This is a genomic window from Alsobacter sp. P4_H11 (assembly GCF_056400925.1).
In genome coordinates, this window is sequence record NZ_JBFUKI010000003.1 from 55,289 (window position 1) to 166,904 (window position 111,616).

General features: G+C 65.9%; 101 protein-coding genes and 3 pseudogenes (2 of these 104 cut by a window edge). 64 read left to right on the top strand and 40 right to left on the bottom strand.

Translation table 11 applies throughout. The features are described 5' to 3' along the window. The 5 genes from AC1DSZ_RS06035 to AC1DSZ_RS06055 all read left to right on the top strand — a co-directional run. Positions 1–461 carry the 3' portion of a hypothetical protein gene (locus AC1DSZ_RS06035; RefSeq protein ID WP_476837483.1) on the top strand. The gene continues 67 nt to the left of window position 1, outside the view, so 461 of the gene's 528 nt are visible here — the last part of the coding sequence; its start codon lies beyond the left edge, outside the window; its stop codon occupies positions 459–461. Between the two features lie 536 nt (positions 462–997). After that, positions 998–1,711 (top strand): outer membrane protein, encoded by a 714-nt coding sequence (locus AC1DSZ_RS06040; RefSeq protein ID WP_476837484.1) that lies wholly within the window; start codon positions 998–1,000, stop codon positions 1,709–1,711. A gap of 384 nt (positions 1,712–2,095) precedes the next feature. Next, on the top strand, positions 2,096–2,572 hold the full coding sequence (locus AC1DSZ_RS06045; protein WP_476837485.1) for a hypothetical protein: 477 nt from the start codon (positions 2,096–2,098) through the stop codon (positions 2,570–2,572). Positions 2,573–2,601: 29 nt separating this feature from the next. Continuing rightward, a complete protein-coding gene (locus AC1DSZ_RS06050; protein WP_476837797.1) occupies positions 2,602–3,207 on the top strand; it encodes a L,D-transpeptidase in 606 nt (201 codons plus the stop codon). A 64-nt stretch (positions 3,208–3,271) separates the two neighbouring features. After that, positions 3,272–4,288, top strand: a complete 1,017-nt coding sequence (locus AC1DSZ_RS06055) for an amino acid ABC transporter substrate-binding protein (RefSeq protein WP_476837798.1) — start codon at positions 3,272–3,274, stop codon at positions 4,286–4,288. A 64-nt stretch (positions 4,289–4,352) separates the two neighbouring features. On the opposite strand, the gene AC1DSZ_RS06060 is transcribed toward AC1DSZ_RS06055, so the two are convergent. Then, a complete protein-coding gene (locus AC1DSZ_RS06060) occupies positions 4,353–4,739 on the bottom strand; it encodes a response regulator (RefSeq protein WP_476837486.1) in 387 nt (128 codons plus the stop codon). Between the two features lie 286 nt (positions 4,740–5,025). Here AC1DSZ_RS06060 and AC1DSZ_RS06065 point away from each other — a divergent pair, with 286 nt between their 5' ends. The 5 genes from AC1DSZ_RS06065 (at position 5,026) to AC1DSZ_RS06085 (ending at position 10,394) form a co-directional block, all read left to right on the top strand. Next, complete coding sequence (locus tag AC1DSZ_RS06065; protein ID WP_476837487.1) at positions 5,026–5,301, top strand: AraC family transcriptional regulator ligand-binding domain-containing protein; 276 nt, start codon at positions 5,026–5,028, stop codon at positions 5,299–5,301. A gap of 362 nt (positions 5,302–5,663) precedes the next feature. Then, complete coding sequence (locus AC1DSZ_RS06070) at positions 5,664–5,942, top strand: helix-turn-helix domain-containing protein (protein WP_476837488.1); 279 nt, start codon at positions 5,664–5,666, stop codon at positions 5,940–5,942. Between the two features lie 701 nt (positions 5,943–6,643). Further along, the gene (locus AC1DSZ_RS06075) at positions 6,644–8,638 is read left to right on the top strand and encodes a mechanosensitive ion channel family protein (protein ID WP_476837489.1); all 1,995 of its coding nucleotides are present in this window, start codon (positions 6,644–6,646) and stop codon (positions 8,636–8,638) included. A 197-nt stretch (positions 8,639–8,835) separates the two neighbouring features. Next, entirely contained in the window at positions 8,836–9,576 is a 741-nt protein-coding gene (locus AC1DSZ_RS06080; protein WP_476837490.1) for a helix-turn-helix domain-containing protein, read from the top strand. Positions 9,577–9,644: 68 nt separating this feature from the next. Continuing rightward, a complete protein-coding gene (locus AC1DSZ_RS06085) occupies positions 9,645–10,394 on the top strand; it encodes a DUF4344 domain-containing metallopeptidase (RefSeq protein WP_476837491.1) in 750 nt (249 codons plus the stop codon). A gap of 313 nt (positions 10,395–10,707) precedes the next feature. Here the strand turns inward: AC1DSZ_RS06085 and aspD are convergent, their stop codons facing one another. The 3 genes from aspD to AC1DSZ_RS06100 all read right to left on the bottom strand — a co-directional run bounded on the left by aspD (position 10,708) and on the right by AC1DSZ_RS06100 (position 16,839). Further along, complete coding sequence (aspD, locus tag AC1DSZ_RS06090; protein WP_476837492.1) at positions 10,708–12,327, bottom strand: aspartate 4-decarboxylase; 1,620 nt, start codon at positions 12,325–12,327, stop codon at positions 10,708–10,710. Positions 12,328–12,394: 67 nt separating this feature from the next. Further along, positions 12,395–14,086 carry an aspartate-alanine antiporter gene (gene aspT, locus AC1DSZ_RS06095; protein WP_476837493.1) on the bottom strand — a complete coding sequence of 564 codons (1,692 nt, stop codon included), beginning with the start codon at positions 14,084–14,086 and terminating at the stop codon, positions 12,395–12,397. 80 nt (positions 14,087–14,166) lie between these two features. Further along, a complete protein-coding gene (locus AC1DSZ_RS06100) occupies positions 14,167–16,839 on the bottom strand; it encodes a decarboxylase (protein WP_476837494.1) in 2,673 nt (890 codons plus the stop codon). Between the two features lie 247 nt (positions 16,840–17,086). On the opposite strand from AC1DSZ_RS06100, the gene AC1DSZ_RS06105 reads away from it, so the two are divergent. Together AC1DSZ_RS06105 and AC1DSZ_RS06110 are read left to right on the top strand one after the other, a co-directional pair. Further along, complete coding sequence (locus AC1DSZ_RS06105; RefSeq protein ID WP_476837495.1) at positions 17,087–17,326, top strand: hypothetical protein; 240 nt, start codon at positions 17,087–17,089, stop codon at positions 17,324–17,326. Positions 17,327–17,365: 39 nt separating this feature from the next. After that, a complete protein-coding gene (locus tag AC1DSZ_RS06110) occupies positions 17,366–17,767 on the top strand; it encodes a hypothetical protein (protein ID WP_476837496.1) in 402 nt (133 codons plus the stop codon). 88 nt (positions 17,768–17,855) lie between these two features. Here AC1DSZ_RS06110 and AC1DSZ_RS06115 read toward each other — a convergent pair whose 3' ends face one another. Together AC1DSZ_RS06115 and AC1DSZ_RS06120 are read right to left on the bottom strand one after the other, a co-directional pair. After that, positions 17,856–19,091: an HlyD family secretion protein gene (locus AC1DSZ_RS06115; protein WP_476837497.1), complete on the bottom strand. Its 1,236-nt coding sequence runs from the start codon at positions 19,089–19,091 to the stop codon at positions 17,856–17,858. Between the two features lie 2 nt (positions 19,092–19,093). Beyond that, positions 19,094–19,513: a hypothetical protein gene (locus AC1DSZ_RS06120; RefSeq protein WP_476837498.1), complete on the bottom strand. Its 420-nt coding sequence runs from the start codon at positions 19,511–19,513 to the stop codon at positions 19,094–19,096. A gap of 329 nt (positions 19,514–19,842) precedes the next feature. Here AC1DSZ_RS06120 and AC1DSZ_RS06125 point away from each other — a divergent pair, with 329 nt between their 5' ends. Genes AC1DSZ_RS06125 through AC1DSZ_RS06135 form a run of 3 tightly spaced genes read left to right on the top strand, consistent with a single transcriptional unit; the run spans position 19,843 to position 21,488 of the window. After that, entirely contained in the window at positions 19,843–20,184 is a 342-nt protein-coding gene (locus tag AC1DSZ_RS06125) for a hypothetical protein (protein ID WP_476837499.1), read from the top strand. A 28-nt stretch (positions 20,185–20,212) separates the two neighbouring features. Next, entirely contained in the window at positions 20,213–20,998 is a 786-nt protein-coding gene (gene ppk2, locus AC1DSZ_RS06130) for a polyphosphate kinase 2 (RefSeq protein WP_476837500.1), read from the top strand. Further along, positions 20,952–21,488: a hypothetical protein gene (locus AC1DSZ_RS06135; protein ID WP_476837501.1), complete on the top strand. Its 537-nt coding sequence runs from the start codon at positions 20,952–20,954 to the stop codon at positions 21,486–21,488. The genes ppk2 and AC1DSZ_RS06135 overlap by 47 nt, the downstream gene beginning before the upstream one ends. On the opposite strand, the gene AC1DSZ_RS06140 is transcribed toward AC1DSZ_RS06135, so the two are convergent. Then, positions 21,485–22,144 (bottom strand): MarC family protein, encoded by a 660-nt coding sequence (locus AC1DSZ_RS06140; protein WP_476837502.1) that lies wholly within the window; start codon positions 22,142–22,144, stop codon positions 21,485–21,487. The genes AC1DSZ_RS06135 and AC1DSZ_RS06140 overlap by 4 nt on opposite strands. Before the next feature lie 19 nt (positions 22,145–22,163). Further along, positions 22,164–23,858, bottom strand: a complete 1,695-nt coding sequence (gene aspT / locus AC1DSZ_RS06145; protein ID WP_476837503.1) for an aspartate-alanine antiporter — start codon at positions 23,856–23,858, stop codon at positions 22,164–22,166. A gap of 328 nt (positions 23,859–24,186) precedes the next feature. Between aspT (AC1DSZ_RS06145) and AC1DSZ_RS06150 the strand changes: the two genes are divergently transcribed. The 3 genes from AC1DSZ_RS06150 (at position 24,187) to AC1DSZ_RS06160 (ending at position 27,420) form a co-directional block, all read left to right on the top strand. Then, entirely contained in the window at positions 24,187–25,731 is a 1,545-nt protein-coding gene (locus AC1DSZ_RS06150) for a DUF3300 domain-containing protein (protein ID WP_476837504.1), read from the top strand. Positions 25,732–25,759: 28 nt separating this feature from the next. Further along, on the top strand, positions 25,760–26,671 hold the full coding sequence (locus AC1DSZ_RS06155; protein WP_476837505.1) for a DUF2950 domain-containing protein: 912 nt from the start codon (positions 25,760–25,762) through the stop codon (positions 26,669–26,671). Between the two features lie 131 nt (positions 26,672–26,802). Continuing rightward, entirely contained in the window at positions 26,803–27,420 is a 618-nt protein-coding gene (locus tag AC1DSZ_RS06160; protein WP_476837506.1) for a hypothetical protein, read from the top strand. Between the two features lie 60 nt (positions 27,421–27,480). Here AC1DSZ_RS06160 and AC1DSZ_RS06165 read toward each other — a convergent pair whose 3' ends face one another. From AC1DSZ_RS06165 to AC1DSZ_RS06175, 3 genes are all read right to left on the bottom strand, one after another. Continuing rightward, complete coding sequence (locus AC1DSZ_RS06165; RefSeq protein ID WP_476837507.1) at positions 27,481–28,674, bottom strand: DUF2254 domain-containing protein; 1,194 nt, start codon at positions 28,672–28,674, stop codon at positions 27,481–27,483. Between the two features lie 161 nt (positions 28,675–28,835). Continuing rightward, complete coding sequence (locus tag AC1DSZ_RS06170; protein ID WP_476837508.1) at positions 28,836–29,477, bottom strand: hypothetical protein; 642 nt, start codon at positions 29,475–29,477, stop codon at positions 28,836–28,838. 53 nt (positions 29,478–29,530) lie between these two features. After that, complete coding sequence (locus tag AC1DSZ_RS06175; protein WP_476837509.1) at positions 29,531–30,991, bottom strand: porin; 1,461 nt, start codon at positions 30,989–30,991, stop codon at positions 29,531–29,533. A 437-nt stretch (positions 30,992–31,428) separates the two neighbouring features. On the opposite strand from AC1DSZ_RS06175, the gene AC1DSZ_RS06180 reads away from it, so the two are divergent. Then, the gene (locus tag AC1DSZ_RS06180) at positions 31,429–31,635 is read left to right on the top strand and encodes a hypothetical protein (protein ID WP_476837510.1); all 207 of its coding nucleotides are present in this window, start codon (positions 31,429–31,431) and stop codon (positions 31,633–31,635) included. Here the strand turns inward: AC1DSZ_RS06180 and AC1DSZ_RS06185 are convergent. Next, complete coding sequence (locus AC1DSZ_RS06185) at positions 31,619–32,599, bottom strand: hypothetical protein (protein WP_476837511.1); 981 nt, start codon at positions 32,597–32,599, stop codon at positions 31,619–31,621. The two genes, AC1DSZ_RS06180 and AC1DSZ_RS06185, sit on opposite strands and share 17 nt — an antisense overlap. Before the next feature lie 915 nt (positions 32,600–33,514). Here AC1DSZ_RS06185 and AC1DSZ_RS06190 point away from each other — a divergent pair. Then, a complete protein-coding gene (locus AC1DSZ_RS06190; RefSeq protein WP_476837512.1) occupies positions 33,515–34,777 on the top strand; it encodes an AI-2E family transporter in 1,263 nt (420 codons plus the stop codon). Here the strand turns inward: AC1DSZ_RS06190 and AC1DSZ_RS06195 are convergent. Further along, complete coding sequence (locus tag AC1DSZ_RS06195) at positions 34,740–35,726, bottom strand: hypothetical protein (protein ID WP_476837513.1); 987 nt, start codon at positions 35,724–35,726, stop codon at positions 34,740–34,742. The two genes, AC1DSZ_RS06190 and AC1DSZ_RS06195, sit on opposite strands and share 38 nt — an antisense overlap. A gap of 263 nt (positions 35,727–35,989) precedes the next feature. On the opposite strand from AC1DSZ_RS06195, the gene AC1DSZ_RS06200 reads away from it, so the two are divergent. Beyond that, positions 35,990–36,412 carry a potassium channel family protein gene (locus tag AC1DSZ_RS06200; RefSeq protein WP_476837514.1) on the top strand — a complete coding sequence of 141 codons (423 nt, stop codon included), beginning with the start codon at positions 35,990–35,992 and terminating at the stop codon, positions 36,410–36,412. 33 nt (positions 36,413–36,445) lie between these two features. Here the strand turns inward: AC1DSZ_RS06200 and AC1DSZ_RS06205 are convergent. Further along, positions 36,446–37,431 (bottom strand): annotated as a pseudogene (locus tag AC1DSZ_RS06205) (transketolase family protein). Between AC1DSZ_RS06205 and AC1DSZ_RS06210 the strand changes: the two are divergent. Next, positions 37,418–37,854: pseudogene (locus AC1DSZ_RS06210) on the top strand (VOC family protein). The pseudogenes AC1DSZ_RS06205 and AC1DSZ_RS06210 overlap by 14 nt on opposite strands. Positions 37,855–37,864: 10 nt before the next feature. Beyond that, entirely contained in the window at positions 37,865–38,926 is a 1,062-nt protein-coding gene (locus AC1DSZ_RS06215; RefSeq protein ID WP_476837515.1) for a DUF4344 domain-containing metallopeptidase, read from the top strand. Positions 38,927–38,941: 15 nt separating this feature from the next. Here AC1DSZ_RS06215 and AC1DSZ_RS06220 read toward each other — a convergent pair whose 3' ends face one another. After that, complete coding sequence (locus tag AC1DSZ_RS06220; protein ID WP_476837516.1) at positions 38,942–40,138, bottom strand: alpha/beta hydrolase; 1,197 nt, start codon at positions 40,136–40,138, stop codon at positions 38,942–38,944. 404 nt (positions 40,139–40,542) lie between these two features. Between AC1DSZ_RS06220 and AC1DSZ_RS06225 the strand changes: the two genes are divergently transcribed. Then, a complete protein-coding gene (locus AC1DSZ_RS06225; protein WP_476837517.1) occupies positions 40,543–41,517 on the top strand; it encodes a sterol desaturase family protein in 975 nt (324 codons plus the stop codon). 79 nt (positions 41,518–41,596) lie between these two features. On the opposite strand, the gene AC1DSZ_RS06230 is transcribed toward AC1DSZ_RS06225, so the two are convergent. Beyond that, the gene (locus AC1DSZ_RS06230) at positions 41,597–42,061 is read right to left on the bottom strand and encodes a MarR family winged helix-turn-helix transcriptional regulator (protein WP_476837518.1); all 465 of its coding nucleotides are present in this window, start codon (positions 42,059–42,061) and stop codon (positions 41,597–41,599) included. A gap of 86 nt (positions 42,062–42,147) precedes the next feature. Between AC1DSZ_RS06230 and AC1DSZ_RS06235 the strand changes: the two genes are divergently transcribed. Beyond that, positions 42,148–42,591 (top strand): VOC family protein, encoded by a 444-nt coding sequence (locus tag AC1DSZ_RS06235; protein ID WP_476837519.1) that lies wholly within the window; start codon positions 42,148–42,150, stop codon positions 42,589–42,591. Positions 42,592–42,631: 40 nt separating this feature from the next. Continuing rightward, positions 42,632–43,843 (top strand): MFS transporter, encoded by a 1,212-nt coding sequence (locus AC1DSZ_RS06240; RefSeq protein WP_476837520.1) that lies wholly within the window; start codon positions 42,632–42,634, stop codon positions 43,841–43,843. Positions 43,844–43,858: 15 nt separating this feature from the next. On the opposite strand, the gene AC1DSZ_RS06245 is transcribed toward AC1DSZ_RS06240, so the two are convergent. Beyond that, positions 43,859–44,059: a hypothetical protein gene (locus tag AC1DSZ_RS06245; protein ID WP_476837521.1), complete on the bottom strand. Its 201-nt coding sequence runs from the start codon at positions 44,057–44,059 to the stop codon at positions 43,859–43,861. A gap of 231 nt (positions 44,060–44,290) precedes the next feature. On the opposite strand from AC1DSZ_RS06245, the gene AC1DSZ_RS06250 reads away from it, so the two are divergent. Then, a complete protein-coding gene (locus AC1DSZ_RS06250) occupies positions 44,291–44,722 on the top strand; it encodes a nuclear transport factor 2 family protein (protein WP_476837522.1) in 432 nt (143 codons plus the stop codon). 38 nt (positions 44,723–44,760) lie between these two features. Further along, complete coding sequence (locus AC1DSZ_RS06255; RefSeq protein ID WP_476837799.1) at positions 44,761–45,141, top strand: cupin domain-containing protein; 381 nt, start codon at positions 44,761–44,763, stop codon at positions 45,139–45,141. Between the two features lie 43 nt (positions 45,142–45,184). Here AC1DSZ_RS06255 and AC1DSZ_RS06260 read toward each other — a convergent pair whose 3' ends face one another. The 4 genes from AC1DSZ_RS06260 to AC1DSZ_RS06275 form a co-directional block, all read right to left on the bottom strand. Next, complete coding sequence (locus AC1DSZ_RS06260) at positions 45,185–46,699, bottom strand: tripartite tricarboxylate transporter permease (RefSeq protein WP_476837523.1); 1,515 nt, start codon at positions 46,697–46,699, stop codon at positions 45,185–45,187. 25 nt (positions 46,700–46,724) lie between these two features. Further along, a complete protein-coding gene (locus tag AC1DSZ_RS06265) occupies positions 46,725–47,234 on the bottom strand; it encodes a tripartite tricarboxylate transporter TctB family protein (RefSeq protein ID WP_476837524.1) in 510 nt (169 codons plus the stop codon). A gap of 62 nt (positions 47,235–47,296) precedes the next feature. After that, positions 47,297–48,292 carry a Bug family tripartite tricarboxylate transporter substrate binding protein gene (locus AC1DSZ_RS06270; RefSeq protein WP_476837525.1) on the bottom strand — a complete coding sequence of 332 codons (996 nt, stop codon included), beginning with the start codon at positions 48,290–48,292 and terminating at the stop codon, positions 47,297–47,299. Positions 48,293–48,394: 102 nt separating this feature from the next. Beyond that, a complete protein-coding gene (locus tag AC1DSZ_RS06275) occupies positions 48,395–49,381 on the bottom strand; it encodes a 4-hydroxythreonine-4-phosphate dehydrogenase PdxA (RefSeq protein WP_476837800.1) in 987 nt (328 codons plus the stop codon). Between the two features lie 183 nt (positions 49,382–49,564). On the opposite strand from AC1DSZ_RS06275, the gene AC1DSZ_RS06280 reads away from it, so the two are divergent. The 6 genes and pseudogenes from AC1DSZ_RS06280 to AC1DSZ_RS06305 form a co-directional block, all read left to right on the top strand. Beyond that, the gene (locus AC1DSZ_RS06280; RefSeq protein ID WP_476837526.1) at positions 49,565–50,254 is read left to right on the top strand and encodes a GntR family transcriptional regulator; all 690 of its coding nucleotides are present in this window, start codon (positions 49,565–49,567) and stop codon (positions 50,252–50,254) included. 19 nt (positions 50,255–50,273) lie between these two features. After that, positions 50,274–51,644 carry a flagellar biosynthesis protein FlgA gene (locus AC1DSZ_RS06285; RefSeq protein ID WP_476837527.1) on the top strand — a complete coding sequence of 457 codons (1,371 nt, stop codon included), beginning with the start codon at positions 50,274–50,276 and terminating at the stop codon, positions 51,642–51,644. Positions 51,645–51,701: 57 nt separating this feature from the next. After that, the gene (locus AC1DSZ_RS06290) at positions 51,702–52,928 is read left to right on the top strand and encodes a glycosyltransferase family 4 protein (RefSeq protein WP_476837528.1); all 1,227 of its coding nucleotides are present in this window, start codon (positions 51,702–51,704) and stop codon (positions 52,926–52,928) included. A 2-nt stretch (positions 52,929–52,930) separates the two neighbouring features. Then, entirely contained in the window at positions 52,931–53,923 is a 993-nt protein-coding gene (locus AC1DSZ_RS06295) for a Gfo/Idh/MocA family protein (protein ID WP_476837529.1), read from the top strand. Beyond that, complete coding sequence (locus AC1DSZ_RS06300; RefSeq protein ID WP_476837530.1) at positions 53,923–55,032, top strand: zinc-dependent alcohol dehydrogenase; 1,110 nt, start codon at positions 53,923–53,925, stop codon at positions 55,030–55,032. Before AC1DSZ_RS06295 ends, AC1DSZ_RS06300 begins: the two co-directional genes overlap by 1 nt. Next, positions 55,029–56,150, top strand: a pseudogene (locus AC1DSZ_RS06305) (glycosyltransferase family 4 protein); the annotation flags it as partial. The gene AC1DSZ_RS06300 and the pseudogene AC1DSZ_RS06305, both read left to right, overlap by 4 nt. Before the next feature lie 7 nt (positions 56,151–56,157). Here AC1DSZ_RS06305 and AC1DSZ_RS06310 read toward each other — a convergent pair. Then, positions 56,158–56,880, bottom strand: a complete 723-nt coding sequence (locus tag AC1DSZ_RS06310; protein ID WP_188516388.1) for an SDR family oxidoreductase — start codon at positions 56,878–56,880, stop codon at positions 56,158–56,160. Positions 56,881–57,160: 280 nt separating this feature from the next. On the opposite strand from AC1DSZ_RS06310, the gene AC1DSZ_RS06315 reads away from it, so the two are divergent. Further along, the gene (locus AC1DSZ_RS06315) at positions 57,161–57,892 is read left to right on the top strand and encodes a GntR family transcriptional regulator (RefSeq protein WP_476837531.1); all 732 of its coding nucleotides are present in this window, start codon (positions 57,161–57,163) and stop codon (positions 57,890–57,892) included. A gap of 17 nt (positions 57,893–57,909) precedes the next feature. On the opposite strand, the gene AC1DSZ_RS06320 is transcribed toward AC1DSZ_RS06315, so the two are convergent. Next, positions 57,910–59,103: an amidohydrolase family protein gene (locus tag AC1DSZ_RS06320; RefSeq protein WP_476837532.1), complete on the bottom strand. Its 1,194-nt coding sequence runs from the start codon at positions 59,101–59,103 to the stop codon at positions 57,910–57,912. Beyond that, a complete protein-coding gene (locus AC1DSZ_RS06325; RefSeq protein WP_476837533.1) occupies positions 59,100–60,521 on the bottom strand; it encodes an amidohydrolase family protein in 1,422 nt (473 codons plus the stop codon). The genes AC1DSZ_RS06320 and AC1DSZ_RS06325 overlap by 4 nt, the downstream gene beginning before the upstream one ends. A gap of 249 nt (positions 60,522–60,770) precedes the next feature. Here AC1DSZ_RS06325 and AC1DSZ_RS06330 point away from each other — a divergent pair, with 249 nt between their 5' ends. The 6 genes from AC1DSZ_RS06330 (at position 60,771) to AC1DSZ_RS06355 (ending at position 68,167) form a co-directional block, all read left to right on the top strand. Then, the gene (locus AC1DSZ_RS06330; protein WP_476837534.1) at positions 60,771–62,336 is read left to right on the top strand and encodes an ABC transporter substrate-binding protein; all 1,566 of its coding nucleotides are present in this window, start codon (positions 60,771–60,773) and stop codon (positions 62,334–62,336) included. A 60-nt stretch (positions 62,337–62,396) separates the two neighbouring features. Beyond that, positions 62,397–63,368 carry an ABC transporter permease gene (locus tag AC1DSZ_RS06335; protein ID WP_476837535.1) on the top strand — a complete coding sequence of 324 codons (972 nt, stop codon included), beginning with the start codon at positions 62,397–62,399 and terminating at the stop codon, positions 63,366–63,368. Between the two features lie 71 nt (positions 63,369–63,439). Next, the gene (locus tag AC1DSZ_RS06340) at positions 63,440–64,312 is read left to right on the top strand and encodes an ABC transporter permease (protein WP_476837801.1); all 873 of its coding nucleotides are present in this window, start codon (positions 63,440–63,442) and stop codon (positions 64,310–64,312) included. After that, a complete protein-coding gene (locus AC1DSZ_RS06345; protein ID WP_476837536.1) occupies positions 64,312–66,039 on the top strand; it encodes a dipeptide ABC transporter ATP-binding protein in 1,728 nt (575 codons plus the stop codon). The genes AC1DSZ_RS06340 and AC1DSZ_RS06345 overlap by 1 nt, the downstream gene beginning before the upstream one ends. 1 nt (position 66,040) lies before the next feature. Next, the gene (locus AC1DSZ_RS06350) at positions 66,041–67,498 is read left to right on the top strand and encodes an amidohydrolase family protein (protein ID WP_476837537.1); all 1,458 of its coding nucleotides are present in this window, start codon (positions 66,041–66,043) and stop codon (positions 67,496–67,498) included. 3 nt (positions 67,499–67,501) lie between these two features. After that, complete coding sequence (locus AC1DSZ_RS06355) at positions 67,502–68,167, top strand: flavin reductase family protein (protein WP_476837538.1); 666 nt, start codon at positions 67,502–67,504, stop codon at positions 68,165–68,167. A 21-nt stretch (positions 68,168–68,188) separates the two neighbouring features. Here AC1DSZ_RS06355 and AC1DSZ_RS06360 read toward each other — a convergent pair whose 3' ends face one another. The 4 genes from AC1DSZ_RS06360 to AC1DSZ_RS06375 all read right to left on the bottom strand — a co-directional run bounded on the left by AC1DSZ_RS06360 (position 68,189) and on the right by AC1DSZ_RS06375 (position 71,671). Further along, positions 68,189–68,746 (bottom strand): SRPBCC family protein, encoded by a 558-nt coding sequence (locus AC1DSZ_RS06360; RefSeq protein WP_476837539.1) that lies wholly within the window; start codon positions 68,744–68,746, stop codon positions 68,189–68,191. Beyond that, complete coding sequence (locus AC1DSZ_RS06365; protein ID WP_476837540.1) at positions 68,733–69,092, bottom strand: ArsR/SmtB family transcription factor; 360 nt, start codon at positions 69,090–69,092, stop codon at positions 68,733–68,735. The genes AC1DSZ_RS06360 and AC1DSZ_RS06365 overlap by 14 nt, the downstream gene beginning before the upstream one ends. 104 nt (positions 69,093–69,196) lie before the next feature. Then, a complete protein-coding gene (locus tag AC1DSZ_RS06370; protein ID WP_476837541.1) occupies positions 69,197–70,318 on the bottom strand; it encodes an aminotransferase in 1,122 nt (373 codons plus the stop codon). A gap of 129 nt (positions 70,319–70,447) precedes the next feature. Then, positions 70,448–71,671, bottom strand: a complete 1,224-nt coding sequence (locus AC1DSZ_RS06375; protein WP_476837542.1) for a TolC family protein — start codon at positions 71,669–71,671, stop codon at positions 70,448–70,450. 559 nt (positions 71,672–72,230) lie between these two features. On the opposite strand from AC1DSZ_RS06375, the gene AC1DSZ_RS06380 reads away from it, so the two are divergent. The 5 genes from AC1DSZ_RS06380 (at position 72,231) to AC1DSZ_RS06400 (ending at position 84,957) form a co-directional block, all read left to right on the top strand. After that, entirely contained in the window at positions 72,231–77,435 is a 5,205-nt protein-coding gene (locus AC1DSZ_RS06380; RefSeq protein ID WP_476837543.1) for a beta strand repeat-containing protein, read from the top strand. Between the two features lie 20 nt (positions 77,436–77,455). After that, positions 77,456–81,991 carry a beta strand repeat-containing protein gene (locus tag AC1DSZ_RS06385; protein ID WP_476837544.1) on the top strand — a complete coding sequence of 1,512 codons (4,536 nt, stop codon included), beginning with the start codon at positions 77,456–77,458 and terminating at the stop codon, positions 81,989–81,991. A 94-nt stretch (positions 81,992–82,085) separates the two neighbouring features. Further along, on the top strand, positions 82,086–82,973 hold the full coding sequence (locus AC1DSZ_RS06390; protein WP_476837545.1) for a hypothetical protein: 888 nt from the start codon (positions 82,086–82,088) through the stop codon (positions 82,971–82,973). 40 nt (positions 82,974–83,013) lie between these two features. After that, complete coding sequence (locus AC1DSZ_RS06395) at positions 83,014–84,585, top strand: hypothetical protein (RefSeq protein ID WP_476837546.1); 1,572 nt, start codon at positions 83,014–83,016, stop codon at positions 84,583–84,585. A gap of 12 nt (positions 84,586–84,597) precedes the next feature. Continuing rightward, positions 84,598–84,957 (top strand): PilZ domain-containing protein, encoded by a 360-nt coding sequence (locus AC1DSZ_RS06400; RefSeq protein ID WP_476837547.1) that lies wholly within the window; start codon positions 84,598–84,600, stop codon positions 84,955–84,957. Between the two features lie 24 nt (positions 84,958–84,981). Here AC1DSZ_RS06400 and AC1DSZ_RS06405 read toward each other — a convergent pair whose 3' ends face one another. Then, positions 84,982–86,298, bottom strand: a complete 1,317-nt coding sequence (locus AC1DSZ_RS06405) for an HlyD family type I secretion periplasmic adaptor subunit (protein ID WP_476837548.1) — start codon at positions 86,296–86,298, stop codon at positions 84,982–84,984. A 360-nt stretch (positions 86,299–86,658) separates the two neighbouring features. On the opposite strand from AC1DSZ_RS06405, the gene AC1DSZ_RS06410 reads away from it, so the two are divergent. Further along, positions 86,659–88,650, top strand: coding sequence for an ATP-binding cassette domain-containing protein (locus AC1DSZ_RS06410; protein WP_476837549.1), 1,992 nt, complete (start codon positions 86,659–86,661; stop codon positions 88,648–88,650). 64 nt (positions 88,651–88,714) lie between these two features. On the opposite strand, the gene AC1DSZ_RS06415 is transcribed toward AC1DSZ_RS06410, so the two are convergent. Both AC1DSZ_RS06415 and AC1DSZ_RS06420 read right to left on the bottom strand, forming a co-directional pair. Then, positions 88,715–90,313, bottom strand: a complete 1,599-nt coding sequence (locus AC1DSZ_RS06415) for an ABC transporter substrate-binding protein (protein WP_476837550.1) — start codon at positions 90,311–90,313, stop codon at positions 88,715–88,717. Next, positions 90,310–90,855 (bottom strand): MarR family winged helix-turn-helix transcriptional regulator, encoded by a 546-nt coding sequence (locus AC1DSZ_RS06420; RefSeq protein WP_476837551.1) that lies wholly within the window; start codon positions 90,853–90,855, stop codon positions 90,310–90,312. The genes AC1DSZ_RS06415 and AC1DSZ_RS06420 overlap by 4 nt, the downstream gene beginning before the upstream one ends. Before the next feature lie 236 nt (positions 90,856–91,091). Between AC1DSZ_RS06420 and AC1DSZ_RS06425 the strand changes: the two genes are divergently transcribed. From AC1DSZ_RS06425 to AC1DSZ_RS06455, 7 genes are all read left to right on the top strand, one after another. Beyond that, the gene (locus tag AC1DSZ_RS06425; RefSeq protein WP_476837552.1) at positions 91,092–92,063 is read left to right on the top strand and encodes an ABC transporter permease; all 972 of its coding nucleotides are present in this window, start codon (positions 91,092–91,094) and stop codon (positions 92,061–92,063) included. Beyond that, a complete protein-coding gene (locus AC1DSZ_RS06430; protein WP_476837553.1) occupies positions 92,060–92,941 on the top strand; it encodes an ABC transporter permease in 882 nt (293 codons plus the stop codon). Before AC1DSZ_RS06425 ends, AC1DSZ_RS06430 begins: the two co-directional genes overlap by 4 nt. Further along, positions 92,938–93,909: an ABC transporter ATP-binding protein gene (locus tag AC1DSZ_RS06435; RefSeq protein ID WP_476837554.1), complete on the top strand. Its 972-nt coding sequence runs from the start codon at positions 92,938–92,940 to the stop codon at positions 93,907–93,909. Before AC1DSZ_RS06430 ends, AC1DSZ_RS06435 begins: the two co-directional genes overlap by 4 nt. Beyond that, a complete protein-coding gene (locus tag AC1DSZ_RS06440) occupies positions 93,906–94,967 on the top strand; it encodes an ABC transporter ATP-binding protein (protein ID WP_476837555.1) in 1,062 nt (353 codons plus the stop codon). Before AC1DSZ_RS06435 ends, AC1DSZ_RS06440 begins: the two co-directional genes overlap by 4 nt. Before the next feature lie 87 nt (positions 94,968–95,054). Continuing rightward, positions 95,055–95,936, top strand: a complete 882-nt coding sequence (locus AC1DSZ_RS06445) for a polysaccharide deacetylase family protein (RefSeq protein ID WP_476837556.1) — start codon at positions 95,055–95,057, stop codon at positions 95,934–95,936. After that, entirely contained in the window at positions 95,896–96,981 is a 1,086-nt protein-coding gene (locus AC1DSZ_RS06450) for a DmpA family aminopeptidase (protein WP_476837557.1), read from the top strand. Before AC1DSZ_RS06445 ends, AC1DSZ_RS06450 begins: the two co-directional genes overlap by 41 nt. 9 nt (positions 96,982–96,990) lie before the next feature. Next, positions 96,991–97,944 (top strand): isoaspartyl peptidase/L-asparaginase family protein, encoded by a 954-nt coding sequence (locus AC1DSZ_RS06455; RefSeq protein ID WP_476837558.1) that lies wholly within the window; start codon positions 96,991–96,993, stop codon positions 97,942–97,944. A 10-nt stretch (positions 97,945–97,954) separates the two neighbouring features. Here AC1DSZ_RS06455 and AC1DSZ_RS06460 read toward each other — a convergent pair whose 3' ends face one another. From AC1DSZ_RS06460 to AC1DSZ_RS06480, 5 genes are all read right to left on the bottom strand, one after another. After that, positions 97,955–98,788 carry a shikimate dehydrogenase family protein gene (locus AC1DSZ_RS06460; protein WP_476837559.1) on the bottom strand — a complete coding sequence of 278 codons (834 nt, stop codon included), beginning with the start codon at positions 98,786–98,788 and terminating at the stop codon, positions 97,955–97,957. Then, entirely contained in the window at positions 98,785–99,243 is a 459-nt protein-coding gene (gene aroQ, locus AC1DSZ_RS06465; RefSeq protein ID WP_476837560.1) for a type II 3-dehydroquinate dehydratase, read from the bottom strand. Before aroQ ends, AC1DSZ_RS06460 begins: the two co-directional genes overlap by 4 nt. Before the next feature lie 28 nt (positions 99,244–99,271). After that, the gene (locus tag AC1DSZ_RS06470; protein WP_476837802.1) at positions 99,272–100,000 is read right to left on the bottom strand and encodes an amino acid ABC transporter ATP-binding protein; all 729 of its coding nucleotides are present in this window, start codon (positions 99,998–100,000) and stop codon (positions 99,272–99,274) included. Positions 100,001–100,063: 63 nt separating this feature from the next. Further along, a complete protein-coding gene (locus AC1DSZ_RS06475; protein ID WP_188516358.1) occupies positions 100,064–100,705 on the bottom strand; it encodes an amino acid ABC transporter permease in 642 nt (213 codons plus the stop codon). Between the two features lie 10 nt (positions 100,706–100,715). Then, positions 100,716–101,384 carry an amino acid ABC transporter permease gene (locus tag AC1DSZ_RS06480; RefSeq protein WP_188517638.1) on the bottom strand — a complete coding sequence of 223 codons (669 nt, stop codon included), beginning with the start codon at positions 101,382–101,384 and terminating at the stop codon, positions 100,716–100,718. Between the two features lie 187 nt (positions 101,385–101,571). On the opposite strand from AC1DSZ_RS06480, the gene AC1DSZ_RS06485 reads away from it, so the two are divergent. The 5 genes from AC1DSZ_RS06485 to AC1DSZ_RS06505 all read left to right on the top strand — a co-directional run bounded on the left by AC1DSZ_RS06485 (position 101,572) and on the right by AC1DSZ_RS06505 (position 105,699). Then, positions 101,572–102,231: a TetR/AcrR family transcriptional regulator gene (locus AC1DSZ_RS06485; RefSeq protein WP_476837561.1), complete on the top strand. Its 660-nt coding sequence runs from the start codon at positions 101,572–101,574 to the stop codon at positions 102,229–102,231. A gap of 102 nt (positions 102,232–102,333) precedes the next feature. Beyond that, positions 102,334–103,098 (top strand): aldolase/citrate lyase family protein, encoded by a 765-nt coding sequence (locus tag AC1DSZ_RS06490; protein ID WP_476837562.1) that lies wholly within the window; start codon positions 102,334–102,336, stop codon positions 103,096–103,098. Positions 103,099–103,171: 73 nt separating this feature from the next. Then, entirely contained in the window at positions 103,172–104,251 is a 1,080-nt protein-coding gene (gene uvsE, locus AC1DSZ_RS06495; RefSeq protein WP_476837563.1) for a UV DNA damage repair endonuclease UvsE, read from the top strand. 50 nt (positions 104,252–104,301) lie between these two features. Then, complete coding sequence (locus AC1DSZ_RS06500) at positions 104,302–104,616, top strand: hypothetical protein (protein ID WP_476837564.1); 315 nt, start codon at positions 104,302–104,304, stop codon at positions 104,614–104,616. A 9-nt stretch (positions 104,617–104,625) separates the two neighbouring features. After that, positions 104,626–105,699, top strand: coding sequence for an ROK family protein (locus AC1DSZ_RS06505; RefSeq protein ID WP_476837565.1), 1,074 nt, complete (start codon positions 104,626–104,628; stop codon positions 105,697–105,699). Positions 105,700–105,706: 7 nt separating this feature from the next. Here AC1DSZ_RS06505 and AC1DSZ_RS06510 read toward each other — a convergent pair whose 3' ends face one another. Both AC1DSZ_RS06510 and AC1DSZ_RS06515 read right to left on the bottom strand, forming a co-directional pair. After that, positions 105,707–106,060: a DUF3140 domain-containing protein gene (locus AC1DSZ_RS06510; protein WP_476837566.1), complete on the bottom strand. Its 354-nt coding sequence runs from the start codon at positions 106,058–106,060 to the stop codon at positions 105,707–105,709. Positions 106,061–106,083: 23 nt separating this feature from the next. Next, the gene (locus AC1DSZ_RS06515; protein WP_476837567.1) at positions 106,084–107,160 is read right to left on the bottom strand and encodes a flavodoxin family protein; all 1,077 of its coding nucleotides are present in this window, start codon (positions 107,158–107,160) and stop codon (positions 106,084–106,086) included. 274 nt (positions 107,161–107,434) lie between these two features. Here AC1DSZ_RS06515 and AC1DSZ_RS06520 point away from each other — a divergent pair, with 274 nt between their 5' ends. Then, entirely contained in the window at positions 107,435–108,313 is an 879-nt protein-coding gene (locus tag AC1DSZ_RS06520) for an SDR family oxidoreductase (protein WP_476837803.1), read from the top strand. A 67-nt stretch (positions 108,314–108,380) separates the two neighbouring features. Next, positions 108,381–109,154, top strand: coding sequence for a trans-aconitate 2-methyltransferase (gene tam, locus AC1DSZ_RS06525; RefSeq protein ID WP_476837568.1), 774 nt, complete (start codon positions 108,381–108,383; stop codon positions 109,152–109,154). Between the two features lie 10 nt (positions 109,155–109,164). Here tam and AC1DSZ_RS06530 read toward each other — a convergent pair whose 3' ends face one another. Next, positions 109,165–109,509, bottom strand: coding sequence for a hypothetical protein (locus AC1DSZ_RS06530; protein WP_476837569.1), 345 nt, complete (start codon positions 109,507–109,509; stop codon positions 109,165–109,167). A 146-nt stretch (positions 109,510–109,655) separates the two neighbouring features. Here AC1DSZ_RS06530 and AC1DSZ_RS06535 point away from each other — a divergent pair, with 146 nt between their 5' ends. The 3 genes from AC1DSZ_RS06535 (at position 109,656) to AC1DSZ_RS06545 (ending at position 111,039) form a co-directional block, all read left to right on the top strand. Then, positions 109,656–109,871 carry a CsbD family protein gene (locus AC1DSZ_RS06535; protein ID WP_188516351.1) on the top strand — a complete coding sequence of 72 codons (216 nt, stop codon included), beginning with the start codon at positions 109,656–109,658 and terminating at the stop codon, positions 109,869–109,871. A gap of 224 nt (positions 109,872–110,095) precedes the next feature. Further along, positions 110,096–110,539 (top strand): hypothetical protein, encoded by a 444-nt coding sequence (locus AC1DSZ_RS06540; protein WP_476837570.1) that lies wholly within the window; start codon positions 110,096–110,098, stop codon positions 110,537–110,539. Positions 110,540–110,646: 107 nt separating this feature from the next. Next, a complete protein-coding gene (locus tag AC1DSZ_RS06545; protein ID WP_476837571.1) occupies positions 110,647–111,039 on the top strand; it encodes a VOC family protein in 393 nt (130 codons plus the stop codon). A gap of 126 nt (positions 111,040–111,165) precedes the next feature. Here the strand turns inward: AC1DSZ_RS06545 and AC1DSZ_RS06550 are convergent, their stop codons facing one another. Then, positions 111,166–111,616 carry the 3' portion of a Ros/MucR family transcriptional regulator gene (locus AC1DSZ_RS06550; RefSeq protein WP_476837572.1) on the bottom strand. The gene runs 5 nt beyond the window's last position, so 451 of the gene's 456 nt are visible here — the last part of the coding sequence; the start codon falls outside the window, past its right edge; it ends in the stop codon at positions 111,166–111,168.

Consider the following 111,616-nt stretch of genomic DNA (forward strand, 5'->3'; position numbering starts at 1 on the left):
CATCCGCCCAATGGCGCGGACACTGGGCTGGCGGGAACGGCGGTTGGCGGGTCGGCCATGGCGGTTGGGGACACTGGCACGGCGGCGGCGGGCACTGGCAGGGTGGCTGGGGATGGGGCGGCGGCCTCGTGGCCGGGCTGGCGGGCCTTGCAATAGGCTCCGCCGTGGCCGCCCCGGCCTATGGCTATGGTTACGGCTACCCCTATTACGCCTATGATCCGTACTACCAAGATGCGGGTTATGCGGATCCCTACTACGGCGTCAGCTATGCGCCCGCGTACACGCGGCGCGTGGTGGTCGTGCATCGCGACTACTGGCCGCGCCGGGCTTATTATGGTCGCGCCTACTACCCGCACGGCTACTATCGGCGCGCGTATTACGGGCGAGCACATTGGGGGCCTCACCGTTTTGGTCGCGTCGGCTACGTTCGGCGCGCAGCCTGGCACGGGCGGCGGTACTGAGGGAGCCAGATCGGAAAAAGCCCCCGCAGCACGATCGAGCTGCGGGGCGCTGCTGGTTTGCTGGGTGTTGCGATGACCCGACATTTGGCTCGTCGGTCCGTGGCAGGCAGTCCGCGGCCAAAAGTTGAGCTGCAGAGTGCTTAGGCCCGCACAGGTCTGAAGGCCGGAACCGCCGGCGCTGGCGCCGACTGCGACGCCGACAATATCCGTCGAGCCCGCTTTACGGCGTCGCAGCTCACACAAAAACGCGCCCTAGCGCCAGCATGAACGAATATACCGGCGAATTTCGTTCATCGCCAAGAAATCGCCAATCGGTGCGACGGCCGGCCAAGTGGCCTGGAACCAGTATGCGCGTTCGACAGCGCCGGCGGGTCTAGATAAAAGTATCTAGATCGATTTCGTCGCGGAAATGATGCATTGCACAATCATTTGGTTGCGCTGTCAAACAACGATTACTTACTGTGTTGCTATTGCGCACTTGGCGCCGCGGAGCGAAGCGGCCATACTCGACGTTCTGGGAATAGGGGGAGTTTATGATGCGCAAGTTGATGATCACGACGGCCGCGCTGTTGGCGGCTGGAAGCGCGTATGCGGCGGATCTGCCAAGCAGGGCTGCTCCTATCGTCTACGCTCCTGTTTTCACGTGGGCGGGCTTTTACATCGGTTTGAACGCCGGATATGGCTTCAGCGACAGCCATACCACCGCCTTTGTTGACGTGGGCATTGCTCCGGGGGCGGCCTACACGTTCAGCCAGGGTGACAATGGCGGCTTTATCGGCGGCGCTCAGATCGGCTACAATTGGCAGTTCGGCCAAATCGTCGCCGGCGTTGAAGCCGACATTCAATACGCGGACCTTGGCCATCACCGTGACTTCGCTCCCTACTACTTTGGCGGCGGGGGAAGCAGCGGTAACTACTTCGGCACGGTTCGTGGCCGCCTGGGTTACGCTTTTGACCGCGCTCTCGTGTATCTCACGGGTGGTCTGGCGTATGGCGACTTCGGCGGAAGCGACTTCTTTGGCGGCAGCGACACCAAGGCCGGTTGGACACTCGGCGGCGGCTTCGAATACGCGTTCACACCGAACTGGACTGCAAGAATCGAGGGCCTGTACGTTGCCGTCAATCGAGGCAATCGGTACGGCACGGTCACTGGGTTAACCGGCGGAGGGGCGACAACGACCTACGCCGTTACGTCCGGCAAGAACAACGACGTCGGCATTGTCCGCGTCGGCGTCAACTACAAGTTCTGAACGCCGTTCATCGCGGCCCAGGTCGCCGGCCAGCGCCGGCGGCCGCTTGCGCGACTGACGCACACGGCGCGGGTCTCCCGGGGAACGCCGCCTTTTCCGCTGTTTGCCGTAAGCGGGCGAGCCGCCCCCCCCCTCCCCCCGTGAAGGCCGGAATGAAAAATTAGATTCATAGCAGCAGGCGGCCCAAACGCGTGCGACGTGGGGTGCGTGACCGCACCACGCCCGCGAACGGCCGGAACGCCCGCCAGCGCGAAATCCGCGTCCGGCAGCCGCCCGATACGGTAACTTACTGGAGTTCGTGGCCCAGTCGCTTCCAATGCCACGCATTCGGGCGGCCCAGGCTTGCAGGCATGGAAGCTGGTTTGCCTGCGGGAGGCATTTCGCATGCAGGGTCGGATCTATCGCCCGGTTCTACTCGCTTTTGCGCTGGGTGGTTGCATGAGCACGGACGCGGACAGGGTTTGGACGCCCACGCCGCCGCCTGATGCGCGAGCCAAGATCACAAGCGATCAACTTGTCGGCTCATGGGGGTTGGGCGCCTACCATCAGGATCGGGATCGTCCGCGCACGACTGCGCAGGCCAAAGCCCTGTGCGGGAATCCGTACGTGATAAAACAAGATTCCACAGGTGCTTTATTGATGCATGTGGCGGACAGCCCCGAGCTGTTCGAACTTTCCATTCGTCTGGGACCAGACGGTAAGACCTACCTGGGCCCCAAGGACAAGGCGGCCGGTAGTCAGTGGGACCGTGAAATCCTGTCCAACGAGCGCGGCGTCGTCACTGCGAGTTGGGTCGATCCAGAAGTAGCGTCCCGCTATGGCGTGTCGGTGTTCGTCCGCTGCTCAGGACGCTCAGCGTGATCAAGGGCTTTCTCATGCAGTTCCCGTCTATGATAACGCCTTGCGCCGCGCTGTTCGCTTTGTGGTTTCCTCTGACGCAGGCTGAAGCCGCAAGCCCCCGTCCGACGCAGCCGGACACGGAATGGGACATCGAAGATCAGCCCGGTTATGTGCCGCCCCAAGAAGCCGAGACGCTCTCCGGACCCTGGGAAAAGCAGCTGGTCTACTTTCGGAGCACCGAAAGTCCAGGCACGATCATTGTCCAGACCGGCGAAAAATTCCTGTACTTGGTCCAAGGAAACAACAGGGCGATCCGCTACGGCATTGGCGTCGGTCGCGACGGCTTCCAGTGGAAGGGCCTCGTCACCGTCGTTCGCAAGCAGGAGTGGCCAGACTGGCGCCCGCCTCCAGAGATGATCAAGCGTCAGCCCTATCTGCCGCGGTTCATGGCCGGCGGACCGGGTAACCCCATGGGCGCCCGTGCGCTTTATCTTGGAGGCACGGTGTACCGCATCCACGGCACGAACCAGCCCGACACAATTGGCACAAACGTATCGTCGGGCTGTTTCCGGCTGATAAACCCAGACGTGATCGACCTCTATGACCGGGTCCCGATTGGAACAAAGATCATTGTCCGACAGGCGTCCAGCATGTGACAAAGGCGCAAGGCGGCTCATCGACCGAACCGCGTAATGAAAGCTTCGGAGGGACGGCGTCGTGATCCCACAATTTGCTATCAGAGCAGCCGGCGCCGCGATTGTGGCGATACTTGCCGTTCCGGCAAGCAGCCAGACATTAAAGACCGTCCGCGAGCGCGGCGTCCTGGTGTGCGGGGTGAGCCAAGGCGTGCTTGGCTTTTCCAGTGCAGGTGAGAATGGGGCGGTGATCGGCTTTGACGCTGACCTCTGCCGAGGTATTGCAGCCGCGACCTTAGGCGACGCGTCGAAGGTCAGGTACGAACTGCTTCCCGCCACGACGCGCTTTGCCAGCCTGACCGATGGCCAAATCGATGTGCTCGTCCGCAATTCCACGTGGACGATGGGAAGAGAAGTCGGACTTGGCGTGCTCTTCCCGGCGGTCACCTACTATGATGGACAAGGCTTCTTGGTCCCAAAGTCACGCAACGTCACGTCGGCCTTGGAGTTGGACGGCGTCAAAGTTTGCGTCCAGGCGGGAACGACGACGGAAAGCAACCTCACCGACTTTTTCACCGCCAACGGCATGGAGGTAGAAAAAGTTACAGTCGCGGATGCCGACCAGGCTTTGCAGAAGTACACAGCCGGACTTTGCGACGTGCTGACAAGCGACGTCTCTCAACTATACGGCGAGCGGTTGAAACTGCCAAAGCCAGCTCAGCACGCAGTTCTGCCGGACATCATCTCCAAGGAGCCGCTGGGGCCAGCCGTTCGCGCCGACGACGTTCAATGGTTCAACGTCGTGAGATGGGTCACTTACGCCCTGATCAATGCTGAGGAGCTGGGCGTAAACTCACGCAACATGCAAGATGCGTTGAACTCGCAACGTCCCGACGTGCGACGTTTGCTCGGCAAAGATGGCGACTTCGGAATAAAACTCGGGCTTGATCAAGGCTGGGCAGCCAATATTGTTCGCTCGGTTGGCAATTACGGAGAGGTCTATGAACGGAACGTGGGCTCCCAATCGCGGCTTGGAATTCCGCGAGGGCTCAATCAACTTTGGCAACTTGGTGGAATACTCTACGCGCCACCTGTACGCTGAATCCCTTGCGGCCGGCCAATTGCCGGCGTGAGCCGAGGTAATCCGTCGCGCATGGGCGCCACGTTCAGGCGCGACACGGCGTCTTGCACGCGAGGGCACATGTCGCCGCTTGAAGCAACCTGCTAGTCTCGCAAGGCTTCTGGACACACGGCAACCTTTGATACGGTTCCAACAGCATCGAAACATCGTAGCCAGTCACCAACAACAAAGGAATCTGTCTCGCTCGGCAAAGATCGATCGCAGGGTAGCTGTGCTGCCCATGAAGGTTGATATCCAAGAGAGCGAGATCAAAAGCCGGCTCAGACGCATCAAGCATCGTCATTGCGGATGCAAGGTTCGGAGCAATGTCCACTGAACGAACGCCAGCGGCCATCAACGTCACCTCAAGCTCGAGCGCAACCAACGCTAAGTCTTCGACAACAAGTACGCGCGTCCCCACCAGGGTTTTCATCACCGCAATCCCATGCCGACCATCTTAAGCACTGGATATCGGAATGTGAGATTTGGGTCCCGTCCGAGTAGGCCAAAGACTGGTCCTTTTGGGCCAGCCGCACGGGTGGACGAGTGGTCGATGCCGCGAACCGAGAAGAACGTCACCTCATTGCCGGCATCAATCTCCCTTCGCCTTCCTCCAACCGCGACAGGAGGACTGGCCAGGTTGGCCCTCGCCCATGCAGAACGAGCAGGGTTCGACATCGTCGGATTGATCGAGAACCTGGGACCACGCTAGGGACCAAATGGAGGATCCGGCGTGTCGGATGTCAGTGAAACAGCAGATCGCGGTCCTTAATGCGGTCGCAAATCTTTCCAAAGATGAAGCTCTTGGCGCCCATTTGGCCGAAGAGGTCGATCTCCGGGAGATCGGAATACTGTACTACGTCGTGGCTTCGTCCACATCCGTCCTCAGCGCTTGCAAGGACTTATCCGCTATAGCAAGGTCGCCAACGAAAGTATCGTCTTGGAACTGCTCAGAAGCTCCAGGCTCGTTGTGCGCTTCACTTACCACGGCGTGATACGGAGAAGCGATCGCCACCAAATCGAGTTTTGGGCTGCGACCCTCATAAGATTGCTTCGTCATGTTACAGGAGTCCATATCAGACCGGTCATCCTTCGCTTCATGCACGCGAGCGGCTCGGCTTCGGCCTTCCCTGTTCATGGGCTTCGTTGCAACGCATGTTGGAATTGCGCCCAAGATGAAGTCGAAATGCCAATTTCGTGCGGGTCATTCCCGATCAGGAACGCAGATCTTTATCTGAATCGCATCATCAGCGAGCAGTGCAGGGAGATCTTGGTGAGCCGGGGTGCTCAAGTCGGCTCCATTTCCAACGCCGTCCAAAATGCAGCGGCGCCCTTGCTGAGGACTGGAAGAGCGACCTTGCCTGAAGTCGCCCGCAAAATGAACATGGCTCCCAGAACTCTGGCGCGGCGGCTCGCCGCGGAGAATATCAGCTATCAGAAAGCCATGGATGATTTGCGTCGCGATCTCGCGGAGGCGTACTTGCGTGAGGGCAATATCTCCATCTCGTATGTCGCGTGGTTGCTCGGATTTCAGGAGGTCTCATCATTCGGCAAAGCGTTCAAAAGGTGGACCGGCATGCGACCAAGCCAAGTTCGTGGCGGTCAACAATCAATCACCCAAGATGTAAGCGCGTAGAGAACTTGGCGATACCACCCTCCAAACGGTAGGGCTCAGCCCGCATTCTGGAAGATGGCGCCAGGTCTAGCAGTTGGTTGCCGGAACACCACGCCAATGCTTGAGAGCGGCCAATGTTCGTGGTGCATGAGGCAGCTGCGCGCTCACCGGCGGCCAGGCCGGCCCTGATTGCTGGACCTAATCGACATTCCATCGGGGATCTGGCATTCCGCATGAGTTCATGTAAGCTACGGCTTGAAATACAGTATGTCACTTTTCCTTTCAGACACGTCACGGGAACTTGGTCTTGCCATCTATTTCGGGCTTTACTCACCGATGGCGGTCATAACTGAAGCGATGGCAAGCTGTCGGGTGAGGTAGTCGTATTCCGCCACCGTGATGATCCAAGAGTTCGCAGCATAGATTTCAGGATCATTGCTTCGATTACAGATCTACAAGCATTGCGGTGGATAGCTAGGCAGCGCTCGCGGCCAGATCGACTGGGGGACATCGTGAGACTTGCACGGGTGTTGCTGGTGTGCTCGGGCATCCTCTTCGCGATTGGCGTAAGCGCTCAACAGCCTGCTCCGGGCCCGCCACCAGGCTTCACGCAAGATCAATATGACAAATTCGTCGACGCAATCAGCCGCGCAGTCGTCGATAGGATACGAGAACAGGAGAAGTCTGGCCGAAAATCGCCAGGCGCCCCAGCTCCGCCGCCTGTGACCGATGATGTCGACGAGAGCGCCGCGTGGGCGGCCGCTTTTGGCGAGTTCCTCGATCGCATAGGTGTGGTGGCGCGTTCGTTTCCCGCCCTTTGGAACACCTTACAGAAGACTCCATCGGCGCTGGACCAATCGGGCCAGGGTGGCAGGGGGCCAGGCGCCTATTTCGCGCTGCTTACGGCCGTGATCGCCTTGATGCTGCTCGTCGAGCAGGCTGCCGCGGCGGTGCTGACTCCGATCAAGCGGCGGCTCACATCCTCGGATCGCCCCGATAGCATAGGGCCGCTGTCTCATCTGGTGGGGCTCGCCTTTCTGGACATGCTCGGTCTCCTGGCGATCTGGCTCGTCGTCAACCTCGTGTCAGGCCTGTGGTTCAGCGGCTTCGACAACCAGCCGCGGCTGGGAAATGCGCTGCTCAATACGGTCTTCACTTGGCGACTGTACATGTTTGGCGTGCGGATCGTGCTTCGTCCCGATGCTCCAAGCGCACGTCTCGCCCACATGCCCAGCGTCGACGCTGTTTCAGTTTACCGTCGGGTTTCGTTGTTGGTGATCTTGATTTTGTGTGGGCGGATGGTCTTGCGCGTCGCGGCGGTTCTGCACGCTCCTCCCGAAGCTTTGGCTGCCGGGAGGATAGCCGCTCACCTCGTCCTGTTCGCCATCTTCGTCTGGGCCTGTTTCGCGTCCCGCGACGCGCTCGCGGGTTGGTTCACGACGCTGCTCGGAAGGGGCGGCGGGGAAAATAAATTGGGCAAATACTGGTTGGCCGTGGCCGTGCCTTTGTTCGGCGCCTTGGTCGCCGCCCAGGTGGTTGCTGCGGGAACAGGCAGCGCCGCGGTTCCGGATGCGACGCTTTTCACGCTGAATGCCGTGATGGCGTCAATCTTCCTACGCACGTTGCTCCGGGCCGCACAGGACAGGCTCGCCGACCATATGGGATTGAGCAGCCGTGCGGCGTCGCTGTTCGGCCTCGTTGCCCGCTGCGCCAGCGCCGGTTTTCTCATCATACTGGGGCTGCTCATTGCAAGGGCCTGGATCGTTGACGTCTTCGGAACGGTCGACGCGGCAAACTGGCAGGCGTTGGCCCGCTCATCCACCGTGACAGGCGTTATTCTGTTCCTCGCATACGTGACTTTGGAGCTGGTGCGATTTTTCACCCGCTTGCCAGAGGCTGGACGGTCTGCTGGCATGTTGTCCGACGAGGATCAGCACGGCGCCCCGGCTTCCCGGCTCGTCACGCTCATGCCGGTGCTAAGAACCACACTGGTGGTGTTCGTCGTTGTCATAGCCACTTTGGTCTTGCTTTCCGAACATGGGGTCAACACCGCCCCGCTCATCGCCGGCGCGTCAATTTTTGGTCTAGCTTTGTCATTCGGCAGCCAGACGCTGGTACGCGACGTCGTGTCGGGAATTTTCTATTTGGCGGACGACGCGTTCAGGGTTGGAGAGTACATCGACTGCGGCAAGGCCAAGGGCACCGTCGAGGGTTTCACGCTGCGCTCGATCCGGCTGCGCCACCAGAATGGCCAGGTCCATACGATCCCGTTCGGGCAGTTGGGGCAGATCACCAATTTCAGCCGCGACTGGACCACTGTGAAATTCAATCTGCGGTTCACAAGGGAGACCGAAGTCGAAAAGCTGCGCAAAGCCGTCAAAAAGCTTGGACAAGAGATGCTCGACGATCCCCAACTCAAGGACGAATTCCTCGCGCCCTTGAAGATGCAGGGCATCGTCGACGTCGCCGAAAACGCGCTTGTTGTACGCTTCAAATTCACCGTGAGGCCGGGCAAGCCTTCATACATTCAGCGCGAAGCGGTGAAGCGCTTGATACGCGTGTGCCGAGAAGCCGGCGTCGAGTTCGCCAGTTCGCTCGTGTCCGTCCAGACGCATGGGGCGGCCCTCGACCAGATCACCGCCGGCGCCGCCGTCCAGAGCGCCTTGCAGCGGCCTTCCGGACCGGAGGCTCGCGCCGTTGACATCGACGCCCGCTAAATTTTACCGCCAGCAACCGGCGCCCCGGGGACATTCCTGAAGGCGACCGCAGTCGCTCAGCCGGGTCGGACCGTGGCGTTTGTTGCGGTGTAAGGCGCGAACGAGACCGGAATCGTGTCTCAGGCCGTAAATTACTGTAAAGAACTTCGCCAGCAAGCGACACTGCGGCTCAATGCTCATTCCTATCGGAGTGAGACATGCACACCCACACGCAGGCTCAACCGTTAACGCTGACAGACCTTTTCATGTCGCGTCCTTGCGAAAAGATCGCTCGGGAGCAAGGCGTTTTTTGGGAGGATGACGCAGCCGAGTTCGTGCTCCAGATTGTTGGAGGCGTGGGCCGCTCGATCAGAGTCTTCCCTGAAGGGGATAGGGAAGTATTGGCCTTCGTGTTTCCGGGCGATGTTGTCAGCTTAAGCTTCTCGGACTGCTATCCTTTTACCTTCGAAGCCGTAACCGCGGTTCGATTTAGACGCATCCCGCGCACCCTGCTGATCTGGTGGGCCGAACAGGAGCCGACGATCGCCGGCGCGCTGATAGACATGCTGCGCGAGGAAGTGCGGCAGGTCCGCAGTCATGCTCACCTGCTTTCAAAAGCCAGTGCGGATTTCCGCATCGCGAATTTCCTGCTGTCAGTCGCCCATAGGACGCCTGGCGCACTGCTCGGCCTTGCTGAATTTGCTGTCGTCATGTCGCGGATCGACATCGCCGATCACCTCGGGCTGACCATGGAGACAGTATGTCGAACGATCACGAAGTTCAGAAAGGAAGGACTGATCGTGACCCGCGGCCCGCATCAAGTTCGTTTGCGGGATACTCGCGCGGTCAGGAGGCTGGCGCGCCAGGAGACCAAGGATTGGATCCAGGTCGCGCCCCAACTCTACCCCGAGGTTCCGAGCACATCTGAGGCGCAGGTTCGCCGTATAGGGCGGCGCTAGGTCGCCCTGAATCGGTTCAATTGATTGAGGACACAATGATAGCGCGATGGCTCGGACTTCCATTGGCATTGTCCATTCTGTCGTGGCCCTTAGACGGGCTGGCAGGCGATATCCGTCCCTCCTACGTCAAACCAAAGAATGTCCAGCACCAGGCTCTCTACGATAAGTTGCGGGCCGAGCGCCCCTTGGAGCGGATCGCGTCCAGGGTGCGCGTGCGCCTGCCGCGGCCTCTGACCATTCAGGCGAAGGGCTGCGACGGCGAAATCAACGCCTGGTACGATCCGGATACGTCGACGATCACCATCTGCTACGAGTATGTCGCCTATATCCAGGAGCTCAGCCAAACGATATCGCCGGCCGGCGTACGAGAGGGGCTGACCCCAGAAAATTATCCGGCGGGACCGTTCCTGGAAGTCACGTTGCACGAACTCGCACATGCGGTGTTTGACATGCAGAAGGTCCCGATACTGGGACGCGAGGAAGACGCTGCGGACCAGCTCGCCGCCTTTGCTTTGCTGCGCCTCGAGGGCGACGTTGCAAGGCGCGCCATCGCGAGTATCAGCGTCATGTATGCGAAAGAAGCCAACGAGGCTGCGCCGAAGCTTAAGGACTTCGCGGACGAGCACGGACTGCCTGCGCAGCGGCTCTACAATCTCTTATGTCTCGCCTATGGCTTTGACCGGAAACGCTATGGCGACCTGGTCGAGAAGGGCTATCTGCCAGCGCAACGAGCCGAGGCGTGTCCGGACGAGTACAAGCAAGTTGCCTACGCCTACAAACGGCTGATCGCCAAGCGCCCTTCGAAGTCCTCCCGATGACGCGCGGCCACATGCAGAACCAGCAACTCGTGCGCCGGCCGCTGCTGTTCAAAACCGTCCACCCGGCTCCCTCGCCACAGCTGTAACAAACGAGTGCAACGGAGCTAAAAGTTCCGGAGCTGGCATGGGCTGATTGGCGTCGGACCCGCTCCCCCCGGGCCGTAACGAGGCCGGGGGACGGCGCGAGTTCCAGCTTTGTCGCGTCCCTTGGGGTGACGCAACGCCCACGGTTTCAGCGACTCGCCAGACACTCCGAACCAGACGACCTGGTCCGTCGACGCCGCGGCGGGTCGCCGCTCGACCGTGCGACGAGCTACCGGGCCATCGTGGCGGATCGCGCCGCCTCATAGGCGTCCCGGTACCCTCGCGCAATGGCCCGCACGCCGCGACCGATATCCTCATAGGCCTCGTCGGGCAGGTTGGCCAAGGACACCCGGACCGACCAGTTGGGAGCCGAGAACCCTCCCCCGTTCAGAAGCACGATGCCGTGCGCCTCCGCCAAGCGGAATGCGAGGTCGAGTGGATGGACATTGGCCTTGAGATATTCGACGGCCTTGTCGCCGATATTTTTCCGCGCCCAAAATTCGAAATCGACCAGGCCGTAATAGGCATCGTAATTCGCGTTCGGGGCGAGTTGCAGATCAAGACCTCCTAGAAGCGCATTCATCCGCTTGTTCACGATGTCCATGCAGGCCTTCTGATAGGTCTTCTCTCCATCCATCAGCTCGGCCAAAGAGAACAGGCTCATCATGACCTGCTGGGGCAGCGATAGTCCTGCTGTATGATTGAGGGCGACGTCGCGACTATCCGCAACGATGCGATCGATGAACTTGAGCTTGCGCGGCTCGAGCACCAAGGGGCTGTACCGCTTGTCGAGAGCGCTCAGCTCGGCGTCCGGAAGCTCGGCAAGCATTCGATCGTAGATGTTGTCCTCGTGGACCGCGATGACCCCGAGCCGCCACCCCGTGCAACCAAAATACTTCGAGTAGGAATACACACCGATCGTATTCTGGGGAAGTTCTCCTAGCAAAGAGCGGAAGTCCTCGACAAAGGTTCCGTACACGTCGTCCGTCAGCACCATCAAGTCAGGGCGCTTGGTCCGCACCAATTTGGCGATCTTCGCGATCGTTTCCTTGTCCATCCCCATGCCGGTGGGATTCCCAGGATTGACAACGAAAAACGCCTTGATGTTCTTGTCCTCGAGTTTGGCGATCTCTTCGTCGGTGTACTGGAAACGGTTCTCCTGAGGCGCCGCGATTTGAACCACCTTCAGGTCGTAGTCCTCTAGGTGCGTCATCTCGATGTAGGGCGTGAAGATCGGAGTTCCGAGCGCGATGGTATCGCCCGGGAGCAGGAGGCGATTGGCTTTCAACGACTTGAAGATGTAGCACATTGCGGCGGTTCCGCCTTCGACCGCGTAGAGGTCGAACTTGCCCGCTGGCTGCGGCTTCCCGCACATCGCCCATTGAAGGTATTCATGGACGATCCGCTCGTTGTGAACGAGCATACGATCGGGAACAGGATAGTTGTCTCCGATGATCGAGTCCACGAGCTCGTGCACAAAGGCGTCACGGTCGAAGCCGAAGGTCTTGACCGCGAACGCGACCATCTCCGAAAGGAACTCTGCTCCGGGCATGCTCGCATGTTCGGCGAGCCACCCCTCGAAGCGGTTCGCGATCCCAACCGGCTGTGGCATTCCGCCGATGCCGGCGGGATGCGTCATGACGCGCGTGCTCTCCGTAAGGGCGAACTGGCCGAGCAGGAAAAAGCCTTCGCGCGGCTTGGTGGCCACCCAGTTCGGATTACCGCGGCCCGCGTTCAGGAATGCGGACTGTGTGGTCCGCGAAGTCTTCTTCGCGAGTTCAATGAGCTCATCCTTGATTTCGAATGGGCTAAGCGCTTCGAATTTTTTCAACGTGAGAAGGTCAGCCATGACTTACTCCTAATGCTGATGAATCAGGTTTTGAGCATTGGATCGATGCAGGCCATTGATGGAGCGGTCAGGTCATCAGCATGACGAGAACCATTCCCCAGATCGTCAGCAGCGTATTTCCGACCGCGTAGGTGACCGTGTAGCCAAGGCCAGGGATCTGGCTCTTTGCCCGGTCGTTGATCATCCCTAGCGACGCAGTCGTCGTGCGCGCGCCGGAGCAGCACCCGAGCACGATCGCGTCATGGAAGCGGAACACATACTTCCCGACATACATCGCGAGGATCAGGGGTACGGTCGTCACCGCCATTCCCCAGAAGAACAGGCTGAAGCCGAGCTGCTTCAATCCGGCGACGAAGCCTGGTCCCGACGCGATACCCACGACGGCGATGAAGATATTCAGGCCCACCGAATTCATGAACCAGACCGTCGAGGATGGAATCCTCCCGAATGTCGGGCGAACAGAGCGCAACCATCCAAAGAACAAGCCTGAGATCAGCGCCCCACCGGATGTGGAAAGCGTGAGGGGCACGCTGCCGACCTTGTAGACGATTGCGCCGACCAAGGCGCCCACGGCGATCGCTGCGCCGAGGAAAGCAACATCAGCCACGTCGGTGACGCGGTCCGGCACGCCAAGCAACTTCGTCGCCGCCGCAACGTCCTGGGACCGTCCCACGATCGTGACGATGTCTCCGCGGTTCAGTTTCGTGTCCGGCAAGATCGGGATATCGACGGCCACGGCCCCGCGAGTGATCTTCCGCAGAAAGACGCCGCGAGATCCCGGGGACCTCGCGATCTCGGCCAGTGTTTTTCCATCAGCGAATTTGCTCGTGACGTAGACGTCGACGCCTTCGGCTGGCACCGCCAGCAGCTCGCGATCATCGACTTCCTGAGCGCCCGCGCCCACCAGCCCGACCAACACGTCGCGCCGACCGGCCAGAGCCACGACGTCGCCGGCCTGAATGACGGTTTCGGCGGTTGCGTCCATGATCTCGTTGTCGCGCCGTATCCGTTGAACGAAGACACGCTGGTCGGGAAGGAGCGATTCAACCTCGATCGCAGTCTTGCCGACAACCGGCCCATCCTCCCGCACCCGGAATGCGCGGAGCTCGAACTGGTGCCAGGCCGTGCCAGCGCCGCCGAGCACCTTCTTGGCCCCGTGCTCCTCTTCGTAGCGCTTGCAGGCGGCCTCCAGATCGATCCCGAGGAGCGTCGGACCAAGCAACGCCAGTACGATCGCCGAACCAACCGTGCCGAAGAGATAGGTCACCGCGTAGGCGACCGGCATCGCATCGAGAAGCTTTTTGCTTTCTTCTGGCGACAGTCCGAGGCGGTTGATCGCGTCGGTCGCCAGGCCCATCGACGCCGAAATTGTTTGCGACCCGGCATAGAGTCCGGCGGCCGACCCGATGTCGTATCCGGCGATCTTCGCGCCGAGATATGCGGATAACAGGCAGAACACGCAGACGACCGCCGCGAAAAGCGCTTGCGGAACTCCGTCCTTTGCGATTCCGCGGACGAATTGCGGTCCTACTCCGTAACCAATGGCGAACAGGAACATCAGGAAAAAAGTCGGCTTGAGCGGACCGGTGATCTTGATGTCGAGTTGGCCGATAATCACGGCCGCGATGAGCGTCGCCGTGACGGCGCCCAGGCCCAGGCCTTTGTATGTAAACGATCCGAAGTAATATCCGAAAGCCAGAGACAAGAATATCGCCACTTCCGGATAGCTTCGCAGTGTCTGAACGAACCAGTCCGTCATAATATCACCCGATCGGTGTAGAGCTTACTTGAGCGAACGTTCATCGAGGCCGCGTCGGAATGCTTCCGAGCCGGCTTCGCTCAGAGCCTGTCGGGCCTGAGCAATTTGAGCCCCTTCTCGGCCTCGAAGCCGTGGATTTCCTTCACGTCGAGCTTGCGCATGAAGGTGATCGCATCTTTCGTGAGGACCTGGCCGGGCACCATGATCGGGAACCCCGGCGGATACGGGATCACGAAATTCGCTGAGACCAGGTCGGGCCCGTTCTCCAGCCGCTTGTCGATTTCGGCGCTTCGCAGTGGCACGTACTCGCAGTTTTCTTCGCTATAAGCGGCGAAAAACGCTGTACGCATATCGCCTTCCGTCGTGGACGGGCCGCCGTCCTTACGGAAGACGTCGTGGAAACGGCTGAAGTTCGGCAGCTCCGGCACCTCTGTCATGAGGTTGTGGACTTTCTGCTTGAACCCGGCCGTCGAGGGTCCGCCGCTCTCCTCGAGTTCGCGGCAGATCTGGACGAGCACCCGCAGCAACAGTGCGACGTCGCTCCGGCTGTTGTTGATGTTCGACTGAAGCAGCACCGAATTCCGAGAGGTCTTGTTGACCTGGATGCTGAATCGGTTCGCCAGCAAACCTTTGAAGCTGGTGCCATCAAAGCCAGCCGTGCCGCAGACCATCGTCAAGCGGGTGGGATCGAGGAAGAACTCGTCCTCGTTGACGGCCTTCAACACCGTACCCCAATTCACCCCAGGCGACAGGTAGTCGACGAAGCCGGAGTTACGGAACTGTTCCGGGATCATCGCGTCGGCGCCGAGCACCCGGAAGTATTTCGATATGAGCGGATGCCGATTGATCTCTTGCCGGATCTTCAGCGCGATCGTGATGGCGTTCATCACCAGGCCGTAGCCTTCGAGCTCCATCTGCCGGCGCGCCACTTCCAGTCCCGCGATGAGTTGCTGGTTCGGGCTCGTGGATGCGTGGGTGAAGACGGCCTCCCGGAACTGGCTCTGCACATGCGGGAAGTCGACGTCGTGGACGAGCACCATCGAGCCCTGCCGGATGGCGGACATCGACTTATGTGTCGAATTCGTCTGGTAAACCCGCAGCCGGACCTTGCGCGGGTCGGGCGTCAAGCGCGCGCTCATGAGCGCATCGCGCGACGGGGATGGGCCGAGCGATTGCTGCTGCGCCTCATAGGCTTGAGCCGCTTCCGGACTCGCCAGGTACTCCTTCAGGTCCGCCGCTGCGCCCATGGCTGTTCGTGGACGCAGGAACGGCGACCAGTGGGCAAAGCCGGACCACGCCTCGTCCCACAGGAAGATCAGGTCGGGCTTGATGGCGAGGCACTCCGCCATGACCCGCCGCGTGTTGTACATATGGCCGTCAAATGTGCAGTTGGTCAGGTCGAGCATGCGGACGCGGTCCAGACGCCCCTCGTCACGGAAATCCAGCAACGTCTTCTTGATCGTCTCCAGGGGCACCGCCCCGTACATCGAGTACTGCGTGAGCGGGAACGCCTCGACATAGGCCGGCTGGCCACCGCAAAGCACCAGGCCATAGTGGTGCGACTTGTGGCAGTTTCGATCGACGAGGACGACGTCCCCCGGTCGAACGAGGGCCTGTACGACCATCTTGTTGCTTGTCGAAGTGCCGTTCGTGACGAAGAAGACATGATCGGCCCCAAAGGCTCGGGCCGCCATCTCCTGGGCTTTTTTGATCGTGCCCGTCGGCTCCAGCAGGCTGTCGAGGCCGCCCGTGGTCGCGCTGCTCTCGGCCAGGAACAGGTTCATCCCATAGAATTCGCCCATGTCTCGGATCCAGTCCGACTGGAACACCGACTTGCCGCGGGCGATTGGCAAGGCATGGAACGTCGCGATCGGGCGCTGGGCGTATTTTTTCAGATTGTCGAAGAAGGGCGTCTCGTAACGCGCGGCCACGCCTTCCAGGATGGAAAGGTGCAACTCGATCGGCTCTTCCACAGAATGGAAAACCCGACGCAGAACATCCGCCTGCGGATCACCTGCTATCGCCTCCACATTGTGCCCCGACAACATGTAGAGATCGAGTTCGGGACGAATGCGCTTCAAGGCCCGAGCGAGTTCCAGCCCTGAATGGCTGTTCAGCTTCGCCTCGGCCACCTGGTCGAGCAGTTCACGGATGACCGGGGCGTCGTTCCGGGAATGCTGCGGGATCCTTTCCGCCACCACGACCGCGGCCAGCCGCGGGTTCAGCACAGCGGCGCAGATCGCATCCTCCATGGAACCCACGAACACCGGCTCGTAGACGAACTGGTCCTCACGCCGGCGCAAACGACGCACCTGGCTTCGCAGCGCCTTCCAGCGGGGCTCTTCTTGGGCCGTGACGTAAAGGACCTCGAAGTAGGGACGCTTGCTCTCCCCCGGCGATACGACGCTGGGCACGATATCGGCCGCAACCGCGTCCTCGTCGGACTCCCATTCCTCGGCGAGCTCGGACCCGCGGCCAAGCGTGAGCACTTCCGAGATATGCTGGGCCAATCGCGCCGCTTCCTGGGCTTCTCCCGATCCGACCAGGCCTTGTAGGCGCTCAACCGTAGGGCTTCCCGGGATAGCGAAAAATTGCTCAACAGCCGCGAGTTCTTCCAGCGAGCTTCCCAGCTCGCTTGGCCGCTCACCTCCAGAGCGCCACTCCCGGGCGTGCTCGGCCACGGTCTGCCAACGATCATTGCGGGACGCGTGCAGCACGAAGAATTGGTCGATGCGGTGCGCCGACGTCGCCATGATCGCCTCCTGAGATGGGCGGCGACCTCAACCGGATCGCCTTCGAGAAAGGAAAGCGTCGCCGGACGGTCCGGAACGGATAAGTAAGTTACTGTACTCCGGGCGGGCATTGATCCGCGTCGACGCAGCCCAGGCGACGTTCCGCCTATCCGGCAGCTCGATTACAGTAACTTACGCGCATATCGGCCGGATCATCGTACTCTGATGAGGTTCAATAAACCTGCTGCTTGAGCCGCCGATGCGACCTTTGAGCAAAAGGATCATCGCCATCGCCGCCGCGTTCGGCGAGGAGCAGAAGGCCGAGATATTGTACGAAAGCAACGCACACTTTCGTGCGCTTTGCGACGACCTCCAGGAACTCATCGAATTCCGCGAGATGCTTCCCAATGGTCAGCAAAGCTGCCAGCCGATGCCTGATTGCGACCAGCTGATCGCAGAACTGGTCGGAGAACTCCGGCAGTATCTCAAAAGATCTCGGCTGGATTGAGGGTGCGCGCCATTCGTCACCAAGGAGGAAGCGATGAGGATGCTGATCGCGATCGGAGTTCTGGGCTGCGGCGCTACATTGTCCGTGGCAGCCTTGGCGCAGAACGCCGCAAGCTTGTCCGGCGCCTATGTGGGGCCCGGGCAAAGCTGCGAAGAGATGTTCGTTACGCGCAATGGCAAAACCAATTTCAAGGAGCCCCGTAACGCGTTCAGCTCCGCCATCCTGATCCGCGCCTCAACCGTGAGCACGCCCATGGCCACGTGTCGGATCGGCCGGTCTGCAAGCCAGAACGGCGTGGTGACGCTGAACCTCAATTGCACGAATGCGATGTCCTCCCACGGCCTGAAGGCCTATTTCCGCCGACAGGACAATGGGTCCCTCGCGCGGCTATCTGGCCCGAGCGAAACGAGCGGCGACACCTATCAGCGCTGCAGCTTCTGATACCAGAGCCGTTCTGCTGACGCACCGCCCGGGATCGGCCGCGCGGTGCGTCAGCATGATCAAACCTTGCTCCGAGCTCTGGCTCGCCTCAATGTCCGCCGCTGAAGATCAGGGTTTGGATGGGAAGCACGAGAGCCTGAATGCGGAGCAGGAGCGCATGCACCAGAGCGACCGCGTCCACTGCGTGCAGGGCGAATTTCCGCCCTGAACCCACATCCGGCCGATCGATCTCGTCGTGGTTGCTCGTGTAAGCGTTCGCCAAGCAACTGCTTCCAGGCTTAACGCCGTCCAGGCCGTTCTCGTAGAGTGGCTCGAGCCGCACCAGGATGGTCCCCGGTTTGGCGGCGTTCTGTGCTTCGACAAGGAGCTCGCCGCCCCGAAACTGACCCGTGGCGATATAATCCTGCACGTCCGCCACCACCATGGGGATCACTTTCCAAGGCTTGGACACGCAGGTTACTTCCGCCACCATCCCTGGGCGCATCACCTGCGCTTCGATCTGGCCGAAGCCGGCGAAGAGCGATTCCCGTCCCGACGCCTGCGGAATAAGCACGCCGGCCGGGCGCAAGAGCGGATTGACGATATCGCCCACCTGAAGCGCAAATTGTTCCACACGGCCGTCCACGCCGGCGCGGACCACTGTCTTGTCAAGTTCGACCTGCGCCTGGTTGAGGGTGGCCTCGGCGCTGGCCTTCTGGGCCGGAAGCAGCGTTGAGACACGGATCTCGACCGCTTGTTTGCTGGCCTTTGCGGCGTCGATTCCGCCTTGCCTTGTCTCAACAAGGGTCTGAAGCTTCTCGATCTCGCGCCGGGCGACGATGTCGGGATTGCGGCGGTTCAGCTCCTGTTTGGTGGTGAGATCGTCGAAAGCCTGGTCATAGGCGCCTTGCGCCTGTGCGATTTGTCCCTCGCTTGCCGCGAGATCCGCCTGCGCCATGACGAACTGCGCCTCGATCTCGGCGACTTTCCGACGCGCGGTCTCAGTCTCGGCTTTCTGGCGCGTATCGTCGAGCCGGAAGATCGGCGAGTTCCTCTTGATCTCCTCGCTGCCCCTGATGAAGATTTCTGCCACGCGGCCATTGGTTTCGGGGACGATGGGCACCGTTCGGAAGTAGGCCGTGACACTGGATGTGGCTGGATGAAAGTAGAAGATCGTCCCGATCAACGCGACCGTCAGCATCAGGCAACCGACGATACCCCACCGGAGCTCAAACCAGACCGAAAACAGATTGATCTCTTTCCCCAATCGCTTGTTCTGCGCATATCTGCGGTACAGGTAATCGGGAAATATCGTCAGAAGAGAGCAGAGAAACAGCTCAAGCATGATCAATGCTCCTCTCGGATCTGGGCATGCAATTTTGCCTCTTCAACTGCATCCGCGGCATCGGCGCCTCCCCCCGGCGGCAGCCCCGCCATGGTCTCCAATGACCCGGCGACCCGGCGCAGCGGGGAGCCCCAGTCTGGCAGATCGATGAGCGCAAGCAGGAGGCCGGCGACCCAGAAGATGTGTTGGTGCGAGAACAGGGCCAGGAGACCCAGAACCGCCACGATCTCGAATTGCAGCTTTTGCGACTTATGGGCCATGCGCTCCGGCAGCGTGTGGATGCGCAAGAACAAGAGGCCAACACCCAAAATTGCCAGGAGAAGAAAGACCCCGCTCCCGACCATCAGTACATCGACCTTGCCCGGTTCGGTGACGAAAATGGGCAGGTGATGAGGAGCCAAGGCGTTGGTTTCGGCGGACACTTAGCACCTCACAATTGGGGGCGTGCGACCTGCGAACGGCCGAATGCGCGGATGAGTCGTGCTAGCATCCAGACTGTCGCGGCGGAGGTTTTTTACAGTAAATTACTTGGAATTGCTGCCCGAAGGAGCGTCGATCCCCTGAACGGCTGAGGGCGCTCGCTTGATGCTCCCGCCAGTCGGCGGCTCATGCGACTGATCGTCAGGAGCCTGATCGCGCTGGACGATGGAGACGTCGCATGAAAAGCCGAGCTTCAGTTTTAGGCCTACTCGCCATGTTCGCCCTGATTGTGGGGCTGGCGCCAGCCCATGCGCGATCTGGCGCGGTTCGCATGCAAATCTACAAGGCCGGGTTCGTCGTTGGCGTGTCGGGCGGTTCCGGGGTGCTGCAGTTCGCGGGCCACAGCTACCCACTCAAGATCGGTGGTGTCAGCTTGGGAGCCACCATCGGGGCTTCAAAGGCCGAACTCGTGGGTCAGGCCCGCAATCTGGCGCATCCCGGCGATATCGAGGGCGTCTACACCGCGGCCGAAGTCGGCGCGGCGGTCGCCGGCGGAGGAAAGATCGCCAAGCTGAAGAATTCCAGGGGCGTCGTCCTGGAGGTGCGGGGTCGCCAAGCAGGGCTGATGTTCTCACTCGACCTCAGCGGCTTGCAAGTCTCTCTCAAGCGCTAAGGCGAGGGTCAGGCACACGGAGGTCGCCATGAAACAGGACTCCTCCATCAGTGGAAAAACCTACCGCAAGAAGCTCGCCGAGTTGCACGAGGAACTCGTGACGCTCCAGTTCTGGGCGAAGGCCACCGGCGCCAAGATCTGCATTTTGTTCGAAGGCCGCGACGGCGCCGGCAAGGGTGGCGTGATCAAAGCCGTGATCGAGCGTGTCAGCCCTCGCAACTTCCGCGTGATCGCGTTACCGGCGCCCAGCGAGCGGGAACAATCGCAGATGTATGTGCAACGCTATCTGCCGCATCTGCCCGCGGCGGGCGAAATCGTGATTTTCGACCGGTCTTGGTATAATCGCGCGGGCGTCGAGCGGGTGATGGGGTTCTGCACTCAAGCAGACGTCGATAAATTCCTGAATGTCGTTCCAATGGTCGAGCGCGCGATCGTCGAGTCCGGAATCATATTGCTGAAATACTGGCTTGACGTTAGCCAGGAGGCGCAGACAACCCGCATGAAGGAGCGCATCCACGACCCCCGCAAGATTTGGAAGCTGTCGCCCATGGACCTCGAGTCATACAGTCGTTGGTACGACTACTCACGAGCCCGCGACGACATGTTTCTGAAAACCGACACAGCTCACGCGCCCTGGTTCGCGGTGCGCTCCGACGACAAGAAGCGGATGCGACTCAACGTAATACGGCACATTCTCGACCAGATCCCCTATGAGGCAGTCCCCCAATCGCCCGTGAAGCTGCCGAAGCGTCGCAAGGATCCGTCTTATGTGGAACCGCAGTTCGCCCGAAACTGGGTTCCCAGCGTCTATTGAAGGCCCGGACCTCGCCGCGGCGTATCGGCGAAACATGCGGCGGCATTGCGCGCTCCTTGGAGTACAAATCCTGGCGGTCGCCGCACTGTATGCGGTTGCGGTTCCGATCTTTGTCGATCTGGTGTCTCATCTGGGAACCGCGGTTGATCTGGCGGCCGCAAGCGTTCTGGCGATCATCGGCTTTGCTCTGATCCAACAGGCCTGCTACTGGGCTCGGCGTCGCATTGGACCCATACAATGGCCCTTGCGCAGCGTCGTCCTGAGTCACCTTTTCCGCTTCTTGGGCCGGATAAGCTTTTTTTTCGGCGGAGCTCTGTTTTCGAGCATTTTCTACAGGCACATCCCCGAACTTGAGATGCTGCCGCCGAGTGGCCAGATTGCCGGCAAGATGATTCTCGTGCTGGCGGTCCTATTTTGTCTCTTTTGCTTTTCGTTGGAGTTGGAGCGGGTCGGAATCGATCTCGACAAATGGTCAGATAGCGGCCGTTAATTTGATCCAAGCGTTGGAGGCGCCAACTGTCGGAGTGTGTCCACCACGCCGGTCAGAATGATTTGCACGCCGACGCACAACAGCAAGAACGCCGAAAGGCGCATGATGACGCGCGTGCCCTCAGTTCCAAAAATCCGCGCCATGCGGGATACTCTCGCGTAGGCATGCAGGATTGCCGCGCACACGATCGCGGCCGCCAACACTGAACTCAGCAGCGACGCGATGGCGTGTTGGGCGGAGGAGCCGCTGGCCGCCAACGTGATGGCAGTCGCGATCGTACCGGGTCCTGTGGTCAAGGGCACCGTCAGGGGGAAAAACGCCTGGCTGCAAATCGCTTCGAAGGACTGGGTTGAACTCGAACGTCGTTCGTCTTCCTGCGGAGATTCGTGGAGCAGCGTCCAACCGGCCGCGACCACGACCAGTCCTCCGGCGATCCGCAACGCAGGGATCGACACGCCAAAGAACCGGAGAACCGTGGAGCCGGCGAAGTTCGAGACAATCAGAACCAGGAAGGCGTTGATCGCGACCCGCCAGGCAACGCTGGCTCGCTGCTTGTCCGTGAGGTTCATCGTGCGGTTGAGGAAAATGAAGGCGAGCCCGTAAGGGTTGATGATTGCAAACAATGTGCCGAGTTCGAAAAGAAAATTCTTCAACACGGCCGCTGCCCTCGCTGACTTAGCCCGCCACAAGACTCACGATAACGGAGCCCCAGGTGGTCAGAAGGATGTGGCCGATCGGAACGGCGGGAGTATAGCCCAGAACCGCGACCGGGCTGCCCGAGCGCTCCTGCACCGCCGCCATGGCGGCGGTCATCGTTTGCGCTCCTGCTATGGCCCCCAGCACCAGCACGAGATTCATGCGCAGCACGAAGCGGCCGAGCAGCAGGGTCACGATGGGTGGGACAAGCGTCACCACCATGCCGCCAAACAGCAAGCCAAGCCCTGCCTCGGCGACGGCGTCAAAGAAAACGGGTCCGGCATGCAGGCCCGTCATGCCGACAAATGCGGCGAGCCCAAGCGACGTCATGAGGTTCACCGCGCCATCGGGGATCCGGCCAAACAAAGGCAGGCGCGTCCGCAGGTGCCCGACGATCAAACCGGCCAAGAGCGTTCCGACGCTCGTGCTGAGCGAGATCCGCAAGCCAGCGATCGGAAATGTTATCAGCACGCCGGCGAGGCCGCCCAGGAAGATCGCCAGCCCCAGAACGATGAAGTCGGTCGACGCTATAGGTGCGACCACAACTCCGAAACGTGATGCTACGGCATTCACGACATCCTCAGGACCGACCAAACGGATCACGTCGCCGCGTTGAAGTGCGACGCCGGGCGCGACAGGCACCACTTCCGCGCCCCGCCGAACGTCACGCAGGTAGACGCCCCGGCTCCAGTCCTCCTCGGCCACTTCGGCCAGGTTGGCGCCGCCGGCTTGCGGTCGTTGAACCAAGACCTCGAGTGTCGAAACCGGGATATCGAGGAGTTCGGGGTCTTCCACCTCCACGGCGCGAGACGCGACCCGCTCGACGATGGTCTCCCGCCGCCCGGACAAGGCCAAGACGTCACCCTGTTCGAGGACGAGGCCCGGGTCGGCCGCCAACAGGTTTTCACCGCGCCGGACGCGCTGGATAAATAGCCTGTGCTCGCGCACGCCGGATTCGGCTGACGCCACCGTCATGCCGGCCAGCGGCGAGCCGTCCGGCACCCGATAGGCGCGGACCTCGAAGGGACGCCATACGGTCGCGGCGCCGGAGCCCCGACGCGAGATCCCAAACGACTTCTCCAGCAAGAGTGCTTCTTTGCGTAAGTCGACCCCCAGCAGAGTCGGCGCAACAATGCTGCAGAACAGAATGAGCCCCGCTGTGCCGAACACGTAGCAGACGGCGTCCGCCACCGCGACGTGGGCCACGTAAAGGGCCCGTTGGGCCTCCGGGATTGGCAATGCGTTGATGGCCTCCGTGGCCGTCCCCATTGCGGGGCTTTCGGTCAACGCACCGGACAGGAGACCTGCCGCGAAACCGGGATCCAGATGAAAAAAGCGCGCCATCGCGAAGGCGACCAAAAGCCCTGTGACGGCGCATACGACGGCAAGCAGCATCGGCTTCAAACCGTCTTGGCGCAAAGCCTGTAAAAATTGCGGACCGACGGAGTAGCCGATCCCAAACAGGAACAGCAGGAACAGAAAGGATTTCGTCATGGGGGATACGGGAACGTGCGCGAATTGGCCCACGAGAACGCCCGCGAAAAGCGACCCTGTGACAGGCCCCAGCCCGAATCCGGCGATCTTTAGGCCACCGAACCAGTAGCCCGCACCGATCACCAAAAAGAGGGTCAGTTCAGGGTACCGAACCAGGAAGTCTTGGAACCAGGTGAGCACGGCGGCGCACTCCAAAGCGTCCGGGCCCCACGGTATGCCAAGGCCCCTTCATCACCCTGCGCGCGAGCACCGTGAATAGCAGTGTGTTACTGTAGCTTGGCTGCCCACTCCTGTGGGCCCTCCGGCGCTGCGCGGCGAGCGGCGCCTTCGCAAGCCCACCCACTCGGTGAATGCGAGCGGCTGGATGGACCCACCCAGGATCCGTACGCGGCGCAGCGCCCAGATTGCGCGTGGGATTCGGGGAGCCGCGTAGCCTACAGTAAAATACCTGACGGCATGCCCTCGGAGTGCTTGGCTCGCCTGAACGATTCAAGTGAGCAGGCAGCGCATGCCATACCAATACTTCAACGTTTCGATCCTTGCTCTGCTACTTGCATCGGGCGGATCAAACGCGCTCAGGGCTCAGACCGCGAGCCCGCAGGCCGCGCCCCAAAGCATCGTGACAACGAACGCTGAGTCCAGCGACGTGTCCTTTAGCCGGATGGAGCTCGAGAAGATCCTCACGCCGATCGCGCTGTATCCGGACGTGCTTCTGGCACAATTGCTGCCCGCCTCCGCCTATCCGCTCGAAATCGTGCAAGCCGCCAGATGGTTGGATCGCAACAGAGCGGCGGTTCAGAAAAACGATTACGCCGCGGCCGACGCCCAGAATTGGGATCCCAGCGTGAAGTCCCTGCTGCGGTTTCCCGACCTAGTGAAACGGATGAACGACGACCTGGACTGGACGAGCGATCTAGGCGACGCATTCGTGCATCAACCGCAGGATGTCGCCGAAGTCATTCAGTCCCTGCGCGCCGCCGCGGAGAAGACCGGAGCATTGAAGACCACAAAGGAGCAGACGGTCTCTCGCAGGACGGACAATGGCAAGCAGGCTATAACGATCGAGCCGACGGACCCCCAGGTGGTCTATGTGCCCACATACCAGCAGACCGTCTATGACCCGGGCGTATCCGCCGCAGGAGCGGGCCTGATCGGCTTCGGCACTGGCGTGATCGTGGGATCGCTGGTCAACAACGCGGCGTGGAACTGGGGCGCGGGCGTCGTTTATCCGCCCGTCTGGGCCGGCTATCCTGGTTGGCGTCCCCCGGCCGTGCCGCCTGGTGCGCGGCCTGGCGTTCGGCCACCCCGCCCTGACCAGGGGCTGCCGGGTGGCCCGGGCTCTGGGCTCCGGCCCGGTGGCGGCAACATCAACATCGGAAACGACATCAATATCGGCGGCGGCAACCTCACCGGCAACGCCAAGCCTTGGCGGCCCGACCCCGACCGCTATCGTCCTGGGCAGGGCAGCAAGCCCGGCTTGAGCCGCCCAGCGGCTCCTGGAGGGAGCGGGCGGCCCGGCGAGGGCGTCGCAGGTGGGGCGCGCCCGTCCCAGCTGCCCGCCGGCGGTGAACGCCCCGGCGGCGGAATTGGGGCAGCCGCTGGCGGAGCATTGGCGGGCGCCGCAGCCGGCGGGATCGCCGGAGCCGCAACGCGGCCCCGAGCGGACACGCGGCCAGCCGAGCGACCCGGCCAGGGCGCACAACGTCCCGGACAGTCCAAGCCCGGCGCTGCGCAGCGGCCCACGCAAAAGCCCGGAAATGCCCAGAAACCCGGCGCCAAGCCCAAACCCGGCGCCAAAGCTCCCGCCTCGCGGACGTCTCGGTCGCCTCCCAGGGCGCCGTCGGCCTTCGGCGGAATGGACATGGGCCGCGGCGCAACCGCATTCGGCGCTCGCGGCGCTGTCAGCCGCGGTCAAGCCGGCTTTGGCGGCGGCGAGTTCCGAGGCGGCGGAGCGGGCCCGCGCGGCGGCTTCAGCGGCGGCGGAATGCGCGGAGGGGGCGGAAGCCGCGGTGGTGGATTCCGCGGCGGAGGCGGAGGCGGTCGCCGCCGCTAGCCCATTTGCGAGTCGCAGGAGAATGCTCATGCTTCGCCGTCATGTATCAGCCGCGCTCCATTGCGTTTGTCCTGCCGCGCTGGTGCTGTTGCTCACCGCCTCCGCCAGCATGGGCCAGCAGGTCTTCGCCTCGCCGGAGGAGGCCTCGAAGGCGTTGGTGGGCGCGGCGGCCGATCCACAAGCAGGCGCGCTCGACCGCCTGTTTGGCCCTGGCGCCCACGATCTTCTGAGCAGCGGCGACCCCGAAGAAGATCAGCGCCGGCTCACGACGTTCCGCCAGTCGTCACAAGAGTCGGTCGATCTCCAGCAGGCGGGCGAGTCCACCCGCGTGGTCGTGGTCGGACGAGGCGCCTGGCCGTTTCCCATTCCGATCGTCAGGCAAAAGGACGGTTGGGCCTTCGACGTGGACGCGGGACGAAACGAGCTGATCAACCGCACGGTCGGCTACAACGAGTTGAGCGCGATCGAGACGTGCCGGGCCTATGTGGCCGCGCAAAAAGAGTACCTCCGCCTCGACCGTGACGAGGACGAGGTCGCCGAATACGCCCGGCGCATCGTCAGCACGCCCGGACAGCGCGACGGCCTCTACTGGGAGCCGACGAAGCAGGGCGACGTCAGCCCGCTGGATGACCGCCTGGCGCGGGCGACCCCCGGCGTGAAGAGTGGTCGAGAGCCTTATCGCGGCTACTTCTACCACGTGCTCAAGGCCCAGGGCCCATCCGCCAAAGGGGGCGCCTACAACTACGTCATCAATGGTCACATGATCGCCGGCTTCGGCCTGGTGGCCTACCCGGCTCAATGGGGCAGAACCGGCGTCATGACCTTCATCTGCAACCAGCAGGGCAAGGTCTACGAGCAGGATCTCGGCGCCGACACCGCCAAGCGCGCGGCCGGAATGAAAACCTACGACCCCGACAGGAGTTGGACGCTGGTCGACTAGGCAGCGAACCGTTCTCAAGGAACGCCAGAAGCTGGGAGACGCGCCATGCTGAAAACTTTGCCGGTCGCAACCGCTTTGCTCGGCTCGAGCCGCGCCGCCCAAGCACGATCAGCCGCAAACGGAGTGTCTGCTTGCGGCCAGGTGAGCAGCGCGTATCCCACCGCCTGGCGGCCATGAACGCGCGCGCGCACATCGGTTCAGCCGCCCTGATCTGCCTTTGTGCGACAGCGTCTGGCGCACAAGACCGAGATATCCTGATCGCTGTCCAGCGATTGAACAAAATCGAAAACCCAGCTCAGGTCGAGAAAACTTGGTCAGACATCGCTGAAACAAGCGAAGGGCGTGATCTTATCGATCAAGCGACCAAGGGAGTTGGCGCCCAGCATGCGATCGCGACCACCGCGAGGATTCATTATCTGAAGAATAGAGGAAACCAGCACTGGGGCGTGATCTCGGCGCCCGATGATTATACGGCGTGCATGGCGTCGGTCGAACGGCCGGTGATCAACTGCAAGGAAGGAAGCTTCGTGGGGGCCCTCAAGGCCCATCAGCCTGGCAAGCTCGACGGTTTTCACTGGTACATGATCGTGCCACGCAGGCAGATCGGCGCGCCATCCTGTTGGATTGACGGAACCGTGGTGATCACCTTCGTGGCCACAGACAAGAAGGCCCAATATCCCTGCCAAGCCGTAAATGGGCCGCCAGTCTTCCAGTATGGCAGGAAAGCATTGGCGCGCGACCTGCCTTGAATCTCCTCGGGTGTGCCGTCCGATCAAAACAGGCGATCGAAGCGCCACGTGACCCGAACCCTAGTTGTCCCGCACGGATTCCCGGCTATTCTGGTCGAGGACACTGAGGTAGCGCACGACCGAATGGCGGCGCTCGTCCGCCATCGACGGCAACTCCTGAAGGCTAGTGAGCGCCGCCCTGAGGCGGCGCATGACCGGAACCGACCCGCCGCCGAAATGCCGGATCTCGTCAAAGGACAGCGCCAGGATGTCGTCCCAGCTCGGGAGGGGAACAAACAAGACCGGCTGGCCGCCTGCGCCGCTCACCCACACGCTGCCCAGCTCCAGCGCGGCCATGCGGCGGATCAGGTCATCGATCTGGTCCAACGCCTGGACGGCTGTGGTTGGATCGTTGATCGCAGGCGAAAGCGCCTTGATCGCAATATCGACCAGCAAGCGAAGCGACCACTTGGGATCCTGATGAAACGTCCGCTCGCGCCCGAGCCGGATGTGGTCGCGAAGGCGCGGCTCGTTGAGGACTCCGGTCTTCCAGCCGGCGCCGTGGACGAAGAGAATAGGTGATCCTTCCATGAGGGTGTCGCCGACGCCACAAGCCAATATCATGACCACGCCTGCGGTCTCGGCGTCCCCCACCAGCCCGGCGACATCCAAATGCGTGATGCTGCAAGGACTCCCGGTGTGAGACACCAATGCGGACGGTTTTCCGAGCGCGCTCACAAGGGGCCCACTTCGCTTGGGAAGCGATAACAACGAATCCGGCATTGCAAGCACGGAGCGCCCCTGATCTCCGATAAGGCGGAGCACCTCAGTTATCTGCAGCCCGGAAAGACTTTGGACGAGCAATACAAACGCCAGCAAGCTCGCGACAAGCAAAGCCAAGACCAACATCATCGAGATCATTGGGACCGATCCGCTGGCTGAACGATCGGTCCACATCATCAGCGCCATCGCATAGGCGAACGTGGCCATGAAGACGCCCAGCGCATGATAGACGCCCGGCCGGGACGCAAACCACAGGACCAGTCGTGGCGAATACGCAATCGCGCTGAACTGGACCATGACGAACGCGATGGAGAAGACGATCGTCGTCATCGCCAGCATGCCGGAAGCCGTGGCGGACAGGAAAGCCAAAGCCGAACCCGACGACATTCCATGCACAAGTTCGGGCGCCCAAGCGAGCTCGAGGCGCGGCACGATCGCCGCCGCTGCGATGCTCGCCGCCGTATATACCGTGGGGATCAACCACAGCCTCATGGTGGTCCTTCGGCCATCTGGCGCGGTGGCGGCGGCTCAAGAAGCGCCGCCGAAACAGCAACCGCCAACGCTGCCGGTCGCGCTAAGGCTGCCGCTCGCGGGGTCTCCAGCGTGGCGCCTGCCCGTGCGTCCATGCTCATGCGCCCCCGCGAGCGCTTGGTTCAGTGTTGAACCGGACCCGACCAACTCAGGAAAAAACCGACGTCCCCAGGCAATCCGTGCGGCCACTCGATGATCATGGCCTTCAGCTTGTATCCAGCCGGGCGCAGCTTCTCCCGCCAGATCTCATAGGCCTGCCGGGGCCGGCCCGAGAGCGTCGTCGGCCAGCCCTCCTCCGCGTTGTTGATGGCCCGGCCCCGGTCGTTGCAGAGAGCATTCGGAAACCGCATCACCAGGATTTCGGATTCTCCTCGTTTGGCGGCTTCGCGCAGCCGTAAGAACAGTCGCTTCTTGATCCCCTCGATGGCCTCTGTGGTGAGGTCCATGGGCGTTGACATGGCCCTGATGAGTTCATTCTGCGCCTGCCCGGCTTGATCCATGGCTTTCACTTCCGCCATCGCCTCCGCCAAGGACATCTTCAGCATGTAGGACCGCAGGTCCTCCGCGCTCATGAACGCCTCGTCCCCAAGCGCGGCATGCTCGTGGGGCGAGCCGAACCCAGCCGTGCTCATTCTGACCTCCTGCAATGCGAGCGACAGCCATGGCCCGCCGCGCAGCGGAGAGCCAGTCAGCTGGATCAACACGTTAGAGTACTGCGCCCGGCCCGCGCCCTGCTGATTCAGCTCAGTTTTGGCTGCCTCCAACGAAAAGACCCCGGCGCGAACGCCGGGGTCCCAGACCAGTCCGAGAGGACGGATCAGAAGTCGCGCTGGATCTTCAGGCGGGTGTTCCAGATGGAGTCATTGCGCACCGAGCGGGCGAGCGGGTCCGTCGCCACGAAGCTCTGGCTGAGGCCGCTGCCCACATTGGCGTGGACGTAGTTGACCTCGGCGCCGATGTCGAGATCCTTGACTGGCGACCACGTCACGTTGGTGCCCAGGGTCCAGTAGGTCAGATCGCGAGCGCGGTTCGAGAACGCGGTCCCGGCGCCGACGCCAGGAGTGGTCCCGAACGCAGCGAAAGCCGAGCCGGGCGCGTCGCTTTTGATATACGAAGCAAACAAGGCCTGCCGAATGGTCGGGGTCCAATAGTGCAGCATGGCGGCCGTGAGGCCCCAAACCGAAGGCTTCTCGAGGTCGTAGGTGGCGACGCCGCCGATGGCTCCGGAGCCCACCAGATACGCATCAGGAATGAGCGCACCGGCGCCGCCGAAGTTCCACGAGCTCTTGCCATACCCGAAGGGATTCCAGAGGACGTAAGACGGAGCGCCCTTGGTGTAGGTGCCCTGCAGGTAAAGGACATCACCGGGCGCGATCATCGGTAAGTTGATCTTGGCGCCGAGGTTCACGGCCCAACCGTACTCCGAGTCCGGCGATCCGAAGGACGGCGTGATTGCGCCGCCGGGAACCGCGAATGCGGCGGTGTTGCCGACTCGGATCTGGTGCAGAGCGCCAGACAGTTGCACCGTACCCCAAGCTTGGTCGAGGCGAAGGTTCCCGACGACGTCCGGCACGGCGTCGCCGGTGTAGGAGTAGGTTCCAGCCAGCGTGCCGACGGGAAGCAGCGCGCCGCCGGTGTTCACCCCCGAACGGCGCTCCTGGTTGTCCTCAATCGACAGCGTGGCGGAAAAGCCGTTGCCGAAGGAAGCCGTGTAGGCAAGCAGGTTGGTGGGCAGAGCCGAACCAGCGGTCGTTCCGACATACTCGAGGTCGCCGCCGTAGAAGTCGAAGAACGACTGCGTGCGACCAGCCGTCAGGCCGCCGAACTGCACGAAGGCGCGGTTGAGGTCGACCTGGGTCTGAGCCTGGCCGGCGTAATCAACGCTCGTGCCCGTGAAGGCGGTGCCGACGCGGACGGCCGAACCGGAGTAGATCTGGCCGATACGGCGCGAGATGTCGTAGCGGACATAGGCGCGCAGCAGGCCGTATTCGGTCGCCGTGCGGGCGTCGACGTAGATACGGCCGGTCGTGCGCGAGCCGGTCGTGGCGTCGTTGCGGGCGAAGGGCTCGCCATACTGGTATTCGAAGCGAGCGCGGCCGCCGATGCGAATGCAGGTGTCGGTGCCCGGGATGTAGAAGAAGCCGGCCCCGAAGGTCGAGCAGACGCGCACGTACTCGACCGGCGCAGCCTTCTGGGAAGGAAGGTCAGCGGCCTGTGCGCCTGCGCAACCGGAAAAGCCAGCAACGCCTGCAAGAATAAAAAGTCGAATCGAGCGCATGGACAAACTCCACAAGGATGCCGAACAGCAGGATCGCCGGTCGCCTATTGCGTTGCAAGGACTTCCGTTCGAAGTTTCACTCGAGATCACATAATCCTGGTCGTTGTTGCGCAAACGCATCGGCTGGAAGCTAAGCACTCCGGCTGGTCGGCGCCGCCACCTCACTCAACGGTCCCGGTATTGACCGAATGCAATCTGATCTTCGGGCAGATGTCTCGAAAGGCTGTTATTTGCTTGACGCAAAGTTCCACCTCCGAGGCTGAGCCGAGCAAAAGCGATCACCACGCCGGGCCAGCACGCGAACGCAGAACCAGCCGGACGTTCTGTGTACGCAGACATACGGATCAGGGGAGAGTGGCTGCCCAGCACTTGCGTGCTTTAGGCGATCGCAACAAAATCGGTTTTTCGGCCTAGTGGGATAGGCCCGGGATTGATCGATGGAAAAATACCATCAGAGCATCGTAGCCGAGGCCGAGAGATTCGCGGCGGAGCACGCTTACCTGTCAGGCGAGGAGTTCGGCGCCAGCGTTGCGGATTACCTTGCACGACATCGGGAGTTTGATCCCGATCACTTCATGGATCTGGCGATCGAGAGCTACAAAATACGACTGGAGACCAAGAGGCTCGTCAAGGAAGGCCCGTGACACGGGTCTGCTGTTTGCTGGGCTCCAGCACTTTCGGACGAACGCTCTTCGAGCGTTGCATGGTTTCCAACACGCCATGAGGGCCGACGACCTGTTGTGCTATGTCACGCCCCAGATCCGATTGGATCGCGAGCAAATCGCCGTCGGGAACGATGTTGTATCGGGCGGACCAGAGGACCTGTCCGCCTCTCGCATCAACGAGGCGAGCTGCTAGCACGCCCCTCGCTTCGGACATGGACACGCTACCCTCGACGAAATACTTGACGTTGTAGGATTGGCCATCGCCGCTCGCGTTCTTCCCGAACATGTCAGTCGCAGCCCGGCCCAGAGTTGCGAACTCTCGTTGTTCCGCGAGCCCACCGATCACCTCTTCCGACACGCCGCGAGCGATCTGTTGAGCGCGGGCGTCGCCGCTCGTCATCGTGAAGGGAATGACGGCCAGGAGAGGCTTTTCGGAAGTGGGGGCCGCCCTGTTCCACTGGCCCCACAGAAGCAGGGCGGTCGCCGTCAGGACGGAAGCCGCGAGCATCTCGCGAATTCCCCATTTCGAGAGGGCGGATCGTGCGCCCTCGACAAAGGACGGCCGCGGATCAGTTTCAACGCCGGAATTCAGCGGTTCCCCCAACGCGCAGGTTTTGAATGTCGGGACGTATGCTCCTTTGGGTACTTCGATCTGGATCGGATCATGCGCGCTGTAATTGTACCGTTCCAGCGCACGGCGAAGCCGACCAGCCTCGATACGAACCAGAGGATCGAGGTTAGGGTCGAAATTCTCGGGCCGGTCAAAAACAGACAGGCCTATCGAATAAGCTTTGATCCGATCTTGCCTGCCGTCCAGGCACTCCTGAACAATATAAGACAGGAATTTGCGAAGCCGTTTCGAACGTTCGAATTCTTCACTCGCGAGGATATTTCGAACAACCCCCTCGATGACTTCCCGTCTTGCATCGCAATCCATGGACATGGCTCGGCTCGCTGCTGCAGGCATCGGGGGATGGCCCGCAGTGTGGCGCTCAAAATCCAGCATGATCAATAGATCGCATGAGCTATAAAGATGCTAAAATGCGGATCATCAGATGATTATCCGCAAGAAACTTACCGTCAAACGCGACGCCGGAGGTAATCAGCGCTATCGAATGACTCATCGGGTAAGACGAGGACTGTACTGATGCAGGAGTGTCACTTGGCGCACGAGCGTCGGGGCCGGGAGGCGGCGCTCGAACGCCATGTCGGCCTTGCCGACACGAAGGGCGATTAGCGGTGAAAAGATTGCCGGCCGCCACTCCGCCGCGGGGCCGGTTCGGTCACCGGCTCCGGAAATCTGCCCTCGCCCGACGGGCGCAAACTCGTGGTCAGCGCCGACCAACGCGATTGACGGGTCCGCCACGGTTCATTGGCGTTCCATGTCTGACGCCTCCAGCCACGGCAGCGCGCGCGACGGGCCTGGCGACCAAAACCCGACCAGGTTGCACAGTACAACCGGTGGGATAGCCGATGTACTGGCAATAGACCACGGCTGAAGCCCCGGACGAAAGCTGGGCCATGAATGCGCCGGACATAAGAAGCATCGATAATGTACGGTACATCATGATCCGCACTCCCTGGTCGTCGGGATTGAAACCGCTCTATACAAGGCCATCCAACCCACGATGAGGTCAATCAACTTAGGGCAGTTCGAAACGGCGAGACTGATCGCGATCATATTTCCTGAGAAATTTTACGCCGCTTCGCGCACGGATCTCCCCTCCCTAAGACGCACGACACGGGCTCCTCTTGGAATGCTGATCTCGATCAGGTCAGTTTTCGAAAGTTGAGTTCAAATGGACGCCGAAGTCCCGGAGGTTCGAACGCGCCTCGCTGCTGAGAATGGAAGCGCAGCATGGACCCCCAGGCCGCCATGCAGCACCTCGAACACGCAAAGGACACGCCGAGCGCCATGTCCATTCCAGAGCTTGCCGTCATGCGCGAGGCCCCTCCAAGCGGCGTTGAGCGAGACCTTACCGCCGGCGGTCAACGGTCGGCGATGTCCGAACTGGTCGACAATGGTTTGAGGATAGGGCTCATCGCCCTGCTGGCTTACGCTTGCGCCAGGATCATCATGCCGTTCGCGTTCATCTTGCTTTGGTCAGCAATCCTGACCGTGATGCTTCAACCGGCTCACCGGCGACTCTCCATGCTTCTTGGGCCGCGCGGGTCTGCATCGCTGATCGGCCTGGCCGGCGTTGCGCTGATACTCGGCCCACTGATCCTCGTCATCACGGTGATCACCAAGTCTATCTATTCCCTCCTGACGATCGTCCAGAACAAGAGTCTGAGTATTCCGCCCCCTCCGCTATGGCTGGATGGAACGCCCCTCGTCGGCAAGAAAATCGCGGAGATCTGGATCCTGGTCGCCACGAATTTGCCCGCCGCGGTGTCTGAATACGGCCACCTGCTGAGCGACCCGGTCGCATGGCTCGGCGCGGCGGCAGGCGGCCTCGCGGTCAGCGAAGTTTCGCTTGTGATCTCGTTCATCATCGCCGCCGTGATGCTGATTTCGGCGAAGAACGTCCTGCAGTTCTCCCATAAGCTGGTGGCGCGCATCACAGGCAGCGGCGCGCGCGCGGAGCAGATTTTCAAGATGACGGTCGCCACCATAAGGGGTGTGGCGCTCGGCGTCGTCGGCGTCGCCGTTGTGCAATCTATGCTGCTCGGCGCCGGCTTCTTTTTGCTCGGCATCGGCGCCGCCGGTCCGCTGACGCTGGTGGCCTTCCTGCTCGGGATCGCGCAAGTGCCCTTGCTGCTGCTCACGATCCCGGTCGTCATCTATGCCTTCGCAACAGAACCCACGCCCATCGCGATCGTCTTTCTATGCTGGAATATCGTGGCCGGCCTAAGCGACAACGTTTTGAGGCCCCTGATGCTGTCCAGGGGAGTCGAGGTTCCATTGCCGGTGATCCTGGTGGGGGTCATCGGCGGGATGATCGTGGATGGACTGCTCGGGCTTTTTGTTGGCCCTGTCGTGTTGTCGGTCAGTTACGTTCTTCTGATCGAATGGATGGACCAGGATCCTGTTGAACACCCAAAAACAGACGCTCCGACGCCGGGTTTAGCGGAGAACGCTCTCAGAGGAGGCCAAACAGGCGCGCTTGCTGGGCCTTGATAGCCTCCAGCCGTCGGGGAAATGCGCCCTGAGGTTGCCGCAGCCGTTCAAGGGCTCCGTTCGGACCGATGATCTCCTGCGCGATGCCACGGCCCAGATCAGACTGGAGGGTGACCAGATCATCGTCTGGAACGATGGCGTATCGGGCGGACCAGAGAACATGCCCGCCTCTCGCGTCGATCAGCCGAGCCGCCACGACGCCCTTCGCTTCGGACGTGGACACGCTGCCCTCCACGAAATACCGGACATTAAAGGATTGACCCTCCCGAGCCGAGGCCTTCCCGAGCCTGTCGGTCGCAGCGCGGCTGAGGGTCGAGACGCCGTCTTGTCCGGCCAGAACGCTCATCACCTCTTCCGAAACCCCGCTGGCGATCTGTTGGGCGCGAAAGTCGCCCCCCGTCATCGTGAAGGGGAGAACGGCGAAAAGGGGCTTTTCGGGGTGCGCCGTCCAGATCCCGTGTCCCGCATAAAGCAGGGCGGCCGCGACGATCGAGGCCGCAAACGTGATGCGGACTCCCCATCGCGACGGCGAGATGGCTGAACGTGAGCCCTCGATAAAGGAGATGCGCGGTTGAGGATCAGCGCCGGCGTCGGGCGATCCAACAAGGGCGATGGAGGGCTTGAAGGTCGGGACATACCCGCCCTTAGGCACATCGATCTGGATCGGGTCATGCGCGTTGTAGTAATAACGTTCTAACGCCCGACGGAGTCGACCGGCCTCGATGCGGACCAGAGGGTCTATATTGGGGTCGAAGTTCTCCGGCCTGTCAAAAACAGAAACCCCGATGGCGTATGCTTTGATCCGGTCCTGTCGACCTTCCAGGCACTCCTGAACGATATAGGACAGGAACTGACTAAGCCTTTTTGACCGTCGGAATTCTTCACTCGCGAGAATGTTCCGCAAGGCCCGCTCGATGACTTCCCGTCTTGGGTCGCAGTTCACAGACATGGCTGAGCTCGCTAATTGAAGAGCTGCAAGGGGCCATTTTCATTCTGGCGCTTTAAACCCGTCATCCTCAATAGATCGATCGGGCTAGGCAGGGCCGAGAGCCTCCTCCCGCGGTGATCGCGCGCCCTTCGAGCTTAAGCTCAATCGAAAGAGTTGCAACCGGACGTAAGTGGCTGTCTAGGATGAGGTCCGGCCGACCAATCCGCACGCCAACGCGGCACACGATGATCTCTGTCGCGGCGGGCGCAAGTGAGGGGGTTCACATGCTGCGTCAACTGCTGGTCGGCGGCGCCGCCAGCGTCGTCAACATCATGATCCATGCGGCGATTATGGCGACTGTGATCAGGGTCACGCGCGCCTATTCCGCCGACGTGAGGCCGGGTTGGTTGTTCCTTGGCGAGGTCATGGCCGCGTGCGTTGTCGTTCTGATGATGGCCCACGTCGTGGAGGTGCTGGTTTGGGCCTCTGTATACGCGCTGGCCGACGTTGCGCCCGAGGGATCCGATGTTCTTTATTTCGCCTTCGTGAATTACACGACCCTCGGATACGGCGACATCACTCCGACCAAGGACTGGCGACTGATGGGGCCGCTCGCAGCCATGAACGGGGTGCTCCTGTTTGGTTGGTCGACGGCGGTGATCTTCGAGGTTCTGCGACGGATCGACGAAATTGTCCGTCCGAAATGAGGACCGCCACCGCGCAGACCCGTTGCAGCCCTGTCATAAATGCTGGCCGGCGCCGAGTTCATCGGCGCGCGCTCGCCCCAGCCACCCCTTCACCCGTTCCACCACCCTCCCGGTCGATATCCCGTAGCGCTCGTGCAGCGTCGGCAGCGCTCCTGCATCCAGAAACTCGTCCGGGAGCGCGATCTGGCGGAAAGCCGCCGGAATCACGCCGGCCCGCAGCAGCACACCCGCCACGGCTTCGCCGAGGCCGCCCACGATCGTGTGGTTCTCGGCCACGACCAGGAGCCTCCCGGTGCGGCCGGCGACATCCAGCAGCGTCGCCTCGTCCAGCGGCTTGATGGTCGGCGCGTGCGTGACGCCCACGTCGGCTCCGTCTTTGCCGAGCAGGGCGGCGGCTTCCAGGGCGCCCATGGTCATAGGCCGGTCGAGACGATCATCACGTCCTTCCCGTCGCGCAGCACCTTGGCCTTTCCGAGTTCGAACCGGTAGCCGTACTCGTCCAGCACAAGTTGGACGTTGCCGCGCAGCAGGCGCATGTAGACCGGGCGGTGATCCGCGATCGCGACGGTGGCCTGCTCGATCTCATGCGCGTCGCAGGGATCGATGATCGTCATGTTCGGCAGGCCGTGGAAAATCGCCAGGTCCTCGGTGGCTTGGTGGCTCGGCCCGTAGCCGGTGGTCAGCCTGGGCAGCGCGCAGACGATCTTCACGTCGAGCTTTTCCTCCGCGATCGCCATGCAGATGAAGTCGTAGGCGCGGCGCGACGCGAACACCGCATAGGTCGTCACGAAGGGCTGGAAGCCCTCCCGCGCCATGCCGGCCGCCGCCCCCATCAAAAGCTGCTCGGCCATTCCCATCTGATAAAAGCGGTCCGGATGCGCCTTCGCGAAGACGTGGAAGTCCGTGTACTTGCTCAGGTCCGCCGTCATGCCGACGATTTCGGGCCGGGATCGCGCTAAGGCGGCAAGCGCCTCGCCAAAGGGGGCGGGCTTGGAGGATCCCCCGATGCCCAAGATGATATTCGTGAACCTGCCCGTCGCGGACCTCGCCAAGGCGACCGCGTTCTACGAGGCCGTCGGCGCCCACAAGAACGAAATGTTTAGCGACCACACGGCGGCCTGCATGGTGTTATCGGACACCATCCACGCCATGTTCTGACGCACGACAAGTATCGCCAGTTCACCTCCAAGGCGATCGCGGATGCCGGGACCACGAGCGAGGTGCTGCTCTGCCTGTCGGCGGACAGCCGCGATGAAGTTGACGCGGTCGTCGCCAGGGCGGCCGCCGCGGGCGGCAAGCCCGATCCGAGCGCCGTCCAGGACCACGGCTTCATGTATGGCTGCAGCTTCGAGGACCCGGACGGCCATGGCTGGGAGTTCATGTGGATGGACCTGGAGGCCTGCAAGGCCGCCATGGCTCCCGCCGAACCCGCAAACGCCTGAGGAGGCCGGCATGCCCGAACTTTCGCACTGCCTCTGGTTCAACGGCCAGGCCGAGGAAGCGGCGCAATGGTATTGCTCCGTCATCCCCAATTCGCGCATGGGCGCTGTGATCAAGTCGCCGGTGGACACCCCATCCGGCCCGGAGGGAAGCACGCTGCTAGTCGAATTCACGCTGGCGGGCCAGCCCTACGCGGCGTTTAATGGCGGCCCGAACTTCACTTTCACGCCGGCGATATCGCTGGTGCTCGGCTACGATTCCCAGGACGAGGTGGACCGCGTCTGGGAAGCGATGCTGGACGGCGGCGAGCCGATGGCCTGCGGCTGGATCACGGATCGCTATGGGGATTCCTGGCAGGTGGTCCCGAAGGAGGTCTACGCCATGCTGAAGGACCCCGACGAGGCGAAGCGCAAGCGCTACATGGCCTCGCGCGTGCGCGACCGCCTGCGCCATCTCCGCTTTCCCAGGCCGCTGTTGATCAAGGTCGAGGGTTGCGACGGCGACATCAACGCCGCCTATGATCCCGATGAGGGCGCGCTGGGCATCTGCTACGAATACATCGCCTACATCCAGGAACTCGGACAGAAGATCCCGCCTGCGGGCGTGCGGGAAGGCCTCACGCCCGCCAACTACATCGTCGGCCCGTTTCTGGAAGTGCTGCTGCACGAGCTGGCCCACGCGGTGTTTGACCTGAAGAAGGTTCCGAACCTGGGCCGCGAGGAAGACGCCGCCGACCAGGTCGCCGCTTTCATCCTGCTGCGAATGGGCAAGGACGAGGTGCGTCGCGTCATCGCCAGCATCGGGACGATGTACGCCTCGGAGGCCAAGGAAGCCCAGCCGAAGCTCAAGGACTTCGCCAACGAGCACGGGTTGCCGGCCCAGCGCTTCTTCAATCTGATGTGCATCAGCTACGGTTCAGACAAGAAGACCTTCGGCGACTTCGTCGAGAAGGGTTATCTGCCGGCGGAGCGGGCCGAGCTCTGCGAGGATGAATACCGGCAAGTGAAGTTCGCCTTCGAGCGCCTTCTCGCGCCGCAGCTCAAGTGCCGGCAGGGCAAAACGGCGCGCCGCTAGGGCGCGTTCGCGGGTTCAGCGGCCCGTCAACACCCTGACGGGTGCGCGCACGATCGTGATCGGCAGCGACAGGAGGCTCTGCAGCGAGCCGCCGACGACTTCCTTGCCTTCGTCCGCGGGATTGACCGGCGTCCCCACGCCGGCTTCGAGCACGGCCCTGAGTTGGGGCGCAACCGCAGCCAGCTGGGCGAACTTGCCGTGGTTGCTGGAATCGAGCGCCTTCACGTCCGTCATGTCGAGAACGATCGCGCCGAGCGCCGCAAGCTCGTCCCGGTCGGAGTCGGCGCCAAGTCTCGGCGCTCCTCCGGCGATGAAGCTCGACGCCTGCAACGCCTTGTCATCCTTCGAGAGCACGATGACGAAAGGCTTCTTCGGCTTGCCGAATTGGCGCATCTGGCTCTTGAACACGTCGATGTCGATGTCCGGAGCCGCGAGGATGAGAGCGCCGAGCTTGGATATCTGCGGAACCCTTCCGGAAATCTTGATCTGTCGAAGCGCTTCCACGGTGACCCAGTTGCCCATGGAGTGCGCGACGATGTTGACCTCCTCGGCGTTGCTCGCGAAGAGCAGCCGGATCGTCCGGTCCAGACTATCCCTGGCGGCTGTCGCGCTGTTCATGTCGTAGACGTGTTGCGAAAGCTGGCCGCGCGACGCCCAGGTGAACAGAACAGGGACCGCCGGCGCCTTGGCGTCATGGATCACCTGCGCAAAGCGGTAGACGCCCTCGGCAAAGAGGGTGTTGTAGCCGTGGATGAACAGGAAGACCTTGCGGCTTCCCGGCGGCCGAGACGCAAGCTGGCTATTAAGGGTGTCGACGAAAGCTTTCTCGCCGTCCACATAAGCCGCGTCGCGGACGACGAAATCCGTCTCCGCCTTGCCGGGAGCGGCCGAGGGCCATTCGACCTCCCCGGGCTTGTGGGTCGGCGGCACCGACACCTCCAGCCGGGCGAAGTCGAGCGGGTAAGCCCGCTCGCCATTGAACCAGGTGCCCGGCCGAGCGTCACGCTCGCGCATCGTGGCGACCAGCAAGGTATGAGGAGTGGCTCCCGCCCCGGCGGCGACCGGCGTCAGGAATCCTGTTTCGGGGCGTGAAGCGCATCCCGTCAGGGCCAGCGCAAGGGCGCACAGGGCGGCATAGCCCAGAACTCGTGCATCACACTTCCAGAGCATCGCCCCCGCCCTTCCGACCCTCGATTGCTTTCGCAGCGCCATGGGTGATCCGGGCTTTCGGCCGAAGAGGACCCGGCTCCGGCGCTGCGGTGCCATCGACTTCGAACGCTACGAGCACCTCGGCGCCGCTTCCTTGATTTTGATCACACTTCACATCCCCCTGCCTGTCTATGAGTGAAGATACAGACAGGAGCCATCCAGGGTTTCGGTTGGATGCGTCATTCTGGGCGCCGTTCCTTCAAAGAGGATTCCGTTGCTTACCATGCCTCAATAACGACACTCGGGAATTACGCCCCTCCATCGTGCGTGGACTATGGTCCGTTAACCTCATAGCAGCCGGATAGAACCTCGACTGCAGCAACTATTGGCATTCTGTAATTTGACTCTTTAACAACATCGCTGAATTGTATTTTGCTCAGGAATTGTGTAGGCGTTGCAGGACAGCTATGATCGATATAGCGAAATACGTAATCCATGCACCGCAATTTATAGTCACGTGGTCTATATTCTTCGGCTGCGGCATCATCACCTATGTGACCTATGCCATCGCAAACGGGCACAAGTTCGCCTTTCGCGAACTCTACGACCATTGCGTTCCCATCAACGTCCTGACGAACGCCAGTTTCCATGCTGACTTGAAGATTTACGTCATCAGCAAGTTGACTGAAGGGTTCCTGCTTCTGCCAGTAATCTATTTCAATACATGGATGTGCATGCACGTCAGTGATCTGCTGCGCACTCTGTTTGGCAGTCCCAGCATCGTCGAATTCGGATTTTTCGCATCTGCCCTGTGCACGATTTCCATGTTTTTCGTTATCGAGCTCTCGGATTACTTCTGCCACTACGTTCAGCACAAAGTGCCGTTCATGTGGGAATTCCATAAGGTTCACCATTCCGCCCAATCGTTGAACCCGCTCACATCGAAGCGCGGCCATCCCTTCGCGCTCCTGTTCGAAGGTTTCGTCCGAAGTCTTCTGACCGGCTCTTTGGGTGGGTTGTTCGTCTACTTGTACGGAATTACGGTCGTTGAGGCATTGGCCTTGTCGCTGGTTGCATCGAAAATATTCGTCATCGCAACGCTGGATCCGCTGAAGCATTCGCACCACGCCATCGGCTTAGGGGCGTTTGATCGCGTTCTGATAAGCCCACACATGCACCAAGTGCACCACAGCAAGATCCAGGATCACTGGGACAAGAACTTCGGCACCAACCTGTCGATTTTCGACTGGATTTTCAGGACAGGCTATAAACCTCGTCCGGGTGAAGAGGTAGTGTATGGCATTTCCGGATACAGCGAGGATGGACTGCGCAAGTACAACACGTTGTACGGCGCGTATGTCATGCCCATCATAAGAAGCTACAAGAAGATAAAGGGATCGCCGGCCCAACCCAGCCGGATCGCCGTGGCCGCAAAAGACTAGGCCGCAGAGCAGCGGAATTTGCCGACCGGCTCTGGTCGTAACGCCTTAAGTCTCGCCGCCGCCATAGTTGCCCTAGGCCTTAGCCGAACTCCGGCCCTTCCGCCCTGGACAGCACGCCCAGCTCAGCGCGGAGCTGGTGGGGGCTCGCGAGTTCGGACTCGATGGCGGCGTGGAGCTGCTTCCAGATCGGGGCCGCCTGGGCCAGAATGGTGCGGCCGTCGGCCGTGAGGCTGAGGCGCTTGCTGCGGCGGTCCTTGGGATCGGGCGTGATCGCCACGAGGCCGCGGCGCTCGAGCGGCTTCAGGTTGGCCGTGAGGGTCGTGCGGTCCATCGCCAGCAGGGCGGCGACGCTGCCCAGATGCGGCGGCTCGGGGCGGTTCAGCGACATCAACAGCGAGAACTGGCCGCTGGTGAGCCCTGCGGGCTTCAGCGCCACGTCGAAGCGGCGCGCCAGGGCGCGCGCGGCGCGCTGCGCGTGCAGGCACAGGCAGGTGTCGCGCACCAGCAGCGTGGTCTCGAACGGGACGTCGGCGATACGTTGCATGTGAGGGGTTGACAAGCTCTGGACTGTTACGTTGATATCAACCTAACAGGGCTGACGTCAAGGTCGCCGGTTGTGGAGGAACCCCCATGAAAATCGTCACCAGCCTCAGCTTCCAGGGCCAGTGCCGCCCGGCGTTCGAATTCTACGCCCAGGTGCTGGGCGGCAAGATCATCGCCGCCATGCCGTATAGCGCTGCCCCGCCCGGCATGCCGATGAACGAGCAGCACAAGGACTGGCTCATGCATTGCTGGCTGGAGGTGGGCGACCAGGCCCTGATGGGCGCCGACATGGATCCCGCCTGGGCGCGCAACATCGACAAGCCGAAGAACGGCTTCGACGTCACCCTGCACAGCCCCGACAAGGCGCAATGCCAGCGTTGGTACGAGCAACTGGCCGAAGGCGGCACGGCCGTGATGCCCTTCGGCGAGACCTTCTGGTCGCCGGGCTTCGGCTCGCTGATCGACAAGTTCGGCATCCCATGGATGATCAACACGGTCCCGTCCTCCGACTGGAAACCCGCCCAGGCCTGAGCGGCCCGGCGAACCCTCCCCCGAACGCGCCGGAGCCATCATGGACCGTCCTTATCGTTGGGTGATCGTCGCGGCGGGCGGCCTGCTGGGCTGCGTCGCCGCCGGCGCCATGTTCTCGCTGCCGGTGTTCCTGCGGCCGATGTCGGAGGCGACCGGCTGGTCCGTCACCGGCATCTCCACCGCGATGACGTTCGGCTTCCTCGCCATGGCGGTCGCCAGCATGCTGTGGGGCGGCTTGTCGGACCGCTTCGGCCCACGCCCGGTGGTGCTGACCGGCTCGATCGTGCTTTCGGCCAGCCTGGCGCTGGCCAGCCAGGCCGAGACGCTGGTCGCCTTCCAGGCGCTGTTCGGCGTGCTGGTCGGGGCCGCCACGGCGGCGATCTTCGCGCCCATGATGGCCTGCGTCACGGGCTGGTTCGAGACAAGGCGCGGCCTGGCCGTGTCGCTCGTTTCGGCCGGCATGGGCCTCGCGCCGATGACCATGGCGCCGCTCGCCGCCTGGCTGGTGACGCGCCACGACTGGCGCACCGCCATGCTGATCGTGGCCGGGCTCGCGGCAGCGCTGATGATCCCGGCCGCGCTGCTCGTCCGTACGCCGCCGACCTTGTCGGCCGGTCCGGCCGGGGCGCCGCAGGACGGATCATCAACCGGCATGACGGTGCGCCAGGCGCTCGGATCACCGCAGTTCATCACGCTGCTGCTGGCCAACTTCTTCTGCTGCGCGACCCATTCGGGGCCGATCTTCCACACCGTCAGCTATGCGGTGACCTGCGGCGTGCCGATGATCGCAGCCGTCTCGATCTACAGCCTCGAAGGGCTCGCCGGACTCTTCGGCCGGATCGGCTTCGGCGTGGCGGGCGACCGCTACGGCGCACAGCGGGTGCTGATCCTCGGACTGCTGGCGCAGGCCTTCGGGGTGCTCGCCTATGCGTTCGTGAACGAGCTCACCGGGTTCTATGCGGTCGCGATCGTGGTCGGGTTCATTTATGCCGGCACGATGCCGCTCTATGCGGTGATCATTCGCGAGAACTTCCCGATGCGGATGATGGGCACGATCATTGGCGGCATGGCCATGGCGGGCAGCCTCGGCATGTCGACGGGGCCGCTGATCGGCGGGCTCATCTACGACCGGGTCGGCAGCTACGCGCCGATGTATTTCGCATCGTGGGGCCTGGGCCTGGCCGCCATGCTGGTGCTGATGACGTTCCGGCCCTTCGCGACGCCCCGGCCGGGCGCGCTGGCGCCGGCCTGAGCGGGGCTCCCGGTTTCAGACCGAGCGGAGCGGCTTGGACGGGCGGGCGTTCTCGGCGACGCGCTCGATTGCGTTAGCGAGCGCCTCGACGGTGCGCACCGCCACCACGCCGCCGAGGTTCATCGGGTCGCGCAGGCTGCCGAGCGCCTGGGCCTCGAGCCGGGAGACCTCGACGCGGAGTTCCGCCGCGATGCTGGACAGGATGTCTGCGGTCACTGGTGCACCTCGTTGTTCAGCCCCTGGCGCGCGCAGGTTTCAGCCCGCGGCCTCCAGAGGCCGGATCTTACGTTGCATCGACTTTAGGGCCGAAGCCGAAGGCTGTTCAAGCGAGGCCGCGGCGTCCGCAACAACGCGCCGAATAGAATGCTTGGCGGTTGTGCGGCAGGTGCTACGCTTCAGCACTAAAGCCGGCATGTCGGCCGGCTCGTTTGGATCCGGAGCGTGGCCATGACGTCGCGGGAACAGATCGTCGAGAGTATTCGGAACCTATACGCCGCACGGGCGCGCGGCGACGTCGACGCTTGCATGGAGAAATTCTCGCCGGACGCGTGTTTCGTTTGGGCGGGATCGCCGCAGCATTGTCCGGTTGCTCACGAGGCGAACGGAGCTCCGGCCGTCAAGGCGGCCTTCAAGGGCATGTCGGACGCCTACGAGGTTTTGGCCTACGAGCATCGCGACTTCATCGTCGAAGGCGAGCGCGCCGCCGTGCTGACGGACCTCACCATTCGGTTCACGCCCACGGGCGAGACGTTCTCGACGCAGTTCTACGACCTGTGGACGTTCAAGGACGGCGAGGTCGCGTCCTTTGTCCAGTTCGGCGACACCGCGCTGGCGGCCGGGCACGCCGCGCAGCTAGGCTCGCAAGGTAGCGCACCATGACTCGCACGATCACTATCGGCGGCCTTCACCTTCGCTTTATGCAGGACAAAGCGGATACGGCCGGCAGCGTCACGATTTTCGAAATGACGGTTCAGCCGTCGGCTCGCATGCCCATCGCGCATCATCACGAAAGTTGGGACGAGACGATCTATGGGCTGGAAGGAACGAGCGCCTGGCGGATTGACGGCCAAGATATTTCGATCGGGCCGGGCCAAACGGCCTTCATCCGACGGGGCGTCGTGCACGGGTTCCGGAACGATGGCGATCAGCCGGCGAAATGCTTGTGCGTTCTCACGCCAGGCGTTCTGGGCTCTGACTACTTCCAGGAGATCGCCGACCTCGTCGCGAAGGGCGCCGAGCCGGCCGCGATGGGAGCCGTGATGACCAAGCACGGGCTGATCCCGAACCCCGGCGCCTGACAGAGCGCCCGGCGAAAGGCCCGCGACCCGCCAGGCGTCGCCGTCATCCCGCCGCCGCCACCGTGCGGGACGCGCGAAGGCGATCCTGCGCCATTCCGATGAGGGGCCAGAGCAGCAGCGCCACCGCGAGCGCGGTCATGCAGGCGACCAGCGGGTTGGACCAGAAGATCGCCAGCGAGCCGCGCGACATGATCATCGACTGGCGGAAGGCGTCCTCGGCCTTGTCGCCCAGCACCATCGCGAGCACCAGCGGGGCGACCGGGTAGTCGAGCTTCTTGAACACGTAGCCGACGACGCCGAAGCCCAGCGCCAGCCAGAGGTCGAAGATCGAGCTCGACACCGTGTAGGCGCCGATGAAGCAGACCACCACGATCACGGGGCCGATGATCGCGAAGGGGATGCGCAGGATCGCGGCGAAGAACGGCACCGTGGCGAGCACCAGCACGACCGCCACCACGTTGCCGAGATACATGCTGGCGACGAGGCCCCAGACGAAGTCCGGCTTCTCGATGAACAGCATGGGGCCGGGATTGAGCCCCCAGATCATCAGGCCGCCCATCATGACGGCGGCGGTAGCGGAGCCCGGCACGCCGAGCGCCAGCATCGGCAGGATCGCGCTGGTGCCGGCGGCATGGTCGGCCGTCTCGGGAGCGATCACGCCCTCGGGACGGCCCTTGCCGAAGCCTTCCTTGTTGCGGGCGAAGCGCTTGGCCAGGCCGTAGCTCATGAAGGAGGCGGCCGTCGGCCCGCCGGGCGTAATGCCCATCCAGCAGCCGATCAGGCTCGAGCGCAGCAGCGTCATCCAGTAGCGCGGCATTCGCCGGATGGTGGCGAGCACGTCGCGCGGGCTCACCTTGGCGTGGATGCCGTCGAAGCGCAGGCCTTCCTCCATGGTGAGGATCAGCTCGCCGATGCCGAACAGGCCGATCACGGCGACCAGGAAGCTGACGCCGCTGAGCAGTTCGTTGAAGCCGAAGGTGAGGCGCAGGCTGCCCGAGATGGTGTCCATGCCGACGGTCGCGAAGGCGAAGCCGAGCATCATCGACACGATGGTCTTGAACGGCGACGTGCCGCCGAGCCCGACGAAGCTCGCGAAGGCGAGAAAATACACCGCGAAATACTCAGGCGAGCTGAACCGCAGGGCGAACTTGGCCACCCAGGTGCTCAGGATGGTGATCAGCACCACGCCGGCCAACGCGCCGAAGCCGGCCGACAGAAAGGCGAGGCTGAGCGCCTCGGTCGCCCTGCCCTGCTTGGCCATCGGGTACCCGTCGAAGGTGGTCGCCACCGAGGATGGCTCGCCCGGGATGTTGAACAGGATCGACGTCGTGGAGCCGCCGAACAGCGCGCCCCAGTACATGCTGGTGAGCAGGATGATGGCCGAGACCGGGTCCATCGAGAATGTGAGCGGCAGCAGCAGCGACACGCCGTTGGGCGCGCCGAGGCCGGGCAGCACGCCGACCAGGATGCCGAGCAGCACGCCGACCACCATCAGGGTGAGGTGGAAGCCGGTCGCGGCCACGCCGAAGCCGTGCATGAGCGAGATGAGGTTGTCCAAGGCGCCCTCCCGGCCGCGAACCCGTTCAGTAGATGCCGAGGGCCGCTTCCAGCGGACCCTTGAGCAACGGCACCTGGAACCAGCGCTCCAGCACCACGAAGAAGAAGAGCGCCACGCCCAGGCTGACGCCGAGCGCCGTCCACCAGCGGTAGCCGCCCTGGAACACCATCACGCCGAAGAGATACAGCGCGGCGCCGACATAGATGCCGAGCGTCACCGTGAGGATCACGAAGGCCACGATGGGCAGGAAGAACGACGCGGCCTGCCGGGCCTGGAGACGGTCCACGAAGGCCGGGCCGGCGCCCGCCAGCGCGCCGCGCACGAGGTTCGCCAGGCTGGCGGCGACGATGATGAGGCCGACATAGAACGGGAAGGCTCCCGGCTGCGGGCCGGAGCTGTCCCAGCCCGTGCCGTATTCGCGCGAGCCGATCACCACGGCCGCGCCGATCGCGCCGGTGAACAGCGCCGCCATGATCTCGGCGGCGCGGCGGCTCAGCAGCGCGCGAGGCTGGACGGTTTCGTCAGTGGAGCTCATGCCTCACCCTCGTCTGTGACGTGCGGCTCCCGGCGCGGTCGCCGGAAGCCGGATCGGGGCGGTTACTTCACCACCCAGCCTTCCTTCTCGAAGACCTTGCGGTTCTTCTCCTCGTCAGAGGCGATGAAGGTCTTCAGCTCGGCGCCGCTCAGGAAGCGGTTCGTCTGCGAGGTCCGCTCGATGTATTCCTTCCACTCCGGCGTATCCTTCACCTTGGCGAGGACATCGGCGTAGAAGCTCACGGCGTCGTCGGGCGCCTTGGGGGCGAGCCAGACCGTGCGCGGCATCTGGAACTGGTCGATGCCTACGCCCTGCTCCTTGCAGGTCGGGATGTCGCCCCAGCTCATGTCGCCCGCCACCTTGGGGCCGACCGGCAGCCGCTGCGGGCTGAACACGCAGAGCGGCTTCACGAGCCCGGCCTTCCACTGGCCGATGTTCTCGTTGGGGTTGTTGACGTTGCTGTCGATGTGCGCGCCGGCGAGCTGAACGGCCGCCTCGCCGCCGCCCTTGAACGGGATGTAGATGAACTTGGTCCCGGTCGCGCCCTCGATCAGCTTGGTCAGCGTCTCGTCCGTGTCCTTGGACTGGCTGCCGCCCATCTTGAAGCCTTCGGGCTTGCCCTTGGCGGCGGCCAGGTAGGTCTTGGCGTCCTTGAACTCGGCGTTGCCGTTCACCCAGATCAGGAACTCGTCCATCGCCATGGCGGCCACGGGCGTGAGGTCGTCCGGCTTGAAGGCCAGCTTGGCGACGAGCGGCAGCAGGTATTCGTTGTTGGTGCCGAAGATCACCTTGTGGGGGTCGCCGGCCGCGCCCTTGCCGTAGACGAACCCTTCCGCACCGCTGCCGCCGCCCTTGTTGGTGACCACGATGGGCTGCTCGACCAGCTTGTGCTTGGCGATGATCGATTGGACGACCCGCGCGAAGGTGTCGGTGCCGCCGCCGGGGCCGGACGTGACCACGAATTCCACGGGCTTGCTGGGCTGCCATGCGGCCTGGGCGATCGGCGCGGACGCCACGGATGCGGCGAAGGCCAGGGCCAGCGCGGTGATGCGTTTCATGGGCGATGTTCCTCCTTAAGGGTGCGCTTCGAGGTTTGGACGGCCGACGGTTGGTTCCGGCGGTCAGCGTCGTGGCGGCCGGGCTCGCGCCCGGCGCGCCGATCAGGCTGCGGCGCGGACGCGCGCCTCGCGGCCCATGCGGGCGGCGAGCAGGATTGCCTCGCGGGAGGCGCCGATATTGGCGATCCCCTGGCCGGCGATGTCATAGGCGGTGCCGTGCGCGGGCGTGCAGACCGGGAACGGCAGGCCGCCCAGCGTGGTGACGCCGCGGTCGAAGCCCATGAGCTTCATCGCGATCTGGCCCTGGTCGTGGTACATGGTCAGCACCGCGTCGAAGGCGCCAGCCTTGGCGCGCAGGAACACGGTGTCGGAGGGGAACGGCCCCTCGCAGGCGATGCCCCGCGCCGCGGCGGCCTGCACGGCCGGCTCGATCACGTCGATCTCTTCGCGCCCGAAATTGCCGCCGTCGCCCGCATGCGGGTTGAGGCCCGCCACCGCGATGCGTGGACGCGCGAAACCGGCGTCGCGCATGGAGCGATCGGTCAGCGTGAGGCTCCGCTGGATCGCCTCGCCGGTGATCGCGGCCGCGACGCCCGAGAGCGGGATGTGGGACGTGACGCGGGCGTTCCAGAGGTCGCCCAACACGTTGAACTCGCTGGCCGGGCCGGTGCGGCCGAGCACGTCGTTGATGAAGCGGATCTCGTCGTCATAGCCCGCATAGGCGAGGCGCATGGCCTTCTTGTTGAACGGCGTGAAGAACACCGCGTCGGCGCGCCCGGCTGCGGCGAGCTGAAGCGCCTTGCGGAAGTTCAGCGTCGCGAACTGCCCGCCCGCCAGCGTCGCGGTCTGGGGCGTCACGTCCTCGAGCGCCAAGGATTTCAGGTCGACGAACACCGAGCGACCCGGCTTGACGCCGTCGAGGTCCGCTTCCGCGATCGTCTCGATGGCGGGGTCGACGCCCGCGATCCGCGCGCCCTCGTCGAGGATGCGCCGGTCGCCGAACACGATGAGGTCAGCTTCGGCGCGGACCTCGTCCAACGCCAGGAGCTTGGCGGCCAGCTCGGGGCTGACGCCGGCGGGGTCGCCCATCGCGAAAGCGATCACGGGTCGCTGTGTGGCGTGTGCACTCAAGGGTGACGTTCCTCCGTTCTTGCAACCACGCTAACACCCGTTCGGGCTCGCATCAAGAATGCTGTATGCAGCATACAGCGAGTTGTGGATTTCAACCGCGAGAGCTAAGCTGAGCTCAACAATCCGACGGGGGATGTTGCCATGGTGGACGCGCTGGAGATCGAGGCGGGGCTGCCGCCGGACGATCATCGTCCGATTGTGCGGCACAACCTCCACGACGCGATCGTGGGGCGGATCCGGGACATGATCACCGAGGGCGTTCTGCCGGCGGGCTCGCGGGTGCACGAGGGCAATCTCGGCCGCGACCTCGGCGTGTCGCGCACGCCGCTGCGGGAAGCCCTGAAATACCTCGCCAGCGAAGGGCTGATCGAGCTCTCGCCCGGGCGCGGCGCCATCGTTCGCAAGTTCTCGCCCAAGGATGTCCGCGACGCCCTGACGGTGCTGGGCGCCCTGGAGGCCCTGGCCGGGCGGCTCGCCTGCGAGAACGCCTCCGACGCCGACATCCTCGAGATCCGGGCGATGCACGACCGCATGCTCGACCTCTACGCGCGGCGCGACCGGCTGTCCTACTTCAAGCTCAACCAGGCCATCCATTCCGCCATGCTGCGGATCTCGCGCAACGACGCGCTGGCGGACGTCCATGGCGTGCTGCAGGCCCGCCTCAAGCGCATCCGCTACATCGGCAACGAGGGACCGGACAAATGGGCCGGCGCGGTGGAAGACCACGAGGCGATGATGACCGCCCTGGAAGCGCGTGACGGCGAGGCGCTGGCCGCCGCCCTGTCGCGCCACATGGAACGCACCTGGGAGCGCGTGAAGGACGCGCTCTGATCCCCCGATGGAGCCTCACATGCCTGACACACACGCCGCCGTCGGCGCGCGCAGCCCCTTCGCGCTGGTGGGCGCCGGAGAATTCGGCGCGACCCTGATCGCGCAGTCCCGCCGCATCCCGGATCTCGCCCTCACGGTGGTGTGCGACCGCGACGTCCCGCGCGCCTCCGCGGCGCTGAAGGCCGGCGGCTACGAGGCGGACGCGTTCCAGGTCGCGGGCTCACGCCGGGAGGCGCTGGCCGCCCTGCAAGCTGGCCGCATCGCCGTGCTGGAGGACAGCGCGCTCCTGTCCGACTTGCCGCTCGAAGCCGTGGTGGAGGCGACAGGCGATCCCTTCGGGGCGGCCGCCGTGGCCGAGCAGGCGATCGGCTTCGGCTACCATGTCGCGATGGCCACCAAGGAGGCCGAGGTCGTGGTCGGGCCCGAGCTCGCCCGCATGGCCAAGGCGGCCGGCCTGGTGCACACGCTCGTGGAGGGCGACCAGCCGAGCCTGCTCTGCCAACTCATCGCCCGCGCCCGGGCGCTAGGCTTCCCGGTCGTGGCGGCCGGCAAATCGACCGAGTCCGACTATGTCTTCGACCCCCGCGCCGGGACGGTGACGTCCTGGGGGCGCGCGGAGGCCGCGCCGGCCGGCTACGAGGCGCTGTTCGCGCCCGCCGATCCCGCCGCCGCGCTGGCGGGGAGGATGATCCCCGGCCTCGCCACCGCGACCGTGCCGGACCATACCGAGATGACCATCGTGGCCAACCATTGCGGGCTGCGGCCCGACACGGCCGCGATGCACGGCCCCGTGGTGCGCACCGTGGAGCTGCCGCAGGTGTTTTGCCCGCTGGACGACGGCGGCATTCTCGGCGGCTCCGGCGTGGTGGACGTGTTCTCGTGCCTGCGCCGGCCGGACGAACTCAGTTTTGCGGGCGGCGTCTTCGTGGTCGTGGAGGCTCCGGACCCGGCGACCGGGCGGCTGCTGGCCTCCAAGGGCATACCGGGCAGCCGCTCGGGACGGCACCTGATGCTGCATAATCCCGTGCACCTCCTGGGCGCTGAGGTCGGCCTGTCGTTGCTGTCGGCGCTGCGCACCGGCCATGGCACGGGCGGCGAAAACCCGGTCCAGCGGTTCGACGTTGTGGCCCGCGCCCGCGTGGCGCTGCCGGCCGGCCATCGCTTTGCGCTCGGCTACCGCCATGTGCTGCCGGATGTCGACCCGCTGATCGAGCCCGCCGCGGCGTCGGCCGAAGCCGCGCCCGTGCCCTACTACCTGCTGCCCGGCGCGGTGCTGCGCCGGGCGGTTCCGGCCGGCCACACCATCACGCATGGCGACATCGAGACCGACCGCAGCGGCGCGATGTGGCGGCTGCGCGGGGCGCTGGAGGAGCGGCTGCGGGCCCAGTAAGGCGGCCGCGCAACTTAGGCGCAGGTTCCTCGTTCACCTCCCTGGACGGGAGGTCGCATGAACCAAGCCGTGCGCGCGCAGCGTGACCGGGCCGAAGGGCTTCGCGGGCTCTCGCCTGGCGTCCGACGCCCTGACGGGCCGCTTCGCGTGTGCCTGCTCACGGACAGCGCCGACCCGTCCGGCGTCGGCGAGCACATGCTCGCGCTGGCGGAACGGCTCGGGCGCCATTGCCGTGTCAGCGTCGCGGCGCGCGAGACGCCGGGCGGCGACGCCATCCTGAGCCGCGCCGCCGCCATGGGCTGCCGCGTCCTGGCTCTTCGATGGTGGGAGGAGCCGCAGGCGATGCCGGAGCTCGTCCGCTTTCTCCGGACCGAGCAGGTCGAGGTTTTTCACTGCCATGCGGGCATCGGCTGGGAAGGCCTGCCCGCGCCCTATGCGGCCCGTGATGCGGGCGTTCCGGTGGTGCTGCGCAGCGAGCACCTGCCCTACCTGCTCACCGACCCGGTCCAACGCGCCCGCCACGCCGAGATGCTGCCGCAGATCGACCGGCTCATCTGCGTGTCGCAAAGCTCGAACGAGAGCTTCGGTCAAGCCGGCGTCCCTGCCCGGCTGTTGCACGTCATCCCCAACGGCGTCGCCCCGCCCAGGCCGCGCCGATCGCGCAGCGACACGCGCCAGCGGCTAAACCTCGATCCTGAAAGCCCCGTGCTGCTCACCGTGGGCCGGTTCACCCCTCAGAAGGGCCATGCGGCCCTGCTCGCCGCCGCGCCCGCGATCCTGTCCGAGCGACCTGACGCCCGTTTTCTCTGGGTCGGCGCGGGGCCGCTCGCGGACGACCTGCGGGGCGAGATCGACCGACGCGGCTTGTCCGACGCCATCCTGCTGCTCGGACGCCGCGACGACGTGCCGGACCTGATGGCCGGGGCCGACCTCCTCGTTTCCCCGTCGCTGTTTGAAGGGCATCCGCTCGTGGTGCTGGAGGCGATGGCGGCCGGCCTTCCGATCGTCGCCACGGATGTCCCAGGCACCCGCGACGCCGTGGACCGCGCGACGGCGCTGCTCGTGCCCCCGGACGATCCGCCGGGGCTGGCGCGGGCCGCCCTGGCGGCGCTGGGCGACCGACGCGGCGCCGAGACGCGCGCCCGCGCGGCTCGCGAACACTGGGCCGAGCGTTTTGACGCGGATCGAATGGCGGCGGACCACCTCGCCCTTTACCGGGCCACGCTCGCGGCCCAACGGCCACCCGCCTCGGCCCTACCCACTCAAGCCGTCACCCAGGAGTAAGAATGGCGAAGCTACGCATCGGATTCATCGGCGCCGGGGGCATTGCGGGCCGCCACATCGCCAACCTCCAGGGCTTCGACGACGTCGAGATTGTCGGCCTGGCGGATCCCGCCGCCGAGCGGGCCGCCGAGATGGCGAACCGGACCGGCGCACGCGCCTATGCGGACCACCGCGCCATGCTGGACGCCGAGCGGCTGGACGCCTGCTATGTCTGCCTGCCGCCCTTCGCGCACGGCGCGCCGGAGCGGGACCTGATCGACCGGCGCATCCCGTTCTTCGTCGAAAAGCCGCTGTCCGCCGACGAGGCGACGGCCGAGGACATCGCCGCGCGGGTCGCGGAGGCCGGCCTCGTCACCGGCGTCGGCTATCACTGGCGCTACCTCGACATCGTGGAAGCCGCGCAGGAACTGCTCGCGAAGACCCCCGCGCGGCTGGTGAGCGGCTATTGGCTGGATTCCACGCCGCCTCCGGCCTGGTGGTCCCGCCAGGATCAATCGGGCGGGCAGATGGTGGAGCAGACCACCCATATCTTCGATCTCGCGCGCCTTCTGGTCGGCCCTGTCGAGGAGGTCGTCGCCATGGGCGGACGGACGCCACGCCCGGACCACCCGGACTGCAACGTCGACGAGGCCTCCACGGCGGCGCTCCGGTTCGCGTCCGGGGCGGTCGGATCGGTCGCGTCGACCTGCCTGTTGCGCTGGCCGCATCGCATCGGTCTGCATCTCTTCGGAGACGGCCTCGCGCTGGAGCTGACCGAATTCGAGTTGATGGTGGACGTGGGCGCCGGCCGGCCGGTTCGCGGCGCTCAGGGCGACCCCTTCGTGCGCGAGGATCGCGATTTCCTCGATGCCGTCGCGGGCGGCCCCAACCGCATCCGCACGCCCTACGCGGAGGCGCTGGAAACGCACCGCGTCGCCACCGCGGCGGCTCGCTCCGCCCGCGAACGCCGCCCGGTCACTCCACGGCAGGGCACACCCGCGAAGGGAGCTGCTTGATGACGGCGACGAGAACAATCCGCTCGCTCGGCGTCGAGCAGCCCGGCCAGGCCGGCTTCTTCACCTATGAAGAACATGGCGTTCCGGACGGGAGGTTTCACGTCGAGACCCTGTTCAGCGGCCTCTCGGCTGGCACCGAGCTCACCTTCCTGAAGGGCAGCAATCCATATCTCGGAGCGCGTTGGGAGGGGGACTACGGCGTCTTCGTGGACGGCGAGCCCTCGGCCGCCTACCCGGTCCGCTTCCTCGGCTACATGGAGGTGGGTCGCGTGGTCGAAAGCCGCGCCGCCACGCCGCGGGAGGGCGATCTCGTCGCGATGGCGTATGGCCATAAATCAGGCCACACGGCCGATGCGTTCGAGGAGTTCTACGCGGTGATGCCGCCCGGGCTGGATCCGCTGCTCGGCGTATTCGTGGCCCAGATGGGCCCGATCTGCGCCAACGGGCTCCTGCATGCGGCCGCCGACGCGGTTGGGCCGGACGTTCGCAGCTTGCGCGACGGCGTCGAGGGCCGTCGCGTTCTCGTGATGGGCGCCGGCGTGGTCGGCATGCTCACGGCGCTTCTCGCGCGCCGCTGCGGCGCCGCCGCGGTGCTGATCGCCGAGCCCTCCCCGGCCCGGCGCGCGCGGGCGGAAGCGCTCGGCTTCGAGACGCTGGACGAACCGGACGCCTGGGTGCAGGCCAAGGACCGCTGGCGCAGCGGACCGGCCGAGCGCGGGGCGGACGTCGTGTTCCAGTGCCGGGCCTCCGCGCAGGCGCTGCACATCGCCCTCAAGGCGCTCCGCCCACAGGGAACCGTAATCGACCTCGCCTTCTACCAGGGCGGCGCAGACGCGCTGCGGCTCGGCGAGGAATTCCACCACAACGGGCTCGCGATCCGCTGCGCGCAGATCGGGCGCGTGCCGCGCGGGTGTGGATTTGCGTGGGGCCGCTCAAGGCTGGCCGCCGAGACGCTGGCGCTTCTCGACGAGGAGGGCGACGCCATCCGCCGGCATCTCGTGTCGCACGTCGTGCCGATCGGCGACGCGCCGACGTTCCTGGACACGCTCCTGCGCGACCGGCCCGACTTCCTGCAGGTGGTGTTCGACTACGGGGCGAGCCGCACGTGAGCGGGCCTGCCGGGGAGCCGCCGCTTCGAATCCTGTTCGTGTTCGCGTGGATCGTGGTGGGCGGCGAGGAGACGGAGGTCCGGCACCTCGCCCGCGGGCTCGACCCCCGCCAGTTCCGGCTCGACGTCGTCGCGTGCTTCCGGCGCGAGGGCATGCCGGACCAGAGCGTCGCGCAGTTGCGCGCGCTTGGCGTCGATGTGGACGAGACGCCCTATTCGCTCTCGTTCGACGACACCGTCGCGTATCTGGCGCGCAAGATGGCGGACTACGACGTGGTGGTGGCCTGCCAGGCCGTGCAGGACGTCTACCCGGCCCTGCGGCTGATGGAGCGCCCGCCGCCACTGATCGAGCATGGCGGGCTGGTGTCGGAAGCGCTGGCCGGCCCCAAGGACCTCACGGCCCGCTACGTCGGCGTGTGCGCGACCATCCGGGACGCCGCCGCGCAGCAGATGCCCGGGCGCGAGCGCGACGCGCTCGAGATCCCCAGCATGGTCGACTTCGACGAAGCTCCAGCCGACGCGCGGGAGGCCGCGCGGGCCGAGATGGGGTGCGACGACGACGCGGTTTTGGTCGGCTGGGTGGGGCGGCTCGACCGCAAGAAGCGGGTCGAGGACTTCGTGCGCGCCGCCGCGATCGTGGCCGCGCGCGACGACCGCGCACGCTTCGTGGTGATCGGCGGGCCGGACGCCTTCATGCCCGAATATGCCGGCGAGCTGAAAGCGGAAGCGGCGACGCTCGGCCTGGACGGACGGCTCCGTTTTCTGGGCGACAGGCCGGACGTGCCCCGGCTGCTCACCGGGCTCGACATCTTCGTCTGGCTGGCGCGCGGCGAGGGCATGCCGCACGTGATCGCGGAGGCGGGCGTGGCCGGCTTGCCCGTCGTGGCGACGCCGGACAATGGCGTGCTGGAGCAGATCGAGGACGGCGTGAGCGGAATTTTCGTTCCGCACGAGGACCCGGCCGCGACCGCAGAGGCGATCGGCCGGCTGATCGCGGAGCCCGTCCTGCGGCGGGATCTCGGCAGGGCTCTGCGCCGCAAGGTCGAGGCCGAATTCTCGACCGCGGCGCTGATCCCGCGCTGGGAGGCGCTGCTGCGCGAAGTCGCGGCCGAGCGGCGTTGAACGCTCAGACCGAGCGCATCAAGCCGCCGTCCACCTTGAGGCTCTGGCCGGTGATGTAGGCGGCCCCGGGCGACGCCAGGAACGCCACCGTGGCGGCGATCTCCTCGCTGGTGCCGTAGCGGCCCATCGGCACGCCCTGCCGCCGTTCCTCGACCTGCGGCAGGCTGTCGATCCAGCCGGGCAGGACGTTGTTCATGCGGATGTTCTTGGGGGCGTATTGGTCGGCGAAGAGCTTGGTGAACGAGGCAAGCCCGGCGCGGAACACCGCGGAGGTCGGGAACATGGGGCTCGGCTCGAACACCCAGGCGGTGGAGATGTTGATGATGGCGCCGCCGCCCTGCCGCTCCATCACGGGGGTGACCAGGCGGGCGGCCCGCACGACGTTGAGGAAGTAAACCTCCATGCCGCGATGCCAGTCGTCGTCGCTGATCTCCAGCAGGGGCGCGCGCGGGCCGTGGCCGGCGCTGTTGACCAGCACGTCCACGCGGCCCCAGCGCTCCACGGTGAGGTCGACCAGGCGCTTGAGATCGTCCGTGGATTGGTTCGACCCGGTGACGCCGACGCCGCCGAGCTCGGCCGCGAGCGCCTCGCCCTTGCCGGATGAGGACAGAACCGCGAGCTTGTAGCCGTCGGCCGCGAGCTTGCGCGCCGCGGCCGCGCCCATGCCGCTGCCGCCCGCCGTCACGATCGCGACCTTGCCGCCGTTGCCGTTGCCCTGCGTGTCCATGCTCGTTCTCCCGACCGGCTTTGCCGCGCGGAGCGGCTTCCCGGCGGTCATTCCATGGGGCGCGGTCCGCCGCAAGGATTCAGCATAACCACAAAGCTCGAGCTTCAGCGCGCAATCTGTGAGCTGCGCCACAGACGGAACCGGGTCGGGCATGAATCATGCGGGTATTTGAGCATGTGAATTCTCGGCGCGGGATGGGTGGCGGCGCTCCGTGCGCCGGCATGGCCTAGACGGGCCCGGGAAGCTGTCGGATAAGCGGCGGCGAGGAGACGCCGCACGCATGGCCGCCAGCACCAAAGCACGATCGCCCGCCGCCCGGCCCGTCCAGGACACGGCGGTGTCCCGCTCGGCGGCGGTGTATCGCGCGTTGAAGCGCGCCATCATCGAGCAGGCGCTGCAGCCGGGCGCAAAGCTGCCGGAGGATTCCATCGGCGAGCGCCTCGGCGTCAGCCGCACGCTGGTGCGTGAAGCGCTGCTGCGGCTCAGCGGCGAAGGCCTGGTGGAGTTGCGCCCCAATCGCGGAGCCTGCGTGGCGCAGCCGAGCCTGGAAGACGGGCGCGACATCTTCGCGGTGCGGAGCGCGCTGGAAAAGCTCGTCATGGAGGCGCTCGCGGGCCGGCTCACGGCCGAGCAGCGCCACACCATCGAGGCGCATGTGGCGGCCGAGGAAAAGGCCAGCGGGCGCGACGCCGCCATGTCGATCCGGCTGGCGGGCGAGTTCCACACCATGCTGGCCGAGATGACCGGCAACGTGCTGCTGGCGCGCTATGTCAACGAGGTGGTGTCGCGCTGCTCGCTGATCCTGGCGCTCTATGGCCGGCCGCACTCGTCCGAATGCGGCGTCTCGGAGCACCGCGCCGTGCTGGCCGCCCTGCTGGCCGGCGACGCCGCCAAGGCCGCCACCCTGATGGCCGGCCACCTCCATGCCATCACGGACCGCGCTCTCTTGGCCCGCAACGACGCCGACCCGCGTGATATCCTGGCCAACTACGCGCGCGAGGAAGGGCTGTAGGCGGGGCCCAAACGGGGTCAGCCGCCGCCCGACAGCTGTTCGACGAACACCCCGTCGCGCGCCACCACGCGGCCGTGGCTCATCACCAGCTTGCGCACGGGCGGGGCCGCCACGGCTTCGGCGACGGTTTCGACGTCGACCAGCACGCAGTCCGCCCGGCAGCCGACGCCGAGGCCATAGGCGTCGAGGCCGATCGCCTTTGCGCCGAGGGTCGTGCAGGTTTCGAGCGCTAGTTCCAGGTCCTCGTCACGCCCGAAGCCGTTGCGCTGGCCGATCATGGTGGCGCGCATCAGCATGTCGCCCGTGCCGTAGGGCTCCCAGGTTCCGCGCGGCCCGTCCGAGCCGCCGCAGATCACGACGCCGGCCTCGTGCAGCTTTTTCACGGCGGGCGCGGGGCGGCCGGGCGGGCCGGCGGTCATGACGGCGATGCGCAGCTCCGCGAGCTGGGCGATCAGCGCGTCGGCGGCGGCCGCCTCCAGCATGCCGAGGCAATAGGCGTGGCTCACCAGCACGCGGCCATGCAAGCCGAGCGCCCGGGTGCGCTCGATGATGAGCTCCAGCGTGAAGGCGCCGAGCTCGCCGGGCTCGTGCAGGTGAATGTCGAGCGGCTTGGCGTGCTTCACGGCCAAATCGAAGATGGCGTCGAGATGCGCGACCGGGTCGCGGTCGATGGAGGCGGGGTCTATGCCGCCGACGATGTCGGCGCCGAGGCGGAGCGCCTCCTCCATCAGTTCCAGCGTACCGGGGCGGATCAGCATGCCGCTCTGCGGGAAGGCGACGATCTGGATGTCGACCAGCCCGGCCAGCGCCTCGCGGGTCGCCAGCACGCCCTCGATGTTGGCGACGCCTATCTCGGTGTCGACATCCACGTGCGAGCGGATCGCGGTCACGCCGAGGGCAAGCGTCTGGCGGGCCTGCCGCTCGGACTGGCGGCGGGGGTCGATGCCAAGCCGCCTCTTTTCGCGCCGGTCGGCCTCGATGCGATCAATGCGGCGCGGGCCGATGTCGTTGCGGTACCACGGCATGCCGATGAGGTTCTTGTCGAGATGCGTGTGCGCCTCGACCAGGCCGGGCAGCATCAGCAACCCGCCGCCGTTCACCACTGCGGCGTCGGCCGGCGCGGGGCCATCGGCGAAGCGGCCGTCGCGGATCAGGATGTCGGCGGCGGGGCCGCCCATCGGGCGGACGTTGCGTAGAATAGTGGAAGTCACAGGCGTGCGCCTCCGTGCCGGGTTGCGGCGGCGAGCGCCTCGTAGGGGTGACCAAGGCCTGCGCGCGGCAGCATGGCCGCATAGGCGCGCGCCGCTTCGTCCAGCACCGCGTCGGGGTCGACGCTGAGCACCCGGCGACCGCGCATCAGGACGCGGCCGGCGACCAGCACGGCGTCGACGTCGGCGCCAGTGGCGAAGCGCGCGAGGCGCTCCACCGGGGCGGCTGGCGGCCAGAGATGCGGCTTGCGCCAGTCCACCACCATGAGGTCGGCGCGCTTGCCGGGCTCCAGCGAGCCGATCTCGCGCTCCAGCCGCAGCGCGCGGGCGCCCCCGATGGTAGCCATTTCGAGCAGGGTCCATGGCGGCAGCACGCTGTCATCCGTGAAATGTCGCGCGTGATAGCGATGCGCCTGGAACATGTGGCGGAACATGTCGAAGGAGCGGTCCGGCGCCGGGGCGTCACTGCCGAGCCCGACGCGTACGCCAGCGGCCATCAGCTCGGGAGCGGGGCAGCGGCCAAACACGGACATGAGCGCAGACGGATTATGCGCCACTGCGGCGCCAGAGCGCTGCAGCGCTGCAATGTCGTCAAGCGTGAGGTCGATGCAGTGCGCGAACAGCGCATCCGGCCCGCCGAGTCCGACGCGGGCGTCGGTGGCCGCAAGCGAGCCGTCGCGGTGGCCATCCTGGACAAGGAGGACGCCGTGCTCCCGCGCAACACGCTGGGCCGCGCGGGAGAGCCCGGCTGCGCCGTCCTCGCTGTCGGAGGAGAGGTCGGCGGCGGTGAACACCGGCAACGACACCGCAAGCTGCCGCAAGCCCCCGCCGGGGACGGACCGCAGGAGCGCGTTGGTCACTTCAAGCTGGCGGCCGGGATCGGTCCGGCTCTCACGGCGCACGCCGCCGGCCCAGTCGCCATAGAGGCGCGGGCCGTCCGGGCGGTTCGGGCCCACGGCGAGCACTTCGGCGACGCCGACGGATGCGACGCCGTCGAGATGAGCTTCGGCGGCGTCGGGCGAGGCCGTCATCATCACGTCGGGGCCGCCGCCCATCAGCAAGCAAGCGGTGGTGACGCCGCACATGAGCCGCTCCAGGGCGGACAAGCGGGCCTCGGCGCGCCAGAAGTCGGGGTCGGTCGCCCCCGCGTAGACGCGGCCCGCGTTCCCCATCCAGTCGGACGCGGACGCACGCAGGCTCTTGGTGAGCGCGTGGCCCGCATGGGCGTGCGTATCCACGAAGCCGGGCAGGACGAGCCCGCCGGCGGCGTCCAGCCGCTCGAGGCCGGGACGATCGGGCGCCGGTCCCGGACCAACGGCGACGATGCGGTCGTTCTCGATCAGGACGTGACCGCCATCGATCGTCTGGCGGTCGGGCGTCATCGGGATCACGATCCCGTTCTCAATCGCCAACCATCCCATTCAGCCATTCCTCGCGCGTCTCCGAAGCACTCAGTGTCGACCGTGATCGTATACAAAATCAAGCACGGGATTCCGAGCTCACCTGGTTACAAGAGAGGCCTACACAGTCTTTCGCCCGCGTTCGCCTAACCGGCGTGCGGTATGCCGCAGCTTTCAGCACCATCTGGCGTAAATTGGCGCAACCGGATTGTATGCGATCCCGAGTTGTGGTTGTATGCTATCCAAAGAAACGAAACCGAGGGGATGGCGATGAAGCGGAGTGTGCTGGCGGCCGTAGCGGCCTTGTCCCTGTTGGCGGCGGCTCCGGCCGGCGCCCAGACCCTGAAATGGGCCGCGCCCGGCGACGCCGTGTCGTTCGATCCCAATGCGCAGCTCGACAGCTTCACGCAGAACATCCAGTCGATGGTCTACGACACGCTGGTCCGACGCAACCGTCAGTTGCAGATCGAGCCCAGCCTCGCGACCTCCTGGGAGATCGTCGCGCCGGATCGCTGGCGTTTCAAGCTGCGCCAGGGCGTAAAATTCCACGATGGCCAGCCCTTCACGGCCGACGACGTGGTCGCCACGGTGATGCGCACCATCGATCCGGGCTCGCGCAACAAGGGCAACCTCGCGACCGTGAAGACGGCCGAAAAGGTGGACGACCAGACGGTCGACTTCGTCCTCACCGGCCCCTACCCGCTGCTGCTCAACGATCTCACCGGCATCTTCGTGATGAGCAAGCCGTGGATGATCCAGCATGACTCCGTAAAGCCCGGCAACACGTCGACGGGCGTCACCACCTTTGCGTCCACGCACGCCAACGGCACCGGCCCGTTTAAGCTGGAAAGCTACGAGCCCGACGCCCGCACGGTGATGAGCGCCAACGAGGGCTGGTGGGACAAGCCCGAGCACAACATCAAGCGGCTGGAGTTCCGGCCCATCAAGTCGGACGCCACCCGCGTCGCCGCCCTGCTGTCGGGCGAGATCGACATGATCGCGGCCGTCCCCCTGCAGGACATTCCGCGCGTGTCGTCCACGGCCGGCGTAAAGGTGGTGGAAGATCCGTCGCTGCGCCTGATCTTCCTCGGTTTCAACTGGAAGCCCGAGTTGCAGGGCCAGCCCGGCGTCAAGAACCCGCTGCTGGACGTGAAGGTGCGGCAGGCCCTGTGGCAATCGCTCGACATGGACACGCTGCAGAAGCGCATCATGCGCGGCAAGTCGCGCAACATCGCCACCATGGTGGCCCCGCCGGTGCCGGGCTACTCGGCCGAGGCCGACAAGCCGATCGGCTATGACCCGACGGCGGCCAAGAAGCTGCTGGCGGACGCCGGCTATCCGAACGGGTTCAAGACCGGCCTCGCCTGCCCGAACGACCGCTACATCGCGGACGAGCAGCTGTGCCTCGCCATCGCGTCCATGTGGACTCGTGTGGGCGTGCAGGTGGACCTGAAGACCGAGAGCAAGGCCACCTACTTCCCGCGGCAGGACCGGGGCGAGACCGACATCTGGATGCTGGGCTGGGCCACGCTGCCGCCCATGGACGGATTCAGCGTGCTCTCGGCCATCTTCGCCTCCCGCAAGGACGGCTTCGGCGGCGCCAACGCCAACGGCATGTCGATCCCGGCCATGGACGAACTCGCCAAGAAGGCCGCCGTGGAGCTCGACGAGCCCAAGCGCCGCGCCATGCTGGCCGAGAGCTTCAAGATCGCCCGCGACCAGGCGCTGTTCATTCCGCTGCACCTGCAGCCGCTGGCCTGGGCGATGAAGACCAATGTCGACATGCCGCAATTCGCCGACGAATACGTCCGCCCCTGGTTCGCCAAGGTGAACTGAGCGAACGCGCTACACGGCCCCGCCGCCCGCGGGGCCGGAGGTTCCGGAGGGAGTTCCCCCATGCTCGCCGCCCTCGCTTCCAGACTGGCCCAGGCGCTGCTGGTGATGCTCGCCGTCACCGCCATCGCGTTCGTGATGTTCCGCTATGTCGGCGACCCCGTCGCGATGATGAGCCGGGAGGACGCCTCCCCGGCCGAGAAGGCGGAGCTGCGCAAGACGCTCGGCCTCGATCGGCCGGTTCTGCTGCAGTACGGCGAGTTCGTCGGGCGTGTGGCGACAGGCAATCTCGGCGTCAGCTTTCGCAACCAGCGACCCGTGGCCGACCTGCTCGGCGAGCGCCTGCCCGCGACGCTGGAGCTCGTGATCGTGGCCACGATCCTGTCGCTCTCGATCGGCGTGCCCATCGGGGTGCTGTGCGCGCTGAACCCGGAGGGCAAGGCGGCGCGGCTGGTGCAGACGGTGTCGCTGATCGGCATCTCGATGCCGACCTTCGTGACCGGCATCGCGCTGATCCTCGTGTTCGCCGTGATCCTGCGCTGGCTGCCCTCCTTCGGGCGCGGCGACGTTGTGCGGGTCGGCGGCTGGACGACGGGCTTCCTGACGAAGTCCGGCTGGGCCTCGCTGGTGCTGCCCTCGATCACCCTGGCGCTGTACCAGCTCACGCTGATCATGCGGCTGGTGCGGGCCGAGATGATCGACGTGCTGTCGTCGGATTACATCCGCTTCGCCCGGGCGCGCGGTTTGCCGGCGCGCTACATCAATTTCCATCTCGCGCTGCGCAACGCGCTGATGCCGGTCGTCACCGTGACGGGGCTGCAGATCGGCTCGCTGATCGCCTTCGCGATCGTGACCGAGACGGTGTTCCAGTGGCCCGGCATGGGGCTGCTGTTCATTCAGGCCGTGAGCTTCGCGGACGTTCCCGTGATGGCCGCCTACCTGCTGTTCGTCGGCTTCCTGTTCGTGGTCATCAACATGGCGGTGGACCTGATCTACACGATCATCGATCCGCGCCTGCGTACGAGGCGGGCATGAGCGCTCCCAGCATCGAAGCCGCCCCGGTTCTGGCCGAGGCGCCGGCCCCTGCACCGCGCAAGCGCCGCCGGATGCGCATCCCCGCCTCGGTGATCGGCGGAGCCGCGGTGGTGCTCGTGATCGGGCTGGCGGCCGCGCTCGCGCCCTGGATCGCGCCGCACAATCCGCTGGACGTCGGCTCGTTCGACCTCCTGAACGCCGAAATGCCGCCGGCCTTCATGGCCGAGGGCGACAGCCGCTTCTGGCTCGGCACCGACAACCAGGGCCGCGACCTGTTCTCGGCAATGCTGTACGGCGCGCGCGTCTCCATCGCGATCGGCGGCGGAGCCGTGCTGGTCGCCGCCACCGTGGGGGTGATCCTCGGCCTGCTGGCCGGCTACCTCGGCGGCTGGGTGGACGCGCTGATCATGCGCGTCGGCGACGTGATCCTGAGCCTGCCGACCATCCTGCTCGCACTGCTGGTCAGCGGCGTGGCGCGTGCGGTGTTTCCCGAAGCCGGCACGGCGCAATGGGCGCCCGTGATCCTGATCGGCGCCATCGCGATCCACGAATGGGTGCAGTACGCGCGCACCGTGCGGGCCGCCACCATGGTGGAATCCTCCAAGGACTATGTTCGCGCCGCGCGCGTCATGGGGCTGCCGTCGATCCGCATCATGGCGCGCCACATCCTCCCCAACGTGCTCAGCCCCGTGATCGTGATCGCGACCATCAACCTGGCGGCGGCGGTGCTGACCGAGGCGACGCTGTCGTTCCTGGGCGTCGGCATGCCGCCGACCTATCCGTCGCTCGGCACGCTGATCCGCATCGGCAACGAGTTCGTGTTCTCGGGCATCTGGTGGATCGCGACGTTCCCGGCGGCCTTGCTGGTGGTGCTGGTTCTGGGCGTCAACATTGTCGGCGACTGGCTGCGCGACTGGTTCAACCCGAAACGGCAGGCCCGCTGATGAGCCCCCGCCCCCGCCCCGTGGCCGGCGTTCCGGCCCTCGACATCCGAGGCCTGACGGTGGAGTACGGCCAGCCGGGCGAGCCCCCGATGGCGGCCGTGGTCGACACTTCGCTGATCATCATGCCTGGCGAAATTCACGCGCTGGTAGGCGAGTCCGGCGCGGGCAAGACCACGGTCGGCAACGCCCTGATGGGGTTGCTGCAGGCGCCGGGACGGATCACGGCGGGCTCGATCAGCATCGGCGGCAAGGCGGTCGACACCCGCACGGGCCGGACGGAGGGCATCACGCCGGGGCTGGACGTGGGGGCCATCTTCCAGGACCCGATGACCAGCCTGAACCCGCTGTTCACGATCGAGAGCCAGCTCTGCGAGACCATGCGCCATCATCTCAAGCTCAGCCGCGCCGCCGCGCAGGCGCGGGCTCTGGAGCTGATGCGGGCGGTCGGGATCCCGGAGCCGGAGCGGCGGCTGAAATGCTATCCGCACCAGCTTTCCGGCGGGCAGCGCCAGCGCGTCGTGATCGCGGCGGCGTTGTCGTGCGATCCGCAGCTGATCGTCGCCGACGAGCCCACCACGGCGCTGGACGTGTCCGTGCAGGCGCAGATCCTGAAGCTGATCCGCGCGCTCGCGGACGAGCGCGGCGTCGGCATCCTGCTGGTCACGCACAACATGGGCGTGGTCGCGCAGGTCGCCGACACGGTGACGATCATGCTGAAGGGCCGCGTGGTGGAAAGCGGGCCCGTCGCGCAGGTGCTCGGCGCCCCGCGCCACCCTTACGCACGCTCGCTGATCGGCGCCGTGCCGCGCATCGATGTCCGCATGAACCGTCTGCAGGCGCCGTCCGAGGCGACGCCGGCCGCCGATGCGGCGCGCGAGATCGTGCGCGAGCAGATGACGGCCGACACGCAGGCGGCGGGCGGCGCGCTGGAGGTCGAGAACCTCGTGGTCGAGTATGGCGGCCGCTCCTGGCTGCCGGGCCGGACCGCGAAGGCGTTCCGGGCCGTGGACGGCGTGTCGTTCACCGTGCAGCCCGGCGAGATCTTTGGCCTGGTCGGCGAATCCGGCTGCGGCAAGACCACGGTGGCCAACGCCATCGCGGGGCTGGCGACGCCCAAGGAGGGCGCCATCCGGCTGTCCGGCCGCGAGATCGGCGCGCGCGGCAAGCATGGCCGGGCGCTGCAGATGGTGTTCCAGGACCCCTATTCGGCGCTGAACCCGCGGCTGCGGGTGAGCACCGCGCTGTCCGAGCCGATCGCGTTCTACAAGCTCGCCTCCACCCGCGCCGAGGCTGCCGAGGACGCCGCCGTGCTGCTGGAGGCCGTGGGGCTGGACAGGAGCGCCGGCGAGCGCTTTCCGCACGCGTTCTCGGGCGGACAGCGCCAGCGCATCGCGATCGCGCGGGCGCTGGGGCCGCGACCTCGCTTCATGGTGTGCGACGAGCCCACCTCCTCGCTCGACGTGTCCGTGCAGGCCCAGATCCTGAACCTGCTGAAGGACCTGCGCGACCTTACCGGGCTTTCGATGCTGTTCATCAGCCACGACCTCGCGGTGGTTCGCCAGATGTGCGACCGCATCGCCGTGATGCAGGCCGGCCGGATCGTCGAGCTGGCGGAGGCTGAGACGTTGTTTCGCGCGCCCGAGCACGCGTACACGCGCGAGCTCCTGTCGCTCGCTCCCTCCCTCGACAGCATCGCCCGCGCGCCTGCGCCCGCGCTTGGAGCCTGACATGGCCGACATTCTCATCACCGGCGGGGTGCTGATCCCGATCGACGCCGAGCGCCGGATCATCCATGACGGCGCGGTGGCGATCACGGGCGATCGGATCGTGGCGGTCGGCCCGACCGCCGACGTGATGGCGACGCACCAGGCCGACACGGTGATCGACGCGCGCGGCAAGGCGATCCTGCCCGGCCTCATCGACGGGCACGCGCATGCGGGCCACGGCTTGATCAAGACCATGGGCGGCGGCCGCTCGGACCTTTGGTACAAGGCCTGCGAGGGCGCCTACACGGTTGGGTCGACGGAGGGCTTCTGGCACGCGGAGGCGCAGCTCGCCGCCCTGGAGCGCGTGCGCTTCGGCGTCACGACCGGCGTTTCCCTGCTCGGCGGCGGCGACTCGGTGATGCGCACCGATGATCCTTCCTATGGCGAGGCGCATTGCGCCGGCGCGGCGGCGGTGGGCGGGCGCTCGGTGGTGGCGATCGGCCCGACGCGACCGCCGCACCCGCGCACCTATGCGCGCTGGGATGGCGAACGGCGCGACGATTTCCCGGTCTCGTATGAGCGCCAGATGGCGACCTGCACGGACCTGATCGAGCGCCAGCACGGCGCCAATGAGGGCCGCACCCGCATCGCCCTGCTGACGCCGACGCTGCGGACCGAGCATCGGGACGCGATGGCGCCGGACGACTATCGCGAGGCGGTGCGCCAGACGCAGGAAGTCCACGCGCTCGCCAAGGCGCGCGGGCTGGTGTTCACGCAGGATGGCCATGGGCGCGGCAGCATCGCGATGGCGCACGAGATGGGCGTGCTCGGGCCGGAGTCGCTGCTCTCGCATTCGACCGACCTGACCGAGGAGGACTTCCGCGCCTGCGTGGAGACTGACGCGCGCATCGCCCACAATCCGAGCGCCATTGCTTCCATCCTCGGGCGCTGCCCGGCGCCGGAGCTGATGGAGGCCGGCGTGCTGGTCTGCCTCGGCTCGGACGCCACCGCGCCGGATCGGTCGGCCGACATGTTCCGGCACATGCAGCAATGCATGCACTATCACCGCACGCATTTCCGCGATCCGAGCTGGCTGCCGCCGGGCAAGGTGCTGGAAATGTGCACCATCGACGCCGCGCGGGCGCTCGGCGTGGAGGATGAAATCGGCTCGCTGGAAGTCGGCAAGAAGGCCGACGTGATCCTGGTGGACCTGCGGCGGCCGCATCTCTACCCGGCCAACATGCCCGAGTTCCGGCTGACCTATTTCGCCAACGGCAACGACGTCCACACCGTGCTGGTGAACGGCAAAATCGTGCTGCGCGACCGCGCGGCCACGCTGGTGGACGAGGACGCCATCCTGGACGCCGCCCAGGCCGAAACCGAGCGGCTGGTGGAGCGGCTGGGCCTGCGCGATCTCCTGGACACGCCGAAGCACTTCTGGCGCGCCGTGCGCGATCCCGACCAAATCCGCGAGCACTGACCCATGCCGACGACCGAGTTCGACTTCGCGGCGCTTTCGGGCCGTGATCGCTACAAGCTGCTGATCGGCGCCGTGGTGCCCCGGCCCATCGCCTGGGTGACGACGGTGGACCGCGACGGCACCGTCAACGCTGCGCCGTTCAGCTTCTTCAACTGCCTTTCAGCGGATCCGGCCATCCTGGCGCTTGGGGTCGAGTATCGCCCCGACGCGCGCCAGAAGGATACGGGACGCAACATCCGCGACACCCAGTGCTTCACGGTCAACATCGTGTCGGGCGCGCTGCTGGACGCCATGAACGTCACGGCCGTGCCGTTCGAGCCCGGCCAGGACGAACTGGCGCTCGCCGGGCTCACGGCCCGGCCGGGCGTCAAGGTCGCCTGCCCGTCCATCGCCGAGTCCCCGGCCTCTTTCGAGTGCCGGCACCACATCACCCTGTCGATCGGCAATTCGCGCGAGATCATCCTCGGCGAAGTGCTGTACGCGCATCTGCGCAGCGACGTCGTGAACCAGCGGCTGCATGTGGACCCGCTGGCGCTGGACGCCATCGGGCGCATGGGCGGCCATGGCTATGCGACAACCCGCGACGGCTTCGACCTGCCCACCATGAGCGCGGAGGACTGGGCGGAACGCCAGACGCGGTTGAGGCAGAAGGCGCCGGCTGCGCTCTAGGCGGCAGCCGGCGTCCGACGGTCAGCTTTGCGCGGCGCGCGCCGCGTAGAAGGGCCGGATCCGCGCGAAGCTGCGCCAGAATCCTTCGGGCTTGCGGTCTTCCAACGCGGCGACGAGCAGGTCGAGATGGGTGTGCCAGCCGGCCGAAACGCTGGTCGCCATGCCGGGCTTCACGACGCGGCTATGCGTGACGGTTAGGCGCACCTTGTCGCCTTCCTCGGCGAGATCGAAACGGACGTGCGAGGAGTCAGGCTCGGCGCCCCACGTGAAGGCGAGCAATGCGGGCGGCTCGCAGGCCAGCACCTTGCCGGTCAACGTCGAAGGCCCGCCATGCGTCGCGTATTCGGCCGGAGGCGGCTCGTCGTTTTCGGTCAGGGCGTTGTTGTGGAACGCAAGCTCCACAGCGCCACCCTGCGCGAGATCGAGTGGTCCACCCGCCAGCCAGCGGCGGCGCAGATCCGGCTCGGTGATGTAGCGCCAGACCCGCTCGCGGGGGCCAGGCAGGAGGCGCTCGATCCGGATCGCATCGGCGGCGATCGGCTGCGCATAGGCGTCGGCGGGCGTTTCATGCCTTCCCATCGTGATCTCCCTTGTGCTGGTCTTCGGCGTTGAGGATCGCCTCGAGGGCGTCCAGGCGTTCGCTCCAGAAGCGCTGGAAATGGCTGATCCATTCCTGCCCCGCATGCATGGGGGCGGCCTCCAGACGGCAGATATGGCTGCGCCCCTGCACGGTGCGACGGATCAGGCCGGCGTCTTCCAGCACGCGAATATGCTTGGACGCCGCCGCAAGCGACATCGGGAAAGGCTCGGCCAGATCGCCGACCGTCGCCTCGCCGGCGGTGAGCCGGCGCAACATGGCCCGACGGGTCGTGTCGCTCAGTGCATGAAAGACGGCGTCGAGCGCTGGGGCGTTTTGTTCAACCATGTGGTTGAATGTGGTCGAGGCCGGAGCGAATGTCAACCGTTCGGTTTAATATCGAGGGGACAACGGGTGAGCGTCAGGACGCCATTGGCAGGATGCTGCGAGGCTCAGGCGCGTCGGGCCAGGAACTCGGACACGCGGGCGAGCCCCGCCTTCAGGATGGCGGGCGCATTGGCGTAGCCGATGCGGACATGGCCCTCCATTTCCATGGCGGAGCCGGGGGTGAACAGGACGCCGGTCTCCCGCAGCAGCGCGACGCAGAAGTCGCGGGACGGCATGTCGAGATCATATTTCAGCAGAGCCGTGGTGCCGGACCTTGGCCGCACCCATGAGATCAACGGCTCACGCTCGACCCACTCGGCCAGCATGGCGAGATTGCCGCGCGTGATCGCCTGGCTCCGGGCCAGCACCTTGTCGCGGCTTTCAAGCGCCATGGCGGCGAAATAGTCGTCGATCATGCCGACCGAGATAGTGTTGTAGTCGCGATGGTGCATCACGGCCTCGATCGCCTCGCGCGGGGCCACGACCCAGCCGAGGCGCAGCCCTGCCAGCGAGAAGGCCTTGGACATGCCGGCGGTGCTGATGCCTTTCTCGTAGACGTCCGCCATCGAGACCGTCATGCCGGGGCCGTCCTGGTCGGTGCCGCGGTAAACCTCGTCGCACAGCACCCAGGCGTCGTGGGCGCGCGCGATGTCGGCGATCTCCTCCAGCATGGCGCGGTCCATCAGCGCGCCAGTGGGGTTGTTGGGATTGTTGATCGCGATCAGGCGCACGCCGGGCGAGGCGAGTTCGCGCAGTTCGGCGAGATCCGGCAGGTAGGCGTTCTCCTCGCGCAGGCGCAGGTGAACGACCTCGGCGCCGATGCTCTCGGGGATCGAGTAGTGCTGCTGATAGGTCGGGATCACGGAAATCACCCGGTCGCCGCGCGACACCAGCGCCTGGTGGACCAGCGAGTTCGCCCCGATCGTCCCGTGCGTGACCACGATGTTGTCGCGCGCCTGCTTCTCGTACATGGCCCCGATGGCGTCGCGCAGCCGGTCCGATCCCTCGATGGCCCCATAGGTCATCTTCATGGGCAGGAGTTCGGAGAGGGTCTGGTCGTTCCGGCCCGAGAGGGCCAGCAGTTGTTCGATGGTGAGGCTTTCGACGCAGGTCTCGGCGAGGTTGAGCTCGCACTTCAGCTCGAACTCGTTCATCCAGATTTCGACGCCGAAGGGCTCGATGCGCATCATGATCTCCGAATGGCGGCGCGCAGAGCGCGAGAACAGGCCGGCGCCCGGCGGCGCTGCGCTCCTCCATGGCGGCTATTCGGGGTTGTGGTAAAGCCGATTTTTTGCGGAGCGGCGTTGCGGCGCCGTTCAGGCGCGGCGCGCCACGGCGTTGCGCAGGCCGCCCACGGCTTTCAGGATAGCGTAGGTGACGCGGCGCTGCTCGTAGCCGTTCGTGATCGCGTTGTAGCGCGCGGTGTAATAGGAGGTCTGAACCTCCAGGAGCTCGAGCAGGCTGCGCTTGCCGCCCGTAAACTGCTCGCGATAAAGCTCGCGCGCTTTGGCGCTGGCCGAGACGCCCTCCCCCAGCCCCTGCGCCTTGGCGCGTAGGGACGACAGCTGCAGATAGCCCTGGCGAACCGCGAGCTCGACGTCGAGACGGTCCGAGGCGAGGCGCATCTCCGCCTGGGTGATGCGCGCGCTGGCCTGCTCGCGCTTGGCCGAGGACATGCCGCCATCGGCGAGCTTGTAGGTGAGCGTCAGGAGGCCGGTGGCGTCCACCTCCGAACGGGTGCGATTGGCGCGATAGTTCTTTTGCGACGCATCCAGCGTCAGGCCCAGGCGCGGCATGTCGGCGCTGACGATGCTTGAGACTTCGGCCTGCGCGGCGGAGACCGCGATTGATCCAGCCAGCAGTTGCGGGCTGCTCTTGGCCGCCTCGGTCAGCGCCTGCGCGGCGTTCGCGGGTAGCGACGCCTGAAGGGTCGGGGCGGTCTGAAGCCCGTCCGGATCCGTCTGCGCCAGCCTGCGAAACTTCTCGATGGCGACCTTGAGGTCCAGGTCCTGATCAACCACGGTGCTTTCGGCGTCAACGACGCGGGCGCGAACCCGCTTCATGTCCGCCTGGGTCCCGTTGCCGTTCTGCTCGCTCCGGGAAATCAGCGTCTCAATGCCCTGCAGGGCGACGAGGTTCTCCTTGGCGAGGGCCAGCAGCTCCCGGCTTTCCTGCACCTTGACGTAGGCTTGGGCGGCGCTCAGCGCCGCCTCCTCGGCGGCCGCCATAACGCGCAGGGACTGGGCGTCCCGCGCCTTCACGGCGCGATCGAGGTCGGATCGCGAGGCGCCGAAATCATAGATGAGTTGCGAGCCCGACAACGACACGTCGTTTCGCCATGCGCCCGCGACGTTCCGGTCGGCCCAATAGTCGCGGTAGGTCGAGGTATGGAAAGAGCCGTTGAGCGACTGCCCGGTGCCGCCCTGTAGCGAGAGTTGCGGCAGGAACGCGGCGCGCGAAACCGCGACGCCGGCGCCCAGTTCCTGCTCGATCGCCTGGGCGAGGCCGGTTGAGGGGCTGACAGCCAGCGTCCGCCGCATCATCTCGGCGAGACTGAGCTGGCCGCTCCTCTTGGACGCGGCGGCAGGCGGAGACGGGGCTTCGCGATCCGGGGCGGTCGGAGCGGGTGAAACAGGGTCGGCTACGGGCGGCGCAACTTCGATTGCAGTCGGGATCGCTTCGGCCGCGAGAACGAGGGGACAGCCCTCATTTTGACCTGACGCGCTGGGTTCGCATGCAGCGCTGGACATCTTCGTCGTTTGGCAAGCGGACACACACCCGGCCAACGCGAGCACGAGCAGGAGTCTGCTAGACCTTCCGGCGAACGGCAGAGCCTTGCGCAACAGAATCATCTTCCCTCGAACCGGCGGACTCACCCACGCCACCGATATCAAACTCCCTTGATTGTTTTAATAAATGATAAACCATGATTTGCGTTTTCCACGCGTAGCTGGCTGTTACGCAACCCAGCATTTATCGGGATACGAGGAGCAGCTCGCCTGAGACAGCCTTGAAAAACCTGATGCAAATTCTTGAATTAACACTTTTTAATTGCAGCGGTCATATCGTCGCGGACCACCCTTTGCCAAAGGTGCATCCGTGCCCGCTTCCTCTCCGGCTGACGCCAATGCCTCTCTCACCACAGTGATGCTTGGGGAGCCCACCAAGGGTGGTGCTTCAGAGGCCATCGTGGCGCGCCCTGCGCCGGGGTCCGTCGTGGTGGTGGACGGCGCTTCGGGCGCTAAGTTGACCTTCGGCTTCGACCTGGCGGACTGCACGGTTCTGGCGCTGGACGTCGATATCGTGCTCACCTTCCCAGACGGGGCCAAGATCATCCTGCCGAACCTCGGCATGACGGCGGTCGGGCCCAAGCCGCCACAGCTCGCCTTTCTCGCCGGAGAAGTCGACCCACAAACTCTGATCGGCGCGATCTCCGAACTGCATCTTGCGCCTATCCAATCGCTGATCGCGCCCGCGACCGGGGCGGCCGCCCAGACTGACGCCCAGGATGCTCAGAGCCGATCGGCAGGCGAAGGTCCCGGCGTGGATGTGGGGCCGGCCCCGCTGATGCGCATCGCCCGGTTCGCCGCGCCCGAGGAGGGTGCAGCGCCGAAGTTGCCAGAGCAGATCATCAAGACGGCTCTGTTTGAACAGCAACCCATCAAACAACTGGACGGGGGCGGATCGCAGGGGGCTCCCGAAGCGCCCGTCGGACGGCCGGGCAATGACGGGGTGCTGAGGGCCAAGCTCGCCTTCGACCTGTTCAACACCGAAACGAGCATGATGTCGCCGTTGCCGTCCGGCGGCTTCAAGTTCCTCGGCGGCACCGGCGGCCCGACGTCGAGCGTCGCGTCCGACTACGCGGGGCAGAGCGGATCACGCAGGATCACCGGCTCGTCACTGGCTGACGAGATCGCCATCGACAGCCCGACGCTTGCCCATGTGGGGTCGTCCTCGCGCGAGTTCCGCGGCAGCGTTGCGGTGCCGAGTTCCGGCTGGGTCGCCGCACAAGCGACCTTCAAGAACCTGCCGCTCGGCTTCGCGGTCACGAATGCGGTGGACCGCGGCGACGGCACGTTCACGATGATGCTGGACAGCCTCGCCAAGCCAAACCAGATCAGCTTTCTGCTGAGCTATCAGATCCCCGACGACTCCGTCACGCCGGACGCAAACGGTTTCCTGTCGATTTTCGAGATCAGCATCGAGTTCCTGCTGCGGAACTCGGACAATCAAACACGGACAGCCGCCGGCACGCGACTGGTGGGGATCCGTGATGTCCATGGGCGTGCCGACATGGACTTCGTCGACCCGGTGACGGGCGAGCATGTCCTGGTGCTGTGGTCCAACCCGCCCGGTTCTGAAACCGATGCAGGCGCGGGCGACGACACCGTCATCGCCGGCGCAGGCGCGGACACGATCCACGGCGGCGCAGGCGTGGACACCTTGTCCTACCGCCAGTCGAACAGCGGCGTCGCCGTGAACCTCGCGACCGGCGCAGCCTCGGGCGGCTTCGCGCGTGGCGACCATTTCGACGGATTCGAGAACCTGATCGGGTCCGCCAAGGCTGACTCCCTAACGGGAGACGCCGGCGACAACGTGATCGAGGGCGGCGGCTCAGCCGACACCATGGTTGGCGGCGGCGGGCGGGACACGCTCGACTATCGCTCGTCCGCGCAGGGCGTGATCGTGTCCCTCGCATGGAGCGGTCCGCAGCACGGCGGCGACGCCGAGGGCGATCTGGCGACTGGTTTCAGCGCCATCCTGGGCTCGGCGACGGGCGCAAACACGCTGACCGGCAACGCAGCCGCAAACCTTTTGACAGGCGGAGCGGCCAACGACACGTTGAATGGCGGCGCATCGGCGGACACACTCACGGGCGGAGGCGGCAACGACACGGCCGACTACGCGGATTCGACGCTCGGCGTGACCATCGACCTGAACACCGCCACGCAATCGGGAGGCGACGCCCAGGGCGACGTTTTCAACAGCATCGATAGCGTGATCGGCTCGGCGACAGGCGCCAATCACCTGATCGGCACGGCCGGCGCCAATTCGCTCACGGGCGGCGCTGCCAGCGACACGATCGAGGGCGGCGCCGGCGCCGATACGCTTGTTGGCGGCGCCGGCTTCGACACGGTTGACTATACCGGCTCGATCGCCGGGGTGAGTGTGGACCTGCGCTCGGCGGGCGCACAAAGCGGTGGAGACGCCGCCGGGGACGTGCTCTCCGGTTTCGAGGTGGTTCTGGGCTCGCTCACGGGGGCCAATCGGCTGACGGGCGACGCGCTGAACAATGTGCTGGTGGGCGGCAACGCCGAAGATACGTTCGTGGGCGGCGCAGGCGCCGACACGATCATGGGCGGTGGTGGTTTGAACCTCGTCGATTACTCGGCTTCGAACGCGGCCGTGGCGGTCGATCTGAACTCGGCGGCCCAGCAGCACGGCGGCGAGGCCGAGGGGGATATCCTCGCCAACATCAAGAACGTGATCGGCTCTGCGTATGGCGACACGCTGCGCGGAACGTCCGGCGCCAACTCGATCCTCGGCGGCGGTGGCGACGACACGATCGTAGGCTTGGACGGCGGCGATACGCTGGACGGCGGCGCTGGATCCGACGTCGTCGACTACAGCGCACTCGGAGCCATCGACCGCGTCGTTGTGCTCGGCCCGAACGGAAGCGCCACGTCTTCGGCCGGAACGGACCTGTTGATCAGCATCGAGAACCTGATCTCCGGCGGCGGCAGCGACAGCATCGTGACCGATTCCCTGTCCGCACACATGATCGACGGCGGCGCCGGCGACGACTCCATTCGAAGCGGCAGCCTGAACGATACGCTGATAGGCGGGGAAGGCGCGGACACGTTGTTGGGCGGCGCCGGCTCCAACCTGCTTCTGGGCGGAGCCACCACGGCCGACTATGACATGGCGAGCGCTGGCGCGCAGGACGTGATCGACTATGGCTGGCTCACTGCGGCGGTGGCGGCCAACGGCGTCAACGGCGGCGTGCGGGTCACACTCGGGGCCGGCGCCTCGACGGTCGATAACGGAACCGGAACGGACACGATTTCCGGTTTCTCAGGCGCGTTTGGGTCGCAGTTCAGCGACACGCTCACGGGCGACGCCTATGCGAATCGCATCGACGGGCGTGGCGGCGACGACACGATCCTGGCGGGTGCGGGGGCGGACACCGTCATCGGCGGGGCCGGCGTCGATCTGGTCAGCTATGCGAGCTCAGCCGCCGGAGTGACGGTCGACCTCACGCTTTCGATCGCCCAGTCCGGCGGCGATGCGCAAGGCGACATCCTCACCGAGATCGAAAACATCACGGGCTCCGCGGCGGCGTCGAACAGGCTCACCGGCGATGCGCGCGCGAACGCGCTTACGGGCGGCGCGGCGGCCGACACGCTGATCGGCGGCGCGGGAGCCGATACGCTCACCGGCGGCGGCGGCGCCGACATCGCCGACTACTCGACTTCGGCTCTGGGCGTGAACGTCGACCTCACCATCGCGACCGCACAATCGGGCGGCGACGCGGCGGGCGATGTTCTGTCCGGCATCGACAACGTGACGGGCTCGCTGCTCGGGGCGAACCGCATCAAGGGCGATAGCGCGGCCAACCTGCTCACGGGCGGCGGCGCCGACGACACCTTGATCGGGGGCGGTGGAGCAGACACGCTCATCGGCGGCAATGGCCTCGATACGGCCGATTATTCCGCCTCGGCGGTGGGCGTCACCGTCGACCTGCGGTTGGCGACCTCACAATCGGGCGGCGATGCGGCCGGCGACACCTTGTCGAGCATCGAGAACGTGGTCGGGTCCGCAACAGCGGCCAACCGGCTGACCGGCAACACGGCCGCGAACGTGCTGACGGGCGGCGGCGGCGACGACACTCTGGCAGGCGGAGTCGGGGCTGACACGTTGATTGGCGGCGCGGGTCTGGATACGGCAGATTACGGCTCGTCCACAGCAGGCGTCACGGTCGACCTGACGCTCGCCACCTCCCAGGCGGGCGGCGATGCGGCGGGCGACGTGCTCTCGGGCGTCGAGAACGTGACCGGCTCCAGCACGGCGGCCAATTGGCTCAAAGGCGACGGGCTCGCGAACGTGCTCACCGGCGGCGCTGGCGACGACACCTTCTTGGGCGGCATCGGCGCGGACTCGATGACCGGCGGCGGCGGCGTAGACGTAGTGGACTACTCGGCTTCGGCGGCTGGCGTCACCGTGAACCTCGCCTCAGCGACAGGACAGTCCGGCGGCGATGCGGCCGGAGACGTGCTGGCCGGGATCGAGAACGTCCTGGGGTCAGCGTTCTCGTCAAACCGACTGACCGGCGACGGCTTCAGCAACGCGCTCACGGGCGGCGTGGCGAACGATACGCTGGCCGGCGGAGGCGGCGCCGACACTCTCACGGGCGGCGGCGGGATCGATCTGGCCGACTATTCCGCCTCTGCGGCCGGCGTCACCGTGGACCTTTCCCTCGCCACGTCGCAATCGGGCGGCGATGCGCAGGGAGACATCCTGGCCGGCATCGCCAACGTCACCGGCTCCTCCACGGCCGCCAATCGGCTTGCCGGCGATGCCGGCGCGAACCTGCTCACGGGCGGCGCGGCGGACGACACCTTCGTGGGCGGCCTCGGCGCCGACACCATGGTGGGTCTGGGTGGAGCGGGCGATGTCGTCGACTATTCCGCGGGTGGCGGCGTCACGGTCGACCTGCGCAACAATTTCAGCGGCCAGACCGGCGGCTTTGCGGCGGGCGACATTCTGCTGGGCGTCGAACATGTGATCGGCTCGGCAACCGCAGCCAACCGGCTCACGGGCGACGACGCGGCGAACAGCCTCGTCGGCGGCTCGGCCAACGACACCCTGGTCGGCGGACTCGGGGCCGATACGCTGGCGGCCGGGGGCGGAAGCGCCGACCTTGCCGACTACTCGGCTTCAGCTTCGGGCGTCATGGTCGACCTCACGATCAGTTCGGCGCAGACGGGCGGGGACGCCGGAGGCGACGTGCTGTCGGGCGTCGAATACGTCACCGGCTCGACGACGGGCGCGAACAGGCTGACGGGCGACGGCGCAGCCAACAGCCTCGTGGGCGGATCGGCGGACGACACGCTCAGCGGCGGCGGCGGAGCCGATACGCTGGTGGGCGGGCTCGGGACGGACCTTGCGGACTACGCATCGTCCACCCTCGGCGTGACGGTGGACCTTTCGCTGGCCACGTCCCAGGCGGGCGGCGATGCAGCGGGAGACATACTGTCGGGCATCGAAACGTCACCGGCTCGGCCACCGCCGCAAACCGCCTGACGGGCGACGCCAACGCCAACGTGCTGACGGGCGGCGCGGGCGAGGACACCTTCGTGGGCGGCGCCGGCGCGGACACGCTGCTGGGCCTCGGGGGCCTAGCCGACGTGGTCGACTACTCGGCCGGCGCGGGCGTCACGGTCGACCTGCGAAACACCACCACCGGCCAGGCCGGCGGGCTGGCGGTGGGCGACGTGCTGTCGGGCATCGAATTCGTCATCGGATCGGCCACCCAGGCGAATAGCCTCACGGGCGACTCCGCGGCCAACTCGCTGGTGGGCGGCGCGGCCGCCGACACCTTCGGGGGCAGCGCAGGGGCCGACACCATGGATGGCGGCTCGGGCGGCCTCGACCTCGTCAACTATTCCACCTCGGGCGCGGGGGTGACAATCGATCTCAGCCTGGCGACCTCCCAGACCGGCGGGGACGCGGCTGGCGATATCCTGCGCAACATCGACGTGGTGATCGGCGCGTCGGGTTTCGCCAACAGCTTCAAGGGCAGCGGCGCGGGTGAAAGCTTCACGGGCGGAGCCCTGAACGACACGGTGCGCGGCTCGGCGGGGGCGGACAGTTTCGCGGGCGGCGCCGGCGGCGGCGACGTCGCCGACTATTCGGCCGGCTCCGGCGTGACGGTGGATCTTACCAACACCACCACCGGCCAGGCGGGCGGCCTCGCGGCCGGCGACGTGCTGTCGGGCGTCGAACATGTGATCGGCTCGACCACGGGCGCCAACTGGCTCAAGGGCGACGGCAACGCGAACAGCCTGGTTGGCGGGTCGGCCAACGACACGCTGATGGGCGGCGCCGGAGCCGACACGCTGGTGGGCGGAGCCGGAACGGCGGACGTGGCGAATTATTCCACCTCGGTGGCGGGCGTCACCGTCGACCTCAGTTCAACGGCTTCGCAGACGGGCGGGGACGCTGAGGGCGACGTGCTTTCGGGCATGGAAAACGTCATCGGCTCGCTGACCGGCGCGAACGTTCTGAAGGGCGACGCCAACGCAAATTCGATTGTAGGCGGCAATGCCAACGACACACTGATCGGCAGCGCCGGCGCGGACACGATGGACGGTGGCTCGGGCTTCGATACCGCCGACTACTCGGCCTCCACGACCGGCATCACCGTCGACCTCAAAGTCCCGGGCAGCATCACCGGCGGGGATGCGACGGGTGACGTCCTGATCGGGATCGAGAGCGTGACGGGGTCGGCGACGGCCGCAAACCGCTTCACGGGCGACGCCGCCGCCAACCTGCTGACGGGCGGCGCAGGCGCGGACACGATCACGGGCGGGCTCGGGGCGGACACGCTGGTCGGCGGCGCGGGCAATGACACGCTTTCCGGCGGCGGCGACGACGACGTGCTCGTAGCCGGAGCCGGAACGGATACGCTCGACGGAGGCGCGGGGATTGACACCGCCGACTACTCCACCTCGGCGAGCGCCGTCTATGTGGACCTCAACCTCAGCACGTCCCAGATCGGCGGCGACGCGGCCGGCGACATCTTGGCCAACATCGAAAACGTCACCGGCGCGGCGACGGCGACGGCCGGCGCGTGGAGCGTGTATTCAGGCAGCACACCTTCGACCATCGTGAACTTCATCACCGGAACAGCCGGCCAGAACGTCATCACGGGCGGGGGGGGATCGGACATCCTGTTCGGCGAGAACCTCATTCGAAACGGCGGCGGCAACGGGAGCGCCTGGGGGTGGTCGGGCGCGGCCGTGGAAGCCGGGCCCGGCGGGCTCTACCTGGGGCGGGGAGCATTCACCACGGGCACCGCCACCCAGACGGTCAATGTTGTGGCGGGCGAAACCTACACGCTCAGCTTCGACGCCATGCGTGTTGGAGCCGGCACCGGGGGCACGGCGCTCAGCGTCTCCGTGACAGGCGGAGCCGCGCTCAGCCAGACCACGACGGCGCTCGGCCTCAACGTCCTGTCGAACTACTCCTACACGTTCACGGCGACCACCACGGGCGCCGCAACCGTCAGCCTTTCGATGACGGCCAACAGCAGCGTCGACGTCAGCCTCAACGACGTCCAGATCACGGCCGCAAGCTCGGCCGGCGACACCATGAATGGCGGCGGTGGCGACGACAGCGTCATGGGCGGCGGCGGCGCGGACCTGATCGACGGTGGATCGGGCAATGACTGGATGCGTGGCGAGACCGGGAACGACACATTCCTGGGCGGAGCCGGCAATGACACCATGATGGGCGGCGCAGGCGCCGATACGGTCACGTATGCGACGTCGACGCAGGGCGTGACCGTCAGCCTCTCCCTCGGAACCACCCAGACTGGCGGCGACGCGGCGGGCGACGTGCTGATCGGCGTCGAGAACGTGGTGGGATCGGCCACGGCGGCGAACAAGCTGACGGGCGACGCCAACGCCAACATGCTCACGGGCGGCTCAGGCGCGGACACGTTTATCGGCGGAGCGGGCGCGGACACGCTGAACGGTGGCGCCGGAGTCGACACCGTCGACTACAACTCCAACACGGTCGCGAACGGAACCTTCGACACGAGCACGGGCTGGACCACGGGCAGCAACGTCACGATCGCGGCCGGCGTGGTCACCACGGCAAGCGCCACTTCAATCGTCTACCAGACCAATGTGCTCACCGTCGGCCAGACCTATACGGTGTCGTTCGACTACACGAGAACGAGCGGCTCCGTTCTCAGGATCACCAACGGTACGGTTAATGGAACCAACATCGTCTACACCTCTGGCGCCCTGGGCGCCTCGGGCACCGTCACGGCGACTTTTGTGGCGACCGGAACCGCGCTGTCGATCGAGGCGAGCGGCTCGAGCTTCACGGGCACCATCGACAACGTGGTGGCCGCCACCGGCTCATCGACTCCCTTCACGATTGATCTCGCGGCCGGAGCGGCCAGCGACGGCGACGTGCTGAGCTCGATCGAGAACGTCGTCGGAAACGCGCTCACGCAGAATATCCTGCGCGGCGACGGACAAGCCAATGCGCTCACGGGCGGCACGCTGGATGACACGTTGGCGGGCGGCGCTGGAGCCGACACGTTGGATGGCGGCGCGGGATTGGATTTGGCGGATTACGCGAGTTCGACGGCCGGCGTGACCGTGAACCTCGGCGTGAGCACCTCCCAGTCGGGCGGCGACGCACAGGGCGACATCCTGCTCAACATCGAGAACGTGACTGGCTCCGCGACCGCAGCCAATGTCCTGACTGGATCGAGCACAGCCAATTCCTTGGTAGGCGGCGCTGGCAACGACACGATGGATGGCGGATCCGGCGACGACGTTCTGGTTGGTGGCGCAGGCGCTGACCGCATCACCGGCAGCGCCTGCAATGACACGGCCAGTTACGCCACCTCCTCAGCGGGCGTAAGCATTGACCTGAGCCTGAGCGGAGCGGCTCAGCAGGGCTCGCGAACGCTGGCGGACCCTCTGCCAAATGGTGGCGGCGCCAAGACGGTCACGCTGGGCGGCGGCGACGCACAAGGCGACATCCTGACCGGCATCGAGACCATCGTCGGCTCAAGCTTCAACGATACCATCGTGGCGGCGGCCGGGGTGGTCCAGACAATCTATGGCGGAGCAGGCAACGACTATCTCAGCAACGGAAACGGCACATTTTCTTTTGTGAATACATTTGTGGGCGGCTTAGGCGACGACATCTACTACAGCCCGACGAGTTCTGTAACGATCACAGAACTTGCCGGTGAAGGCATCGATACGGTGATCACGAACAGGACCGCTGGCTGGACTTTAGGCGCTAACCTTGAAAACCTCATCTATGTCGGCACGCAGGCTGTATTCCTATTCGGCAACAGTCTCGACAATGTCATGACGGGCTACACGGCTAGTGAGTCGCTCGACGGTGCGGCCGGCAACGACACGCTGATCGGCGGCGCGGGCGCGGACAGCCTCGTGGGCGGGGCAGACACCGACACGGCCAGCTACGCGACGTCCACGCTTGGAGTCACCGTGAACCTCACGCTCTCGACCTCGCAATCGGGCGGCGACGCCCAGGGCGACATTCTTTCTGGGATCGAGAATGTGATCGGCTCGTCGGCGGGCTCCAACGTCCTCACAGGCACGACAAGCGCAAACGCGCTCACGGGCGGCGCGCTGGCCGACACGCTGATCGGCGGCGGTGGAGCGGACACGCTGTCGGGCGGCGCCGGAAACGACGCGTTCACGATCGACGGCAGCTCGCTGACGATCGGGGCGCGCATCGACGGCGGAACCAACACCGATACGGTCACGATCGCGGCGAGTTCGGGGTCGTCCTTCTCGGGCGCTGACCTGGCGGCGGCGCTCACCAACGTGGAGGTGCTCGACTTCCGGCAGACAGGCGTAAACGCCAACTTGACGTTAAGCGGCGCGCAGATCGCCGCCATGACGGACTCCGGCAAGGACCTGACGATCAACACCAATCTCTCGGGCGGCGACGTGATCGCGATCGCGGACGCGGGGAGCCGTTATGTCAGCTCGGTCTCGGGTAGCACCACGAACTACGACATTTACGCCGACGACGCCCATACGACGTTGCTCGCCAAGCTGCATGTGATCGCGGCGTAAGGGAGCGCGGCCCGTCAAAACGGCCGCGCTCACAGCGTCTTAACCTTTATCAATTCAAATGACCCCACTGGATTAGCAGAGTGGTGGTTGGAGTATGGCCGGAGCAGCGAGCGGCGAAGAGGAAAACTACTGGCCGGGCTACGTCGACGCGCTGACCACCATGCTGATGGTGCTCACCTTCGTGATGATGGTGCTCGGCATCGTGGTGTTCACGCTGTCGCAGAATGTCTCCAAGAACGTCGTTGCGGGCGTCGCGCAGGCTCTGAACATCGATACGTCGGGCCTCGATGCAAGGACGCCCGAGGCTCTCCGGCAAGCCGTGATCGAAGCCTTGAAGGAGAAGCTGGCGCATCCGGCGCACCCGCCGCCAACTCCGGGCGCGCCAACCCTCGCCCGGGCGGCCGAAGAACCGGCTCCCGTCCAGGAGCCTTCTCGCACGCCCAACGGGCCGGCCCTGCCGACCTTCGCGTCGGGCGCGCCCACGCTTCCGCCCAGCCCCGCAGCCGCATCCACGTCCGCCGGCGCCGCCCCCTCGCCGGGCGCAGACCAACTCGCCAGCTTGCCGCTTCCAGATGAGGCCGCATTGCAGGGCGCCGGCCGTGACAAGATCATCCAGAACGAATCTCTCCCAGCCGAGGCTCGGCGCGAAAAGCCCGCGAGCCTCACCGAGGCGGGCGACGGGCTGAAGATTGTCTTCAAGAACGGCGCCGTCCAGCTCGACCAGACCGGTTCAAACGAGCTCCAGAATTATGCGCGCCTGTTCGAGCCGGGATCCTTCGTGGTGCGGGCCTCGGCGTTCGTGGCGAACACCGGCGCCACAGATGCACGGCGCCGCGCCTACTACCGGGCGATGCTGGTGCGCGAACGCATCATCCAGATCGGCCTCCCCGCCAGCCGGATCGTCGTGGAGGTTCGCGACGACGCCACCTCTGACGCCCAGGATCTCGTTCTCGTCATCGGCCGCAACAGGGGCGTGAAATGACGCCCGTTCCCGCCCCCCAGCCGCACAGGCGGACTACTCCATGAAAAAGATCATCCTCGTCCAGTTCCTCCGGATTGCGTTGGTTTTCGGGGCCCTTGTCGGCCTGGTGCTGTGGCAAAACCACTTCATCATGAGCGGCATCAACTCGAACCCGTATCTCAACGCGCTGATCATCTCGGTCTTCGGGTTCGGCGCCTTTCTGGCGATCAAGAGCCTGTTCGGCCTGCGCAACGACGTGAAGGCGTTCGCGGCGCTGAAGGACATCTACGACGAGATACAGCGCGAGCGGCATGACCCGCATGTCGACCAGCGCCAGCGTCGGCTCAGCCTGTGCCTGACGCCCGGCGTGGTCTACCGCTCGCCCGATCTCCTGGGCCACGTGTTCGACCTGACGCTGGACGAGCTGCTGCGCACCCGGCACATGCGCATCTCCATTGCGACGATGCAGCACCTTCTGAACGCCATCGACACCCGGATGGCGCACCAGCGGTCGCTCATGGGCTACCTGACCGGCCTGAGCGTTTTCCTCGGCCTCATCGGAACCTTCATCGGACTGATGGAGATGGTGGGCTCGGTCGGCGGCATCATCGGCGGGCTCGCCAGCGGCGACTCCGCCTCCGCGGACTCGATCAAGCGGCTGATCCACGATCTCGAAGCGCCGCTGGTCGGCATGGCGACGGGCTTCTCCTGCTCGCTGTTCGGCCTGTTCGGATCGCTGATGCTCGGCCTGTTCGGCCGGTTCGTGAGCACGGCTGCGCACGGCGTGAAGGAGGAATTCGAGAGCTGGCTCGCCGGCATCGCGCAGATCGAGACTCGACAAAACGAAGGCGCAGGCGCCTCCGACGCTTCCGCCCTGCCCCATGTGGCCGCCATGTCGGGCGACCTCGCGGTCGCGATCGCGCAAGCCGGCGACGCGATCTCGCAGGTCTCGACGACGCTGCGCCGCGTGTCCGAACGCCAGGATTTCCAGGCGGATTTGCTGGAGCGCACGTGCCGCCTGCTCACGCAAGCGGCCGAGACCGACCGGGCGTCTCTGCAGGCGCTGCAACGGACCGAGGCCATCGGCCAGGAACTGGCGGCTCTGCGCGAGGAGGTCTCCCGGCAGACCGCGGGGCTGCGCATCGCGGTGAACAACGGCTTCGAGCAGGTGGCCCGGCTGGCGCACGAGCAGCGGCTGGAGAACCAGGACGCCTTTGCGACGATGGCGGGCCTGCAGGAGCACGGCGCCGCAATCCTGCGCCAGGTCCAGGCCGACGCCTCGGCCCGGGCTCTGGAGCCCATGATGGCGGACCAGATCGCCGGCTCGGTGGCGGCCGGCGTCGGCGACCTCGCGAGCGCGCTGGACGGCGTGGTCAGGGAGGTTGGCCGCGAGCTCGCACGCTTGTCCGACGAGCAGCGCGCCACCACGATCGCGATGTCGCGCAGCAGCTCGCCTGAAATCACCTCCGAGTTGCGCGTGCTCGGGCAATCGCTCCAGGACGGCCTGACGGATGGCCTCACCGAAGTGTCGCGGGCCATGGAGCAGGCGTTCTCGTCCTTCGCGGCAATCGCCCGCCAGCACGCCAACGAAACCCGGGAGCGTTTCGCGCCTCCGGCTGAACGCTCGGCCTAAGGGGAGCCAACCATGCCCGCACGCAACGCGTCCATCCTCTCCGCCATCTCCAGGCTCTTCGACGGCCAGAGCGCCGTGAAGCGGGCCTACCCGCGAAGCGCCTGCCGCATCGCGGCCCGGCTCGAACTGCCCGAAAAGGCGTTGTCGATCGACGGCATGATCGTCGAAGCCTCCCGGGGTGGCATCCTGTTTCGCGAGGCCTCGCGCTACATCCTCGACCGGCGCGGCGCCACCGTGGTGGTGCATCTCCCGGGCCTGGAGATCAAAGGCGACATCGTCAACGTATCGCCCCTGGGCTACGGCGTTCGCCTGTCCCAGCTCATCAGCGAGGACGCCTTGGGCGAGCTTCTGGCCCGAAGGGCGGCCGCCTAGCGGGTGACAGGCCGCCCGGCGCCCTTACTGGCGCAGGGCGTTGTCGCGCAGGTTCCGCACCGGCCGCAGCAGCGTCGACAGGATGGTGCGCTTGCCCGACAGGATGTCGACATCCGCCGTCATGCCGGGCACCACGGGGCGATCGGGGCCGAAGCCGCCGCTTTCGGCTTCCAGGCGAACCCGGAAGTAGGACTGCCCGCGCTCGTCCTGAAGCGCGTCCGGCGAAACCTCGGTGATGCGCCCTTTCAGCCCGCCATAGACCGAGTAGTCGTAGGCGCTGATCTTCACGATGGCTGGCAGCCCGGGCCAGACCTCGGCCCGATCCGCGGGCGAAAGCCGCGCCTCGACCGCAATGGCGGAATCGACAGGGACGAGCACGGCGAGCGGCTCGCCCGATTTCACCACGCCGCCCACCGTCGAGACGTAGAGCTTGTTGACGATCCCGCTTATAGGCGAGATCACGTCCGAACGCTGGCTGCGATCCTGCAAGGCGAGCGCGCTTTCCTGCAGCTTGGCGTGCTGCAAGGCCACCTCTGAGCGCTCTTTCTCGGCATCCGACGCAAAGCGCAGCGCCGTTTCGCTTCGGCGTCGCGTCAGTTCCACCAGGGCGGATTCGGTGCGCGGGATCTCGTGGCTGAGATCCGACATGCGGCTCTCGATCTGCTGCAGGGCGCGCTCGCCTTCCAGCAGGTCGTTGGAAGACACCGCCCCGAGCTCGGTGAGCCGCCTCAGGCTCTTCACGCGCTGGTTGACGAGATCTCGCTCGCGCACCGTGTTGGTCCATCGCGACCGCAGCTCGGAGAGCTCGAGCTGCTTCTGGCGGCTCTGCTCGTCCACGATCGCCATCTGTTCGTTAAGCGTCAGGCGACGGCTATCGTAAACCGTCTGCTCGCGTTCGGCGAAGGTGCGCGCCGGTCCCTCCAGGCCGCTGGGCGGTGTGAAAGGCTGGCCATTGGCCTCGGCGGCGAGGCGGGCGAGCTTGACCTCGCGCGCCACGATCTCGAGCTTGGCCTGTTGCAGCTCGGCGCGCGAGAAGCTGTTCTCGATGCGCAGAAGCGGCGCGCCCTTCTCGACGGTCTCGCCTTCCCGCACCAGGATCTCGGTCAGAATGCCGCCCTCGAAGTGCTGGACCGTCTGGTTCTGGAGCTGCGGTATCACCCGCCCCGAACCGCGCGTAACCTTTTCGAGCGATGTCAGGCTCGCCCAGGCGATAAAGGATGCAAGACCGACCGCGCTGGCGCCGACGAAAAGGGTCTGGGAACCCTTGGCGATACGGTCGGTCTGCCGCGGGAAAGGCAGCGGCGCCGCAGCTGGCGCTGGTTTCGGGTCAGGCGAAGCCATTTGGCGATCCACAAACTCTGGAAACACCACGGTACCGGCCCAGGCTTTACGGATTGTTAAGCATAAAAAAATCAAATCCCAAGTGGCGGATGACCCAGCACTGCTCGGGCTGCGCCAGACGGGATGACGATGCCAATTTGGACAGGACGGAAGAGCCCAGGCGATGGGCGCTCGACGACGCCTGCCGATGCTCCGCAGGGCGCACCGCCGGATGAGGCGCGGGCACCGCCGGCGTCCGGCCAGGGCGAACCAGCGCGGGGAACGCTGCTCGGCGACCTGAACGCGGTAGCGGACTCGTGGTTCGGGCAGCGCTGGTTCGATGGACGCAAGCCGAGCGCGGGTGCGACCCCGGAAGAACTGGTGGCGGCCGCCGGGGAGCGCGGCATCCAGGTATCGTTCGCCCAGCGCAAGCTGGCCAGCCTGAACAAGGGGGACTTCCCCTGCGTGATCATGGACAAGGATGGGGCGAGCACCATCCTGACCGGCCGGCCCAGTAGGGACGCCTTCACCTGCCGGACCGCGGGAGTGGACCGACAAGCGAGCCTCGCGGAGCTCGACGCGCAGCACAGCGGCGTCGTGTTTTTCGTCTCGCCGCAGCGCGACCCCTCCGTCACGGACCCCGCCTCCCCGGCCGAGATGCAGCCGCCGGAACGCCACGTCAGCCTGCTGCGCATGGTCGTCGACGAAATGCGCCAGCGCCACAGGGGACGGCTTTTGCAGGTCTGTGTCGCCGCGCTGGTGAGCAACCTGCTGCTGCTCGCCGTCCCGGTGTTTTCCCAGGCCGTGTATGACCGGGTAATTCCGCATCTCGCCTGGGAGACGCTGTGGGCGCTGGCGATCGGCGTCTGCATTGCGCTCGCCTTCGACCTGGCGTTGCGGATCGTCCGGCTGAAGCTCAGCGACGCAGTCGGACTCAGCGTTTCGGCGGCCGTTCAGGCGAGGCTCTACGCCCGCATTCTCCGGGCGAAGCTTGACGAGGCGCCCCGCATGGCGGGCGGCGTGCAGACCGGCCTGCGTGAGATCGAGGCGCTGGCGCAGCTCCTGCCCGCGCTGCTGGTGTCGGTGCTGGTCGACGTGCCATTCTTTGTGCTCGCGATGGCGCTGCTCGCCGCGATCGCCGGGCCGGTCGCCTGGATTCCGCTCGTGGCGCTCCTCCCGATCTACGCCATGCAGCTCATGGGCGATGCACGCGGGCAACGGGCCCTCGAGGCCGCACGCCTGATGGCCACGCAGGCCAATCTCCTGCTGGAGAGCGTTGCCGGGCTGGAGACCGTGAAGATCACGGACGCGGCCGGGCCTTTGACGCGTCGTTGGGAGCGGCTCGTGGACGCCGCCGCCTATGTGGGTCACCTCAATCGCCTGCATGGGGCCGCGGCCGGCATCGTCGCCATGACGGTGTCGCAGGCCGCCGTCGTGGTTGGGCTGGTGGTGGGCGTCTACCAGATCGGCGAGAGCGCCATGACGATGGGCGCGCTCACGGCCTCCACCATGCTGATCGGCCGCATGATCTCGCCCGTCAGCGCAATCGGGTCGACCGTGCACCGGCTCATGCAGATCCTCCGGTCCACCAAGACCGTCGAGGACGCCCTCAAGGCCACGCAGGAAAGCGCCGGCGACCCCACGGCAGGAGCCCGCCCGATCCTGGGCGCGCTCGCATTCAAGGACGTCCATTTCACCTATCCGGGCGAGCAGGTTGCGGCGCTGAAGGGCGTGTCCCTCACGATTGCGCCCGGCGAAAAGGTCGGCTTCGTCGGCCGGGCCGGCAGCGGCAAGAGCACGCTGCTGAAGCTGATGCTGCGCCTCCACGACGCGACGGAAGGCGCCGTGCTGCTGGACGGCCACGACATCCGGCAAGCCTCGCCGGGCGCCCTGCGCCGCCATTTCGGCTTCATGCGCCAGGATTCGGCCCTGTTTGACGACATGCTGCGCAACGCCGTCTGCTTCGGGTTGGACCATGTGGAGCCGGAGGCGTTCGAGAAGGCCGTGACGCTGTCAGGCGTGGCCGAGTTCGCGGCCCGTCATCCGGCCGGCTACGGCATGCGGATCGGTCCGCGCGGCGAGCGGCTCTCGGGCGGGGAGCGGCAATCCGTGATGCTGGCACGCACGCTGCTCGGCGGGCCGAAGGCGCTGGTGCTGGACGAGCCCACCGCCGCCATGGACAACACCATGGAGATCCGCATCGTGCGCGACCTGCGCGCCGCCATTGGCGATCGCACCCTGATCCTGTCCACCCACCGTGCGCCCATGCTGCAATTGGTGGACCGCCTGGTCTGGATGGACGGCGGCCGCATCATGGCGGATGGTCCGAAGGACGAAGTCCTGAAGGCCATCGCGGGCGCGAGCGCGGCGTAGGTCCCAAAAAAGGAAAAAGCCCGCAGCGCATGCCGCGGGCTTTTCCCTGAAGCGAGATCCAGCCTTACTTGGCGGGCTTCACGTTCATCGCCAGCGTGTCCTCGTCGGCGCGGGGCACGATGGTGACCTTGCTCTTCTGCATGGCCCAGGCCGTCACCAGCGAGGCGATCGGCAGGCTGGGACGCTCCTTGGCCACGATGGCGTTGGCTTCTTCCAGCAGCGACTTGCGCTTGGCGACGTCCATCTCGATGGCCGCGTCGTCGATCAGCTTGTCGAGCGCCGGGTTGGACCAGCCGCGCACGTTGAAGCCGCCCATCTTGGTGGCCGGCGTGTTGGTGTGCATCAGGCCGGCCAGCGTGTAGTTGGCCTCGCCCGTCAGCGTGCCCCAGCCCGACATCGCTAGGCCGTAGTCGCCGCGCTGCTTGGCCGGGAAGAACACCGCGCCGGGCGCTCCGTTGGCCTGCGCGTCGATGCCGATGGAGGCCAGCATCTGGGCGATGGTGGCGCCTACCGCGCCGTCGCCGGCCAGGCGGTCGTTGGTGTAGCTGAAGGTGAGCTTGAAGCCGTTCGGGTAGCCGGCCTCGGCGAGCAGCGCCTTCGCCTTCTTGGGGTCGGACTTCGTCACCTTCAGGCTCTTGTTGAAGCCGAAGATGGTCTCGGTGACGAGCTGCGAGGCGGGCTTGCCCATGCCCTCCATGGCGATCTCGGCCAGCGTCTCGCGGTCGATCGCGAGGTCGAAGGCTTCGCGCACCTTGGGGTCCAGGAAGGGATTCTTGGGCAGCGGCGAGCCGTCCTTGGCGGTCACCATGGCGGGCTTGTCGCGGAAGTCGAACTCGACGTTGAACAGGTAGACGCTGTCGGCCTTCACGACCTTCAGCTTCGAGTCCTTCTCGAGCGTCGGCACGTCCGCGGCCGGCACGCGGGCGATGAGGTCGAGCTGGCCGGCCTTGAGCTGCGCGACGCGGCCGGCGTCGTTGGGAATCTCCTTGCGGACCACCTTCTCCCACGGCTCCTTGCCGCCCCAGTAGCCGTCAAAGCGGGCGAGGACCATCTCCTCCTTGGGGGTCCAGGATACGAACTTGTAGGGGCCGGTGCCGATGGTCGCCTTGCCGGAGTTGAAGCCCTCGCCGGCCGTGTCCTTGGTCGAGAAGTCCTTGGCTGCGGTGTGCGACACCACGAACAGGCGGATGAAATCGTTCGGCAGCGTCGGCGCCGGGCCGTCGGTCTTGATCACCAGCGTCAGCGGGTCCGGGATCTGGATTTCCTTCACGCGCCGCACATAGACGGTGGTGGGGTTCGGGCCCGTGACGTTCGGGATGCGCTCGATCGAGAACTTCACGTCCTCGGCGGTGAAATCCGAGCCGTCGTGGAATTTCACGCCCTTGCGGAGCTTGAACTCCCAGGTCGTGTCGTCGATCGCCTTCCAGCTCTCGGCGAGGCCCGGCTCGAGCGAGAGGTCGTCGCCGGATTTCACCAGCGTGTCGAACACGTGCTTCACGGCCTCGGCCTGCACGCCTGTGGCGGTGAAATGCGGGTCCATGGAGGCGGGGCCGGCGCGCACGCCGATGGTGAGCGTCTGCGCCAGGACGGCGCCCGAAGCCGTGGAAGCGAGGAGCGCCGCGAGCGAGAGCGAGCGCAAGGTCCGTCCGAATATGGTCGTCATGCTGGTCTGTCCCCTTCTTGGATCGTCGTTGGCCAGTTCGGCGTGTCGAACACCACCTTGGCGAGAAGCTCGGAGAGCATGGAGCGCTCGCCCGGCGTCAGCCGGGACAGCATGGTGCGCTCGCGCTCGACCATGACCGGCATGGCGGCGTCGAAGATGGTCCGGCCCGCCGAGGTGATGTTCAAGACGTAGCTGCGGTGATCGCGCGGGTCCGCGTCCCGGCTGATCAGCTTGCGCTTCAAAAGCTGCTGGATGGCCCGGCTGATGGTGGGCTTCGGGAAGCCGCTCGATGCGCAGATGTCGCGCGCCGCGACGCCGCCTTGCAGTCCCAGCGAATACAGCACGACGAATTCGGGCCGGGCGAGATCAAAGGTCTTTTCGATCCAGCCATAGACCGGGATATTGAAATGGAGCGCCACGTAGTTGATGCGAAAGGAGAACCAGCACGGGTTGCGCCACAGCTTCTGGGCGATCAGCGGATCGAGCCCCGAGGGGGTCCCGAGCGGATCGTTAGACAGCGCATGGAGATGCGGTTCCGGCATGCGTCTCGCGGCGTCCCGGGGGCGACGTCCTGTCGGCCCCAACTGGTTCACGCTGAAACTTGACAGCAGGTTGAGGCCTCGTCAATTCTGAAGAACAAGTTCCAAACGGAACCAATTCGCCGACCCGCAGACTACCCTGCGGGCGGTTGGCCGCGCGTCCGCGGAGGGGTGATGCACGTCGTCGACCAGAAGCCGATCAGCAGGGAGGCGCGCGTCCGCGGGGACGCCCGCTCGCAATGCTCGGCTTCCTGATCCAGCGCATCCTGCAGGCCGCCCTCGTGGTGCTGGCCATGTCGGCGCTGGTGTTCGCCGGCGTGTTCGCGATCGGCAACCCGATCGACGTGCTGATCTCGCCCGACGCCACGCAGGACATCCGCGCCGCCACGATCGCCAAGTACGGCTTCGACCGGCCGCTCTGGGAGCAATACTTCACCTTTCTGGGCCGGGCGCTGCAGGGTGATTTCGGCCAGTCCTTCGTCTACAACATGCCGGTGGGCCGGCTGATCCTGTCGCGCCTGCCCGCGACGCTGGAGCTGACGCTCGCGGCCGTGCTGGGCGCGACGCTGATCGGCGTGCCGCTCGGCATGTATGCGGGCTACCGGCCGCAGAGCCGGTTCTCCAAGATCGTGATGGCGCTGTCGATCCTGGGCTTTTCGGTGCCGACCTTCTGGGTCGGGCTCGTGCTCATCTTCGCGTTCGCGGTGAATCTCGGCTGGCTGCCCGCCGGTGGGCGCGGCGCCACCGCTCCCATCTTTGGCGTGGAATGGAGCTTCGTGACCGGCGACGGCCTGCGGCACATGATCCTGCCCGCCATCAACCTCGCGCTGTTCAAGTTCGCGCTGATGATCCGCCTCGCCCGCTCGGGCACCCGCGAGGCCATGCTGACCGACACGGTGAAGTTCGCCCGCGCGGCCGGGCTCTCCGAGCGCACCGTGCTGCTGCGGCACGTGCTGCGGCTGATCGCGATCCCGCTCGTGACGGTGTTCGGGCTGGAATTCGGCTCGACGCTGGCCTTCGCGGTGGTGACCGAGACGATCTTCTCGTGGCCCGGCCTCGGCAAGCTCATCATCGACAGCATCACATCGCTCGACCGGCCCGTCATGGTCGCCTACCTGATGCTGGTCGCGTTGTTCTTCATCGTCATCAACCTGGCGGTGGATCTCTCCTATGCGGCGCTCGATCCGCGGATGCGCAAGGGCCGGGCATGATCGATCGCGCATCACCCGTCGCCCGCTTCTTCGCCGAGTTCCGCGAAAGCCGCGCCGCCGTGGCCGGCCTCGCGCTCGTGGCGCTCATGATCGCGCTGGCGCTGCTCGCGCCGCTGATCACCCCGCAGGACCCTTACGACCTCGCCAGCCTGACGCTGCGCGACGCCCGCCGACCGCCCGGCTATGTGGGCACGGCCGGCTTCACGCATTGGCTCGGCACGGACGCGCAGGGCCGCGACCTCCTGTCGGCGATCCTCTACGGGCTGCGCATCTCCATCCAGATGGGGTTGGTGGCGGGCGTGATCGGCCTCGTGCTGGGCGCCAGCGTGGGCACCACCGCGGCCTATCTGGGCGGGCGGTTCGAGGCCTTCGTCATGCGCCTCATTGACCTGCAGCTCTCGTTTCCGGCCATCCTGCTCGCCTTCGTGATCGCGGCGCTGCTGGGCCAGGGCAAGGGGCAGCTCGTGGCCGCGCTGGTGGCCGCCCAATACGCCTATTTCGCCCGCACGGCCCATGGCGCCGCCTCGGCCGAGCGGCACAAGGACTATGTGGAGGCGGCGCTGTCGACGCCCCTGCCCGCGCGGCGCGTCGTGTTCCGCCATATCTTGCCGAACGCGCTGCCGCCCCTGATCGTGGTCGCGACCGTGCAGATTGCGAGCGCGATCTCGCTGGAGGCGACCCTGTCGTTCCTGGGCGTCGGATTGCCGCCGACCGAGCCATCGCTCGGCATGCTGATCGCCAACGGTTTTCCGTACATGCTGTCCGGCCGGTACTGGATCTCGATCTACCCGGGCGTCGCGCTGATCATCCTGATCTTCGCCGTGAACCTGGTGGGCGACCAGATCCGCGACCAGCTCAATCCGAGGCTGCGCCGATGAGCGCGCCGCTGCTGGAAGTCACCGGGCTCGAGACGCAGTTCCCGACGCGCGACGGCGTGGTGCGCGCCGTGAACGGCGTGTCGTTCACGATCGACCGCGGCGAGATCCTGGGTCTGGTGGGCGAATCCGGCTCGGGCAAGAGCGTCACCGGCTTCTCGCTAATTGGCCTCGTCGATGCGCCGGGCCGCATCGCGGCGGGCAGCGTGAAGCTCGACGGACGCGACATCGTCGGCCTGCCGAACGGCGAGCTGCGCGCCATCCGAGGCAAGCGCATCTCGATGGTGTTCCAGGACCCGAGCATGACGCTGAACCCGGTGCTCACCGTGGGAGACCAAATGCTGCTGGCGCTGCGGGCGCACGAACGCATCTCGTCCGCCGGCGGTCGGCGGCGCTGCGTGGCGGCGCTGGAGCGGGTCGGCATTCCGGACCCCGGTCGGCGGCTGGACAGCTACCCGCACCAGTTCTCGGGCGGCATGCGCCAGCGCGTCGCCATCGCGATCGCGCTGCTGCACAAGCCCGACCTGGTGATCGCGGATGAGCCGACCACGGCGCTCGACGTCTCCATCCAGGCGCAGATCCTCACCGAGATGAAGGCGCTGGCGCGCGACACCGGCACGGCGATGATCTGGATCAGCCACGATCTCGCGACGGTGTCGTCCATGGCCGACCGCATCGCGGTGATGTATGCGGGACGCATCGTCGAGAGCGGTCCCACCGCCACGGTGCTGCGCGACCCGCGCCATCCCTACACGCGCGGCCTGCTGGACTCGCTGCCCGCCATCGCGCAGGCGGGCGAGGACCTGGCCTCCATCCCAGGCACGACGCCCTCGCTGCTGAAGCTGCCGCCCGGCTGCCCCTTTGCGCCGCGCTGCCCACGCGCGCAGCCCGTGTGCGCCACCGAGCCGCCGCATGGGGTCGAGGGCGACCGCACTTATCTTTGCCACTTCCCGATCGGGGCGCCCGCATGAGCGCGAGCTTCGTCTCAGTCGACGGCGTGAGCCGCCGGTTCACCCCCAGCCTGCCGCTCGGCGAACGCATCGTGGCGGCGTTCGGCGGCGCGGTGGAACGACGCTCGGTGCGGGCGGTGGACCATGTCGACCTGTCGCTGCGCAAGGGCGAGGCGCTCGGGCTCGTGGGCGAGTCCGGCTGCGGCAAGACGACGCTCGGGCGGATGATCGCCGGCATCCTGCCCCCCAGCGACGGCCACCTCGCGATCGCGGGCGAACCCGTGATGACGGGAGGCTCCAGCCCGCGCAAGACCACCACGCGCGTGCAGATGGTGTTCCAGGACCCGTTCGCGTCGCTCGACCCGCGCATGCGCATCGGTGACGCGCTCGCGGAGGGGCCTATCCACCATGGCCTCGTGGGCAAGCCGGAGGCGATGGCGTATATCCGCGACTGGCTCGCGCAGGTCGGCCTGGAGCCGGACTACGTCAACCGCTATCCGCACCAGTTCTCGGGCGGTCAGCGTCAGCGCGTCGCCATCGCGCGCGCGCTCGCGATGCGCCCGGACGTGCTGGTCTGCGACGAGCCCGTGGCCTCGCTGGACGTGTCCATCCAGGCGCAGATCATCAATCTGTTCCTGAAGCTGCGGCGTGAGCTGGATCTTACGCTGCTGTTCATCTCGCACGACCTTGGCGTCGTGCGGCACCTCTGCGACCGGGTCGCGATCATGTATCTCGGCCGCATCGTCGAGGAGGGGCCGACCGCGCAGGTCTACGCCGATCCGCGCCATCCCTACACGCAGGCGCTGCTCGACAGCGTGCCGAAGCTGGTGCTCGAGGAAGGCGCGGAGGTGCGGTTCAAGCCCATCCAGGGCGAACTCCCTTCCCCGCTCGCGCCGCCGCCCGGCTGCCACTTCCACCTGCGCTGCCCTTTTGCGGCCGAGCGTTGCACGACCGAGCGCCCCGCGCTGCGGCCCGTGGCGGCCGGGCGGCGGGCGGCGTGCCACTTCGCGAAGACTGACTTTGACGAAATGTCGTCGTCCCCTGCCGTTATTGCGATCGGAGCGACGCAATCCAGCTAAGGGCCGGGCCTCTGGGCTGGATTGCTTCGACTTCGGCTCGCAATGACGGCAGGGGGATGTGAGACACAGAACAACGAGGAGCGACCCATGGAACCGTGGCAGTGGCCGGAAGAGACCTGGCGCCGGAAGGTCAGCAAGGTGCGGGCGGGACGCGCGCTGAAGCCGGCGGCCTGGAAGGACGGCGCGCGCTGCGCGGTGGCGCTCTCGTTCGACAGCGACCATGAAACCAACGAGCTGCGCGATGGCGGCGAGTCCATCGGCGCGATGTCGCGCGGCGAGTACGGCGCGCGGGTGGGCGTGCCGCGCATCCTCGAGATCCTGGGACGAGAATGCGTGCCGGCCACTTTCTTCGTGCCCGCCGTTTCGGCCCTGCTGCACCCCGACGAGCAGCGCCGCGTCATCGCGGAGGGCCACGAGATCGGCCTGCATGGCTGGATTCACGAGCTCAACACCAAGGTGCCGGCCGACGCCGAGCGCGAGCTGCACTTTCGCGCCGCCGACACGCTGGAGAAGATCACCGGCGTGCGGCCAGTGGGCATGCGCACGCCCTCCTGGGACTTCTCGCAGGAGACGCTGAAGATCGAGCGCGAACTCGGCCTCCTGTACGATTCCTCATTGATGGCCGACGACGACGCCTACGAGATCCTGGAAGACGGCGAGCCGACCGGCATCGTCGAGCTGCCGGTGGAGTGGGTGCGCGACGACGCGGTCTATTTCAACATGAACCGCTTCACGGCCCTGCGTCCCTATACGCCACCCACCGCGGTGCTCGACATCTTCAAGCGCGAGTTCGACCGGGCCTACCGGGACGGCGGGCTGTTCCTGCTCACCATGCATCCGCACGTGATCACGTACCGGTCGCGCATCTGGATCCTCGAGGAGCTGATCACCTACATCAAAGGCCACGAGGGCGCCTGGTTCGCCACCCATGCGGACGTGGCGCGCTTCGCCCGCGACAACGCCGCCTGACGTGACGCCGGCGCCCTCCCCGGCCCGCGCGCTCGGCTGGTCCTTCGGGGGCCAGCCGATCGGCGCGCTGAACAGCATCGCGGACGTGCCCGGCGTCACCGTCGGGCAAGTCACGCTGCTGGACGGGAATTTGCGCACCGGCGTGACGGCGGTGCTGCCGCATGGCGGCGACCTGTTCCGCGAGAAGGCGCCGGCGGCCGTCCACGTCATTAACGGCTTCGGCAAGAGCGTCGGGCTGATGCAGGTGGAGGAGCTGGGCGAGATCGAGACGCCGATCCTGCTCACCAATACGTTCGGGGTGGGCGCCTGCGCGGATGCGCTGATCCGGGACGCGATCAGCCGCAATCCCCACATCGGCCGGCGCACCTCGACGGTGAACCCCGTCGTGGCCGAGTGCAATGACGGCTATCTCAGCGACATCCAGGCCCAGGCGGTGACGCAGGCGCACGCACTGGCGGCTATCGCGGCCGCTGCGCCCGACTTCGCACGCGGCTCGGTGGGGGCCGGGACGGGCATGAGCGCGTTCGGGTTCAAGGGCGGGATCGGCACGGCCTCGCGTCGGCTGGACCTGAAGGGCGGCCCTTTCCATGTCGGCGTCCTGACGCTCGCCAATTTCGGCCGGGCCGGCGACCTGCTCTTGCCGGACGGGCGCCGCGCGCCGTCGCCTGCTTCCGCGCCAAGTCCCGAGCGTGGCTCCGTGATCATCATCGTGGCGACGGACCTGCCGCTCGACCATCGCCAACTCACCCGCGCCATCCGGCGCGCCGGGGTTGGGTTGGCGCGGCTCGGCTCGTTCTGGGGCCATGGCAGCGGCGACGTCGCGATCGGGTTTACGACCGCGCATCGCATTCGGCATGACGAGACGCGCGACGTCGTACCGATCGCCATGCTGGCCGAGCGGCGCATGGACACGGTTTTCGAGGCCGTGGCGGGCGCAACGCAGGAAGCCGTGCTCGACGCCATGCTGTCGAGCCCCGCGATGACGGGCCGCGACGGCCATCACAGACCTTCTCTAGCCGACGCCCTCGCGGCGGACAAAACCTAGGAGTGCACCATGGCCAGACCGGCGATCGCCATCCACGGAGGCTGCGGTGTCATGGCCCAGCTCGACCTGTCCGAGAACGAGTGGCGCGCCGCGCGCGACGATCTGGCGCGGGCGTTGCGGGCAGGCTGGGCGAAGCTGCAGGGCGGCGGCACCGCCGTGGACGCCGTCGAGGCGGCCGTGATGGTGCTTGAGGACTCGGTCCACTTCAACGCCGGCCACGGCGCCGCCTTCAACGCGGCGGGCGAAAACGAGCTCGACTCGGCCATCATGGATGGCTCGACGCTGGCGGCCGGCGCGATCTGCGCGGCCCGGCGCATCCGCAACCCGGTGAGCGCCGCCCGGGCGCTGATGGAGCGCGGCGAGAGCGTCATGCTGACCGGCCCGGCTGCGGACCGCTTCGCCGAGGAGGCGGGCCTCACGGTGGTCGATCCCGCCTATTTCGGCACGGAGCGCCGGCGCAAGGCGCTCGCCTCCATGCAGGCGCGCGCCAAGGCGGGCACGATGCTGTCCGCCAGCGAGGCTGAGAAGCACGGCACCGTGGGGGCGGTGGCGCTGGACGCCGCCGGTCATCTGGCGGCCGCGACATCGACGGGCGGCTTCACCAACAAGCCGGTCGGGCGGATCGGCGACAGCCCGATCATCGGGGCAGGCACCTATGCGCGCGACGGCGCCTGCGCGGTGTCGGGCACCGGCAAGGGCGAGGTGTTCATCCGCCACGTGCTGGCGCACGAGATCGCGAGCCGCATGGCCTATCTGGGCGAGAGCCTGGATGCTGCAGCCGAGCAGGTGGTGATGCGCGACCTCGCGCCCTACGGGGTCGGCGCCGGGCTGGTGGCGATCGACGCCGAGGGCCACATCGCCGCGCCCTACAACACGGACGGCATGTTCCGCGGCTGGATCGACCAGGACGGCCGCATGGCGGTCGGGACGCACGCCGAAGTATACGAGCTTGGGACCGCCTAGGCGCGGACGCTCAGTAGCTGATCTGCGCCACGCCGCGCAGCACTTCGGGCGTCGTGCTCGGGAAGCCGAAGAACTCCAGATAGGCCGGAATCTGCTCGAACAGCATGTCGGTCCCGACCTGATACTCGCAGCCGCGGGCGCGGGCGGCGGCCAGGAAGGGCGTGATCTCCTGCTTCATCACGACCTCGCCCACGAAGGTCGAGGGCGCGATGCGATCGACGTCCACGGGCAGCGGATCGCCGGCGTTCATGCCCAGCGGCGAGGCATTGACGACGATGTCGTAACCACCCGGGTCGCGCGAGCCGGCCGTGACGACGAGTTGCGGGTAGTGCTCGCGCAGGCGCGCGGCCAGCGCCTCGGCGGCTGCGGGATTGACGTCGAAGAGGCCGAGCGCGCCGGCGCCGGCCGCCGCGAGCGAGGCCGCGATGGCGCAGCCGACGCCGCCTGCCCCGACCACGAGGACGCGGGCTCCCGCAACGGCGCGACCCTTGCGCAGCACGCCGCGGACGAAGCCCTCACCGTCGAACATGTCGCCGAGCAGCGTGCCGTCCGGGCGCAGCAGCACGGCGTTGCACGCGCCCGCGATCCGGGCCGTGGTCGAGACCTCGTCGACGAGGCCCACCGTCGTCACCTTGTGCGGCATGGTGACGAGCGCGCCGCGCAGGTTCGTGACCGTGCGCAGCGCGGCAAGCACCTGTGGATAGGTCTCGGCCTTCACGCCCATCGGCATCACGACGGCGTTGAGGCCGATGCTGTCGAAATAAGGATTGTAGATCAGCGGCGCCTTGAACGTGCCCGTCGGGTAGCCGAGGTGCGCGATCAGCACCGTATCGCCGTTGATCATGCGGCCGGGGCCTTCTTCTCGTCGATCAGGCGGGCGACCCGGCGCAGCGCCAGCTGGTAGCCCTGCGTGCCCAGGCCCGCGATCACGCCGTCGGCGCGCAGGGACACGTAGGAGTGGTGCCGGAAGGCCTCGCGCTTGTGGACATTGGAGATGTGCACCTCGATCACGGGCGCGTCGAAGGTGTTCAGCGCGTCCAGGATCGCCACCGAGGTGTGCGTGAAAGCGGCGGGGTTGATCACGATGCCGCCGGCCGTCTCGCGGGCCTCGTGAATCCAGTCGATGATCTCGTATTCGCGGTTGCTCTGGTGAAAGCGCAGCTCCAGCCCGAGTTCGCCAGCGAGCTTGCGGCAGTCGGCCTCCACGTCGGCCAGCGTTTCGTGGCCATAGATGTGGGGCTGGCGCTTGCCGAGCAGGTTCAGGTTGGGGCCGTTCAGGACGTAAACGAGGCGGCTCATGGGCGTTTTCCGTAAGGGAGGCGAAGGGTCAGTGGCCGAGGATCTCGCCCAGGAACTTGCGCGTGCGCTCATGCTTGGGCGCCTTGAAGAACTCGGCCGGATGGCCTTCCTCGACGATGGCGCCGCCCGCCATGAAGATCACCCGGTCGGCGACCTGGCGGGCGAAGCCCATCTCGTGGGTGACGCAGATCATCGTCATGCCGTCTTCGGCCAGCGAGATCATGGTGTCGAGCACTTCCTTGACCATCTCGGGGTCGAGCGCGGAGGTGGGCTCGTCGAACAGCATCACCTTCGGCTCCATGCAGAGCGCTCGCGCGATGGCGACGCGCTGCTGCTGGCCGCCTGACAGCTGCGCCGGGTACTTGTCGGCCTGGTCGAGGATCTTGACGCGATCGAGCAGCCGGCGGGCCACCGCCTCGGCCTGCGCCTTCCCCATCCCGCGCGAGCGCATCGGCGCCAGCGTGCAGTTCTGCATCACGGTGAGGTGGGGAAAGAGGTTGAACTGCTGGAACACCATGCCGACCTCGCGGCGCACCGCGTCGATGGTCTTGCGATCGTCGCCGAGCAGCGTTCCGTCGACGCGGATCTCGCCGGCCGAATAGGGCTCCAGGTGGTTGATGCAGCGGATCAAGGTCGACTTGCCGGAGCCGGATGGCCCGCAGAGCACGATCTTCTCGCCTGACGCGACCGTGAGGTTGATGTCCGTGAGAGCCTTGTAATCGCCGTACCATTTCTCGACGCCGCGCATGGCGATCATCGGCTGGGCGGAGGCGGGCGCGGTGGAGGCGTTTGCGGCGGCCATGGCGGTTTCCGTTTCCTGCTAGCGGGACGCGGCCGCGAAGCGGCGCTCCAGGTGGGCGCCGTAGAGCGACAGCGGCCAGCACATGACGAAGTAGAGGGCCCCCACCACCGCAAACACGAGGAGCGGCTTGAACGTCTGGTTGGAGACGATGTTGCCCGCGCGGGCGAGCTCGGTGAAGCCCACGATGGCGGCGAGCGACGTGCCCTTGATGAGCTGCACCAGGAAGCCCACCGTGGCGGGCAGCGAGATGCGGAAGGCCTGCGGGAGCACGACGTCCTTCATGCGCGAGACATAGTGGAGGCTCAGCGCATTGGCGGCCTCCGTCTGGCCGCGCGGCACGGCCTGGATGGAGCCGCGCCAGATCTCTCCCAAGAAGGCGCTGGCATGCAGCGTGAAGCCGATCGAGACCGCCACCCAGGCGTCGAGCTTCAGGCCGATCAGCGCCAGGCCGTAATAGACGACGAACAACTGCATCAACAGCGGCGTGCCCTGGAACAGGCCGATATAGCCCGCCGTCACGCGCTCGAGCAGCGGCTGGCCGGAGGTGCGCGCCAGCGCGACCGCGAGGCCGAAGACGCCGCCGCCGATGAAGCCGACCAGCGAGAGCGCCACGGTCCATTGCAGGCCGCGCAGCAGAAAGGCGAATTCATTCCAGCCCATCGCGTCGCCCTCACTTGACCGGGTAGCTGAAATAGCGGCGCGAGATCTGGTCGAAGACCCGCATCAGCAGCCACGACATCACGAGGTAGAACACCGTGATGGTCCCGTAGACCTCGAAGCTGCGGAACGTGTTCGACTCGATCTGCTGCGCCACGGAGGTCAGCTCGTAGGCGGAGATCGCCGAGGCCACGCTGGTGGTGAGCGTGAGCAGCACGAACTGGCTCGTCAGGGACGGAAAGATGGCCCGCAGCGCCGGCTTCAGCACGATGAGCCGGAAAACCTGCGCCTTGTGCAGGCCGAGCGCCAGGCCGGCCTCGATCTGGCCCTTGCCGATGGACTGAACGCCGCCCCGGATGATCTCGATCGCGTAGGCGCCGCCATTGATGCCGAGCGCCAGGATCGCGGTCGGCGTCGGATCGAGCCGGAGGCCGATCAGCGGCAGGGCGAAGAAGATGAAAAAGATCTGCACCAGAAAGGGCGTGTTGCGGATCAATTCCACGAAGGCCATCACGGCCCAGCGCGCCGGCTTGAAGCGGCTGTCGCGCAGCATCACGCCGCCGACGCCGATCACGATGGCGAGCAGCATGCCGCTGACCGCGAGCCCGATGGTGCCGAGGCACGCCCAAAGCAGGGACGGCAACGCATCCCAGACGACGCTGAAATCGAGTTGATAGCCCACGTTTCCACCCATTCTGCCGCGCCGCCCGTATTCGGGTCCGATGGCGCTGCGCTGGCGTCCCGCAAGGGCGCCGTCTTTATGGTTTCGCGACGTTGTACTAACTGGTACATTTAGTCAACGCGAAAATGGACCAGTCAGTACAAAGCTGGCGCGAGGCCGGGGTGTGGCCTTGGAGGGGACGACAAGGATGACCACCACAGCCAAGCCGGCGACCCGCGCGCAGGACCCCGAGGGCGTCCGCCGCAACATCCTGGAGGTCGCCAGCCGCGAGTTCGCGGAGCATGGCTACAGTGGCGCGCGCGTGGATGAGATCGCGGCCAAGACCGACACCAGCAAGCGGATGATCTACTACTACTTCAAGGACAAGGAGGGCTTGTTCGTCGCCGCCCTGGAGGCTGCCTACGCGGCCATGCGGCAGGTTGAGCGCGAACTGAACCTGACCGGGCTGGGGCCCGCGCAGGCGCTACGCCGCCTGACCGAGTTCACCTTCGACTACCAGAACGGCCATCCCTGGTTCGTCCGCCTGATCATCGTGGAGAACATCCACAATGGCGAGCATCTGGCGAAATCCGCCAAGATCCAGAAGCTGAACCTGTCCATTATCGAAATGCTGAAGGACGTCTATGATCGCGGCGTCCGCGAAGGGGTGTTTCGGGCCGGGCTCGACATCATCGACCTTCACATGACCATCAGCGCGTTGGCGATCTTCAACGTGTCGCACCGCGCGACGTTCTCGCGAATTTTTGGGGTCGCGATGGACACCCCCGAGGCGCTCGCGCGCCGTCGCGCGGTCGCGGCCGACACGGTGCTGCGTTACGTGCTTCGCCAGCCGGAGCAATCCGCCTAGCGGACATGCGATGCGCCGGGTGGACGCGCCGCCGCGGCGCCGTCATCCTGCGGCGGCGCGAGCGCCCGCCCGTCCAATTCACTTCCCAGTTCGAGGTTCGTCATGCAGTTGCCCCAGAACGCCTTCAAGCGCGCCATCCAGGAAGGGCGGCAACAGATCGGCCTCTGGTGCAGCCTGCCGGGCTCCTACGTGGCCGAGGCGCTGGCGGGCGCGGGCTATGACTGGATGCTGCTGGACACCGAGCATTCGCCCGGCGATCCGCTGACCGTTCTTGCGCAATTGCAGGCCGTGGCTCCCTACCCGGTGACCCCGATCGTGCGGCCGGCCAGCAACGACCCGGTGCTGATCAAGCGGCTGCTCGACTTCGGCGCGCAGACGCTGCTGATCCCCTATGTGCAGAACGCCGGCGAGGTGCGCGCGGCCGTGGCGGCGATGCGCTATCCGCCGGAGGGGATTCGGGGCGTTTCGGGCGTCACCCGCGCGACGGGGTTCGGGCGGGTCGCCAACTACGGCAAGCGCGCCCATGAGGAGCTGTGCCTGCTGGTGCAGATCGAGACGCAGGAGGCGCTCGACAATCTGGAGGAGATCGCGGCCGTCGAGGGCGTGGACGGCGTGTTCATCGGCCCGGCCGATCTCGCGGCCAGCCTCGGCTGCATCGGCGAGCCCGCCAACCCGAAGGTGGTTTCCGCCATCGAGGACGGCATCCGGCGCGTCCGCGCCTGCGGCAAGCCGGCCGGCATCCTGACGCCCGACACCGCCTTTGCGAAGCGCTGCATGGAATGGGGCACCACATTCACGAGCGTGGGCGTCGACGCCACGATCCTGGCGCGCAGCTCCGAGGCGCTCCTGAAGCAGTTCCGCGGCTGAGATCGTTCGCCGCAGGGCGGGACCGATCCGGCCCGCCGTCGTTTCCGTAGGGTCCACGAACAGGAACCTACGCGTGACAGATCAACAATCGACGGCGCCGGGCGGCCAGCGCCGCATCTCGCGGCTTGGCTTCCCCGTGAAGGTGATGGGCCGGGATGACCTGAAGAGCCACGACGCCCGGCGCTCCACCAGCGACCCGCATCTGAAAGTGTCGCTCGGCTACCTGGACACACTGCTCGACTACCTGGTCCGGCACGACATCCGCATGTACCGGATGTCGTCGGACCTGGCGCCCTACGCCACGCACCCGGACATGCCGCAATTCCACGACATGGTGCGCGAGAGCGCGCCGGAATTGCGCGCCATCGGCGCCAAGGCGAAGGAGCTCGGCGTCCGTCTGTCGTTCCACCCATCGCAGTATGTTGTGCTGAACAGCCCGGACCCCGAGCTCATCCGCAAGAGCGCCTGGGACCTCGCCAGCCAGGCGGAGATGCTCGACCTGATGGAGCTCGGCCCCGAGGCCGTGCTGGTGATCCATGTCGGCGGGGTCTATGGCGACCTCGAAGCAAGCCGGGCGCGCTGGGCGCAGACCTGGCCGACCCTGCCCGAGCCGGTGCGGCGACGGCTGACTCTGGAGCATGACGACCTGCGCTTCTCGGCGGCCGATACGTTGTGGATCCACGGCGAGACCGGCGTGCGGCTGATCTTCGACCACCAGCATTTCTGGTGCCTCAACCCCGAGCGCGCCGACATGCGCGCCACTTTGGCCGCGATGCTGGCGACCTGGCCCGAAGACCAGCAGCCCAAGGTGCATTTCTCGTCGCCCCGCACCGAGCTCCGCGAGCAGCAGCGCGTGGACAAGACGACACGCAAGAAGACCACGCACTATGTCGCGCCGGTGTTCACCGGCCACGCGGACTTCTGCAATCCTTTCGAGTTCGCGACCTTCATGCGCATCGCCGAGGGGCTGGATTTCGACGTGATGCTGGAGGCCAAGGCCAAGGATCTCGCGCTGTTGCGCCTGCGGCCGGACCTGCTGCGCTATGCGCCGGACGTCGCGGCACGTTTTGGGCTGCGGCCAGAGGACGCGTCCCGCCTCGAAGCCGAGGAAGACGCCGTGCTGGACGAGGAAAACGTCGCCGGCGGAGCCTGAACGGAACCGAGCATCGCGCGTTGTCCGAGCGTCCAGAGTGGCGAGGCGCGATGCAGTTCTACAGCTTTTCATTCGGTGAAATGAAGCTCGCGCCATCGGACGGCGACCGACCTCCGACGCTCGCGACCGAGCTCAATTTCGGATTCCGGGCCGACCATGACGGCCCCGTGCAGAGCATCTCGTTGCGCATCCGCGTCCCGCAGGATCCCGGCCGCGACGCCGGCGCGATGGCGCTGGACGCCTATGCGGCGGCCGGCGAGCTGCTGCGCTGCGCAGCCGACCTCTGCGAGAATCACACCCGCCAGGAGTTGGAGGAGCGCACCCGCTCCGACGAGGCGATCGTCCTCAGCGAACGCCCGGAGTAAGGACCCCTCATGCCCGCACGCGAAACCCCCAAGGGGCCTCATGGCGCCTTCGACCTGCCGTCCGTCACGATCGACAGCTACAATCTGGAGGTTCGACACCAGGACGGCTTCATCGGCGACCGCGCCAGCAAGCGCGCCTTCGTGGAGGTGCTGGAAGATTGGCGCGAGCGCTTTCGCCAGTACGACGAGGACCCGCTGGGCGATAAGCCGAGCTCGCAGATCGGCAAGAAAAAGCTGGAGGAGATTTTCCTCAACGGCGATCCCGACGCGGTGGGGATCATTCACGGTGCCGTAGAGGATTTCTCCCAGGAACTCGCGGCCGTGACGCGGCGCTTCCTGCGCACGAAAGGTTGGGAGAACACCCAGAACATCGCGGTCGGCGGCGGCTTCCGACAGGGGCGGCTCGGCGAACTCGTGATCGGGCGCACGAGCGGACTGCTCAAGGGCTCAGGACACGACGTGAAGCTGATGCCCATCCGCCAGCATCCCGACCACGCCGGGCTCATCGGCGTCGCCCACCTGATCCCGCCATGGGCGCTGGAAGGCCACCAGGCGCTGATCGGCGTCGACATCGGGGGCTCCAACATCCGGGCCGGCGTGGTTTTGCTCAACATGCAAAAGGAGAAGGACCTCTCGCTCGCGGAGGTCTGGAAAACCGAGCTCTGGCGCCACGCCGACGACAAACCGAAGCGAACATCGGCGGTAAAGAGACTCGTCGAGATGGTGCGGGACCTGATCGCGCGCGCCGAGAAGGAGGGCATGAAGCTCGCCCCCATCATCGGCGTCGGCTGCCCGGGCGTCATCGAGCCCGACGGCAGCATCGACAGGGGCGGCCAGAACCTGCCGGGCGGCAACTGGGAAAGCGACCACTTCAATCTCCCGGAGCTGATCGCCAAGGAGATCCCGAGCATCGGCAAGCACGACACGACGGTGCTGATGCACAACGACGCCGTGGTGCAGGGGCTGAGCCAGATCCCGTTCATGGCGGATGTCGCCCACTGGGGCATCCTCACGATCGGGACGGGACTGGGCAACGCCCGCTTCACCAACAAAGCGGCGCTGAAGGGCAAAAAGGCCGGGTAGCCGGAACTCAGCCCTTCAGGGGATCGTGTCCCCAGTTCATCAGCGAATAACGCCAGCGGGTGTCCGTGACGTCGCCGTCCGGCCGCTGGGCCATGTGGCGGTGAACATAACCGACCACCTTGGCCATGTGGGCGTAGTCATCGTCCGACATGTCGGCCTTCGCGGTGCGCTTGAGCTCGACGATGCGGCGCCCTGATCGGTGTCCGACCGACTCCGGCCCGCCGGCGTCGGATTTGGCGTGGCCGTCCGTCCAGCCCACCTCGCGGGAATGATCCGTCTCGAGCCAGCGCTCCAGTTCGGCCGGCGTCATGTTCGCGGCGTCGCGAAACGCCCTGTAGGTCTCGTCGTGGGTCTTGGTCATGGCGGACTTCCTTGGCGATCGGTCTATTTCGGCCTCGGCTCGGGGATGTCGTAGCCGGGCGCCAGGTTGACGCCGGCGCGCAGGGCCTTGGCGGTGAGCAGCAGCGCCCGGGCGGCGTTGCGGGTTTCCTCCTGCAGGGCGGCGTCGCGGTCCAGCGCCTCGTGGCTCGTCGCGTAAGGCTCCATGTAGCCGATGAAGCGCGCCAGCTGGCCCTGCCCGGCGGCAGGAACGAGTCGCATGTCGGTGAGCCAATCGGCGATGTTGTGCTGCAGCCCCTCGGCCCCGACCGAGTCGCCATGCGTCACCACCGAGAAGGCCCGCCCTTCGAGGTGCCGCGGATACTGCCAATCCTTCTCCAGCGCCTTGGCCTCAGCGGCCTTCTTGCCGTGCGTGGAGGTCGGGTCGGGGTTGCCGCCGTCGGCGCAGACGAGGCGGTCGATCATCAGCTTCAGGCCGCTCGGCGCCTGGTACCAGTTTACCGGGCACAGGATCATGATCCCATGCGCGCGGGCCCACATCGGATAGATCTCGTTCATCCAGTCGTTGACCTGCCCCAGCGAGTGGTTCGGGTAGCAGGAGCACGGCCAGTGGCAGAGCGGCATGGCGGTGCTGACGCACGTCTTGCACGGATAGATCACGCGCTCGTACTCGGAGGTTAGGCGACTGAGGTCGAGCACCTCGATCGCGACGTCCGGTTCGGCGTCGATGGCCAGCCGGGCGAGTTGCGTGAGCCGATACGTCTTCGAGGTCTCACCCGGGCAGGTGTGCTCCGTCCGCATGGCGCCGTTGATGATCAGGATGCGGGTCGGGCCGGACGCATCCCGGTGCTCCGCTTCGGCGTGTTCGATGGCTTCGCTGGCGGCTCGCCACTCATCCGACAGAGCGTATGAGGGATCCGCATAGCCCAGGCCCGCCGGGCTGGTTTTCGGGCTCTTGCGGCCCTCCTGGTAGTTCCCCCAGGCGACTTCGAGCAGACGTTCGATCTCGTCCCGGAGCGGCTCGAAATTTGGGTCGTGGAAGCGGGTGCGGAAGCGCCTTGCAAACTCTTCGCGGGGCAAATCCGCGGACGGCATCTCCTTGCGGACGGCGGGCTCTGTCATGAGGGCTCCGGAACGGACGTGGCTTTAGAGCGCATCGCGCAGGCCGAACCGATGGTTCCTTGCGGCGTTGGGTCCGCTCACCAACCGGGCTCTTTCGCCGCAGCGCTCGCGCGCCGACGTCCGCCCGCCTCGGAGTTGATCCATGACCAAGCGAAACGACGACGGCTTCTCGCGCCGTCAGATGGTGGGCGCCGCCGGCGCCGGGCTCGCCGCGATGGCGGGCGGCGCAGGCGCGGCCCAGGCGCAGACGCAGACGCAAGGGGAGCAGCCGAAGATGCCGCAGGATCCGACAACCAAATATCCGAAGCCGCCCTTCAAGAAACAGTCCCAGCCCTGGCCCGGCCTCGCCGGCCAGATGGATCCCAAGCCCGATCACGGCGAGACCAGCTACCGCGGCTCCGGCCGCCTCGCCGGCCGCAAGGCGTTGATCACCGGCGGCGACTCCGGGATGGGTCGGGCCGCCTCGATCGCGTATGCGCGCGAGGGCGCGGACGTCGCCATCAACTATTTTCCCAGCGAGGAGCCGGACGCCCGTGAGGTGATCGCGCTCATCAAGGCCGAGGGCCGCAAAGGCGTCGCTATCCCGGGCGACCTGCGCGACGAGGCGTTCTGCCGGCAGCTGGTGGAGCGGGCCGTGCAGGAACTCGGCGGGCTCGACATCGTGGTCTGCAACGCGGCGCGCCAGCAGGCGAAGCAGTCCATCCTCGACATCTCGACCGAGGACTTCGACGCCACGATGAAGACCAACATCTACGCGCCGTTCTGGATCATCAAGGCCGCCCTGCCCCACCTGCAGCCCGGCGCCTCCATCATCGGCACGACATCCGAACAGGCCTATGACCCATCCGCTGACCTCTACGACTATGCGCAGACCAAGGCGGCGACGATGAACTACGTGAAGTCGCTGGCGAAGCAGCTTGGCCCCAAGGGCATCCGGGTGAACGGCGTCGCGCCTGGGCCGATCTGGACGCCGCTGCAGGTCTCGGGCGGAGCCACCATGGAGAAGCTCGAGAAGTTCGGCGGCATGACGCCGATGGGGAGGCCGGGCCAGCCGGTCGAGCTGGCGTCGATCTATGTCCAGCTCGCGGCGTTGGACGCCAGCTACGCCACAGGCCAGGTCTACGGCGCCGCGGGTGGATCCGGTCAGCCCTGAGCCGATCCGACTATCTCGCGAAATGTCCCGGCGCTAGTGATGCGCCGGGACAACCGGAGATCGCCACATGGCCGACTGGAGCGCCGATCAGTACCTGAAATTCGAGGACGAGCGGACCCGCCCCTCCGTCGACCTTCTGCACCGCGTCCGCGTCGAAGCGCCCAGGCGCGTGATCGACCTCGGCTGCGGGCCGGGCAACAGCACGGAGCTGCTGGCGCGGCGCTTTGCGGATGCCCGCGTGGAGGCCGTCGACAGCTCCCCCGACATGATCGAGAAGGCGAAAAAGCGCCTGCCAGACGCCACGTTCGGCCTCGCCGACATCGCGACGTGGCGGCCGGCGCAGCCCTATGACGTGATCTTCGCCAACGCCGTGATGCAGTGGCTGCCCGATCATGCGGCGTTGTTCCCGCGGCTCGTCTCGGCGTTGACGCCGGGCGGCGCGCTTGCGATCCAGATGCCCAATAACCTCGACGAGCCGTCGCACCGGGCGATGGCGGAAACCGCCGGGGACGGTCCATGGCGCGACGCCCTTGCGGGCGCAGCCGCGGCTCGGACGCGGATCGAGAGCTTCGACGGCTATTACGGGATCCTCCGCGCAGCCGGCTGCGAGGTCGATATCTGGCAGACGACCTACATCCACCCGCTGCAGGGCGCCGCCGCAATCGTCGAGTGGTTCAAAAGCACGGGCCTGAGGCCGTATCTCGATCCGCTGCCCGCGGATTTGCGGACCGGCTTTCTGGCCGCGTATCAGGCCCGGATCGCGACGGAATATCCGGCTCAACAGGATGGCGTGGTTCTGCTGCGCTTTCCCCGGCTCTTCATCGTGGCGACGCGCTCCTGAGGAGTCACTCTCAGTGAAGCGTCACAGACACCGGCGCGACCTCGTCGATCAGGGCGTCGCGCTGCCGCCGGGCCTTGTCGAGCGCCTCGACATGTTCATCCAGGGTGCTGCGGCTGGAGCCGGCCAGCACCAGGCCGCCGAGCAAGGCCGCGATCCCGAACAGCGTCACGGATGAGTTGAGCGCCGCCACGCCTGTCGCGACCACGACCAGCAAGACCGCCCCCAGCACCGCGCCGGCTCGCGACAGCGCGATGAGCTTGCGCGAGCGCTCGGCCGCCTCGCTCAGGGCTTCGATCTGCTCTTCGAGCCGAACGATCTCGTCGCGAGGCGTCGGAAACAGCGGGATGACCGTCATGGGTGGGCTCGCGGCGGCTTCGGTCCGTCACAGATAAGCGCCCCGGCGGAACTCGCCAACGGTGGATCGCCCCATGTTGTCCGGAACCTTCCCTCCCGACATCCGTTCACTCCCCGACCGCAAGCGTACACAACGGGAGACGTAAAATGGGTAGCACCACCGACAAGGCCGCCGGCTTGGGCAACGAAGCCATGGGCAACATCAAGCAGGGCATCGGCAAGGTCGTCGGCTCCGACAAGATGCGCGCCGAGGGCATGGCCCAGGAAGCCAAGGGCGAGGCTCAGCAGGCCATGGGCGACGCCAAGGCCGGCGCCAAGAACATGGCCGACAAGATTTCGGACACCGCCAACAAGAAGCTCTGAGCTTCCTGAACGGCGAAGGAAAAGCCCCGCTTCGGCGGGGCTTTTTCATGACGAAACTGGAGCTGCGGCCACATGGTTTGCAGATCCTGAAGTAAGATCTCGGCAATTGATTGAACACGTTCATTTAACCTGAACATCGATTCAGCATCGTTTTTAACGTGGCGGCCAGCAGAGGCGGCTTGAATGGCCTCAAGACATTCAACCGACCACCGCGAGCTGACGCCATGACCAACTCCCACGCTTCCCTCACGGCTTTCGCCGAGATCGTGTCCCGCACCGGCCGCATCACCTTCGGCGACGTGCAGCGGCTGCATCGCAAGGTGCTGCCGGATGGCGTCAGTTCGCGCGAGGAGATCGAAATCCTCATTCGGCTCGAGCGCGACGTGCGCCGCTACGACCGCGCCTACGGCGCCTGGCTGGTCGCCAACGTGGTCGACTATGCGGTGTGGGGCGAGCGCCCCACCGGCGTCCTGACGGCCGAGATGTCCGACTGGCTCGCTCCCCTGCTCGACAAGAGCCGCCCGACTCTGGTGCGCATCGCCAAGGAGATCGCACGCGAAGCCCAGGACGTCGGCGCGTCGATCGAGGACGTGGCGTCCGGCGAAGACGGAAGCGCTGAGGCGTTCGTGCCGGCGAGCGCCACGGCTGAGCTGACGCTGACGGCGTGATCGAACGCACTTGCGGCCGAGATCGGCTCCGGGCCGAGCCGCGCGCCACGCGCAAGCTTCACGCGCGGTGGTTTCAGCTTTAGGTTTCTCCGCCTGAGGAGAACCCCATGCTCGACCACATCGGCTTTCCGGTCTCGAACTACGTCCAGTCGCTCGAATTCTATAAAAAGGTGCTCGGCACGCTCGGCTACGAGCTCGTCATGGAAGTCGACGACGGCGCCAGCGGAAGCGGCGCCCATGCGGGCTTCGGCAAGGATGGACGGCCGCATTTCTGGATCACCGAGGGCGAGCCGATCGTCGGACGCCTGCACGTCGCGTTCTCGGCCGTCGACGAGGCTGCGGTGGACGACTTCTACGCCGCCGCGATCGCGGCGGGGGCGAGCGACAACGGCCCGCCCGGCCTGCGGCCGCATTACCACCCCAACTACTACGGCGCCTTCGTTTTCGATCCGGACGGCCACAACATCGAGGCCGTCACCCACGGCGCCGGCCGCCTCTAGTCGCACCATCTTCAGAATTCGCGGACGCCCATTTGGCGGGGTGACGCCTGGGCGACAAAAAGCCCGGCCGAAGCCGGGCTTTCGTGATCTGTGCCGCGGTTGCGCTCTGGCGAACGCGACTGTCGCTCAGGCGTTCGCGAGCTTGCGGGTCTTGCGGGTCTTGACCGGCTCCGGCTCGGGCTTCCGGCGGCCCTGACCGAGGCCCATGGTCTTGGCCAGCGCGGAGCGGGCGGCCGCGTAGTTCGGCGCCACCATCGGATAATCCTTCGGCAGGCCCCAACGGGCGCGATAGTCGTCCGGCGTCATTCCGTATTTGGTCGCAAGGTGACGCTTCAGAGACTTGAAGGACTTGCCGTCCTCGAGGCAGATGATCGCGTCCGGGGTGATCGACTTCTTCACCGAAACAGCAGGCTTCAATTCCACGGCCGGCTCTTCGACCTTGCCGGTGGTGACCTGGTTCAGCGCGCCGTGTACGCTCGCGATCAGCGCAGGCAGTTCGGCGGCAGAAAGACTGTTGTTTGAAACATAGGCTGAAACAATATCGGCCACGAGGTCGAGGGCATTATCGGCGTTCTCG

What these genes read in the sequence shown, in the direction of transcription:
- AC1DSZ_RS06405 (WP_476837548.1), bottom strand. Translation starts at nt 86,298, where the DNA reads ATGGCTTCGCCTGACCCGAAACCAGCGCCAGCTGCGGCGCCGCTGCCT.
- AC1DSZ_RS06475 (WP_188516358.1), bottom strand. Translation starts at nt 100,705, where the DNA reads ATGGGCTGGAATGAATTCGCCTTTCTGCTGCGCGGCCTGCAATGGACC.
- AC1DSZ_RS06190 (WP_476837512.1), top strand. Translation starts at nt 33,515, where the DNA reads ATGGACCCCCAGGCCGCCATGCAGCACCTCGAACACGCAAAGGACACG.
- AC1DSZ_RS06455 (WP_476837558.1), top strand. Translation starts at nt 96,991, where the DNA reads ATGGCCAGACCGGCGATCGCCATCCACGGAGGCTGCGGTGTCATGGCC.
- AC1DSZ_RS06115 (WP_476837497.1), bottom strand. Translation starts at nt 19,091, where the DNA reads ATGCTTGAGCTGTTTCTCTGCTCTCTTCTGACGATATTTCCCGATTAC.
- AC1DSZ_RS06195 (WP_476837513.1), bottom strand. Translation starts at nt 35,726, where the DNA reads ATGTCTGTGAACTGCGACCCAAGACGGGAAGTCATCGAGCGGGCCTTG.
- AC1DSZ_RS06360 (WP_476837539.1), bottom strand. Translation starts at nt 68,746, where the DNA reads ATGGGAAGGCATGAAACGCCCGCCGACGCCTATGCGCAGCCGATCGCC.
- AC1DSZ_RS06440 (WP_476837555.1), top strand. Translation starts at nt 93,906, where the DNA reads ATGAGCGCGAGCTTCGTCTCAGTCGACGGCGTGAGCCGCCGGTTCACC.
- AC1DSZ_RS06275 (WP_476837800.1), bottom strand. Translation starts at nt 49,381, where the DNA reads ATGGGCGACCCCGCCGGCGTCAGCCCCGAGCTGGCCGCCAAGCTCCTG.
- AC1DSZ_RS06200 (WP_476837514.1), top strand. Translation starts at nt 35,990, where the DNA reads ATGCTGCGTCAACTGCTGGTCGGCGGCGCCGCCAGCGTCGTCAACATC.
- AC1DSZ_RS06045 (WP_476837485.1), top strand. Translation starts at nt 2,096, where the DNA reads ATGCAGGGTCGGATCTATCGCCCGGTTCTACTCGCTTTTGCGCTGGGT.
- AC1DSZ_RS06180 (WP_476837510.1), top strand. Translation starts at nt 31,429, where the DNA reads ATGGAAAAATACCATCAGAGCATCGTAGCCGAGGCCGAGAGATTCGCG.
- AC1DSZ_RS06395 (WP_476837546.1), top strand. Translation starts at nt 83,014, where the DNA reads ATGAAAAAGATCATCCTCGTCCAGTTCCTCCGGATTGCGTTGGTTTTC.
- AC1DSZ_RS06220 (WP_476837516.1), bottom strand. Translation starts at nt 40,138, where the DNA reads ATGGCGCTGCGAAAGCAATCGAGGGTCGGAAGGGCGGGGGCGATGCTC.
- AC1DSZ_RS06355 (WP_476837538.1), top strand. Translation starts at nt 67,502, where the DNA reads ATGCCGACGACCGAGTTCGACTTCGCGGCGCTTTCGGGCCGTGATCGC.
- AC1DSZ_RS06500 (WP_476837564.1), top strand. Translation starts at nt 104,302, where the DNA reads ATGCAGTTCTACAGCTTTTCATTCGGTGAAATGAAGCTCGCGCCATCG.
- AC1DSZ_RS06280 (WP_476837526.1), top strand. Translation starts at nt 49,565, where the DNA reads ATGGTGGACGCGCTGGAGATCGAGGCGGGGCTGCCGCCGGACGATCAT.
- AC1DSZ_RS06110 (WP_476837496.1), top strand. Translation starts at nt 17,366, where the DNA reads ATGCTGATCGCGATCGGAGTTCTGGGCTGCGGCGCTACATTGTCCGTG.
- AC1DSZ_RS06285 (WP_476837527.1), top strand. Translation starts at nt 50,274, where the DNA reads ATGCCTGACACACACGCCGCCGTCGGCGCGCGCAGCCCCTTCGCGCTG.
- AC1DSZ_RS06325 (WP_476837533.1), bottom strand. Translation starts at nt 60,521, where the DNA reads ATGGGATGGTTGGCGATTGAGAACGGGATCGTGATCCCGATGACGCCC.
- AC1DSZ_RS06345 (WP_476837536.1), top strand. Translation starts at nt 64,312, where the DNA reads ATGAGCCCCCGCCCCCGCCCCGTGGCCGGCGTTCCGGCCCTCGACATC.
- AC1DSZ_RS06390 (WP_476837545.1), top strand. Translation starts at nt 82,086, where the DNA reads ATGGCCGGAGCAGCGAGCGGCGAAGAGGAAAACTACTGGCCGGGCTAC.
- AC1DSZ_RS06375 (WP_476837542.1), bottom strand. Translation starts at nt 71,671, where the DNA reads ATGCGGCGGACGCTGGCTGTCAGCCCCTCAACCGGCCTCGCCCAGGCG.
- AC1DSZ_RS06510 (WP_476837566.1), bottom strand. Translation starts at nt 106,060, where the DNA reads ATGACCAAGACCCACGACGAGACCTACAGGGCGTTTCGCGACGCCGCG.
- AC1DSZ_RS06340 (WP_476837801.1), top strand. Translation starts at nt 63,440, where the DNA reads ATGCGCATCCCCGCCTCGGTGATCGGCGGAGCCGCGGTGGTGCTCGTG.
- AC1DSZ_RS06300 (WP_476837530.1), top strand. Translation starts at nt 53,923, where the DNA reads ATGACGGCGACGAGAACAATCCGCTCGCTCGGCGTCGAGCAGCCCGGC.
- AC1DSZ_RS06315 (WP_476837531.1), top strand. Translation starts at nt 57,161, where the DNA reads ATGGCCGCCAGCACCAAAGCACGATCGCCCGCCGCCCGGCCCGTCCAG.
- AC1DSZ_RS06430 (WP_476837553.1), top strand. Translation starts at nt 92,060, where the DNA reads ATGATCGATCGCGCATCACCCGTCGCCCGCTTCTTCGCCGAGTTCCGC.
- AC1DSZ_RS06175 (WP_476837509.1), bottom strand. Translation starts at nt 30,991, where the DNA reads ATGCGCTCGATTCGACTTTTTATTCTTGCAGGCGTTGCTGGCTTTTCC.
- AC1DSZ_RS06165 (WP_476837507.1), bottom strand. Translation starts at nt 28,674, where the DNA reads ATGAGGCTGTGGTTGATCCCCACGGTATATACGGCGGCGAGCATCGCA.
- AC1DSZ_RS06485 (WP_476837561.1), top strand. Translation starts at nt 101,572, where the DNA reads ATGACCACCACAGCCAAGCCGGCGACCCGCGCGCAGGACCCCGAGGGC.
- AC1DSZ_RS06240 (WP_476837520.1), top strand. Translation starts at nt 42,632, where the DNA reads ATGGACCGTCCTTATCGTTGGGTGATCGTCGCGGCGGGCGGCCTGCTG.
- AC1DSZ_RS06040 (WP_476837484.1), top strand. Translation starts at nt 998, where the DNA reads ATGCGCAAGTTGATGATCACGACGGCCGCGCTGTTGGCGGCTGGAAGC.
- AC1DSZ_RS06540 (WP_476837570.1), top strand. Translation starts at nt 110,096, where the DNA reads ATGACCAACTCCCACGCTTCCCTCACGGCTTTCGCCGAGATCGTGTCC.
- ppk2 (WP_476837500.1), top strand. Translation starts at nt 20,213, where the DNA reads ATGAAACAGGACTCCTCCATCAGTGGAAAAACCTACCGCAAGAAGCTC.
- AC1DSZ_RS06155 (WP_476837505.1), top strand. Translation starts at nt 25,760, where the DNA reads ATGCTTCGCCGTCATGTATCAGCCGCGCTCCATTGCGTTTGTCCTGCC.
- AC1DSZ_RS06415 (WP_476837550.1), bottom strand. Translation starts at nt 90,313, where the DNA reads ATGACGACCATATTCGGACGGACCTTGCGCTCGCTCTCGCTCGCGGCG.
- AC1DSZ_RS06235 (WP_476837519.1), top strand. Translation starts at nt 42,148, where the DNA reads ATGAAAATCGTCACCAGCCTCAGCTTCCAGGGCCAGTGCCGCCCGGCG.
- tam (WP_476837568.1), top strand. Translation starts at nt 108,381, where the DNA reads ATGGCCGACTGGAGCGCCGATCAGTACCTGAAATTCGAGGACGAGCGG.
- AC1DSZ_RS06350 (WP_476837537.1), top strand. Translation starts at nt 66,041, where the DNA reads ATGGCCGACATTCTCATCACCGGCGGGGTGCTGATCCCGATCGACGCC.
- AC1DSZ_RS06530 (WP_476837569.1), bottom strand. Translation starts at nt 109,509, where the DNA reads ATGACGGTCATCCCGCTGTTTCCGACGCCTCGCGACGAGATCGTTCGG.
- AC1DSZ_RS06270 (WP_476837525.1), bottom strand. Translation starts at nt 48,292, where the DNA reads ATGAAACGCATCACCGCGCTGGCCCTGGCCTTCGCCGCATCCGTGGCG.
- AC1DSZ_RS06295 (WP_476837529.1), top strand. Translation starts at nt 52,931, where the DNA reads ATGGCGAAGCTACGCATCGGATTCATCGGCGCCGGGGGCATTGCGGGC.
- AC1DSZ_RS06125 (WP_476837499.1), top strand. Translation starts at nt 19,843, where the DNA reads ATGCAAATCTACAAGGCCGGGTTCGTCGTTGGCGTGTCGGGCGGTTCC.
- aspD (WP_476837492.1), bottom strand. Translation starts at nt 12,327, where the DNA reads ATGGCTGACCTTCTCACGTTGAAAAAATTCGAAGCGCTTAGCCCATTC.
- aroQ (WP_476837560.1), bottom strand. Translation starts at nt 99,243, where the DNA reads ATGAGCCGCCTCGTTTACGTCCTGAACGGCCCCAACCTGAACCTGCTC.
- aspT (WP_476837493.1), bottom strand. Translation starts at nt 14,086, where the DNA reads ATGACGGACTGGTTCGTTCAGACACTGCGAAGCTATCCGGAAGTGGCG.
- AC1DSZ_RS06420 (WP_476837551.1), bottom strand. Translation starts at nt 90,855, where the DNA reads ATGCCGGAACCGCATCTCCATGCGCTGTCTAACGATCCGCTCGGGACC.
- AC1DSZ_RS06255 (WP_476837799.1), top strand. Translation starts at nt 44,761, where the DNA reads ATGCAGGACAAAGCGGATACGGCCGGCAGCGTCACGATTTTCGAAATG.
- AC1DSZ_RS06185 (WP_476837511.1), bottom strand. Translation starts at nt 32,599, where the DNA reads ATGTCCATGGATTGCGATGCAAGACGGGAAGTCATCGAGGGGGTTGTT.
- AC1DSZ_RS06050 (WP_476837797.1), top strand. Translation starts at nt 2,602, where the DNA reads ATGATAACGCCTTGCGCCGCGCTGTTCGCTTTGTGGTTTCCTCTGACG.
- AC1DSZ_RS06400 (WP_476837547.1), top strand. Translation starts at nt 84,598, where the DNA reads ATGCCCGCACGCAACGCGTCCATCCTCTCCGCCATCTCCAGGCTCTTC.
- AC1DSZ_RS06505 (WP_476837565.1), top strand. Translation starts at nt 104,626, where the DNA reads ATGCCCGCACGCGAAACCCCCAAGGGGCCTCATGGCGCCTTCGACCTG.
- AC1DSZ_RS06330 (WP_476837534.1), top strand. Translation starts at nt 60,771, where the DNA reads ATGAAGCGGAGTGTGCTGGCGGCCGTAGCGGCCTTGTCCCTGTTGGCG.
- AC1DSZ_RS06265 (WP_476837524.1), bottom strand. Translation starts at nt 47,234, where the DNA reads ATGAGCTCCACTGACGAAACCGTCCAGCCTCGCGCGCTGCTGAGCCGC.
- AC1DSZ_RS06230 (WP_476837518.1), bottom strand. Translation starts at nt 42,061, where the DNA reads ATGCAACGTATCGCCGACGTCCCGTTCGAGACCACGCTGCTGGTGCGC.
- AC1DSZ_RS06100 (WP_476837494.1), bottom strand. Translation starts at nt 16,839, where the DNA reads ATGGCGACGTCGGCGCACCGCATCGACCAATTCTTCGTGCTGCACGCG.
- AC1DSZ_RS06080 (WP_476837490.1), top strand. Translation starts at nt 8,836, where the DNA reads ATGCACACCCACACGCAGGCTCAACCGTTAACGCTGACAGACCTTTTC.
- AC1DSZ_RS06445 (WP_476837556.1), top strand. Translation starts at nt 95,055, where the DNA reads ATGGAACCGTGGCAGTGGCCGGAAGAGACCTGGCGCCGGAAGGTCAGC.
- AC1DSZ_RS06490 (WP_476837562.1), top strand. Translation starts at nt 102,334, where the DNA reads ATGCAGTTGCCCCAGAACGCCTTCAAGCGCGCCATCCAGGAAGGGCGG.
- AC1DSZ_RS06460 (WP_476837559.1), bottom strand. Translation starts at nt 98,788, where the DNA reads ATGATCAACGGCGATACGGTGCTGATCGCGCACCTCGGCTACCCGACG.
- AC1DSZ_RS06150 (WP_476837504.1), top strand. Translation starts at nt 24,187, where the DNA reads ATGCCATACCAATACTTCAACGTTTCGATCCTTGCTCTGCTACTTGCA.
- AC1DSZ_RS06060 (WP_476837486.1), bottom strand. Translation starts at nt 4,739, where the DNA reads ATGAAAACCCTGGTGGGGACGCGCGTACTTGTTGTCGAAGACTTAGCG.
- AC1DSZ_RS06435 (WP_476837554.1), top strand. Translation starts at nt 92,938, where the DNA reads ATGAGCGCGCCGCTGCTGGAAGTCACCGGGCTCGAGACGCAGTTCCCG.
- AC1DSZ_RS06425 (WP_476837552.1), top strand. Translation starts at nt 91,092, where the DNA reads ATGCTCGGCTTCCTGATCCAGCGCATCCTGCAGGCCGCCCTCGTGGTG.
- AC1DSZ_RS06290 (WP_476837528.1), top strand. Translation starts at nt 51,702, where the DNA reads ATGAACCAAGCCGTGCGCGCGCAGCGTGACCGGGCCGAAGGGCTTCGC.
- AC1DSZ_RS06225 (WP_476837517.1), top strand. Translation starts at nt 40,543, where the DNA reads ATGATCGATATAGCGAAATACGTAATCCATGCACCGCAATTTATAGTC.
- AC1DSZ_RS06365 (WP_476837540.1), bottom strand. Translation starts at nt 69,092, where the DNA reads ATGGTTGAACAAAACGCCCCAGCGCTCGACGCCGTCTTTCATGCACTG.
- AC1DSZ_RS06065 (WP_476837487.1), top strand. Translation starts at nt 5,026, where the DNA reads ATGGAGGATCCGGCGTGTCGGATGTCAGTGAAACAGCAGATCGCGGTC.
- AC1DSZ_RS06250 (WP_476837522.1), top strand. Translation starts at nt 44,291, where the DNA reads ATGACGTCGCGGGAACAGATCGTCGAGAGTATTCGGAACCTATACGCC.
- AC1DSZ_RS06370 (WP_476837541.1), bottom strand. Translation starts at nt 70,318, where the DNA reads ATGCGCATCGAGCCCTTCGGCGTCGAAATCTGGATGAACGAGTTCGAG.
- AC1DSZ_RS06515 (WP_476837567.1), bottom strand. Translation starts at nt 107,160, where the DNA reads ATGACAGAGCCCGCCGTCCGCAAGGAGATGCCGTCCGCGGATTTGCCC.
- AC1DSZ_RS06135 (WP_476837501.1), top strand. Translation starts at nt 20,952, where the DNA reads ATGTGGAACCGCAGTTCGCCCGAAACTGGGTTCCCAGCGTCTATTGAA.
- AC1DSZ_RS06545 (WP_476837571.1), top strand. Translation starts at nt 110,647, where the DNA reads ATGCTCGACCACATCGGCTTTCCGGTCTCGAACTACGTCCAGTCGCTC.
- AC1DSZ_RS06215 (WP_476837515.1), top strand. Translation starts at nt 37,865, where the DNA reads ATGCCCGAACTTTCGCACTGCCTCTGGTTCAACGGCCAGGCCGAGGAA.
- AC1DSZ_RS06535 (WP_188516351.1), top strand. Translation starts at nt 109,656, where the DNA reads ATGGGTAGCACCACCGACAAGGCCGCCGGCTTGGGCAACGAAGCCATG.
- AC1DSZ_RS06450 (WP_476837557.1), top strand. Translation starts at nt 95,896, where the DNA reads ATGCGGACGTGGCGCGCTTCGCCCGCGACAACGCCGCCTGACGTGACG.
- AC1DSZ_RS06335 (WP_476837535.1), top strand. Translation starts at nt 62,397, where the DNA reads ATGCTCGCCGCCCTCGCTTCCAGACTGGCCCAGGCGCTGCTGGTGATG.
- AC1DSZ_RS06470 (WP_476837802.1), bottom strand. Translation starts at nt 100,000, where the DNA reads ATGATCGCCATGCGCGGCGTCGAGAAATGGTACGGCGATTACAAGGCT.
- AC1DSZ_RS06520 (WP_476837803.1), top strand. Translation starts at nt 107,435, where the DNA reads ATGCCGCAGGATCCGACAACCAAATATCCGAAGCCGCCCTTCAAGAAA.
- AC1DSZ_RS06310 (WP_188516388.1), bottom strand. Translation starts at nt 56,880, where the DNA reads ATGGACACGCAGGGCAACGGCAACGGCGGCAAGGTCGCGATCGTGACG.